The sequence below is a fragment of the Streptomyces sp. NBC_00637 genome, assembly GCF_045161545.1.
GTDB lineage: Bacteria > Actinomycetota > Actinomycetes > Streptomycetales > Streptomycetaceae > Streptomyces.
This window is the reverse complement of record NZ_CP109046.1, coordinates 5,045,914-5,161,256: the sequence shown is the minus strand read 5'-3', so window position 1 is coordinate 5,161,256 and position 115,343 is coordinate 5,045,914. Positions and strand designations below refer to the sequence as shown.

The following is a 115,343-nucleotide window of genomic DNA, read 5'->3' as shown; positions in this document are numbered from 1 at the left end:
GTCCGCCGCGCGCCGGGCCGCGTTCCGGTCGCGGTTCTGCCAGTTCGACGACGGCCGGGCCGCCGAGCGCGTGGTGCGCCGGGTGCTGCTCGGCGAGCCCCCGGAGGCGATCGAGCCCGTACGGCCGCTCGCCGAGCGCGTCCCCGCCCCCGCCGCCTCCACCCTCGTAAGGAGCTGACCTCCGCAGTGCCCCGCTTCAGCATCATCGTCCCCTGTTTCAAGGTGCAGGGCTTCCTGCGCGAGTGTCTCGACTCGGTCCTGGAGCAGTCGTACCGGGACATCGAGGTGATCGCCGTCGACGACTGCTCGCCCGACGGCTGCGGCGCGATCCTCGACGAGTACGCGGCCCGCGACGACCGCGTCCGGGTCCTGCACCTGCCGGAGAACGCCGGTCTCGGCCGCGCCCGCAACGCCGGTATGCCGCTCGCGGGCGGCGACTACCTGTTCTTCCTCGACAGCGACGACACCCTCACCCCGGGCGCGCTGCGCGCGATGGCCGACCGGCTCGACGAGACCGGCGACCCGGACGTGCTGGTCTTCGACTACGCGCGCACCTACTGGTGGGGCGGCACCCGCAGGAACGCCCTGGCCCACGTCCTCGCGGAGGCCGCCGACGGCACCTTCACGGTCGTCGAACGCCCGGAGATCCTCGACCTGCTGATGGTCGTGTGGAACAAGGTCCACCGGCGGGAGTTCGTCGAGCGGAACGGGTTCTCCTTCCCGCCCGGCTACTACGAGGACACGCCCTGGACGTTCCCGGTCATGCTCAGCGCCGAGCGGATCGCCACGCTGGACCGGATCTGCCTGAACTACCGGCAGCGGCGTCAGGGCAACATCCTGTCCACCACCAGCCGCAAGCACTTCGACGTCCACGACCAGTACGAGCGGGTCTTCGCCTTCGTCGACTCCCGCCCGGAACTCGCCGACCAGCGCCCGTACCTGCACCGCAAGATGGGCGAGCACTGTCTCGACATCCTCGCCAAGCCGGACCGGCTGCCGCCGTCGGACAAGGGGGAGTTCTTCCGCCGTACGGCCGAGCTGTTCGCCCGCCACAAGCCCGCCGGTGAACCGGTGCCCGCCGAACTCCGGGTCCTGGAGGGCGGTTACACGGCCTACCGGATCAAACGCGGGGCGGGCCAGGCGGCCCGGGAGATCGCGCGGCGGGGCGGGCAGGCGGGCCGGGCGGCGGGCGGGAGGCTGCGCCGGGCTCCGGGCGCGGTGTTCGGGCACGGACCGCTGGATCCGCACCTCGTCCTGTACTCGGCGTTCTCGCACCGGGGAGTGCTCGGCGATCCGGGAGCCGTCTACGAGAAGGCGCGGGAGATCGCCCCGCAGCTGCGCGGGGTGTGGGTGGTGCGCGACGAGGAGACCGCCGAGCGGCTCCCGGCGGGCGTGGAGCACGTCCTGCTCGACTCCCCCGCCTACCGCCGGGCCGGCGCGCGGGCCTCGTTCTTCGTCAACAACGTCAACTGGCCCGGCTCCCTGGCCAAGCGGCCCGGCAGCGTCCACATCCACACCCACCAGGGCACCCCGCTGAAGTACATGGCGGCCGACCTGCTCCGGCGGCCCGGCGCCCGGCACGGCGTGGACGTGCCGCAGATGCTGCGCCGCGCCGACCGCTGGGACTACAGCCTGGTCGCCAACGAGCACTCCGAACTGGTGTGGGAGCGGGCCTATCCGTGCCACTTCACGTCGGCGCGGACCGGGAGCCCGCGCAACGACGTGCTGGTGAACGCCGGTGCGCGGGCGGGTCTCGCGGTCCGCGCGCGGCTCGGGATCCCGGCCGGTCACACGGTCGTGCTGTACGCGCCGACCCGCCGCGAGTACGTGCGCGGCGGCCACGTCGACCGGATCGACCTGGCCCGGTTCGCCGCCGACCTGGGCGAGGGGCACACCCTCGTCGTACGGCTGCACCCGTCGCTGGCGACCGGCCCGGCGCGCGGGATGGGCCTGGCCGACCTGCACCGGCGCGGGGTGCTGGTGGACGCGACGGACGAGCCGCGCGTCGAGGACGTCATGCTCGCCTCGGACGTCCTGGTCACCGACTACTCGGCGCTCATGTTCGACTACGCCGCCCTGGACCGGCCGATCGTCGTCCACGCCGACGACTGGGCCGCGTACGCGGCGAGCCGGGGCACCTACTTCGACGTCACCGCCGACGCGCCCGGCCATGTCTCTCGCACCTACCGGGAGCTGGCCTGGCTGCTGGCCTCCGGCAGCTGGCGCGACGAGGAGTCGGCGCGGCTGCGGACGGGCTTCCGCGAGCGGTTCTGCGCCTACGACGACGGGCGGGCCGCCGAGCGGGTCGTCCGGCGGCTGCTGCTGGGCGAGGAGTTCCCCGAGGCGGCCGCCACCGCCGTCGGCGCGAAGGTGCCCGGCCCGGCCGGGGCCCGCGATCTGCTCGCGTCGACGTGAGAACACCCCCGCGGCCGCGCACCTGGGTGCTGGTCCTGGCCGCCGTGTTCGCGCTGCTCCAGCTCGCGAACGTGACCGGCCGGGAGACCCCGGACAGCAAGAACTACCTGTCGTACGCGCTGAGTCTGCGCGGTGACAGCAAGCGCGAGGCGGCGGCCCTGAGCATCGGCTACGCCTGTGCGGGCGAGGCGTCGACCGCGGCCCGCCGGCAGAGCGTGGACGTGCTCCGCTTCGACGCGCCCGATCCCGGCCGCCGGGTCGCCGCCGAGTGCCGCGAGCGGGAGTGGCGTCACGTCGACGCGCGGCTGCGGGCGGGGCAGACCGGCGGGCACACCGTGCCGTTCATGCCGGAGCGCTTCATGCGGATCTTCGAGGCGCGCCCCGGCTACCCGGTGTTCCTGCTGCCGTTCCTCACCCTGTTCGGCGTGACCTGGGGCGTGTGGCTGGCGGGGGTCGCCGTGGCGGCGGCGGGCGGGGTGCTGGTGTTCCTGATCCTGCGCACGCTGCGCGCGCCGCCCTTCGTCCGTCTGACCGGGCAGGCCCTGTACTACGTGCTGCCGTGCGGTACGACCGCCATGCGCCCGATGACCGAGGGCCTGACGCTGGCGCTGACGCTGGCGGCGGTGTGGGGGTGCGCGCTGGCACTGGACGGCGAGGTGCGGGCGGGGGCGTGGCTGGTCGGCGGCGCGCTGGCCGCCCTGTTCACCGTGAAGCACTCGCAGGCGCTGTTCCTCGGGCTGTGTCTGGCGGGGGCGGGCGCGCTGATCGCCGTACGGCGCCGGTGGCGGGGCCGGCCGGCGGGTCCCGGGGTGGTCGTGGTGGCCGTCGTGGGTGGTTTCGGGGTGCTGGGGACGCTGGTACTGGCGAGGCTGCTGCACTGGCCGTCCGGGGCGGAGAGCCTCCAGGATCTGCTGACCCGCCACTTCGAGCGGCCCGACCGTGCCCGCGTGTGGCCGGAGTTCCTGCGCCTCCAGGGGAACTTCTGGGTGGAGTGGCTGCGCCGCCAGCTGTGGCAGCCGCTGTTCGTGGCCGCGCTGGCGGCCGGAGCGTGCGGGGTGGCGCGGGGGCCTCGGCGGGCGTTCGGCGTTTTCGCGCTCGGTGCCGCCTGGACCGGGGTCCTCACCCAGGCCGGGCACCCGGACATCACCGTCTGGGGCGACCGGCTGATCGTGCCGGCGTGGCTGCTGCCGGTGCTGGGGGTGCCGCTGCTGCTGGAGCCCGTACTGCGGGGGCGGGTCGCCCTGCCGGCCCAGGATGGCTCCGAACGGGCTCACTCCTTGAGGTGACTTCCGGCAGAGCCGTCGACCCGGCGGGAAGGTACCGCCAATGCCCCTTTTTGCCCCGCTCGGACCCCGGTACGGTGCGCTGTCGCGCTCCCTGCCCGGTTCCCTGCCCGCATTCCTCCCCGGCACGGCCCGGTCCGGTGCGGTCCGTTGAGCTCCGGTGTCCTGACCCGGCGGGCCGTGCGCGGCGTGACGGCGCTGCGCGGCGGGCGGGGGTGGCGGCCGACCCCGTACCAGGCCTTCGGCTTCCTGTTCTGGCTGGTGATGTCGCTGGCGTACTGGCGGGTGCCGCAGTGCTGCGACGCCGGCCAGCACGCGGCGGTGGTCGAACGCCTGAAGGACCGGCTCCTGGACCCGCGGCACCCGATGGGTGACCTGCCGGGCGCGGGCAGCCCCTACTACTCGCCGTACGCGGTGGCGGAGGGCGCGTTCGCCCGGGTGACCGGACTGTCGGGCTGGGCGGTGCTGCGGGTCGCCGGACCGGTGAACCTGCTGGTGCTGCTGACCGGCATCGGACGCTTCACGCGCGTGCTGACACCGAGGCCGTGGGCGCCGGTGCTCGGGCTGGCGGCGATGACGCTGCTGTGGGGCACCCAGCGGGCCTGGTGGAGCGGCTACCTCGGCCTGATGTCGATGACCGGCAATCTCGGCTACCCGTCCACCTTCGCCATCGGGCTCACCTTCTGGGGGTGGGCCCTGGCGGGCACGCGCGCGCGTGACGCGCGCCGGGTGCGGTACGTGGGTCCGAGCGGGATGCGCGGCTACACCGGGTACGTGGCGCCGGGCGTGCTGTACGGGGTGATCCTGCTGGTGCATCCGATCACGGCGATCGCGGCGGTGGCCGGGGGCGCGGCCTTCGTCGTGGGGTGGCAGCGCGGGTGGCGGGCCGCGGTGGCCGCCCGGTGGGCGGTGGCGGGGGCCGTCGCGCTGCTGGTGGCGGGGCTCTGGCCGTACTTCGACGTGTTCGGGCTGGCCGGGAACGGCAGCGTGGACGCGATGCACCGGCGCCTGTACGACGGACTGGCGGGCCACTTCTGGCTGGCGGCGGCGGGGCTGCCGGCGCTGTGGGTCCGGGGCCGCCGCTCGGCGCGCGACCCGCTGGTGCTGATGTTCGCCCTGGAGTGCCTGGTGGTGGCGTACGGCTTCGTCAGCGGCCACTACACCTGGGGGCGGATCCTCGGGCTCACCCTGGTGCCGCTCCAGTTCGCCCTGGCCGTGGAACTGGCGGCGCCCCGGCCGTGGCGGGCGGGGCGGCGGGTGCTGGGCGCGGTGGCGGCGGCCGCGGCCTGCCTGGGTTTCCTCACGGTGCAGGCGGGGGCGGTGGTGCCGCGCGCGCTGGATCCGGTCGGCTTCGAACCGCCGCCGCGCTGGCCGGCGTACGACTGGGCCGCGCAGTACATCGGGCGCGGCGAGGTGGTGGTCACCGACGGGTACTACGCGGTCCACGCGATCGCCGGGTACGGGCCGAACCTGGCCGCGCCGGCCTGGCCGGACGCGGCCCTGGACGAACGGGAGCGGCTACGGCGGCTCGAAGACGTCCGCTTCTACCTCTCCCGCGAGTCGACCCGCGCCGAGCGGGTGGGGATCGCCCACCGCTACCGCATCCGCTGGCTGCTGCTGACGCGCCGGCACCCGTTGCCCGAGGAGGCGGTGGTGGTGGCGTGGAGCCGGCGGACGGGGGAGGTGCTGGCGCGGGTCGGGAACGACTGAACCGCTGTATCGCCGTCCCGCCCGGGAGGGGGCCGGTGACTACTCGATGACGAGGTCGACCTCGATGTTGCCGCGGGTGGCGTTGGAGTACGGGCAGACCTGGTGGGCGGTCTCGACCAGCTTGCGGCCGGTCGCCTCGTCCAGGCCGTCGGGCAGCTCGACGCGCAGCGTCACCTTGAGGCCGAAGCCCTCGCCCTGCTTGCCTATGCCGACCTCGGCGGTCACGGCGGCGTCGGTGACGTCGACCTTCGCCTGGCGGCCGACGAGACCGAGCGCGCTGCCGAAGCAGGCCGCGTAACCGGCGGCGAAGAGCTGCTCGGGGTTGGTGCCCTGACCGTTGCCGCCCAGCTCCACCGGCGGGGCCAGCTGGAGGTCGATCTTGCCGTCGGAGGAGACGGCGCGACCGTCGCGGCCGTGGGTGGCGGTGGCGACTGCGGTGTAGAGCGCGTCCATGGATGAACCATCCCTCTCGGAAGTCGTGTCGGGGGGTGGCCGGCCCTCGCACCGTTGGCGTCCGGACCGCCTCACGAAGAGAAGTAGAGCACACAATTCAGTTGTGCACAACTAAATGGCTCGCTGGAGCTACCCTGGAGGCATGACCCCGACGCCCACACCCGCAGCGCAGGAGAACGCCGAGGAGAACTGGCTCCGCCTGGACAGCCAGATCTGCTTCTCCCTGCACGCCGCCTCGCGCGCCTTCAACGGCGTCTACCGCGTGATCCTCAAGGAACTCGGGCTGACCTACCCCCAGTACCTGGTGCTGCTCGTCCTGTGGGAGCACGGCGAACTGCCCGTGAAGAAGCTCGGCGAACACCTCCGCCTCGACTCCGGCACGCTCTCCCCGCTGCTCAAGCGACTGGAGTCGGCCGGCCTGGTGCGCCGCGAGCGCAGCGCCCGCGACGAGCGCTCGGTGGAGATCCGGCTCACCGAGGAGGGCGTCGCCCTGCGCGAGCGGGCACTGCGGGTGCCGCGCCGGATCGTCGCGGCGACCGGGTTCGACCTGGACGAGATCCGCGACCTGCGCGAACACCTCGACCAGCTCACCTCGGCCCTCGACGCGGCGGCCCTGGAGGAGCCGGAGGCGGAATAGGGCCTGCCGCCCGGCTCGTGCGGCGGATCGGTCACGGCGGGCCGGCTGATGCGGATCGGTCGACGGCGGGCCGGCGAGGGGGGCGGCGGCGGGCCGGTCCGAGCGGCGCTCGCCGAGTCCGGTCAGGTGTCTTCAGGTCAGGTGTTGTTCAGGTAGGCCAGTACCGCGAGCACCCGCCGGTGGCCGCTGTCGCTCGGGGGCAGGCTCAGCTTCAGGAACACGTTGCCGATGTGCTTGCTGACGGACCGTTCGGTGATGACGAGGGTGTCGGCGATGGTCGTGTTGTCGCGGCCCTCGGCCATCAGCTTCAGCACCTCGCGCTCCCGCGGGGTGAGCGAGTCCAGCGGCGAGTCGCGGCGGCGTGACATCAGCTCCGTGACGACCTCGGGGTCCAGAGCCGTACCGCCGGAGGCGACCCGCTCCAGGGCGTCGAGGAACTCGTCCACCCGGCCCACGCGGTCCTTCAGCAGATAGCCGACCCCGCTCGCGCCCCCGCCCAGCAGTTCGGCGGCGTAGGACTCCTCGACGTACTGGGAGAGCACCAGCACCGGCAGGCCGGGAATCCTCACGCGGGCCTCCAGCGCGGCCCGCAGACCCTCGTCACGAAAGCCCGGCGGCATCCGTACGTCGAGCACCGCCACGTCCGGCCGGTGCCGCAGGAGCGCCGGAAGGACCTCGGGGCCCGAGCCGACGACGGCCACGACCTCGTGCCCGGCCGATGTCAGCAGCAGGACCATGCCCTCCCTGAGCAGGGCGTTGTCCTCGGCCATCACGACTCTCATGCCACCTCGACTCCGGTCACGGCGTCCGCGCCACTCACAGCGCCTTGATCGCCTCGGTGGTCGCACGAGCCAGCGCGCCCAGGTAACCCTTGGGCAGCTTCGGGCTGCGGATCACCACCGAACGCCAGTAAAGCGGACCGGAGATCAGATCGAGCGCCAGCTCCTCGTTCAGCCCCTCGCGGACCTCCCCGCGCTGCTCCGCCGCCGCCACGATCTTCAGCGCGACCTCCTCCTGCCCCTGCTTCAGCGCCTTCTGCAGGGCCTCGGCGATCTCCGGGTTGCGGGCCGCCTCGGCCTGGAGGTCGGGGATGATCTGCGAGGCCACCGGGTGCCGCAGGGCCCGGGAGCTCACCTCGTAGAGCATGCGCAGGTCGCCCTCCAGGCTGCCCGTCTCCGGGGCCGGCAGACCCTGCACGGCGATCACCGAGACGATGTCGAGGACCAGGTGCAGCTTGGAGCGCCAGCGCCGGTACACCGCGGTCTTGCCCACTCCGGCACGCCGGGCGATGCCCTCGATGGACATCCGCGCGTAGCCGACGGTCGCGAGCTCCTCGAACACGGCGGCCCGGATGGCCTCCGTCACTTCCTCGCGGAGCACGGCCGCGCCCGCGGGGGCCCGGCGGCGCGGGCGCACCTGGGGTCCATCGGCGTTCGTCGCGTTCGTCGTCATGCCGACCAGCATAGGCCGTTACGACGAAACGGTTGCGTTCCGACGACGAATCGGCCTACTCTCACGTTGCGACGATACGGTGCCGTTCCGACGTAAGAAAACGTAAAGAAAACCGTAAGGAAACGTCGGGCGGCCCCGGAAACGCCGCCGCCCGCACCCCTTCCCCCGAGCGAAAGCAGCGGATGTGAGTCAGGTCCTCCACACACCGCCCCAGACACAGGCCGCCCCCCACGGCGACCTCGCGGCCCTGGCCGCCCGTCACGGCCTCACGGTCAGCGGCGCCCGCCCGTCCCTGCCCGAGTACATCCGCCAGCTCTGGGCGCGCCGCCACTTCATCACCGCGTTCGCCACCGCCAAGCTCACCGCCCAGTACAGCCAGGCGAAACTGGGCCAGGTCTGGCAGGTGATGACCCCGCTGCTGAACGCGGCGGTCTACTACTTCATCTTCGGTGTCCTGCTGGAGACCAAGAAGGGCGTGGCGGACTTCATCCCGTTCCTGGTCACGGGTGTCTTCGTCTGGACGTTCACGCAGAGCTCGATCATGGCGGGCACCCGGGCCATCGGCGGCAGCATCGGTCTGGTGCGGGCCCTGCACTTCCCCCGGGCCGCCCTGCCGATCTCGTTCTGCCTCCAGCAGCTCCAGCAGCTGCTGTTCTCGATGGCGGCCCTGCTCATCATCCTGTTCGCCGTGGGTGTGCCGCCGGCGCTGTCCTGGGTCCTCGTCATTCCGGCCCTGACACTGCAGTTCGTGTTCAACGCCGGCGTCTCGATGATCCTGGCCCGGCTCGGCGCGAACACCCCCGACATCTCCCAGCTGATGCCGTTCATCCTGCGCACCTGGATGTACATCTCGGGCGTGATGTGGAGCATCGACAACCTCCTCGAGAAGCACCAGGGCATGCCGGCCTGGGTCGCCGACCTGCTGCGGGCCAACCCCGCCGCCGTCTACATCGACCTGATGCGTTTCGCGCTGATCGACAGCTTCCACGCGAGCCAGCTGCCGCCCCACGTATGGCTGGTCGCGACCGGCTGGGCGCTGCTCGCCGGCGTCGGCGGCTTCATCTACTTCTGGAAGGCTGAGGAGACGTACGGCCGTGGCTGAGAACGCACCGCGCACCGCGCCCACCGAGCCCGTCGACGAACGGGCCCCCACCGTCATCGCGGACGGCGTCGACATCGTCTACCGGATCAACGGCACCGGCAGCGGCCGGGGCAGCGCGACAGCGGCCCTCAACCGCATCATCCGCCCCGGGCAGGCCCAGAAGGCCGCCGGCATGCGCATCGTGCACGCCGTCAAGAACGTCACCTTCGTCGCGTACAAGGGCGAGGCGATCGGCCTCATCGGCACCAACGGCTCCGGCAAGTCGACCCTGCTCAAGGGGATCGCCGGTCTCCAGCCGGTCGAGAACGGCAAGATCTACACCGACGGCCAGCCCTCGCTCCTCGGCGTCAACGCGGCCCTGATGGGCGACCTGACCGGCGAACGCAACGTCTACCTCGGCGGTCTCGCCATGGGGATGACGCGCGAGCAGATCAAGGAGCGCTACCAGGAGATCGTCGACTTCTCCGGCATCAACGAGAAGGGCGACTTCATCTCCCTGCCCATGCGCACCTACTCCTCCGGCATGGGCTCCCGGCTGCGCTTCTCCATCGCCGCCGCCAAGGACCACGACGTCCTGCTCATCGACGAGGCGCTGTCGACCGGTGACGCCCGGTTCCAGGCGCGTTCGGCGGAGCGCATCCAGGAGATGCGCGCGCACGCCGGCACGGTCTTCCTGGTCAGCCACAGCAACGCCGCGATCCGCGACACCTGCGACCGGGTGCTGTGGCTGGAGCGCGGCGAACTGCGCATGGACGGCCCGACGGAGGAGGTCCTGGAGGCGTACGAGGCGTTCACCGGGGACAAGAAGAAGCCCAAGGCCAAGCCGAAGCCTGCCTGACGCCCGACGCCCGGCCTCACACTCCGCCTCACGCCCCCCTCACGGGGCGATGAACGGACGAACGGGGGTGCCCCCGAGCCTCGACGGCTCGGGGGCACCCCCGTTTCCCGGGTTCCTACGAGTGCGTCCGCAGCAGCGTACGCATCGTCCGCATGGCCACCGACAGGTTGGCCAGGTCGAACGTCTCCGAACTCTGGATCTCCTCCAGCGTGGTGCGCGCCCGGCTCAGGATCGCCGCGTTCTTCTCCTCCCACGCCTTGAACCGCTGCTCGGGCGTCGAGGTGCCGTTGCCGACGGCCAGCACGTCCGCCGTCAGCGCCGCGTGGGCCGCGTACAGGTCCTCGCGGATGGAGGCGCGGGCCATGGACTGCCAGCGGTCGGCCCGCGGCAGCTCGATGATGCGGTCCATCAGCTGGGCGATGTGCAGACGGTCGGCGAGGTCGTAGTAGACCTCGGCGACGTCCAGCGGGTCCCGCCCCATCCGGTCCGCCACCGACACGATGTCCAGCGCCGGGAAGGCCGAGGAGAACCCGGCCACCCGGTCGGCCAGCTCGTCGGGGACGCCGGCATCGGTCAGCTCGTCGTGGATCCGCTGCCACCACTCGAGGTCCGCGCCCCGCAGCAGCTTCGTCAGCTGCGACCACACCTGCTCGACGCGCTCGGCGAAGAAGTCGACGGTCTCGGCGAGCTGGAGCGGCTGCGGCCGGTTGTTCAGCAGCCAGCGCGTACCGCGCTCGACGAGCCGCCGCGAGTGCAGCCGGATCCGGGTCTGGACGTCGGCCTCGACCTGGTTGTCGAGATCCTCCACCGCGTCCCACACCGGCGACGAACGGAAGATCGCCCGGGCCGCGGTCTGGGCCCGCACGATCTCCTCCAGCGAGGCGCCGGTCTCCTCCCGCAGCCGGTGCAGATACGTCGTACCGCCCGTGTTGACCGTGTCGTTGACCAGCACGGTCGTGATGATCTCGCGGCGCAGCGGGTGGCTGTCGATCCCCTCGGCGAACCGCTCGCGCAACGCCGTCGGGAAGTACGCGTGCAGCAGACCCCGCAGGTACGGGTCGTCGGGCAGCGAGGTGTGCAGCAGCTCGTCCGACACCGTGATCTTCGTGTAGGCCATCAGGACGGCCGTCTCCGGGCTGGTCAGGCCCTGGCCGGCGCCGAGACGCTCACGGATCTGCCGGTCCGTGGGCAGGAACTCCAGGGCCCGGTCCAGGTGCTTCTCCCGGACCAGGTGGCGCATGAAGCGCTGCTGGGCGTGGAGCATGTCCTTGGACTGGGCGAGGGCGTTGGCGATCGCCGTGTTCTGCGCGTAGTTGTTGCGCAGGACGAGCGCGCCGACCTCGTCGGTCATCTCCGCGAGCACCTTGTTGCGCTGCTTGACGGTCATGTCACCCTCGGCGACCAGACCGTTCAGCAGGATCTTGATGTTCACCTCGTGGTCGGAGGTGTCAACGCCCGCGCTGTTGTCGATGGCATCCGTGTTGATCTTGCCGCCGTGCAGCGCGAACTCGATCCGGCCGAGCTGGGTCAGCCCCAGGTTGCCGCCCTCGCCGACGACCTTGACCCGCAGGTCGGCGCCGTCCACCCGGATCGGGTCGTTGGCCTTGTCGCCGACGTCGGCGTTCGACTCCGCGCCGGACTTGACGTACGTGCCGATGCCGCCGTTCCACAGCAGGTCCACCCGCGCCCGCAGGATCGCCTTCATCAGGTCCGCCGGGGTCAGCTTGGTGACGCCCGCCTCGATCCCGAGGGCCTCCCGGATGTGACCGTTGACCGGGATCGCCTTCGCCGTACGCGGGAAGATTCCGCCACCGGCCGAGATCAGATCACCGTTGTAGTCGGCCCAGCTGGAGCGCGGCAGCTCGAACAGCCGGCGGCGCTCGGCGTAGGAGGTCGCCGCGTCCGGCTTCGGGTCGATGAAGATGTGCCGGTGGTCGAAGGCCGCGACCAGCCGGATGTGCTCACTGAGCAGCATGCCGTTGCCGAACACGTCACCGGACATGTCACCGATGCCGACGACCGTGAAGTCCTCGGCCTGCGTGTTCAGGCCCAGCTCCTGGAAGTGCCGCTTCACGGACTCCCAGGCACCGCGGGCGGTGATGCCCATGCCCTTGTGGTCGTAGCCGGCCGAGCCGCCCGAGGCGAAGGCGTCACCGAGCCAGAAGTTGTACGACTCGGCGACCTGGTTGGCGATGTCCGAGAACGTCGCCGTGCCCTTGTCGGCGGCGACCACCAGATAGGTGTCGTCCTCGTCGTGCCGTACGACGTCGGCCGGCGGCACGACCTCCCCGCCGACCATGTTGTCGGTGATGTCGAGCAGCGCCGAGATGAACGTCTTGTAGCTGGAGATGCCCTCGGCCAGCCACGCGTCACGGTCCACCGCCGGGTCGGGCAACTGCTTGGCGACGAAGCCGCCCTTGGCACCCACCGGCACGATGACGGTGTTCTTCACCATCTGCGCCTTCACCAGGCCGAGCACCTCGGTACGGAAGTCCTCCCGCCGGTCGGACCAGCGCAGACCACCGCGCGCGACCTTCCCGAACCGCAGGTGCACACCCTCCACCTGCGGCGAGTACACCCAGATCTCGAACGCCGGCCGGGGCGCCGGCAGGTCCGGGATGGCCTGCGGGTCGAACTTCATGGACACGTAGTCGTGCGGCTCGCCGCCCGCGCGCTCCTGGAAGAAGTTCGTCCGCAGGGTCGCCTTGATGACGGTCAGGAAGGACCGCAGGATCCGGTCCTCGTCGAGCGACGCCACCTGGTCGAGCGCCGCGTCCAGTTCCTCGAGCAGGGCGTCGACGATCTCGTGCCCGGCGCGCTGCCGGTCCGGCGACATCCGTGCCTCGAACAGCGACACGAGCAGCCGGGTGGTGTGCACGTTGGTCCGGAGGGTGTCCTCCATGTAGTCCTGGCTGAACGTGGACCCGGCCTGACGCAGGTACTTGGCGTACGCGCGCAGCACCATCGCCTGCCGCCAGTGCAGCCCCGCGCCCAGCACCAGCGCGTTGAACCCGTCGTTCTCCGCCTTGCCGGTCCACGTCGCCGAGAACGCCTCCTGGAACCGCTCACGCCCGTCGTCACCGAGGAAGTCCCCACCGGGGCCCGCCAGCGACTTGGGGATCCGCAGACCGAAGTCGTAGATCCAGGCGTTGCTGCGGTCCGAGCAGCGCAGTTCGTACGGCCGCTCGTCGATCACCTCGACACCGAGCCGGTTCAGGACCGGCAGCACGGCCGACAGGGAGATCGCGTCACCCTTGCGGTAGATCTTGAAGCGACGCTCGCCGGGCGCGGCACCCACCGGCTCGTACAGGCTGAGCGAGAAGTTCCGCTCCTCGGTCAGCCGCTCCAGATGGCAGAGGTCGGCGACAGCGGAACGCGGGCTGTGGTCGGCCTTGTACCCCTCGGTGAAGGCGTTGTGGTAGCGCCGCAGCAGCTCCGCGGCCCGCTCCTCGCCGAGCTCGGCGACGAGCGCCTCCTGGAAGGCGTCCGCCCAGGAACGCGCCGCCTCGACGAGCCGCACCTCGATGCGCTCCTTGTCGGCGTCGGACAGCTCCGGCAGCTCGGTGCCCTGCGGGACCCGCACGACGAAGTGCAGCCGGGACAGGATCGACTCGGTGTTCCAGGCGGTGAAGTCGACGCTCGTCCCGCCCAGCTCCTCCTTGAGGATGTCGATGATCCGCAGCCGCACGCCCGTGGTGTAGCGGTCGCGGGGCAGGTAGACGATCGCCGAGTAGTAGCGCCCGTACTCGTCCTGCCGCAGGTACAGCCGCAGCCGGCGCCGCTCCTGGAGGTAGAGCACGGACGTGACGATGGCCCGGAGCTCGTCCACCGGCGTCTGGAAGAGCTCGTCGCGCGGGTACGTCTCCATGATCTGGAGCAGGTCGCGCCCGTCATGGCTGTTGGGCGAGAAGCCGGCGCCCTCCAGCACGGCCTCGACCTTGCGGCGCACGACCGGCACCCGCACCACGGACTCGGTGTAGGCGGCGGAGGAGAACAGCCCGAGGAACCGCCGTTCCCCGACCACGTTCCCGTCCTGGTCGAACTTCTTCACACCGACGTAGTCGAGGTAGGAGGGCCGGTGCACGGTGGCCCGGCTGTTCGCCTTGGTCAGCACCAGCAGCTTGTGCTCACGCGCCTTGGCGCGGGCGTCGGCGGGCAGCCGCTCGAACGACGGGCTGACCGGGTGGTCGTCACCTTCGGCGTGATGCGGGTCGGAGCGCAGAATGCCGAGCCCGGTCCCGGGGACGGCGGCGAGGCAGTCGTCGCCCCGCAGCTGGTACTCCCGGTAGCCGAGGAAGGTGAAGTGGTTGGCGGCCAGCCAGCGCAGCAGCTCACGGGCCTCGTCGACCTCGGGCCGCGCCAGATCGCCGGGGACGGGCTCCTCCTGGAGCTGATCGGCGACCCGCAGCGCGGTGTCCCGCATCTTCTCCCAGTCCTCGACGGCCTCGCGGACATCGGACAGCACGCGCACCAGGTCGGCGGTGATCTGCTTCAGGTCGGCACGGTCGGTCTCACGGTCGATCTCGACGTGGATCCACGACTCGACATGCCCGTCGTGCGGCAGGTCCGCCGCGGCGGGCGGCGTGCTGAGCACCTCGATGAGCCGGCCGGTCACATCGCGCCGCACGACCACCTGCGGGTGGATGACGAGGTGGATCCCCCGCCCCTGCCGGGTCAGCTCATTGGTGACGGAGTCGACGAGGAACGGCATGTCGTCGGTCACGACCTCGACGACCGAGTGACTGCACGTCCAGCCGTTCTCCTCGACCGTAGGGGTGTGCACCCTTACGTTGGCCGTTCCCTGCGGCCGGTTCTCGGCCAGCCGGTAGTGCGAGAGCGCGGCTCCGAAGACATCGACCGGGTCGCGGCCGCTCAGGTCCTCCGGGGCGGTGTGCAGGTAGTAGCGCTGGAGGAACGCGAGGAGAGTGGCGTGGTCCGGGGTCCCCGGAGTGCCCTCGCTCGTCGTCCCAGTCGGTAGGTGCCCCCCGACCGGGCTGTTCTCAGCGACCCGCGCCGCCCTCTCGAGCAGCTCGGCCTTGGCTTCGTCCAGCTTGGTCTGCATTGTCCTCTGGCTCCTGTCGCGCGCCGTTGCGTGACGTAGAAGGAAGTACGGTCTCTTCCCCTGCGGCTCGACGCCACGGCCCGGGGTCTCCGGTCTGCTCCGACGCTATGCCGCAAGATGAGATGAGCGGGGGGTTATCAGCCATTCTCGACACCACACCCGGGTGTGACGCTGCTCTCCGCGTCTGCTGCGTCCGGGGGGTGCACGGCGTCCGGGGGGCCCTTTCGGCCCCGTCCCGCCCGCGCCGACCAGCGTCCGCCGCCCGGCTGCGGAGATGGTCCGCACACACCGGGCGCAGGGCAGGGGCGACATTGCCCCCGCGAGCTATCGCGCTGATCACGCCACCAAGGCTATCGCCCCTCCCGGGCCTCCCGTCATGAGCCGTATGTGTACAAAACCCGACCCGGAACTTTGCCGTTCTGCACAGGGGCGGAACAGCGGATGACGTGGGATGGGGCGCCATCCGAAAAGCCCGGGGATCGGATCCGGGCGGGACGGGTGGGTTGCGCCGAGCCTGCTGCTGTGCGAGGGGCGCGGGGGACGTAGTCCCCCGCGCCGGGGTCGGGGGCGAAGCGCCGGGTAGGGCGAAGCCCCGGGTGGGGTGCGGGGGACGCGGTGCCTCGCCGGGGTGCAGGGGCTGAGTCCCGGGTGGGGTGCAGGGGGGCGCGGTGCCCCGCAGGGGTTCAGGGGCGAAGAAGACTCATTCCCCGCCGAGGTACAGGCGCAGGACTGAGGGGTGCACGGGACGCAGCCCGGCAGGGGTGCAGTCGCAGGACCCCCGGAGGCGCGCAGGGGACGCAGTCCCCGCCGAAGTGCAGGCCGAGCTTCTGGTGGGGTGGAAGGGGCGGAGCCCCCTGGGATGGGTCGGGTAGGGGCGGCGGGGGCGAGAAAAGTCGACGCCGGCCCCGCCCCGCGGGACGCTGAAAGCGCCCCCTCTTGGCAAGCCCGTCCACAAGAGGCACGTTGCCCATGGCAACGCCCGCCCGAGAGGAGAAGGAGCCGCCCACCATGACCGCGAAAATCCTCATCGTCACCGGCGACGCAGCGGAATCCCTGGAAGTCCTCTACCCCTACCAACGCCTCCGCGAGGAAGGCTACGAGGTCCACATCGCCGCCCCCACCCGCAAGAAGCTCCAGTTCGTCGTCCACGACTTCGAACCCGGCTTCGACACCTACACCGAGAAGCCCGGCTACACCTGGCCCGCCGACCTCGCGTTCTCCGAGGTCGACCCCGGCCAGTACGTCGCCGTGGTCATCCCCGGCGGCCGCGCCCCGGAGTACCTCCGCAACGACCCCGAGCTCCGCAAGATCCTGAAGTCGTTCTTCGACGCCGACAAGCCGGTCGCCCAGATCTGCCACGGCCCCCTGCTCACCGCGGCCGCGGACGCCCTCCACGGCCGGCGCGTCACGGCGTACCCGGCCCTGGAGCTCGACATGCAGTCGGCGGGCGCCACCTTCCAGGACGCCGAGGCGGTCGTCGACGGCACCCTGGTCTCCGCCCGCGCCTGGCCGGACCACTCGGCCTGGATGCGCGAGTTCCTCAAGGTGCTACGCACCAAGGCACCGGTGACGTGACCCGACCGGTGCGGCGCCCTCGGGACGCCGCACCGGTCAGGGCTCACGGCGCCCACGCGCCGGCACCACACCTCACCGGCCCTACGCAGCCGCGGCCAACCGCCCCGCGACCTCCACGGCCTCCCCCAGCGTGTCCACCACCGGCACCCCCACCCCCTCCAGGCTGGCCCGACCGTGCGACCCGCCGGTGTACAGCACGGCCTGCGCGCCCACGTGCAACGCGGCCACCGCGTCATCCGCGGCGTCGCCGATCACCACCGTGCGCGCCGCCTGGACCCCGGTCAGCGCTTCGAGGTGCCGCACCATGTGCTCGGCCTTGCTGCCCCCGGAGGGCCCGGTCCGCCCGTCGACCCGTACGAAGTGCGGCTCGATCCCGAACCCCCGGACCAGCGGCACGAGTTCCTCGTGTACGTACATGCTCAGCAGAGACTGGCTGTGCCCCGCCGACCGCCACCCCGCGAGCAGCTCCACCGCGCCCTCGGTGAGCCCGCACCGCACCCGGTGCTCGGCGTAGTACCGGTGGAAGATGTCGTCCATGACCTCCCACTCGGCATCGGTGGGCAGCCTTCCCATGAGCCGCTCGTAGAACTTCGGCACCGGAACGCAGTACAGCGCCCGGTACTGCTCCTGTGTGATCGGCTCCAGCCCCAGCTCGCCGAATGCCGCGTTCGTCGCCCCGATGATCGCGTCGTTGTCGTGGAACAGCGTCCCGTTCCAGTCCCAGACGATGTGCGCCGCTTCCTGCTTCCCCATACCTGCAAACGTACCCGCCACCACCGACAATCAAGTGACCGACCGAAGCGGCGGCACCCGGTCACCCCCTGCGCCACCCGACCGCGGCAGCCGAAACGGAAGCGCGGTACGGCCGCGCGGACGGCCGGGCAGCCCGGCAACCGAACAGCCGGCCCGGCGAACCCAGCCCCCCGACCCCACAGGGCTGGGATCTACCGAACAGCCGGTCCGGCGAACTCAGTCCCCCGACCCCACCAGGGTCGGGATCTCCTGCCGGTCGAACCACAGCAGCTCATGGTCCTCGGCCCCGTCGACGACGAACTGCGCGTCGTCGTCCCCGCCGTCCGCAGCCGCGAGCGCCTCCGCCGCGGCCGTCACGTCCGTCTCCGCCTCCCCGGCGTCGACGTGCACCGCGGCCGCCTTGGCCAGCGGCACGGGACCCGTCACCCGCACCTCGCCCAGCGCCGCCGGATCGAGACCGCGGTCGGGGTCCGCGGCAGCCGCGCGGTCGGGTACGTCGACGGCGACCACGACCCGGCGCCGCGGGGCGCCCGGGTCAGCCGCGAGCAGCCGCAGCGAGGCGAGCGCGGCCCTGCCGAGCGCCGCGTACTCCAGCTCCTCGATGTCGTCGGAGAGATACCACTCGCGCAACGCGGGCGTGACGGCGTACGCGACGAGCTGCCCGGACCCCAGCTCACCCGTCTTGTGCGCCTCGGCGAGGCCGGGGAGGGTCAGGGGGACGTAGACGCGCATGGCTGGCCGCTCTTTCGTGGTCGGGGTCGGGGTCGTTGTGGCGATCGTGATCGTGGTGATCGGGGTCGTGGCGGCGCTCGGGATCGTGGTGGCGATCGTGGTCGCCGGCTCGGACTCGATAACCGCGCGAGCACGGTTCCGCGTCCTCCCGAGGGCCATCAGGATACGTGCGGCCGTCCCCTTTCGGGCCCCTGCCCACACCTCCGCGACCGTCAACCCGGGACCACGTGACTCACCCGGGCCGCCCCCGCAACGCCGGGCATTCACCGCCCCCCACTCACCCTGATAGGGGAATCCGCCCGACCCCCGCCACGCACGCTCCGCTTCCTTGCCGTCATGCAGCGACACCGCGTACAAGATCCACAACGGCAAGTTACCGACCGGTAGAGCCGAGCCCACCGAACGGGGAGCCCCATGAACAAGGTCATGACGCGGACGCAGCACCACCCCGGCACCCGCCCTGCCGGCCGCCACGACACCCGCCGCCCCGGGGGCGCCCCGCCCCGCACCCCGGGCGGCGGCGCCCCCCGCACGGCGTCCGGCGGCGGCCGCCCACCCGGTCCCCCCGGCACCAGCTCCCCCACCCGCACCCGCCCCACCGACAGCCGCCCCACAACCCCCCGGTCACTCACTCCCCGACCCGGCACCGGCACCGGCACCAATGCCCCCGCCGGCTCCCCGACCGCCCCGGTCCAGATCCCCCGGCGGCCCGTCTCCCAGCCCCGCCCCACGGACCTCTTCGCCGACCGCCTCCTCGAGGTCCTGACAGGCCGGCGCCCGGTGCACTTCATGCTCCGCCACACCGTCGGCCACGCCTACGACGACCTGGCCCACCTCGCCGAACGCGGCCCCCTGCGCACCACCCGCGGCGCCCGCCCCGTCGTGCGGGACATCGGCTACTACGTCCCCCGCCCCGGCGCCATCGAGGCCTTCGCCCGCATCGGCGCCGGTGACCGCCTGCGGGCCATGGCCTTCCGCCTGGAACTGGGCACCGACCACCGCTGGCGCTGCACCGCGGTGGAACTCGACGGCACCCGCCGCCCCCACCCACAGGACGACTGAGCGGCCCCCGAACCGCCGAACAGCAAAGGGCCGGGCCACCCGAAGGTGACCCGGCCCTCAAGCCGCTACGAAGCCCACCGCGCCGTGGCCGCGGGGTGACGCGCCCTACTTCTTGCGGCGCCGCCCGGCCTTCGCCTGCTTGCGGCGCTCCGCGCGCGTGAGGCCATCGGCCTCGGAGCGCACCGGCTCGTCCTCGTCACTGTCGAAGTCGCCCTCGATCGTGCCGCCCTCGCCGTCCACCGTCGGAGCCGAGAAGTGCAGCTGACGACGCTGCGGAGCGTCCAGACCCTTCGCCCGGATCTCCGGACGCGAACCCGCCTGCGCCGGCACCACGTCCTGCTTCTCCATGTCGACCGGCGCGGCGTCCTCCACCGGGACCTCCTCGACCTGCTGCTCGACCTGCACCTCCAGGTTGAACAGGTAGCCGACGGACTCCTCCTTGATGCCGTCCATCATCGCGGCGAACATGTCGAAGCCCTCGCGCTGGTACTCGACCAGGGGGTCCTTCTGCGCCATCGCACGCAGACCGATGCCCTCCTGGAGGTAGTCCATCTCGTAGAGGTGCTCGCGCCACTTGCGGTCCAGGACCGACAGCACGACCCGGCGCTCCAGCTCACGCATGATCTCGGAACCGAGGTGCGACTCCCGCGACTCGTACTGCTCGCGGATGTCGTCCTTGATGGACTCGGAGATGAACTCGGCGGTCAGACCGGCCCGGTCCCCGGCCGCCTCCTCCAGCTCCTCGACGGTGACCTTCACCGGGTAGAGCTGCTTGAAGGCGCCCCACAGCCGGTCCAGGTCCCAGTCCTCCGGGAAGCCCTCGGCGGTCTCCGCACCGACGTACGCGTCGATCGTGTCGTCCATGAAGTGGTGGATCTGCTCCTGGAGGTCCTCGCCCTCCAGGACGCGGCGCCGCTCACCGTAGATGACCTCACGCTGACGGTTGAGCACCTCGTCGTACTTCAGGACGTTCTTACGCGTCTCGAAGTTCTGCTGCTCCACCTGCGACTGCGCGGACGCGATCGCGCGCGTGACCATCTTGTTCTCGATCGGCACGTCGTCCGGCACGTTCGCCATCGACATCACGCGCTCGACCATCTGCGCCTTGAACAGCCGCATCAGGTCGTCACCCAGCGACAGGTAGAAGCGGGACTCGCCCGGGTCGCCCTGACGGCCGGAACGACCGCGCAGCTGGTTGTCGATACGGCGCGACTCGTGCCGCTCGGTACCCAGCACGTAGAGGCCGCCCAGCTCCTTGACCTCGTTGAACTCGGCCTTGACCGCCTGCTCGGCCTTCTCCAGGGCGGCGGGCAGCGCGGCGGCCCACTCCTCGATGTGCTCCTCGGGGTCGAGGCCGCGCTGGCGCAGCTCCGCCTCCGCGAGGTCGTCGGGGTTGCCGCCGAGCTTGATGTCGGTACCACGGCCGGCCATGTTGGTCGCGACCGTCACGGCGCCCTTGCGGCCCGCCTGGGCGACGATCGACGCCTCACGCTCGTGGTGCTTGGCGTTCAGCACCTCGTGCTGCACACCCCGCTTGGAGAGCTGCTGCGACAGGTACTCGGACTTCTCGACCGACGTCGTACCGACGAGGATCGGCTGGCCCTTCTCGTGCTTCTCGGCGATGTCGTCGACGACCGCCTCGAACTTCGCGACCTCGGTGCGGTAGATCAGGTCGGACTGGTCCTTGCGGACCATCGGCCTGTTCGTCGGGATCGGGACCACGCCGAGCTTGTAGATCTGGTGGAACTCGGCGGCCTCGGTCATCGCCGTACCGGTCATGCCGCAGAGGCCGGGCTGTTCCTTGTCGTTGTGGTCGTGGCGCTTGTAGAGGCGGAAGAAGTTCTGAAGGGTGATCGTGGCGAGCGTCTGGTTCTCGTCCTTGATGTCCACCCCTTCCTTCGCCTCGATCGCCTGGTGCATGCCCTCGTTGTAGCGGCGGCCCGCGAGGATACGGCCCGTGTGCTCGTCGACGATCATGACTTCGCCGTCCATGACGACGTAATCCTTGTCCTTCTTGAAGAGCTCCTTCGCCTTGATGGCGTTGTTCAGGTAGCCCACCAGAGGGGTGTTCACCGACTCGTAGAGATTGTCGATGCCCAGCCAGTCCTCGACCTTGCTGACACCGGCCTCGTGGATGGCGACCGTGCGCTTCTTCTCGTCGACCTCGTAGTCGCCGGTCTCCTCGATGCCCTTGAGCGGGTTGCCGGCCTCGCCCTTCTTCAGGCGCGTCACCAGCTTCGCGAAGTCGCCGTACCACTTGGTGGCCTGGTCGGCCGGACCCGAGATGATCAGCGGCGTACGCGCCTCGTCGACCAGGATGGAGTCGACCTCGTCGACGATGGCGAAGTTGTGGCCGCGCTGGACCAGCTCGTCCTGCGCCCACGCCATGTTGTCGCGCAGATAGTCGAAGCCGAACTCGTTGTTCGTGCCGTAGGTGATGTCGCACGCGTACATCTCGCGGCGCTGGGCCGGCGTCATGTTGGCGAGAATGCAGCCGACTTCCAGACCCAGGAACTTGTGGACGCGACCCATCATCTCGGAGTCGCGCTCGGCCAGGTAGTCGTTGACCGTGATCAGGTGGACACCCTTGCCGGACAGCGCGTTCAGATACGCCGGCAGCGTGCCGACGAGCGTCTTGCCCTCACCGGTCTTCATCTCGGCCACATAGCCGAGGTGCAGGGCGGCACCACCCATGATCTGCACGTCGTAGTGACGCTGACCGAGGACACGCTTGGCGGCCTCACGCACGGTGGCGAACGCCTCGGGCAGCAGATCGTCCAGGCTCTCACCGTCGGCGTACCGCTGCTTGTACTCCTCCGTGAGGGCGCGCAGCTCGGCGTCGGAGAGGTCGATGAAGTCCTCTTCGATGGAGTTGACCTGGTCCGCGATGCGGTGCAGCTTGCGCAGGATCTTGCCTTCGCCTGCACGCATGATCTTCGAGAGGACGGACACGGGGGTTGGTCTCCTTGCCGGTCGGGCCTGGGACGGTCGGTTTCCAGTGGACTTGCTGAGCAACGGCCATCGTATGCGAGGACCCCGCCACCCCGGGAGGCCTGCCGCGACGAGGACCACACACTGCTGCGCACCTGCTCCAAAATCTTCTTCAAAAGGGACAACGGCCGGGCCCCGCCGATGGTGCCGCGTCCACCGGACGAATTGCGCGAATTGTGATCACGCGCTCACGCACGGCAAAAGGATGGCGTCCGCCGGACACGCCGCGCAGAATCGGCCGATGGAGCCCGAACCCGTCACCCTCACCACCCCCCGCCTCGTCCTGCGCCCCCTCGACCCGCGGGACGCCGACGCCGTGTACACCGCCGCGCAGGACCCCGACATCCAGCGCTGGACCACGATCCCCTCCCCCTACCTCCCCGAGCACGCCCGCAGCTTCACCGAACTGCTCGCCCCGGAGGGCTGGGCGAGCGGCTCCATGTTCACCTTCGGCGTCTTCCTCCCCGACGGCGCCCTGACCGGCGTCCTCAGCCTCACCATGCGCTCCCCGGGCACCGCCGAGGTCGGCTTCTGGGCGGCCAAGGAACACCGCGGCCACGGCTACACCACCGAGGCCACCCTCACCGCGGCCCGCTGGGCCTTCACGACCCTCCCCGTCGACCGCGTCGAATGGCGGGCCGAGATCGGCAACACCGCCTCCCGCACGGTCGCCGAGAAGGCCGGCTTCACCCTGGAAGGCACCCTCCGCTCGGCCATCGCCAACAAGGGCGTACGACGCGACTGCTGGCTGGCCTCCCTGCTCCCGTCGGACCTGGGACTGCCCTCGACGGCGCCGTACGTCCCGTCGCCTTCCAGCCCGTAACGGCCCCGAAAGCCGGCCCCCGGACAAAACCCCCAGCTCACCGCGCACTGTCAGTGCCACCCCCTATCGTGCGAGCCATGACGACCCCGCGCCCCGACACCACCCTCACGGCAGACGAAGCCCGCCGCATCGCCCTACGCGCGCAGGGCTTCCTCGGCACTCCCGACAGCAAGGCCGGCGTGCGCGGCGTCCTCCGTCATCTCGGCGCGGTCCAGCTCGACACCATCTCGGTCCTGGCCCGCTCCCACGAGCTGATCCCCTACGCCCGCCTCGGAGCGGTGGGCCGCAGAACGGTCGAGAACGCGTACTGGGAACCCGGGGCCGCCGGCACGCCCGCCGTACGACCGCACGCCTTCGAGTACTGGTCCCACGCCGCCTGCATCCTCCCCATCGAGGAGTGGCCCCACTTCGCCTTCCGCCGCCGTGCCTACCGGGCGCGCCCGCACTGGAACCACACGCTCCCGGACGGCACGTACGACCAGGTCGTCAAACAGCTCCGCGCCGAAGGGCCGCTCACCGCGACCGAGTTGGGCGGCGCGAAGAAGACCAGCGAGTGGTGGGACTGGTCCGGTACCAAGGTCGCCGTCGAGCGCGCGCTGATGTACGGCGAGGTGGTCTGCGTGGAGCGCCGCGGCTGGAAGCGCGTCTACGACCTCGCCGAACGCGCCGTACCCGCCGACCTGCTGCACGACGAGCTCGACGACACCGAGTGCCTGCGCCGCCTCGTCCGCCTGGCCGGCCAGTCCCTCGGCGTGGGCACGCGCGCGGACATCGCCGACTACCACCGTCTCAAGGGCGAGCAGGTCGACACCGTGATCGCCGACTCCGGCCTGGTCCCCGTCACGGTCGAGGGCTGGGGCAAGCCCGCCTGGGCCGACCCGGCGGCTCTGGAAACGCCCCCGCGCGGCCGCCACCGCACCACGCTCCTGTCGCCGTTCGACTCCCTGATCTGGGAGCGGGCGCGCACCGAGCGGATCTTCGGCTTCACCCACCGCCTGGAGGCCTACGTCCCCAAGCCGAAGCGGATCCACGGCTACTTCGCGATGCCGGTCCTGGCCGGCGGCCGGCTCGTCGGCCGCGTGGATCCGGCCCGAGAGGGCCGCACCCTGATCGCCAGGCAGGTCACCCTGGACGGCCCGAAGGCGGTTCCGGCGGTGGCCCAAGCCCTGCTCGAGGCTGCGACCTGGGTGGACTGCACGGACGTACGCGTGGAGCGCGTGGACGCCCCGGAACTGCGCGAGCCCCTCGCCAGGGAACTCACCCGCGCACTGGGCTGACCCGGCCGGGCCCGCTCACCGGATCACCGACTCGCCGACTCACCGGATCTCGAGGATCTTCTCCCGCATCGCGTACACGACCGCCTCCATCCTGGAGTGCAGCTGAAGCTTCTCCAGGATGTTGCGCACATGGTTCTTCACGGTGTTCTCGGAGATGAACAACTCCTTGGCGATGTCACGGTTGTTCATCCCCGTGGCGACCAGCTTGAGCACCTCCAGCTCCCGGTCCGTCAGCCGCGGCGCGGGAACGAGGCGACGCTCGTCGGTCCGCTGGATCATCGACTTGAACTCGGTGAGCAGCTTGGACGCCATGGAGGGGCTGATCTGCGACTGCCCGTCGGCGACCGCGCGGATCGCGGTGGCGACCTCGTCCGTGGAGATCTCCTTGAGGAGATAGCCGGTCGCGCCGGCCTTGATCGCCTCGTAGAGGTCGGCTTCCTCGTCGCTGATCGTCAGCATGATGATCTTCGCGCTGGGAGCCACCTCCTTGATGGAGGTGCACGCCTCGATACCGCCGCGCTTGGGCATCCGTACGTCCATCAGCACGATGTCCGGCAGCAGGTCGGCCGCCTTGTCCACGGCCTCGGCGCCGTCGCCCGCCTCGCCGACGACCTGGATGTCCTCCTCGGCCGCGAGCACGATCTCCAGTCCGCGGCGGAACAGGGCGTGGTCGTCCACGACAAGGACTCTGATCGGCTCCTTGCGTGAGGTGCCCCCGTCCGGGCCCATGCCGACGACGCCGTCGTCGGCATCGTCGTCCCGCATCGGTCCGAAGCTGTCCGCCATCGTTCCTCCCCCTGAAGGTTGTGGCCGTGGTCCTGTGCCGTCGTCAACCCAAGGCAGCGGCCCACCGGTTGAGCCGCCCTGGCCATGATTCCATGCCCGGACGACAACGCGGTGACAGAGCGGTGGGCGAAGGGGTCGCACACGGGTGCCCCTGGGGGCGCACACAGCGCTCCAGGGGCACACCGCTCAGCTGTCAGCGGGCAGCGTCAGCCACCCAACGCACCGCCCGCGTCGGGCGAGTGCGCCTGGGCCACCATCGGGTCGGTGTCGAGGTAGATCACGCCGTAGTCGTAGGCGTGACGCCGGTAGACGACGCTGGGCTGCTTGGTCTCGGAGTCGACGAACAGATAGAAGTCGTGTCCGACCAGTTCCATCTCGTAGAGGGCCTGGTCGAGAGTCATCGGTGCGGCGACGTGGGTCTTCTCGCGCACCACGAGGGGGCCGTCGCCCTGCACCTCCAGCGAACCGATGCGCTTCGTCGGCACGCTGTCCGACTCGTCGGCGGGGACGGGACGGCCGTTGCCGTTGAGCGTCGCCACGCCCGGGACGTAGTCGGAAACCTCCGCCGCGGGGATCCTGCGGGCACCGCGGCGCGTGTAACGCTTGTCGTGCTGCTTGCGCAGCTGGGCATCCAGCTTCTCCGCCGCCAGGTCGAGTGCCGCGTACGCGTCGCTGGCCGCCGCCTCCGCCCGGATCACAGGACCGCGGGAGCGGAGCGTGATCTCCACTCGATCGCACCGGTCCGCCTGTCGCGGGTTGGGCTCCTTGGACACCTCCACGTCGAGGCTGATCACCTTGCCGTCGAGCTTCTGGATCTTCTCCAGGTTCAGCTTGTCGGCCACGTGCTTGCGGAACCGCTCGGGCACCTCGGTCTTGCGGCCCTTGACGACGATGTCCACGCAGAACTCCGTTCCCGGATCGCTCCGCTTCGATGCGGAGCGTCTCCCTTTTGCACCAGGCTCCGGTGAGCACCGGAACCTCGGACTTGGTGACTTCCACCTCCTCCTCCCCCATGGGCGAGATCTACACCCCAGGTGCTGCGGAAGATTACGAAAACCGCAGCACGGCATTCGGATTTGGGAGGTGTGGCCTGCGGCTTTCCCTCACAACCGAACATATCTCGCCCGGACGGATGTCGTCACCCTCTACTGCGGCGTACCTCCGTTCAGGCGAATTGGCCCTCTCATTACCTGCAACGACGCAACTTCTCGCTCAGTTCCGGTTTATTTCGAAAGAGTCCGGCGACGCGGCGACCACGGCCGCACAGAGCACGTCACCGGCACCGTCCACGCCGTCCGGCGGTCCCACCGACACCCCGTCCACGTCTGCCTCCTCAGCACCCGACAGCTTCTTACTGTCTTCCCGAGTGATACCCACGTACCCGGCCGTCGCCCCTTCACCACACAACGCACCCTTCGCCTCCTCCTCACACCGCCCACTCTCCCCCCGTCCCGCCCACTCCGCCTCCGCCACCGCAGCCGTGGCCACCCGGACCGCCCGCACCGCGCGCGCGGCCTCCGCCAGCGAGGCGCCCGTCGTCACCACGTCGTCGACGAGAACCACCGGTCCGCCGCACAGCACCCGCGCGCCCCCGGGCACCACCGTCAGCGCGCCCACCAGGTTGTCCAGCCGCTGACGGGAGCCGAGCCCCGACTGGTCTGCCACCGCCCGCCGCTGCCGCAACACCGCGGCCACCCGCGCCGGCACCCCGGCCCGCCGCAACTCACCGGCCGCCGCCAACGCGATCCGCCGCGCCGGATCATGCCCACGTGCCCGCACCGCGGCCCGGGTGGAGGGGACGGGGACGAGAAGGAGGTCTCCGGGGGGCTGGGGGCCCTCCCCCTCCCCCCACCCCACCTCCCCCCTCCCCGCCATCCCCGCCCGCACAGCCCCCGCCAGCGCCGCGCCCAGCGGTCGCGCCAGTGCCAGCGCGCCGCGTTCCTTGTGGGCCAGCAGTGCCGCCCGCACCTCGTCCGCGTACCGGGCCGCCGCGTGCACGGCGGGCAGCCCGGGCGGTTCCGGCACCGGACGGACCCGGAACGGCGCGGCCTCGCTCAGCGCCGCACGGCACCGTGGGCAGAGCACCGTACGCGCACTTCCGCAGCCTCCGCACTCGGCGGGCAGTACCAGGCCGGCGAGTTCCTGCCACCACCTGCGAGCGACTTCCACGTCCCCTACTGTGCCGACGCGGGAAGCGGCCCGCCACCCCTGTGGAAAACCACTCTGAGCACCCTGTGGAAAACTCTCGGGAAGGCAGGCCCGAGGCACCCGAGGACGATCCGGACAGCGAAAAAAGAGCAGCCGAAAAGCAGCCCTTGAGGAACCCGGGCCCAAAAGAAGCAGGAAGTCCGGGAAGTTCTCCCTCGCCCCCCGGCCCACTCCAACCCCCGAGTTACCGCCGAACCGCCCCGAAACCCGAAGCCCCCGCCTCACACCCGACCATCGGACCCCGAACGCCGCACAGCGCACCCGCGGGCCCGCACCCCGCACATCTCCCCCCGCACCCCGGGGCCCGGCCCCGGCCCCCGACCGCCGAGGCAAAGGATCACCCGGGGTAGAACGTGACCGAAGCGGTCTCCTTCAGCGTCCGCCAGCCGCTGCCGCCGGGCAGCCACAGCAGCCCGTCCTTGGAGGTCGCGAAGAGCGGGATCTCGCTGTCCTCGGAGGCGGCGATGCTCGTGACCTCCGTGAGGCCGGGGAGTGTTCCCGCCTCGGGGACCGAGCCGTCGCACTGCATGTACTGCACCTGCTGCACGCCGCCGGCCTCGCGCCCCACGACCACGAGCCGACCGTCCCCGGCCCACGACACGGCCGTGACCTGTTCCAACTCCGGTGTCGCGGAGCGCAGTTCCTGGAGCGACACGGACGGCTGCTCGCCGTCGCCCGGGCCTCGTTCGATGCGCCCGATGAGCAGGGACTGCTTGCCGCCCTTGTCGACGATGAGCGCGATCCGCACCCCGTCGGCGGCCACCCGTACGGCGTTGATACGGCCGTCGAGTCCCGGGGTGAGCACCTCCAGGGGCTGGCCTCCGCCCTTCTCCAGCAGGAGCAGCCGAGGCGCGGCGGGGTCGCGGTCGGCGACCCACAGGTCGCCCTGGGCGTCCCAGCTGGGGGTGGTGAGCCGGTCGGCCTCCGTCTTGCCCTTGCTCTGGAGTACGGGGTCGCCGATGGAGTTGCCGGAGACGGTGGAGGTGACGTACAGCGTCTTGCCGTCGAGGGCGACTCCGGCGGCGCTGTGTTCGTCGCGGGCCACGGCCACCGACCGCAGTGCCTTGGCGCCCTCGCCGAGCGCTCCCGGCACGGGCTCGGCCTTGGTGTTGCCGCTGCCGCTCGTCATCCGTTCGAGGCGGTGCTGGCCGTCGATGAAGTAGAGGTAGCCGGGGTTGGTGTCGGAGCCGCGTGCGGCGACGGCCCCGGCCCGGTCCTCGCTGAGGGAGCACAGCTGGGTGCCGCCGGAGCGCAGCGCGATCTCTTCGATGGCGGGGGTCAGGCTGCGGAGGGAGAACAGGAGCTGGGCCGCCATCTCGTCGCACTTGCCCTGCCCGATGTGGGCGGCCTTGTCGTTGAGCGGCACGGTGAGCTTGTTCTGGTCGTCGAGGGTCAGCGCGGTGACGCTTTTGGGGAGCGCGGTCCCGGTGGGGAAGCTGGATCTGACGACGGGGCGGAGCCAGCTGGTGGGGCCGGTGAGCACGGAGCGCACCATCTGCGTCATCGGGTCGACGCGTTCGCGGACGTAGACGGGGTCGGCGACCGCCATGGGCTGCCGGGAGCCGTCGGCCGTCGTGTTGGAGGCGAAGTAGTACTTGTTGACGGACACGTAGTTGCGCTGGAAGTCCGACTTGCCCATGACGACGCCCTGGGGGAGGGCGTCGATGCGCCACTGCCCGCTCTTCCGGTCGCGGCCGAGGTGGACCACCTGGCCGTAGTCGCCCGAGGCGGGCGCGTACGACTGCTGTGCGTCGACGGTGGCGACCCGTGTGCCGGTCAGGGTGTACGAGTAGTCGTCGCCGTCGTCCCTGCTCCCGGTGGGCCCGGCATCGGTCGCCGGCCCGTCCGTGAGGACCGTCGTGGACCGTTCGGGCTCCCATTTCTGGGCGGCCTTCTCGGTCAGGTACTGGCGTGCCGTCGCGTAGCCCGGGTCGTCGCTGGTGAGCGCTTCGAGGAAGCCCTGGACGATCTCCAGGGGCTGTGCGTCGTCCCGGGGCGGCATCGCGAACACCCGCACCTGGGTGTCCTGGCGGGGCGTGGACTCGACGCCGCGCAGATCGCCGCTGTCGGGCATCGAGGCGCACCCGGTCAGCAGGACGGCGCCAACGGCGCCACAGGTGGCGTAGGCCACCGCCGCGCGCCCCGGCGTGCGCCGGGCTCCCCCCTCGCGCCACTCAGCGCCCACGAAATGCCTCCCCTTGCTCGTTCGCGCCCTTCGTCCCGGCGCTCTGCCGGTCCGAGGTCCCCCTCAGTGCCGTCTCGCGCGTGTCACCCGTACCACCGGCATCACCCGCATCACGCGTGCGGGCCGCGTCGGCAGCGTCGGTCGGGTCACCGGTTCCGGCCGCGTCCCCCGCGCCGGCCGTCCCCGCCTGCTCCGGACCCTCCCGGTGTACTTCGCCGGCTGTCCCGCGAGTCCCGCCGGTCCCACTTGTGCCGCCCGTGCTCGGGGAGGGGCGGGGCACCACGCGCGCGCCGTTGCCGGGCAACGCCGTCGGGTCCGCCGTGGCGGCCGTGGTGGCCGTCCGGGGCGTGAGCGAACCGCGTGCCGCCGACAGCTGCTCGCCGGTGGGCTGTACCGGCACCGTCGCGCTCTTCTGGCCGCCGCCGCGCGGCAGACCGGCGTGGTCGAGGTCTCCCCGGTTGCGGCGGGAGTCCTTGGGCTCGAGCGGTATCGGCGAACCCCGCAGCGGTTCGTCGGCGGTCCTGGGCAGCGTCAGCCGGAACTGCGAGCCGCCGCCCGGCTCTCCCCAGGCCTGTAGCCAGCCGCCGTGCAGCCGCGCGTCCTCCAGGGCGATGGACAGCCCCAGACCGGTGCCGCCGGTGGTACGCGCGCGTGCCGGGTCGGCGCGCCAGAACCGGCTGAAGACGCGGGTGGCCTCGCCGGGCTTGAGACCGACGCCGTAGTCGCGCACGGCGATCGCGACGGCCCCGCCCGCGGAGGCCAGCTTGACGATGACGTCCTTGCCCTCACCGTGTTCCACGGCGTTGACCACGAGGTTCCGCAGCACCCGCTCCACGCGCCGGGCGTCGGCCTCGGCGACGACGGGCTGCTGGTCGCCGATGACGCGTACGGTCGTCCCCTTGCGGTCGGCGAGTGGCGCGGCGCCGCTGACGACCCGCCGGACGACCTCCCTGAGGTCTATGGGCTCGGCTTCGAGGGCGGCGGCGCCGGCGTCGAAGCGGCTGATCTCCAGCAGGTCCGCGAGCAGCGTCTCGAACCGGTCGAGCTGATCGGCGAGCAGTTCGGCGGACCGCGCGGTGATGGGGTCGAAGTCGACCCGGGCGTCGTGGATGACGTCGGCGGCCATGCGTACGGTCGTCAGCGGCGTCCGCAGTTCGTGCGAGACGTCGGACACGAATCGTCGCTGCATCCGCGACAGGTCCTCCAGTTGCTGGATCTTCGACTGGAGGTTCTGGGCCATCTTGTTGAAGGCCTCGCCGAGGCGGGCGATGTCGTCCTCGCCGGTGACCTTCATCCGTTCCTGGAGCCGTCCGGCGGAGAGCCGCTCGGCGATCCCCGCGGCCATCCGCACCGGCGTGACGACCTGCCGCACCACGAGCCAGGCGATGGCCCCGAGGAGGACGACGACGAACAGCCCGGCGGTCGCGAGCGTCCCCTTGACGAGGCTCAGCGACTTCTCCTCCTGCGTGAGCGGGAAGAGGTAGTACAGCTCGTACGGGTCGCCGTTGGGGTCGTCGACCTGCTTGCCGATGACCAGGGCCGGCTGGGAGTCCTTGTCGCTGAGGTAGATGATGCGGGAGTAGCTCTGGGCCGCGCCGGTGCTGCTGTTGACCTGCTCGCGCAGCTTCTCCGGGACGCTCTTGTCGGGGTCGACGAAGCCGGAGGCGCGCGGCCCGCGGGCGACTCCGCTGACGTCGCCCGGCGGCAGGGTGACCACGTCGAAGGCGCCCTGGCCACCGCTGGACAGCGACAGTACGAGCTCGCTCATCCATTCGATGACGTTCTGCGAGGCGCCGCCGTCGGCCGGCGTCCCGTCGTCGGCGGCGGCGCCGGCGGCCTCGTCGGCCTTCTGCTTGGCCACGGCGAATCCGCCGGTGGCCTGGCTCTGGGACGCCTTCACCTTGGCGTCCAGCAGTCCGTTGCGCACCTGCCCGATGACGACGAAGCCCAGCAGCAGGACGACGCCCAGCGACATGAGCAGTGTCGTGGCGACGACCTTGAGCTGGATGTTGCGGCGCCACAGCCGCATGACGGGCAGCAGCGGGCGGCGCACCCAGCGCAGCAGCAGCCTCAGGACGGGGCTGCCCTGCACCCCGCCCTGCAACAGGCCCCCTTCGAGGAGGCGTGTGAAGCGCGAACCCGGCGTCCTACGGCCGACAGGCCGCTCCGGACGGGCCCCGGAGCGACCGGGGGCCGAAGCGGCACTGTCTCCGGACATGTCAGCTCGGTCCTGCCTTGTACCCGACGCCACGGACGGTCACCACGATCTCCGGTCGCTCCGGGTCCTTCTCGACCTTGGAGCGCAGCCGCTGTACGTGCACGTTCACCAGACGGGTGTCGGCGGCGTGCCGGTAGCCCCACACCTGCTCCAGGAGCACCTCGCGGGTGAACACCTGCCAGGGCTTGCGTGCCAGCGCGACCAGCAGGTCGAACTCCAGCGGGGTCAGCGCGATCGACTGCCCTTCCCGCTTCACGGAGTGACCGGCCACGTCGATGACCAGGTCGCCTATGGTCAGCTGTTCCGGCGCCGGCTCCTCGGACCTCCGCAGCCTGGCCCGGATCCGGGCGACCAGCTCCTTCGGCTTGAACGGCTTCACGATGTAGTCGTCGGCGCCGGACTCCAGTCCGACGACGACGTCGACGGTGTCGCTCTTCGCCGTGAGCATCACGATCGGCACGCCGGATTCCGCCCTGATCAGGCGGCACACCTCGATGCCGTCCCGGCCGGGCAGCATCAGGTCCAGCAGCACCAGGTCGGGTTTCGCCTCACGAAAAGCGGCCAGCGCCTTGTCACCGTCGGCGACGAAAGACGGCTCGAAACCTTCACCACGCAGCACAATGCCGAGCATCTCGGCCAGTGCGGTGTCGTCGTCGACGACAAGGACTCGTCCCTTCATAAACGACATCATCCCATTCTCATAACAGTGAAGGTGGCGCAGGTGAGAAGGCTCACCGGCCAGTGACGATAGTCGTACGGGGCGGTCACTGTCTGCCCCGGTCCGTCGGCGCCGATGTCAGCAGCGATGTCAGCCCGCTTCCGCACGGTCGCCCGCCGCTCACCGGTCGGATTCCGCCGTCGACGAACGTGACCGTCCTGGCACTCTCCGTCACCGTGAGCCACTGCCGAAGAACGTCGCAGCGAGCCGGCCGCGACACCGCCGCCCGCGCTGCTCCAGGTCCAGTGTGGGGACAGGTCGGGTGAAGCTCGACCTGAACCGGTGCCCTGAGGCCCCACCTCGCAAAAGCGGTGGGCTCGCCGGCCTTCGAGTCCGTACGATCCGCTCGGCCATAAGTCGTTCAGCGGCCCAGGACGTCGCACTCGGGTTCGCCCCGATGCGGAAACCCCGGTTCGAATCCGGGCTTTGGCCACCCTCGCGCCTCCACCCCCTTCCGGGGTCGCGCCCCCTCACCTCGACTCACCACCCGCACCCGCACCCGCACCCGCCGGTCGGACGGGGCCGTGGCTGTCTGGCTGCCCCGTCCACCGCCCCCGGCGCTGCCGGTACCGCCGGTACGGCGGGTGCCACCTGCGCCGACACTGGCCCCGGCGGGAAACTCGGTGCGGCGCGACACCGTCCAGTGGTGTGATGCGCCGCATGAGTGACCCGCTGCGCGACCGCATCGAGCGGTACTACGCCACCGTGCCCCTTGCGTTCGCCGACGCCGAGGACTTCGGCCCCCTGCGCCTCTTCGTACGGAAGGAACCCGGCGCTCCGTACTACGGCGGCCCGAACCACGCCCAGCCCACCGGCACGGCCCCCGTGGGCTCCGCCGACATCGACCGCGTACGTGCCCGGCAGCGGGGCCTCGGCGTGCCGGAGGCGTTCGAATGGCTGGCCGGGTCGGCACCCGCGCTGCGGGCCCGGATCGAGGAGGCCGGCCTCTCGGTGCTGCGACGCCCGCTGATGGTGCTGCCGCCCTCTCACCCGCTGCCTCCGCAGCCCCTGCCGGATGGCGTGACACTGCGCGCGCTGACCGAGGACGACCCCGCCCTGCCCGCGGCGCTCGCCCTCCCGCAACTGGCCTTCGCCAAGGAGCCCCTGCCCCTCTCCGGGGAGCCGGGCCCCGCCGCGGGCCCCTCGGACCGTGCGGCGCTGTCGGGCCTGGCCGAGGCGCTGACGGAGGACGGCACGGTGGCCGCGGTCCGTCCCACGATCCGCGCCGGACACAAGACCCTCGTCGCCGCCCTCGCCCCGGACGGCACCCCGCTGGCCACCGGCCACTACCACCCGGCGAACGCCACCACGGAGATCGGCGGCATCGGCACCCTGCCCTCCGCCCGCCGCCAGGGCCTGGCCGCCGCCGTGACGGCGGCCCTGGTCGCCCACGCCCGCGCCCACGGCGTCGAGACGATCTTTCTCGCCTACGCGGAGGAGACCGTCGCCCGCATCTACGCCCGCCTCGGCTTCCGCCCTACGGGCACGACCCTCCTGATCGCCGGCCAACCCGCCCGCTCGTAGGTCCGAGCCCCGGTGCCCTCGGCCGCCTGACGAGGATCGGCGGTCGACCGACGGGCGCTCAGCAGGCCAACAGCAGGCGCCCGATGGGCGATCAGCCACCGTCGGCGGCCGTTCGGTCGGTGGGTCAACGGCCGACAACCGACCCGGATCAGAGGCCGATCCGGGTCGAGTCCGAGCCGACCCGGGCCCATCGGGGGCCCATCAGGGGGCCGATCCGGGCCAGGTCCGGGGCTCATCAGGGGCCCATCAGGGCCCGATCAGGGTGCTGCCACCCCATCGGGTGCTGCCGCCCCATCCCCTCCCCCGCGCGCCCTGCCGCACAGCTCGGCAAGCGCACCGGCCGTCACCGGCGACACCACGCCCTCCTCCGTGACGATCGCCGTCACCAGCTCGGGCGGCGTCACGTCGAACGCGGGGTTGTACGCCTGGGTCCCCAGGGGCGCCACCGGGATCCCGCCGCCCGCTCCCGTCACCGGCGCCTGGGCCGCCATGGCCTCCGTCACCTCGAACCCGGGCCGCTGCTCCACCTCGATGGACGCCCCGTCCGGCGTCTCCAGGTCCACCGTCGTCACCGGCGCGACCACGATGAACGGCACATGGTGGTAGCGCGCCAGCACCGCGAGCGGATAGCTCCCCACCTTGTTCGCCACCGACCCGTCGGCCGCGATGCGATCCGCCCCGATCAGCACCGCGTCCACGTCTCCGGCGGCGAACAGCGAACCCGCCGCGTTGTCCGTCAGCAAGGTGTATGCCATGCCGTTGCGGGCCGCTTCGTACGCCGTGAGGCGGGCGCCCTGGAGCAGTGGACGCGTCTCGTCCACCCACAGCCGGCGAAGCCGACCGACCCGGTGCGCCGCGAGTGCCACCGCGAACGCCGTGCCCTCCCCGCCCGACACCAGCGCACCGGTGTTGCAGTGCGTGAGGACCCGGTGCTGGCCGCCCGGCATCAGCTCGTCGAGGAGCGCCAGCCCGTGCCCGGCCATCCGGACACTGGCCTCGGCATCTTCCTCGTGGAGCTGTCGCGCGGCCGCCAACGCCGCCAGCGCGCCCTGCGCCGGGTCGCCGCCCTCGGCGAGCTGCGCCCGGTATGCGGCCCGGGCCCGGCGCACACCGACCGACAGGTTCACCGCGGTCGGGCGGGCGCCCGCCAGGGCGTTCGCGGCGTCGTCCACGTCGAAGCCGCGCGCGGCGGCGAGCGCGACACCGTACGCCCCGGCGATCCCGAGCAGCGGCGCCCCGCGCACGGCCAGCGAACGGATCGCCTCGACCAGCGCGGACGCGTCCGTACACACCAGCTCGACTTCCTCGGCCGGCAGTCTCGTCTGGTCGAGAAGGACCACCACGGGCCCTTCCGGCGGCTCCTCCCATCGGATCGCGGGTATGTCGGCCGGCCGCTTGTCCTCGCCGGATTGCGCGTACTGATCAGCCATGCCGTCAGTCTGCCCCGGATCCGGCGGACAATTGAAGGTGTGCAGCCCATACCGCGACCGGTCAACCGATGCGTACCCCATGGCACGATGGCTCCCAACCTGCCGCCGCGACCGCGGACGGGCACCGTGAAGGAGCGACGATGAAAGACACTCCGGGCTGGGCGTCGCCCGGATCCGCCCCGTCCGACGGACAGGAGCCCGGCGCGTCCCACCCCGCCGAGCCCGCGGACCGTCCCGCCGGCACGCAGCCCACGGACCAGCCCGGCGCGAACCCGCGGAGCCCCGGCACGAAGTGGTCGGAGGAACAGCCGCCGCCCGGCGCCGGCCAGTGGTCCGCGCCCTCCGGCTCCCCGAACCGGGGCGGTGCGGCGGGCCAGACCCCGCCGCCCCCACCGCCGCCGCCCGGCCCGGGCTGGGGCTCCTACCCGCCCGCCGGCCCCGGCGGCACCTACCGCGGCCCCACGAACCCCGGACCAGGTGGTTACGGCGGCTGGGGCGCGGGCTGGGGCGGCCCCCCGCCCGCGGCGAAGCCCGGCGTGATCCCGCTGCGCCCGCTCGCCGTGGGCGAGATCCTCGACGGAGCCGTCGCCACGATGCGCACCTACTGGCGCACGGTCCTGGGCATCTCGCTGACCGTCGCCGTCGTCACCCAGGTCTTCGTCGTCCTGTTGCAGGGCCTCGTCCTGGACGCATCCACGGACACGACCGCGCTCGGCGACCCCAGCGCCACCGCCGACGAGCAGCTCGGCGCCATGGGCGACGCGCTGCGCGCCTCCGGCCCCGTCCTCCTCATCACCCTCATCGGCACCATCACGGCGACCGCCCTGCTCACCGCCGTCACCAGCCGGGCGGTGCTCGGCAAACCGGTCACCCTCGGCGAGGCCTGGCGCGACGCCCGCCCCCAGGTGCTCAAACTGTTCGGCCTGATCTTCCTGCTGATGCTGATCGCCGCCGCCACGGTCCTCGTCTGCCTGCTGCCGGGCATCCTCGTGAGCGCCGCCGGAAACTCCGACGCCGGTGCGGCACTCAAGGCCTTCGGCATCCTTGCCTCGATCGTCGTGGTGCTGGGGCTGCTGATCCGCCTCTCCCTCGCCTCGCCCGCGCTGATGCTGGAGAAGCAGAGCATCAAGAAGGCGCTCGGCCGTTCCGCGAAGCTCACCCGCGGCTCCTGGTGGCGCGTCTTCGGCATCCAGCTGCTCGCCCTGATCATCGCGAACATCGTCGCGATGATCGTCGTCGTCCCGTTCGCCGTCCTCGGCAGTGCCCTGAGCGACGGGGGCATCAGCGGCATGGTCGACGCGAGCAACGACTACGGCTGGACCTACCTGATCGTGGCCGGCATCGGTTCGGTCCTCGGCTCCATGATCACCTTCCCGATCTCGGCGGGAGTCACCGTGCTCCTCTACGTCGACCAGCGCATCCGCCGCGAAGCCCTCGACCTCGACCTGGCCCGCGCCGCGGGCCTCCAGGGCTACGGCGCCTCCGCTCCCGGCACGACCCCGCGGAGTTGATGCGGTGAGCCTGGCGGGGGGAGTTCTCACAGCGGTCCCACTACCGGGCACGCTGCCCGTACGGGCGCTGCTGCCCGGCGGCAACGACGCGGCCGCGGCCGCCCTGCCCCGCTTCGCCGACCGGGCCGTGGCGGCACTGCTACGGGCGGGCGACGCAGCCGTGCAATCCCTGGCGGCCCGCTCGGACGACGAGCCGCCGATCACCGTCCCGCGCGACCCCGCGCGGGAGGCGGCCCGCCGCGAACTGTCCAAGGACCTGTACCACCAGAACGACCCCGGCCTCTTCCAGCGCGCCCTGGACACCCTCTGGGACTGGATCGGCGACCTGTTCGCCACCGCCTCGACCGCCACCCCGGGCGGCACGCTCGGCCTGGTGGTCGTGGTCCTGGCCCTGGCGGCCGTCGTGGCCGCCCTGTGGTGGCGCCTGGGCTCCCCGCGCCACCGGCCCACCTCTGCCTCCGCCCTCTTCGACGAGCGTCCCCGCAGCGCCGCCGAACACCGCGCGGCCGCCGAGGCACAGGCCGCCCAGGGCCACTGGAACCAGGCCGTCCAGGAACGCATGCGCGCCATCGTCCGCTCCCTCGAGGAACGCGCCCTCCTCGACGTCCGCCCCGGTCGCACGGCCGACGAGGCCGCCGCCGACGCCGGCCGCACCCTGCCCGCCCACACCGACCGGCTGCGCGCCGCCGCCCGCGACTTCGACGACGTGACATACGGCGGCCGCCGCGCCACCCGGCAGTCGTACGGCCGCATGGCCGACCTCGACCTCGACCTCGAACGCACCAAGCCCCGGCTGACGACGAGCAGCGCCCACCCCGCCGGCCGGGGAGCCGCCGAATGACGACCGAGGCCACGCTCCCCTCCACCTCGGCCTCGCCCACCGCCTTCGGGCTGTGGACCCGCGCGCGGGGCATCACACTCGCTCTCGTCCTGCTTCTGGCGGGAGCCGTCACGCTCGCCGCACTCCAGTCCGACGCCCGCCACGGCGCCCTCGACCCGCGCTCCGCCGACCCCTACGGCAGCCGCGCGACAGCCGAGCTCCTCGCCGCCCGCGGCGTGTCCACCCGCGTCGTCACCACCCTGGCCGAGGCCCGCAGCGCGGCGCGCCCCGACACCACCCTCCTGGTCGCCACCCCGGACCTCCTGGCGGAGCGTCAACAACAGCAACTCCACGCGGCGATCGCCGCATCGGGCGGCCGCACCATCCTCGTCGCCCCCAGCGGCTGGTCCGTGGGAAACCTCGCCCCCGGCGTGACCGCGGACCCCGCCACCAGCCGCGGCTCCGCGCTCTCCCCCGACTGCGAACTGCCCGCCGCCCGCCGCGCCGGCACCGCGGAGACCGGCGGCATCCGGTACTCCACCCGCCACCTCGACGCCGACACGTGCTACCCGAGCGAACGCCTGGCCACCCTGCTGCGCATCCCGGACACCTCCGGCGGCGGCGACACCGTGGTCCTCGGCGCGCCCGACATCCTCTACAACAACCGCCTCGACGAGCAGGGCAACGCCTCGCTCGCCCTCCAACTCCTCGGCTCCCGCAGCCATCTGGTCTGGTACCTCCCCTCGCTCTCCGACACCGCCGCCACCGACCCGGACGACGAAAAGGGCTTCTTCGACCTGCTCCCCTCCGGCTGGCTCTGGGGGACGCTCCAGCTGTTCGTCGCGGCAGCCCTCGCCGCCCTCTGGAGGGCGCGCCGGCTCGGCCCCCTGGTGCCCGAGAAACTCCCCGTGGCGATCCGTGCCTCCGAAACCGTCGAAGGCCGTGCCCGCCTCTACCGCAAAGCCGACGCCCGCGACCGCGCGGCCACCGCCCTTCGCTCCACCACCCGCACCCGCCTCGCCCCTCTCCTGGGCGTCCCCGTGACCCAGGCCCACGCGCCCGAGGCACTCGTCCCCGCCCTGTCCGCCCACCTCCACGGCGACGGACAGTCCCTGCACTCCCTCCTCTTCGGCCCACCCCCCGGCGACGACGCGGCCCTGGTCGCGCTCGCCGACCAACTCGACGCCCTCGAAAGAGAGGTACGCCGTCCATGATGGACCCGACCACTGACATCGCCGGGAACACCGGGGACCCGGGCCGCGCCCGCGCCTCCCTGGAGGCCCTGCGCGCCGAGATCTCCAAGGCCGTGGTCGGCCAGGACCCCGCAGTGACCGGACTGGTCGTCGCCCTCCTGTGCCGCGGACACGTCCTCCTCGAAGGGGTCCCCGGCGTGGCCAAGACGTTGCTCGTCCGCGCCCTCGCCTCGGCACTGGAACTCGACACCAAACGCGTCCAGTTCACCCCCGACCTCATGCCCAGCGACATCACCGGGTCGCTCGTCTACGACACCCGCACCGCCGAGTTCTCCTTCCAGCCCGGCCCGGTCTTCACCCACCTTCTCCTCGCCGACGAGATCAACCGCACCCCGCCGAAAACCCAGTCGTCCCTCCTCGAAGCCATGGAGGAACGCCAGGTCACCGTCGACGGCACCCCGCGCCCGCTGCCCGACCCGTTCCTGGTGGCGGCGACCCAGAACCCCGTCGAATACGAGGGCACCTACCCCCTCCCCGAAGCCCAGCTGGACCGCTTCCTCCTCAAACTGACGATCCCGCTCCCCACCCGCCGGGAGGAGATCGACGTCCTCACCCGCCACGCCGAAGGCTTCGACCCCCGCGACCTGCGCGCCGCCGGCATACGCCCCGTCGCCGGGCCCGCCGACCTCGAAGCGGCCCGCGCCGCCGTCGCCAAAACGACGATCTCCCCCGAGATCACGGCCTACGTCGTCGACATCTGCCGCGCCACCCGCGAGTCCCCGTCCCTCACCCTGGGCGTCTCCCCCCGCGGCGCGACCGCCCTCCTCGCCACCGCACGCGCGTGGGCCTGGCTCACCGGCCGCGACTACGTCATCCCCGACGACGTCAAGGCCCTCGCCCTCCCCACCCTCCGCCACCGCGTGCAGCTCCGCCCGGAAGCCGAGATGGAAGGCGTCACGGCCGACTCCGTCATCAACGCGATCCTCGCCCACGTCCCCGTACCCCGCTGATGGCGCTCACCGGACGCACCGCACTCCTCGCGGCCCTCGGCTCCCTCCCCGTCGGCATCTGGGACGCCGGCTGGACGGGCCTCCTCGCCGTCAACGCCCCCCTGGCCGTGGCCTGCGCCTGCGACTTCGCCCTGGCCGCCCCGGTACGCCGACTGGGCCTGACCCGTTCGGGTGACACCACCGCCCGCCTCGGCGACCCGGCGGACATCACCCTTACCCTCACCAACCCGACCCGCCGCCCCCTGCGCGCCCACCTCCGCGACGCTTGGCCCCCCAGCAGCTGGCAGCCGGGAACGGAGACGGCGGCATCCCGCCACCAGCTGACGGTCCCGCCCGGCGAACGCCGCCGCCTCACCACCCGCCTACGCCCCACCCGCCGCGGCGACCACCGGAGCGACCGCGTCACGATCCGCTCCTACGGCCCCCTCGGCCTGTTCTCCCGCCAAGGCACCCACAAGGTCCCCTGGACCGTACGCGTCCTCCCCCCGTTCACCAGCCGCAAGCACCTCCCGTCGAAACTGGCCCGCCTACGCGAACTGGACGGCCGCACCAGCGTCCTCACCCGCGGCGAGGGCACGGAGTTCGACAGCCTGCGCGAATACGTCCCCGGCGACGACACCCGCTCCATCGACTGGCGCGCCACGGCCCGCCACTCGTCGGTGGCGGTCCGCACCTGGCGCCCCGAGCGCGACCGCCACATCCTTCTCGTCCTCGACACCGGCCGCACCTCCGCAGGCCGTGTCGGCGACGCCCCACGCCTCGACGCCTCCATGGACGCGGCGCTCCTCCTCGCGGCGCTCGCATCCCGCGCCGGCGACCGCGTCGACCTCCTCGCCTACGACCGCCGGGTACGTGCCCTCGTCCAGGGCCGGACAGCACGCGACGTTCTCCCGTCCCTGGTCAACGCCATGGCCACCCTCGAACCCGAACTCATCGAAACGAACGCCCGTGGCCTCGCCGCCACCGTCCTGCGTACGGCCCCCCGACGCTCCCTCGTCGTCCTCATGACGACGCTGGACGCCGCCCCCGTCGAGGAGGGCCTCCTTCCCGTCCTCCCGCAGCTCACCCAGCGCCATACGGTCCTGGTGGCATCGGTCGCCGACCCTCACGTCGCCCACATGGCCACGTCCCGCGGCGACGCCGAAGCGGTCTACGAGGCAGCGGCAGCCGCCCAGGCCCAATCGGAACGCCACCGCACAGCCGACCAACTCCGCCGGCACGGCGTCACCGTCGTCGACACGACCCCCGACCAACTGGCCCCCGCACTCGCAGATGCCTACCTGGCACTAAAGGCAGCAGGACGCCTATAAAAAAAGGCGGGCTCTTTCGAAAAAGAGCCCGCTTCGACAATCACGCCCCCTGAACGCAGAAAACCCCCGCACCGTGAGGTGCGGGGTCTCCCGTAATATTTGTTCGGCGGTGTCCTACTCTCCCACAGGGTCCCCCCTGCAGTACCATCGGCGCTGTAAGGCTTAGCTTCCGGGTTCGGAATGTAACCGGGCGTTTCCCTCACGCTATGACCACCGAAACACTGTGAAACACATGCAGCCGCACCACACCGTGACCATGGCATGGGGCTGTTCGTGGTTTCAGAACCAACACAGTGGACGCGAGCAACTGAGGACAAGCCCTCGGCCTATTAGTACCAGTCAGCTTCACCCATTACTGGGCTTCCACATCCGGCCTATCAACCCAGTCGTCTACTGGGAGCCTTAACCCCTCAAGGGGGTGGGAATACTCATCTCGAAGCAGGCTTCCCGCTTAGATGCTTTCAGCGGTTATCCCTCCCGAACGTAGCCAACCAGCCATGCCCTTGGCAGAACAACTGGCACACCAGAGGTTCGTCCGTCCCGGTCCTCTCGTACTAGGGACAGCCCTTCTCAATATTCCTGCGCGCGCAGCGGATAGGGACCGAACTGTCTCACGACGTTCTAAACCCAGCTCGCGTACCGCTTTAATGGGCGAACAGCCCAACCCTTGGGACCGACTCCAGCCCCAGGATGCGACGAGCCGACATCGAGGTGCCAAACCATCCCGTCGATATGGACTCTTGGGGAAGATCAGCCTGTTATCCCCGGGGTACCTTTTATCCGTTGAGCGACGGCGCTTCCACAAGCCACCGCCGGATCACTAGTCCCGACTTTCGTCCCTGCTCGACCCGTCGGTCTCACAGTCAAGCTCCCTTGTGCACTTACACTCAACACCTGATTGCCAACCAGGCTGAGGGAACCTTTGGGCGCCTCCGTTACTCTTTAGGAGGCAACCGCCCCAGTTAAACTACCCATCAGACACTGTCCCTGATCCGGATCACGGACCCAGGTTAGACATCCAGCACGACCAGAGTGGTATTTCAACGACGACTCCACAACCACTGGCGTGGCCGCTTCAAAGTCTCCCACCTATCCTACACAAGCCGAACCGAACACCAATATCAAACTGTAGTAAAGGTCCCGGGGTCTTTCCGTCCTGCTGCGCGAAACGAGCATCTTTACTCGTAGTGCAATTTCACCGGGCCTATGGTTGAGACAGTCGAGAAGTCGTTACGCCATTCGTGCAGGTCGGAACTTACCCGACAAGGAATTTCGCTACCTTAGGATGGTTATAGTTACCACCGCCGTTTACTGGCGCTTAAGTTCTCAGCTTCGCCTAGTCGAAACTAGACTAACCGGTCCCCTTAACGTTCCAGCACCGGGCAGGCGTCAGTCCGTATACATCGCCTTACGGCTTCGCACGGACCTGTGTTTTTAGTAAACAGTCGCTTCTCGCTGGTCTCTGCGGCCACCCCCAGCTCGAGGAGCAAGTCCTCTCACCAGTGATGGCCCCCCTTCTCCCGAAGTTACGGGGGCATTTTGCCGAGTTCCTTAACCATAGTTCACCCGAACGCCTCGGTATTCTCTACCTGACCACCTGAGTCGGTTTAGGGTACGGGCCGCCATGAAACTCGCTAGAGGCTTTTCTCGACAGCATAGGATCATCCACTTCGCCACAATCGGCTCGGCATCAGGTCTCAGACTATGTGAACGGCGGATTTGCCTACCGTTCGTCCTACACCCTTACCCCGGGACAACCACCGCCCGGGATGGACTACCTTCCTGCGTCACCCCATCACTCACCTACTGCAAGTCTGGTTCGTCGGCTCCACCACTTTCCTTTCCCCGAAGGGTCCGGAACGGCTTCACGGACTTAGCATCGCCTGGTTCGATGTTTGACGCTTCACAGCGGGTACCGGAATATCAACCGGTTATCCATCGACTACGCCTGTCGGCCTCGCCTTAGGTCCCGACTTACCCTGGGCAGATCAGCTTGACCCAGGAACCCTTAGTCAATCGGCGCACACGTTTCTCACGTGTGTATCGCTACTCATGCCTGCATTCTCACTCGTGAACCGTCCACAACTCGCTTCCGCGGCTGCTTCACCCGGCACACGACGCTCCCCTACCCATCCATACAGGCGTTGGCCCTATTGTATGAATGACACGACTTCGGCGGTACGCTTGAGCCCCGCTACATTGTCGGCGCGGAATCACTAGACCAGTGAGCTATTACGCACTCTTTCAAGGGTGGCTGCTTCTAAGCCAACCTCCTGGTTGTCTGTGCGACTCCACATCCTTTCCCACTTAGCGTACGCTTAGGGGCCTTAGTCGATGCTCTGGGCTGTTTCCCTCTCGACCATGGAGCTTATCCCCCACAGTCTCACTGCCGCGCTCTCACTTACCGGCATTCGGAGTTTGGCTAAGGTCAGTAACCCGGTAGGGCCCATCGCCTATCCAGTGCTCTACCTCCGGCAAGAAACACACGACGCTGCACCTAAATGCATTTCGGGGAGAACCAGCTATCACGGAGTTTGATTGGCCTTTCACCCCTAACCACAGGTCATCCCCCAGGTTTTCAACCCTGGTGGGTTCGGTCCTCCACGAAGTCTTACCTCCGCTTCAACCTGCCCATGGCTAGATCACTCCGCTTCGGGTCTTGAGCGTGCTACTGAAACGCCCTATTCGGACTCGCTTTCGCTACGGCTGCCCCACTCGGGTTAACCTCGCAACACACCGCAAACTCGCAGGCTCATTCTTCAAAAGGCACGCAGTCACGAGACGAAGAGCAAGCTCTCCGTCCGACGCTCCCACGGCTTGTAGGCACACGGTTTCAGGTACTATTTCACTCCGCTCCCGCGGTACTTTTCACCATTCCCTCACGGTACTATCCGCTATCGGTCACCAGGGAATATTTAGGCTTAGCGGGTGGTCCCGCCAGATTCACACGGGATTTCTCGGGCCCCGTGCTACTTGGGTGTCTCTCAAACGAGCCGTTGATGTTTCGACTACGGGGGTCTTACCCTCTACGCCGGACCTTTCGCATGTCCTTCGCCTACATCAACGGTTTCTGACTCGTCTCACAGCCGGCAGACTGTGAAAGAGAGATCCCACAACCCCGCACACGCAACCCCTGCCGGGTCTCACACGTATACGGTTTGGCCTCATCCGGTTTCGCTCGCCACTACTCCCGGAATCACGGTTGTTTTCTCTTCCTGCGGGTACTGAGATGTTTCACTTCCCCGCGTTCCCTCCACACTGCCTATGTGTTCAGCAGCGGGTGACAGCCCATGACGACTGCCGGGTTTCCCCATTCGGAAACCCCCGGATCAAAGCCTGGTTGACGACTCCCCGGGGACTATCGTGGCCTCCCACGTCCTTCATCGGTTCCTGGTGCCAAGGCATCCACCGTGCGCCCTTAAAAACTTGGCCACAGATGCTCGCGTCCACTGTGCAGTTCTCAAACAACGACCAGCCACCCATCACCCCGCCACACTCGGCGAGTTCACTGGGGCCGGCACTGAAGGCAGCCATACGGCCATACCCTCAGATACCCAACAGCGTGCCCGGCCGGCTCCCGCCCGAAGATCATGCTTTCCACGCTCTCACGAGCTGTACTTGCAAGCCTCCGACCCAGAATCCGGCCGAATAATCAACGTTCCACCCATGAGCAACCAGCATCGGACGTACGCCGATGTACTGGCCTCTGACCTCACCCCGAAGGGATCGGTGAGAAGTGCTCCTTAGAAAGGAGGTGATCCAGCCGCACCTTCCGGTACGGCTACCTTGTTACGACTTCGTCCCAATCGCCAGTCCCACCTTCGACAGCTCCCTCCCACAAGGGGTTGGGCCACCGGCTTCGGGTGTTACCGACTTTCGTGACGTGACGGGCGGTGTGTACAAGGCCCGGGAACGTATTCACCGCAGCAATGCTGATCTGCGATTACTAGCAACTCCGACTTCATGGGGTCGAGTTGCAGACCCCAATCCGAACTGAGACCGGCTTTTTGAGATTCGCTCCACCTCACGGTTTCGCAGCTCTTTGTACCGGCCATTGTAGCACGTGTGCAGCCCAAGACATAAGGGGCATGATGACTTGACGTCGTCCCCACCTTCCTCCGAGTTGACCCCGGCAGTCTCCTGTGAGTCCCCATCACCCCGAAGGGCATGCTGGCAACACAGAACAAGGGTTGCGCTCGTTGCGGGACTTAACCCAACATCTCACGACACGAGCTGACGACAGCCATGCACCACCTGTACACCGACCACAAGGGGGCGACCATCTCTGGCCGTTTCCGGTGTATGTCAAGCCTTGGTAAGGTTCTTCGCGTTGCGTCGAATTAAGCCACATGCTCCGCTGCTTGTGCGGGCCCCCGTCAATTCCTTTGAGTTTTAGCCTTGCGGCCGTACTCCCCAGGCGGGGAACTTAATGCGTTAGCTGCGGCACCGACGACGTGGAATGTCGCCAACACCTAGTTCCCACCGTTTACGGCGTGGACTACCAGGGTATCTAATCCTGTTCGCTCCCCACGCTTTCGCTCCTCAGCGTCAGTAATGGCCCAGAGATCCGCCTTCGCCACCGGTGTTCCTCCTGATATCTGCGCATTTCACCGCTACACCAGGAATTCCGATCTCCCCTACCACACTCTAGTCTGCCCGTATCGAATGCAGACCCGGGGTTAAGCCCCGGGCTTTCACATCCGACGTGACAGACCGCCTACGAGCTCTTTACGCCCAATAATTCCGGACAACGCTTGCGCCCTACGTATTACCGCGGCTGCTGGCACGTAGTTAGCCGGCGCTTCTTCTGCAGGTACCGTCACTTTCGCTTCTTCCCTGCTGAAAGAGGTTTACAACCCGAAGGCCGTCATCCCTCACGCGGCGTCGCTGCATCAGGCTTTCGCCCATTGTGCAATATTCCCCACTGCTGCCTCCCGTAGGAGTCTGGGCCGTGTCTCAGTCCCAGTGTGGCCGGTCGCCCTCTCAGGCCGGCTACCCGTCGTCGCCTTGGTGAGCCATTACCTCACCAACAAGCTGATAGGCCGCGGGCTCATCCTTCACCGCCGGAGCTTTTAACCTCCACCCATGCGAGTGGAAGTGTTATCCGGTATTAGACCCCGTTTCCAGGGCTTGTCCCAGAGTGAAGGGCAGATTGCCCACGTGTTACTCACCCGTTCGCCACTAATCCCCACCGAAATGGTTCATCGTTCGACTTGCATGTGTTAAGCACGCCGCCAGCGTTCGTCCTGAGCCAGGATCAAACTCTCCGTGAATGTTTTCCCGTAATCGGGACGACACCACGAGAGCGGAACAGCCAGGCGGAATAAGCCCGGCCGTTCACAGCGTCCTCGCTGTGTTTTGTTTCAAAGGAACCTCATCCTCGGCTATCACTGCCGGGGACGGGGTATCAACATATCTGGCGTTGATTTTTGGCACGCTGTTGAGTTCTCAAGGAACGGACGCTTCCTTTGTACTCACCCGAGATACTCTCTCAGGCTTTCCTCCGGGCGCTTCCCTTCGGTCTTGCGTTTCCGACTCTATCAGATCTTTTCTCGACCCGATTTCCTCGGTGCTTTCCAGGTTCCCGCTTTTGTTTCGCGGTTTCCTTTCCGGCGGTTCCGACTTTATCAGAAGTTTCGGGCCGGTCTGACCGGCCATTCATTTTCCGACTTATCGGGGGTGCCTCTGCGGAATCATGGATTCACGAGGCTGACAGATACTAACCGCTGCCGACCGGACGCTGTCCAGTTCCAGGCAACTGTTCGAATCTACCTCCCCACGCGCTCCGTGTCAACGGCTTTTGTGGGGCGAGGAGGAGACTAGCAGCCCGGCGGGGCCGTCCGCACATCAGGCGGCCGTCGGCACCTCGGCGCTGCGCTCGGCAGCCTCGACGTCGCCCGTTTCCCCGGCCCGGGCAGCTCTGCCGCCCACGACGTAGACGTACGCGAGGAAGGCCAGTTCGGCCACGATGCCGATGGTGATGCGGGCCCACGTCGGTAGGCCCGACGGGGTGACGAAGCCTTCGATGGCGCCGGAGACGAAGAGGACCAGGGCGAGACCGATCGCCATGCCGACCGCGGCTCTGCCTTCTTCCGCGAGGGCGGTGCGCCGGGTGCGCGGGCCCGGGTCGATGACCGTCCAGCCCAGCCGGAGCCCGGTGCCGGCCGCGACGAAGACGGCGGTCAGTTCGAGCAGGCCATGCGGGAGGACGAGGCCCAAGAAGGTGTCGAGTCGGCCGGCCGAGGCCATGAGGCCGGCGCCGATACCGAGGTTGAGCATGTTCTGGAAGAGGATCCAGATGACCGGCAGGCCCAGGAAGACACCCAGGACCAGGCACATCGCGGCGGCCTGGGCGTTGTTCGTCCAGACCTGCGCGGCGAACGCGGCGGCCTGGTGGCTCGAGTAGTACGTCTCGTACAGGCCGCCGGGGCGGGTGAGCTCACGCAGTTCGTCGGGAGCCGCTATGGAGGCTTGGACCTCCGGGTGGGTGCCGATCCACCAGCCCAGTAGGACGGCGACGGCGGTGGAGAGGAGCGCGGTGGGCACCCACCAGTGGCGCGACCGGTAGACGGCGGCGGGAAAGCCCTCGGTGAGGAAGCGCGTCACGTCACGCCATGAGGCGCGACGGGTTCCTGTCACCGCGCTACGCGCGCGTGCCACGAGTTGGGTGAGCCGACCGGTGAGCTGTGGGTCGGGGGCGCTGGACTGGATCAGGGACAGGTGGGTCGCGGTCCGCTGGTAGAGGGTGACGAGTTCGTCGGTCTCGGCGCCGGTCAGGCCGCGCCGGCGGCGCAGGAGCGCGTCGAGACGGTCCCATTCGGCTCGGTGGGCGGAGACGAAGACGTCGAGGTCCATCGGTGTGCCTGCTCCTCGGCTGTTCGTCGGCGGCCGGTGATGGATGTCAGCTTGTCCTACTGCGGCGCGATGTGCCCTCAGCTTGGCAGACTGGCCGTTCTCGGGGCGGGCCAGGGAAGGGACGACGGGCGTGAGCGAGTTGGTGACGGGTGAGGCCGTGGCGTTGGAGCTGCGGCCTGCCAGGGTGCCCAGCCGGGCGTTGGCCACGCTGTTGGACCTCACCGTGGCCTTCGTGGTCTACGTCGTCGTGAGCATCGCGCTGGTGGCGGCGACTGCCTCGCTGGACGAGGCGGCGCAGATCGCGCTGTCGATCGCGTCGTTCCTGCTGGTGCTGGTGGGCGGGCCGATCGCGGTGGAGACGCTCAGCCACGGCCGGTCGCTCGGGAAGATGGCGTGCGGGTTGCGGGTGGTGCGGGACGACGGAGGGCCGATCCGGTTCCGGCACGCGCTGGTGCGGGGCGCCCTCGGCGTGGTGGAGATTCTGCTGACGATCGGCGTGGTGGCCTGTATCGCGTCGCTCGTGTCGGCGCGGGGGCGGCGGCTCGGGGACGTCTTCGCCGGGACGCTGGTCGTGCGGGAGCGTGTGCCCGCGGCGCGGTCCGGTTTCGTACCGCCGCCTCCGCCGTGGCTGGCGGGCCGATTCCAGGCGCTCGATCTCTCGTCGGTGCCGGACGGGCTGTGGCTGGCGGTCCGGCAGTACCTGGGGCGGATGAACCAGCTGGATCCGCAGGTCGGCCGGGCGATGGCGGAGCGGCTGGCCGGTGATCTCGCCGAGCGCACGGGGACCCCCGTGCCGCAAGGGGTGCCGGCGGCCGCGTATCTGGCCGGGGTCTTGCAGGAGCGGCAGGTCCGGGAGGCGCGGCGGGCCTTCGGGAACGGTCCGGTGGCGGGGTGGCCCGCGGGTGGCGGTGCGCCCGGGATGCATGGTCCGCCGACGCCGTACGGGTCTCCTACGCCGTACGGGCCGCCGACGGCATATGGGCCGCCGGCTCCGTACGGGCCGCCTGTGCCGTACGCACCGGCCTATGCGCCGCCTATGTCCTATGCGCCGCCGGTCGCGTACGGGTCCGCTGCGGCGGCTGATGGGATTCCGTCGGCGGACGGGGGGCGGGCCGCGGTGCCGGTGGAGGAGGCGCCTGCCGATCCGTCCCAGGGGCCGGCTACCGGGTTCGCGCCGCCGGCGTAGTCCCGGTCGGCGTGGTCCCGGCCGGGGTGGTCTCAGTCGAAGGTCGACGGGGGTGTTTCGAGCTCTTCGAGTTCGATGCCGGGGGCGGCCAGGACGACGTCCCCGGCGATGTGCACCAGGTGTTGTTCCCCGGTGTCCAGGGCTGTGACCTGGTATTCGTCCACGGTCAGGGGGCCGTTGTCAGTGGTGTGTGCTTCTCTTCCGAGCAAGGCCCAGGACTGGTCCACGGTGCGCGGGGCGAGGACCGGATCGGTGAAGGCCACGAGGCGTACCCGGGTTGCCGAGGAGGACGCGGTGGCGGTGAGGCGGAGGAGTCGGCTGGTGGCGATGAGAAACGCGGGGGATGTGCCGGTGAAGGCGTGGGCGGGGACGTTGCCCTCCGTGGCCTGAGTGCCGGTGGGGTCGGTGCGGACCCAGGTGACGCCGTCGAGGGCCCCGCCACGTACCTGCCAGCCGCCGGCGTGGAGTTCGAGGCGGAGGGGGCGGCCGAGGTCGTCGAGGGTGAGGTCGACGGAGCCGGTGTGTTCGCCGGTGGGGGTGGTCAGTTGAGAGACGTAACGCCAGCCGGAGGGGCCGGGGGCGCAGTGGAAGTGCTCGTGTGCGAGAGGGGTGTGATCGTGCGGATCGTGGAGCGAATATCGGCCGCGGGGCATGGGGGTCCTGGGGTGTGACGGGCCGGCCTGGTCCGTCTCGACGGGCCGGCCGGGTGGGCTGACGGCCGGGCCGGCCGTGGGCCGAAAGGGCAGGCCCCCGGCACGGGGGTGCGGGGGCCTGCCTCGGAGGACCTACCTGGTGCCGGGAAGCGCGTCGGTGCACGGACGCGCTCCCGGCGGATCGAGCTGCGGGCTCAGTAGCGGTAGTGGTCCGACTTGTAGGGGCCCTCGACCTCGACACCGATGTACGAGGCCTGCTCGGGGCGGAGCGTCGTGAGCTTCACGCCGAGTGCGTCCAGGTGGAGGCGGGCGACCTTCTCGTCGAGGTGCTTGGGCAGCACGTAGACGTCGGTCGGGTACTCGTCGGGCTTGGTGAACAGCTCGATCTGGGCCAGCGTCTGGTCCGCGAAGGAGTTGGACATCACGAACGACGGGTGGCCGGTGGCGTTGCCCAGGTTCAGCAGGCGGCCCTCCGACAGCACGATGAGGACCTTGCCGTCGGGGAACTTCCAGGTGTGGACCTGCGGCTTGACCTCGTCCTTGACGATGCCGGGGATCTTCGCGAGGCCGGCCATGTCGATCTCGTTGTCGAAGTGACCGATGTTGCCCACGATGGCCTGGTGCTTCATCTTGGCCATGTCGGCGGCCATGATGATGTCCTTGTTGCCGGTCGTGGTGACGAAGATGTCGGCCTTGTCGACGACCTCGTCGAGCGTGGTGACCTGATAGCCGTCCATGGCCGCCTGGAGCGCGCAGATCGGGTCGATCTCCGTGACGATCACCCGGGCGCCCTGGCCGCGCAGCGACTCCGCGCAGCCCTTGCCCACGTCGCCGTAGCCGAAGACGACCGCGGTCTTGCCGCCGATGAGGACGTCGGTGGCGCGGTTGATGCCGTCGATCAGGGAGTGCCGGCAGCCGTACTTGTTGTCGAACTTCGACTTGGTGACCGCGTCGTTGACGTTGATGGCCGGGAACAGCAGGGTGCCGTCCCGGTGCATCTCGTACAGACGGTGGACGCCCGTGGTGGTCTCCTCGGTCACGCCGCGGATCTCCGAGGCGAGCTGGGTCCACTTCTGCGAGCCGTCGGTGATGGTGCGGTTGAGGAGTTCGAGGACGACGCGGTGCTCGTCGCTCTCCGCCGTGTCGACGGGGGGAACCTTGCCGTCCTTCTCGTACTCCACGCCCTTGTGCACCAGGAGGGTGGCGTCACCGCCGTCGTCCAGGATCATGTTCGGGCCGCCGGTGGGGGTGTTCGGCCAGGTCAGCGCCTGCTCCGTGCACCACCAGTACTCCTCCAGCGTCTCGCCCTTCCAGGCGAAGACCGGGACGCCCTGCGGGTTCTCGGGGGTGCCGTTCGGGCCGACCGCGATCGCGGCCGCCGCGTGGTCCTGGGTGGAGAAGATGTTGCAGGAGGCCCAGCGGACCTCGGCGCCCAGGGCGACCAGGGTCTCGATGAGGACGGCCGTCTGCACCGTCATGTGCAGGGAACCGGTGACACGCGCGCCGGCCAGGGGCTGAGCCTCGGCGTATTCGTTGCGGATCGCCATCAGGCCCGGCATCTCGTGCTCGGCCAGGGTGATCTCCTTGCGGCCGAAAGCGGCCAGGGAGAGATCGGCGACCTTGAAGTCCTGTCGGTTGTCGACAGTCGTCATGGTGAGCTGCTCCTCGGATCGGGTCAGGAGGGGGTACGGCTGTCTGCGCGGCGGCGGACACAGGGGTGCCCGAAGAAGGGCACAGGCATGCCCGCGTGCGCGCAGCGCAGTCCGTCGGAGGCCCTCTCTCCCTCGGACGGTCCGCACAGGGACCGCCCGACCGCCATCAGCAGCGACGTCTGGCTCCGTTCCAAGCTACACCGGAGTGGCGGGGCGGCCCCAGTCCATCTCCGATCAGATCGCGCCGATCACGTTCGGTGAGGAAGGCGGGGGTTGGAACGGGGACAGGGCCCGGCCGGGGGTGGGCGGGCCCTGTCGGGTGGGGCGGGTGTCGGTCAGTGCTCGGCCGGGTGTTGGCTGGGGCCGCCCGGGGTCGCCTCGGGGTCGGCGCCCTTCGCGGCCTCGGTCTCGCTGTAGATGTCGGGCTCGAGGTAGATGACGCGGGCGATGGGGACCGCGGCGCGGATGCGGGCCTCGGCGGCGTTGATGGCGGTGGCGACCTGGGCGGCCGTGTCGTCGTGCTGTACGGCGATCTTGGCGGCGACCAGGAGTTCCTCGGGGCCGAGGTGGAGGGTGCGCATGTGGATGACGCGGGTGACGGTGTCGCCGTCGACGACCGCGGCCTCGATCTTTCGGACGTCATCGCCGGTGGCGGCCTCGCCGAGCAGGAGGGACTTGGTCTCGGCGGCCAGGACGAGGGCGATCAGGATGAGCAGGACACCGATGCAGAGCGTGCCGATGCCGTCCCAGACGCCGTCGTCGGTGAGCAGTGCCAGGCCGACGCCGCCGAGAGCGAGGACCAGGCCGACGAGTGCGCCGAAGTCCTCGAGGAGGACGACCGGGAGCTCGGGGGCCTTGGCGCGGCGGATGAACTCCTTCCAGGAGTGGCCGCCCCGCAGGGGGTTGGACTCCTTGATGGCCGTGCGGAAGGAGAAGCTCTCGGCGATGATCGCGAAGACGAGGACGCCGACGGGCCAGTACCAGTGCTCGATCTCGTGCGGGTGCTTGATCTTCTCGTAGCCCTCGTAGATGGCGAACATGCCGCCGACCGAGAAGAGGACGATGGAGACGAGGAAGGCGTAGATGTAGCGCTCGCGGCCGTAGCCGAAGGGGTGTTGCGGGGTGGCCTCGCGCTGGGCCTTCTTGCCGCCGATGAGGAGCAGGGCCTGGTTGCCGGAGTCGGCGAGCGAGTGCACGCCTTCGGCGAGCATCGACGACGAGCCGCTGAACGCGAACGCCACGAACTTCGATGCCGCGATCGCGAGATTGGCCCCGAGTGCCGCCACGATCGCCTTGGTGCCGCCTGACGCGCTCATGTTTTCGCGTTGTCCCTTCGCCTACGTGCGTACGCCGTGCAGGGCGGGGCCGTCGTCGGCTTTGCCCGTCCTTTGCCGGGGGGCCATTCTTGCAGCCCTGTCGGGCAGCGATGTGTCAGGTCGTCACGACCGGGGTCACACGACGACCGTGGCCCGGAAGACCGTACCCGTCCCGGTCACTTCGGCCTTGTGCCCCGCGGGGACGAAGACAGACGTGCCGGGCGTCAGGGTGTGCTCGCCCGCTCGGACGGTGCCCGCGGTGCAGAGGAGGATCTGCGGGGTGGGGAGGGTGAGGTCGTGGGCGGGGGCTCCCGGCGGGAGGACGTAACGCGACAGGCGGAACTCGTCGATGGGGGTGTCGTAGACCTCTTCGCCGTCCGGGGCGGCTTCGGGGCGCAGGACGCCGGGGTCCGCGGACTCGAAGCGGACGATGCGCAGGAGTTCGGGGACGTCGACGTGCTTGGGGGTGAGGCCGCAGCGCAGGACGTTGTCGGAGTTGGCCATGATCTCGACGCCGAGGCCGTCGAGGTAGGCGTGCGGGATGCCGGCACCGAGGAACAGGGCCTCGCCGGGCTGGAGTCGGACGTGGTTGAGCAGCATCGCGGCGATGACGCCGGGGTCGCCGGGGTAGTGGTGGGCGATGCCGGCGTAGGGGGCGTAGTCGCCGCCGAGGCGGTCGCAGGCGGCCGCCGCCTGGGCGACGGTGTGGGCCATCTCCTCGCGGTCGGCGGTGAGGATCGCGGTGAGGACCTCGCGCAGGGCGGCTTCCTCCGGCTGGGCGTGCAGGAGGTCGACGTACGGCTTGAGGGAGTCGACGCCGAGGCCTTCCAGGAGGTCGGCCGCGTGTGAGGCGGCGCGGAAGCCGCACAGGCCGTCGAACTCGGTGAGGGCGCAGATGAGTTCGGGCTTGTGGTTGGCGTCCTTGTAGTTGCGGTGCGGTGCGTCGACGGGGATGCCGCGGCGCTCCTCGTCCTCGTATCCCTCCTTGGCCTGTGCCAGGTCGGGGTGGACCTGGAGGGAGAGGGGGGCGCCGGCGGCGAGGATCTTGAGGAGGAAGGGGAGGCGGGGGCCGAACTTCTCGACCGTCGCCGCGCCGAGTTCCTGTCGTGGGTCGGCCTCGATGATCTCGACGAGGGTGCCTCGGTCGGTGCGTGAGGGTGCGCCCGGGTGGGCGCCCATCCACATCTCGGCCTGCGGTTCGCCGGTCGGCTCGGTGCCGAGCAGGCGCGGGATCGCGGTGGGGGAACCCCAGGCGTAGGGGCGGACGGTGTTGTCGAGGCGGTCCATGCGGTTCTCTCTGCCTGCCGGTCTGCCGGTCGTCGGTCTTGCCGTCTGTCGGTCTGCTGCCGTCTGCGCTTGTCGTCAGCCGTCCGGGTCCCCGTCCCCGTCGGGGTCCACCGTCCGGTGTCTGCCGTCCGTTGTCTCCGGGGACGAGGGGGTCGGGTCAGGTTCCTGAGGCGAGTGCCAGGTAGACGGCGGCGAAATCCGTGGTGGCGATCAGTTCGGCGAGGGTGACGAGTTCGTCGCCGGCTTCGGGCTCGAGTTCGCTGATCGGCGTGTCGTGGCTGAGGACCAGTTCGCGGGCGCCCGGGGCGGCGGTGAGGCCGCCGATCGGACGGTCGCGCAGCAGCACCACGCGCGCGTGCAGTGCGGGCGTTTCCTCGACGCGGTCGCGGAAGAAGTCGTCCGGGTCGGCGCCGGCGGCGAGGGGGCCGGCGAGGAGCGCGTTGTGTTCGGCGAGGGCTTCGGGGAGTTCGGCCACGAGGGCGGGGCGGCCCGCGAGTTCGGCGAGGGCGGCGGCGAAGCGGCGGCCCGCGGGGCCGGCCGAGGTGCCTTCGGTCCAGATCACCGGCAGGGCGTCGGCGAGTTCGGCGGCCAGGGTCTTCGCCGGGTTGCTGTAGGTCGCGACGGCGGGGCCGCAGCGTTCGGCGACCTGGTCGAGGCGGTCGGCGACCCGTTCGATCTCCTCGGGCGGCGCGGAGATCAGCGCGATGCGGTCGAGGAGGGCGAGGAGCGGGGTGAGCAGGGCCCAGAGGACGCCGGGTGCGGAGGCCGCGACCGGGGGCTGCTCGTCCTCTTCGTACGGTGCGGTCGCGAGCGGTACGAAGAGTCCGTGGACGGCTCCGGCCGCTTCGGCGAGCGGGGAGTCGGCGGGGGCCACGGCGGCGACCGTGCAGCCGCGGCGGTAGGCCTGTTCGGCGAGGAGGGAGAGGCCGGGCTCGCTGCCGTCCGGGGTGGCGATGAGGAGGAGGTCCACGGAGCCCGCCCAGCCGGGGAGTTCCCAGCGCAGGGCGCCCGCGGCGGGGGCGACGCCGGTGGGTGCCAGGCGGATGACGGGGCAGGCGGCGCCGGCCAGCGTGCCGAGGAGGTCGGCGACGCAGATGGCGGCGGCGCCGGGGCCCGCGATGAGGATCGCGCGGGGGCGGCCGTCCGGTTGGAGGTTGTGGACGCCGGCTTCGGCCGCGTGCCGGGCGGCGGTGCGGACGCGGGCGCCGGCTTCGGCCGCGCCGCGCAGAAGGGCCCGGTGATCCGCCTCGGCCAAGGCCTCCGGCGTGTCGAGCAGCGAGTCGTCGAGCATGTCGGCAGTCTCCGATCGCCTGGGGCGTCGTCGTTTGCGGGGCCGGGGACGGGATGTGGCGGGGATGCCGGCCGGGTGGGGGCCGGGCGCCGTGCACGGCCGGGCACCGGGTGCTCGGGCCTTCACGGTGGCGGGCCGGGGCGGCGCGGGTGCGGCCGCGGGGCGCGCTGTTACGCGGGGCGGCGGGCCTCGTCGACGAGGAGGACGGGGATGCCGTCGCGGACGGGGTAGGCGAGGCCGCAGTCCTGGCCCGTGCAGATCAGCTCCGTGTCCTGCTCCTTGAGGGGGGAGTGGCAGGCGGGGCAGGCGAGGATCTCCAGGAGGCCGGCTTCGAGCGGCATGGGGTGTCCCTTCGGGGTGTACGGATGTGCCTGGTCAGGGTACCGCTGGTGGGGTTGGGGCGTGGGGGTTGGGCGGGACCGGATGAGGTGGGAGGGGGCGCGCGTCGGACGGGGTCGGCGGTCGGCCCGACGCGCTGCTCGCCGTGAACCCCGGCGCGGCTTTTCAGGCCCGGATGATGGTCAGGGCCTCGTCGCGGATATTGGCCATCGTCGGTTCGTCGCGGGCTTCCGCGTTGAGGCGGAGGAGGGGCTCCGTGTTGGAGGGCCGGACGTTGAACCACCAGTCGGTGGAGGTGACGGTCAGGCCGTCGAGTTCGTCGAGGGTGACGTCCTCGCGGTCGCCGTAGGCCGCCTTGATCGCGGCGATGCGGCCTGCCTGGTCGGCGACGGTGGAGTTGATCTCGCCGGAGCCGGTGTAGCGGTCGTACTCCGCGACCAGCGAGGAGAGCGGGCCCTCCTGGCCGCCGAGGGCCGCGAGGACGTGGAGGGCGGCCAGCATGCCGGTGTCGGCGTTCCAGAAGTCCTTGAAGTAGTAGTGCGCGGAGTGCTCGCCGCCGAAGATCGCGCCGGAGCGGGCCATCTCCGCCTTGATGAAGGAGTGGCCGACGCGGGTGCGGACGGGGGTGCCGCCGTGCTCCTTCACGACCTCCGGGACGCTCCAGGAGGTGATCAGGTTGTGGATGATCGTGCCCTTGCCGCCGTTGCGCGCGAGCTCGCGTGCGGCCACCAGGGCGGTGATCGCGGACGGGGGGACCGGCTCGCCCCGCTCGTCGACGACGAAGCAGCGGTCGGCGTCGCCGTCGAAGGCGAGGCCGAGGTCGGCGGACTCCTCGCGGACGCGCTTCTGGAGGTCCACGAGGTTCGCCGGGTCCAGAGGGTTGGCCTCGTGGTGGGGGAAGGTGCCGTCCAGTTCGAAGTACATCGGGACGAGTGTCAGGGGCAGGCCGTCGAAGACCGTGGGGACGGTGTGGCCGCCCATGCCGTTGCCCGCGTCGACCACGACCTTCAGGGGGCGGACGGAACTCAGGTCGACGAGTGCGCGCAGGTGGGCCGCGTAGTCCTGCAACGTGTCGGCCGTGGTGACGGTTCCCGGGGTCGGAGCCGGCGCGGGGGCACCCGAGTCCATCCAGCGTTCCACCAGTTCCCGGATCTCGGTCAGGCCCGTGTCCTGGCCGACCGGGGCGGCGCCCGCGCGGCACAGCTTGATGCCGTTGTACCGGGCCGGGTTGTGCGAGGCCGTGAACATGGCGCCGGGCAGGTGGAGTGCGCCCGAGGCGTAGTACAGCTGGTCCGTCGAGCAGAGGCCGATCTCGGTGACGTGTACGCCGAGGGCCGCCGCCCCGCGTGCGAAGGCGGCGGTCAGGGCGGGCGAGGAAGCGCGCATGTCGTGGCCGACGACGATCGCGTCGGCGCCGGTCACCCGGGCGAAGGCCGCCCCGAACAGCTCGGCCAGCGACTCGTCCCACTGGTCCGGGACCACTCCGCGTACGTCGTACGCCTTCACGAGCTGTGACAGATCAGCAGCCACGGCCAACCCTTCTGAAGTCTGTAGGTCACCACAAACTACCCGGGCCTGTTCACGGCCCGCGGTGGGGTGCCGAGTGGACCCACAGTCGTAACCGTGCCGCCGTTTTGCGCCGTCGTCCGAGGTGGGGGCCGGGGAGGGAGGCCACGGTGACGCGCGCCGCCTCAACTCGTGCACCGTCGCGGCCCATTCCCGGGCGGGAGGGCTCGTCGAAGGTTCTGGCGGTCCGGACGGGGGCGGACGGTCGTGTCCGGGAGAGGGGTGTCTCTACGGGCGTGCGGTGCGTCGGCCGGTTCGTGCGGACGAGCGGGGTGAGCCGGCTCAGTTGTCCGGGGAGCGCAGCACCCGCAGGTGGCCGCGGCGCGCGACCTCCATCGGGTCGACCGTACGTCCGCCGCCGGCCCCGGCAACGCGGCCCTGCGGGCGGGCCGCCTCGCGGACGGCGTTGGCGAGCGCTTCCAGGTCGTCACCACTGGGGCGCGCGGGAGCCGAACCGTCGAGGAGGCGGACGACCTCCCAGCCACGCGGGGCGGTGAGGCGCTCGGAATGCTCGGCGCACAGGTCGTAGCAGTGGGGTTCGGCGTAGGTGGCGAGCGGGCCGAGGACCGCGGTCGAGTCGGCGTAGACGTACGTCAGCGTCGCGACGGCGGGTCGGCCGCAGGCAGTTCGCGAACAGCGACGTACAGGGCTCACGACGTTGGACGGTACCGCACTCTTGAGCGGGCCGCGACGACTCTCCACCAGGTCACTCCACCGTGTCGGGTTGTGAAACGCCCCACGCGCCTCTCCAGTCATACCCCGCTGACCTGCGCGAACACCAGCCCCTCGGCGCAGGAAGACTTCGGCTCGCGGTCACCACTCGACACAAACGGCATCAATTGCGATGAGTTCGCCGGTCCCGGAGAGATACGGAATCGAGCCCAACCTTGGCCGGAATGGTCATCTCCCGACATGCGGTGCGCGCCGGCCGGTGGCGGTCGGGTCGCCGTGTGTGGGGCCGGGCGCCGGGTCACGGCGGGGACTACGCTTCAGTAGTGATGGACAGCCCCGTACCGCCCCCCGCCGCAGGCCCCGGACCCCGTCGTCGCGACCGCCACGGCCGGGGCATGCGGGGGCCGATCGCGCCGCCCCAGGTCCCGCTGGCGGCCAGCCGCGCCCATGTGTTCGCGGATCTCGTGCAGGACTCCGTGGAACGGCTGGAGCGGCGGTGGCCGCAGCTCGCCGACATCGATTTCATGGTGCTGGAGGTGCCGCGTCTGGACGCGGCGCCGGAGCCGTGGAACGACGAGGCGGTGCCGCTGGGCGGGGCGATTCCCGCGCGCGAGGGGCGGCGGGCCCGGGTCGTCGTCTACCGGCGGCCGGTCGAGATCCGCACCAAGGGGCGCGACGAGCGGGCCGCGTTGGTGCACGAGGTCGTCGTGGAGCAGGTGGCGGAGTTGCTGGGGCAGACCCCGGAGACGGTGGATCCGCGCTACGGCGAGGACTGAGTCCCCGGTTCCCCGCACCCCTCTCGCGCGCCCCGTCCCCCGCGCCCCACTGCTCCCCCGCGCCCCTCTTTCGGGGGACCCGGACAGCCCTTTCGGGTTACTTCTGCAGGACCGCGACGTCCTCGTCGGCTTCCGGTACGGCCACCGTGCCCCGGTCGTCCGGCAGGGTCTGGATCGTGAAGCCCGGGACGCCGTCCTGCGTGGCCGCCAGGGTGCGGGAGGCGTAGACGGGGGTGTCCGTGAGGGGTTCCACGGTCAGCGCGTAGGTGCCCTTGAGGCCGGTGGGGACGGGGAGTTCGACGTCCCGGGTGGTGCCGGCCTTGACCGTGTACGTCTTGGACACGGCCGTGCCGCCGCCGCTGCCGGCGGACGCGGTGACCTTCACCTGGGCGGTGCCCTTGGGGGCGGTCAGGGCGAGGGTGGTGCCCTTGGCGCTGTTGTCGGCGGCGGACGCGCGCGTGCCGACCGGGGCGGTGGCGGTGATGAACGCCGACTCCTGCTGGGCGCCCTTGCCGCGCAGGACCCGTACGGCCGCGACGACGGGCACCGAGTGGTCCGTCGGCGTCAGGACCAGCGAGCCCGCCTCTCCGCGCGTGACGTCGCCCAGGTCGACCGAGGCGGTCATGCCCGCCTTGACGTGCAGCGTCTCGTGTCCGGCGGGGGTGATCAGGCCCGTCGGGGAGGCGAGTTGGACTTTCAGGTCCGCGTCCGCGTCACCCGGCGCGTAGGCGATGAGGCGGACGGCCGTGGCGTCCTTGGGGATGCCCGGGATGACCTGGGTGCCGGCCGGGTCGGTGGAGGCGGCGAGCCAGTCCCCGCCGAGCTTCTCGTCGAGGGCCTGTACGGCGGCCCCTACGCGGCCGCTGCGGACGTTGACGTGGACGGTGAGGTCCTCCTGCTTCTCGCCGGTGAGCGTGGACAGCAGGATCGGCTCGCTGGAGTGCGCCGGGACCGTGATGCCCTCCCCCACGGTGGTCGCCAGGGCGCCGTCCTTGCCGTAGAGCTCGATGTCGGCGACGGCGGCGGAGTCGTCCGGGTTGGTGAGGTGGACGTAGTCCGTGCGGTCCGCGAGGGTGCTGACACCGGGGAACCAGAACTCCGTGTCCGGTGCGGTGCAGGTGACGCCCTGGAGGCCGCGGCCGCTGCCCGCGGCGACCTCGGTGGTCTCCTGGACGGTCCAGCCGGGGGCGAACTTCCCCTCGGCGATGCCCAGGAGCGCGGCCGCCTCGCCGCCGGAGGTCTCGCCGACGGCCGGCGTGCCGGGCGCCTTGGGCGTGACGACGGGCTTCGTCGCCTTCTTCTTGCTGCCGGCCTCGTCGGTCGCCTTGCCGGTCGCCTTGTCGGTCGTGGCGGCTGCCGACTCCGCGGTGGCCGCGGTGAGTGCGGCCGTTCCGTCGCCGTCCGTGCCCTTGGTGACGGGCGTGAAGGACGTGTACGAGGTGTCGGCGAGGTCGGATGTGCTGGGCGCGGGGCAGAGCAGGCTGGTGCGCTCCACGGGAAGTTCGGCAGCCGCCTTGGCGGTGCCCGGACCGGCCGCGTCCGGCTGGTTGAGCGTGGCGAAACCGGTGACCGCGGCGAGCGCGGCCGTGCCGGCGATCAGGGACAGGGTCGTGCGGTTCACTGCTGGCTCCCGTCGGGGCGCTCGTTGCCGTTGCCGTTGCCGGTGCCGTGGGGGTGCCGGTCCGGGTCGTAGGCGGGGTCGTAGCCGCCCTGGTCGTAGGCCGACGGGTCGTAACCCTGCTGCTGGTAGGTCTGGTCGTACGGCGTCTGCGGGGCCTGGCCGTCGTAGGCGTACGGGTCGTACTGCCCGGTCTGGTACGGGTCGTAGGCCTGCTGGTCGTAGCCGCCGGACGGGTACTGCTGGGCGCCCTGGTACTGCTCGCCGGCGTAACCGCCGTACTGGGCGTCCGCGTAGCCCGCCCGGTCCCCGTTCCAGTCCCCCTGCCCGTCAGTGGGCGCTCCCATGTCGTAGGCCTGCTGCTGGGGGATCGCGGCCGGAATCTCCTCCTGCGGAGGAACCGGGAACTCCTCGTTGCGGCCCGGCTCTTCGTACTCGGCCTCCGCCTCCGCCTCGGCCTGGGCGCGCAGGCGGCGGGCGCGGCGGCCCTCGCCGTCGGCCGCCTGGGCCGGGACCGGCTCCTCCTCGGGAAGGTCGTCGTCGACGTCGCGGCGGCGGCCGGGAAGGGCGAGGACGACGAGGACGACGGCGAGGAAGCCCTGCGTCCACAGCCAGGCGGTGTGGGTGAAGGGGTCGTCGTAGGTGACGTCCAGTTTTCCGCCGGAGGCGGGGAGTTCGAAGCCCTGGGCCCAGCCGTCGACGGTGGTGGGGGTGAGGGGCCTGCCGTCGAGGGTGGCCGTCCAGCCTTCGGCGGCGGTGTCGGCCAGGCGCAGGACGCGGTCGGCCGAGCCGTCGGGGAGGGTGGTGTGGACGTCGACGGGGCCCGCGGCGACCGGAGTCGCCGCGCCCTTGCCGGAGTCGGCGACGACGGCCGCGCGGGAGACCTCCTGGTCGACCCGCCACAGGGCGCTGCCGTCCTGCTGGCTGAGCCGCTTCAGGCCGGGTGTGGCGTCCAGGACGCGGGTGACGTCGCGGGGTGCGCCCTTGTGGACGAGGACGTAGCCCACGGCGAACTTGCCGAGCTGGTCGGCCTGGTCGGCGCCGGAGCCCGCGACGAGATTGGCGACGACCTTGTCGAGCTGTCGGTTCTCGCCGTCGGCCGCGGCGAGTTCGGCGTCGCCGAGGCGGGCGCCGGAGCCGCGGACCAGCATGTAGGCGACGTGGGCGGCGGAGTCGCTGTCGAGGACGAGCGTGCGGGCCTGGTCGCTGTTGCCCGCCTCTTCGGCGACGAACGCGGGCACCTGGACGGGGTCGCGGCGCTCCAGGGGGCCGTCGGCGCCGCCGATCATCCAGCCGGCGGCGACGAGCAGCGGGCCGGCCGCCGAGGCGAAGGCGATGAGGGCGGCCACCGGCTGGCGCCAGCCGAAGCTCTGCTCGGCGACACGCGTGCGTGCCCCGTCGGCGCCGATGGCGGCGGCGGCGAGGAGGGCGATGCCGTAGACGAGGGTGGCGGGTCCGGCCCAGGTGGAGCTGTTGGACAGGACCGCGAAGACGAGGCCCACGAGGGCTGCGACCCAGGCCGCCCGAACTCCGAAGTGGCGCTCGGAGCGCAGCAGCGCGGCCAGGGCGGCCAGCACGATCCCGATGAGCATCAGGCCGTCGACGGTGCCGGGGCCGCCGGGGCTGGCGCCGAGCAGGTCGAGCGCGGTGGCGGTCGAGGGGCCGTGGTCGAGGCCGGCCTGGGTGAAGAAGCCGAACGGCAGCAGGGACAGCGACCAGGGCGCGAGGATCAGCAGGGGGGTGCCGAGCTGGGCCACGAAACGCAGTCCGTAGGCGGTGATCTCGCGGCGGCGCACGGCCAGGACCGCGAGGCCGAGGACGAGCGCGATGGGCCAGACGATCGGCGTGAACGCGGTGGCGATCGTCAGCAGCAGCGCGTACGCCCATGTGGCCCGCCAGCTGCCGCGGGCTCCGGACGCGTGCGTGAGGCCGCTCGCGGCGACGCCCGCGCGGGCGATGAGCGGCAGCAGGACGGCGAGGACGGCGGTGCCGACCCGGCCGCCGGCGAGCGCGCCGGTGGCGGCGGGCAGGAAGGCGTAGACGACGGCCGCCCAGGCGCGCAGGAGGCGTGACTCGACGAGCGGGCGGGAGGCGAAGTAGGCGGCGAGGCCGGCCAGCGGCACCGAGCAGACGAGCAGCACGGTGAGGGCGAGTCCGGTCGAGCCGAACAGCAGGGTGGCCAGCGCCGCGATGATCGCGAGATAGGGCGGGGCGGACGGGGTGCCGCCCGCGCCGGTGGGGTGCCAGGTGTCGAGGTAGCGCGACCACAGCTCGGAGGCGTCGGCCGGGGCGGGCAGCAGGGCGCCGCCCGCGAGCGCGCCGCCGCCGAGGAGGTTGCGGCAGGCGACCAGGGAGACGAGCAGCAGCACCAGGAAGAGCACCGGGCCGGGCTTGCGCGCGACCCGCTTGAGGCGGGCGAACTGCTCGATCTCCAGGAAGTCGGCGTCGTCACCGCCGGGTCCGGACTCGACGGCGCCGCCGTGCCGGCCCGCGCCGGAGGTGGCCTCGGGGTCGGAGGAGCCGAAGAAGTCTCCGGCGACCTGTTCGACGGTGGCCCGCACGGTCGCGCCGGGTGGCGGGAACAGGGGGCGCAGTTCGTCCTTGTCGACGGCCGGCTTACCGCGCCTGCGCCGCCCGGCGATGATCCGCTCGGGCCGCAGCAGGGTGCCCAGCAGACCGCGGATCTCGTCGACGGCCTGTCCGGGGACCTTGCCGACGAGGTAGGCGACCGTCCGCAGCAGGGTGCCGAGGACCAGGCGGACCAGGATCCAGGGCAGCAGGGCGGTGCGGCTGTTGACGAGGAGGGTGTAGACGGCGCCGGCCTTGTCGACCTTGTGCGGGGAGGCGCTGGTGCGGCCCGCGCAGTCGACGGTGCGGCGCTCGCGGGAGGCGGCCTCGGCGTGCCGTACGACGGCCTCGGGGGCGATGAGGACGCGGTGGCCTGCGGCTTGCGCCCGCCAGCACAGGTCGACGTCGTCGCGCATCAGGGGCAGGCGGCGGTCGAAGCCGCCGAGCTGTTCGAAGACGTCGCGGCGGATCAGCATGCCGGCGGTGGACACGGACAGCACGGACCGGACGTGGTCGTGCTGGCCCTGGTCCTGTTCGCGGCGGTCCAGGCCGGTCCAGCGGCGGCCGGAGTGGGCGATGGTGACGCCGACCTCGAGGAGCTGGCGGCGGTCGTACCAGCCGCGGAGCTTGGGGCCGACGACGGCCACGTCGTCGCGGCCCAGTTCGAGTTCGTTGTCGACCACGCGCAGCAGTTCGGCCAGGGCGTCCGGTTCGGGGGCGCAGTCGTCGTGCAGCAGCCACAGCCACTGGACGGGCTCTCCGTGCGGGAGTTCCGGCAGGTCGTAGGTGTCGTCGCGCCACGTGCGCGTGACGGGGTCCCAGCCGCTGGGGCGCTTCAGGTACGGCAGTTCCTCGGGGGTGAGGACCGGGGCCGTGCGGTTGGCCTCCTCGACGGCCTGGCCGAACCCGGTGCGCCGGGCGAGGTGCAGGACGCGGTCGTCGCCGAGGGCCTCGGTGACCAGGCGCGCGGAGTCGTCCGAGCTGCCGGTGTCGGCGGCCATGACGGACTGCACGGGTCGCTCCTGGCCGAGCAGCCCGGCGAGTGCGTCGGGCAGCCAGCGGGCGCCGTCGTGGGCGACGATCACCGCGGTCACTACATGACGCGGGAACTCAGGTGTGGCAGCGCGGTCTTGCTGGGCTGCCGTGTGGCTGTGCACGGACATCGAGGTACGGGCCCCGGTTCGGTGGACTGCGGTGGACGCCTGCGCCGTGTGGGGGCGGCGGGGTGTCTCGGACGAGCGCCCACACTATCGGCTGGGCAGGCCGACGGCCCGCCGCCTGTGGACAACCCACGTGCGACGGGCCGTTCGGACCCTTGTCTCCGCTGTCTCCGCTGTCTCTGCTGTCGATCGTCTCCGCTGTCTCCGCATCACACGATGCCGCGACGCCCTTGTGCTGTCGAAGCGGACGGTGCTCAGACCGCCGCCTTCTTCAGCCGACGGCGCTCCCGCTCGGACAGACCGCCCCAGATGCCGAAGCGCTCGTCGTTGGCGAGGGCGTACTCAAGGCATTCGGAACGGACCTCGCAGGCGAGGCAGACCTTCTTCGCCTCACGGGTGGAGCCGCCCTTCTCGGGGAAAAAGGACTCGGGATCGGTCTGGGCGCACAGCGCGCGCTCCTGCCAGCCGAGTTCCTCGTCCGCGTCGTCGACGTCGACCAGCAGTTGCTGCACCAGCTCGGTCATGTGCGCCCCTCGCTCTGTCTTTCGCGTCCCCGTGACCTGGCCGTTACCGATTTCGGCTGAACGACACGAGTGAAATTACAAGTGTGCTGCTCCGGGCGAGTCAAGCCGAGATCTGCTATTGGGCCCCTTATTCACTCTGCGGAACCAAGGCCATGCGGTAAGTGTTCAAATCGCCATAAACCTTGACAAGCAGATGAAGCCCCGGAGGGCCACCGGCCCCGCACAGCGCTTCTACGGGGAAGGACGCCCAAAGGTGTGATCCCGTTGCGGCACGCGCGCGGAAGCGAACCTGATCACAGTCGGATCACGGGATCACTTCGAGGCTTGCGCGCCCGGCTTGTGCGCCATGTGTCCCGAAGACCGCGTGCACAAACCTTTCACCTCCCAGATGGACCGGATGAGGTGAACCCTGTCCCACATACCGGGCGTCGAGTTGACAGTGAAGGTGTGAGCCGCTGTCCTTGTGGGCATGCTCGCGAACTTGGCACTCACCTCGACCGGCTCCGCCGGGTCCCACGGTGCTGCCCGCGCTCGCTGTAGCTGTTGTCGTCGTTCCAGCTGTTGAGCCCAACGCGCTCCGGCTGCTCGTCCCGAGTCCACCGCGACTCGGCCGCTGTTCCCCATCGGCCCACACCAGGGCGCTCCTGTTCCGCCCGTGATCCGGGCGGGCGGTACGCGACACCCAGCAGGCCCCCCACTCTTCCGCCTCTTCCGCCGAGGAACCACCGCACCCATGAACAGCGACAGCGACCTCCAGATCGCGGGCGACATCCTCGAAGTCCCGCACCTCCTCCAGGCACCGCGCGAGCACCCGGCCACCGTCGCCGAGTTCGTCGGCCTGGCCCGCTCCATCGCCGCGGACCGCGCCCAGTGGGAACACCTGGTCCGCTACGACGCGACGACCCGCTGGTACCACCGGTTGCGCACCGGCCCCGGCTACGAGGTGTGGCTGCTGTCCTGGGTGCCCGGCCAGGGCAGCGGGCCGCACGACCACGGCGGCTCGTCCGGTGTGTTCACCGTCCTGGACGGCGAGCTGACCGAACACACCGAGCACGGCCGGCGGGTGCCGGCGGCGGCCGGGGCCGAGCGGGTGTTCGCACCCGGCTACGTGCACGAGGTCGTCAACGACTCGCTGGAACCCGCGGTGAGCCTGCACGTCTACTTCCCCGGACTGACGGACATGCCCGTGCGCTCCCTGTCCCGGCTCCGCTCGGCCGAGGGAACCCCCGTCGCCTGCGCGGCGCCCGACCCGTACGGACAGGTGGACGCCGTCCGCTCGTGAAGCGGGCCCGGGAGGCCGTCGGCTCGTGAGCGGGTCCGGACGGCCGTCCGCTCGTACGGACGGGCCGGATATCCACAGGCGGGTGGTTGTCCACAACCGGCCGACGGGCTGTCGTGGCCGCCTGCGAGACTTGCCCTCATGCGCATTGTGGTTCTGGCAGGCGGCATCGGCGGTGCCCGGTTCCTGCGCGGTCTGAAGCAGGCCGTGCCGGACGCGGACATCACGGTCATCGGCAACACCGGCGACGACATCCACCTCTTCGGGCTGAAGGTCTGCCCCGACCTCGACACGGTGATGTACACGCTCGGCGGCGGCATCAACGAGGAGCAGGGCTGGGGGCGGGCCGAGGAGACCTTCCATCTGAAGGAGGAGCTCGCCGCGTACGGCGCCGGACCCGGGTGGTTCGGGCTGGGCGACCGGGACTTCGCCACGCACATCGTGCGGACGCAGATGATCGGCGCCGGGTACCCGCTCAGCGCGGTGACCGAGGCGCTGTGCGACCGGTGGCAGCCTGGCGTCCGGCTCATCCCGATGACCGACGACCGGGTGGAGACCCATGTCGCGGTCGAGGTGGACGGCGAGCGCAAGGCCGTGCACTTCCAGGAGTACTGGGTGCGGCTGCGGGCTTCGGTGCCCGCGGAGGCGGTGGTGCCGGTCGGCGCCGAGCAGGCGAAGCCGGCGCCGGGGGTGCTGGAGGCCATCGCGGCGGCGGACGTGATCCTCTTCCCGCCGTCCAACCCCGTCGTCTCGGTCGGCACGATCCTCGCCGTGCCGGGCATCCGCGAGGCGATCGCCGAGGCCGGGGTGCCGGTCGTGGGCCTGTCCCCCATCGTCGGGGACGCGCCCGTGCGCGGTATGGCCGACAAGGTGCTCGCGGCGGTCGGCGTGGAGTCGACGGCCGCGGCCGTGGCCGAGCACTACGGCTCGGGTCTCCTCGACGGCTGGCTCGTCGACACCGTGGACGCGGGCACCGTGGAGCGGGTGGAGGCGGCCGGCATCCGCTGCCGGGCCGTCCCGCTGATGATGAGCGACCTCGACGCGACCGCGCGGATGGCCCGGGAGGCGCTGGCACTGGCCGAGGAGGTGCGCGGGGCATGAGCGGGTCCTCCGAATCCGGTTACCGGGTCTGGGCCGTGAACGGGCTGCCCGAGGTGCGGGCCGGTGACGACCTCGCGAAGCTGATCGCGGCCGCCGAGCCCGGCCTGGCCGACGGCGACGTCCTGCTCGTCACCTCGAAGATCGTGTCCAAGGCCGAGGGGCGGATCGTCCGGGCCGACGACCGGGAGGCCGCCATCGACGCCGAGACCGTCCGGGTCGTGGCCCGGCGCGGGAAGCTGCGGATCGTCGAGAACCGGCAGGGGCTGATCATGGCCGCCGCGGGGGTCGACGCCTCCAACACCCCGGCGGGAACCGTGCTGTTGCTGCCCGAGGACCCGGACGCGTCGGCGCGGAAGATCCGGGCGGGGCTGCGGGACGCGCTCGGCGTGGATGTCGGGGTCGTCGTCACCGACACCTTCGGACGGCCCTGGCGCGCCGGGCTCACCGACGTGGCGATCGGCGCCGCCGGCGTGCGGGTGCTGGACGACCTGCGCGGGGGCACGGACGCGTACGGCAATCCGCTGAGCGCGACGGTCGTCGCCACGGCGGACGAACTGGCCGGCGCCGGTGACCTCGTGAAGGGGAAGGCCGCCGGGCTGCCCGTGGCCGTGGTGCGGGGGCTGGGACACGTCGTCGTGTCCGAGAGCTCCCGGAACTCCGAACACGCCGAGCACAGCGAGCACACCGAGCTTTCCGAGGCCGACGGGAGCGGGCTCGCCGGGGCGCGGGTCATGGTGCGCGGTGCGCGCGACGACATGTTCCGGCTCGGGACGTCCGAGGCGGTACGGCTGGCGGTCACCCAGCGGCGGACGGTGCGGGCCTTCACCGACGAGCCGGTCGATCCCGGGGCGGTACGGCGGGCGGTGGCGGCGGCCGTCACGGCGCCGGCGCCGCACCACACGACGCCCTGGCGGTTCGTGCTGCTGGAGTCGGCGGGGTCGAGGGTTCGGCTGCTGGACGCCATGCGGGACGCGTGGATCGCGGATCTGCGGCGGGACGGGAAGTCCGAGGAGTCCATCGCCAAGCGGGTGCGGCGGGGCGACGTCCTGCGCCACGCGCCCTATCTGGTCGTGCCGTGTCTGGTGATGGACGGGTCGCACACCTACGGCGACGTGCGGCGGGACGCGGCCGAGCGGGAGATGTTCGTCGTCGCGACCGGCGCCGGCGTACAGAATTTCCTGGTCGCGCTGGCCGGGGAGCGGCTGGGGTCCGCGTGGGTGTCGTCGACGATGTTCTGCCGGGATGTGGTGCGCGAGGTGCTGGCGTTGCCGGAGAGCTGGGACCCCATGGGGGCGGTGGCGGTCGGGCACGCCGCGGAGGAGCCCCGGGCCCGTGGTGAGCGGGAGGTCGGGGACTTCGTCGAGGTGCGGTGAGGCACGGGGCCCGGTGAGCCGCGCCGGCCGCCTGCGGCCTCCGGGGCCGTGAGCTGTACCGGCCGGCCCCGGGGCCGTGAGCTGCGCCGGTTGACTGCGGGGCGGTGAGCTGTGCCGGACGGCACGGTGCGTGGCGCAGGTACGGGCTTCGCGCGGCGGTCCGGCGCGGGGTGCCGTCCCGGGCGTCGCGCGGTGGTCGGCGCGGGCGTCGCACGGTGGTCCTCGTCACTGCCGTGCCGGTCGTTGCGGGCTTCGTGGAGTGGCTTGTCGGTCCGTGCGCCTACTCTCGTAGCACCTCGTCTTTCTCACCCGGGACTCTTCGTGTCAGGACGGTTCTCTCCCCAGCCCCCGCGGCCCACGCGTACGACCGTGCGCGGAGGGCAGGTGGGTGTGCCCGTCGGGGTGCCGCGGCAGGCCTCGGTGGCCGGGCGGGTGCGGGACTGGGTGCCGGAGGGGCCGCTCGACCTCGGGCTGGTGCTCGGGCCCCTCAGACGTGGGCCGGGTGACCCGACGTTCCGCGCGACGCCGGACGGATCCGTGTGGCGGGCCTGTCTCACCCCCGCCGGGCCGGGGACCCTGCGTGTCACGGCCGTCGGCGGTGCGGTGCGCGGGGAGGCGTGGGGGCCCGGCGCGGAATGGTTGCTGGACGGGCTGCCGCAGTTGCTCGGGGCCTCGGACACGCCGGAGGCGTTCGTGCCCCGGCATCGTGTGGTGGCGACGGCCCGGCATCGCCGGCCGGGGCTCAGGCTGACCCGGACCGGGCTGGTGCTGGAGTCGTTGATCCCCTCCGTGCTGGAACAGAAGGTCACCACCGACGAGGCGTACCGGGCCTGGCGCCTGCTGGTGCGCAAGTTCGGGGAGCCCGCGCCGGGGCCGGCGGCGGACGGACGGCTCTGGGTGATGCCGGCGCCCCGGACGTGGGCGCTGATCCCGTCGTGGGAGTGGCATCGGGCGGGCGTCGACAACAAGCGGGCGTCGACGATCCTGCGGGCCGTCCGGGTCGCCGGGCGGATGGAGGAGGCGGTGAGGATGGCCCCCGCCGAGGCTCAGGCCCGCTTGGAGCTCGTACCGGGGATCGGGCCGTGGACGTCCGCGGAGACCGTGCAGCGCAGTCATGGGGCGGCGGATGCGGTGACCGTGGGGGACCTGCATCTGCCGGGGATCGTGGGGTGGGCGCTGGCCGGGGACCGGGAAGCCGATGATTCCGCGATGCTGGAGTTGCTGGAGCCGTATGCGGGACAGCGGCATCGGGCGGCTCGGCTGATCCTGTTGAGTGGTCGGGTGCCGGCCCGGCGGGTGCCGAAGATGCCGCGGTGGGACATCGGGACGTTGTGAGGGGGCGGGGACGGGGACGAGCGGACTCCGGCCCCGCCACCGCTCCCGCCCCCGCCGCCGCTTCCAGCGCCCCCGCTGCCCGTCCCGGGGCTACTGGTCCGACGAGAAGCGGACCGCGCCGGCCGGGATCCTCGCGTCGCACCAGACCCGCGCGCCGTCGCGCAGTTCGTTGTCGGGGCCGACGATCGCGCCGTCGCCTATGACCGTGCCGGTGAGCACGGAACGTTCGCCGACGCGGGCCCGGGTGCCGATGAGGGAGTCGGTGATGACGGCGCCCGGCTCGATGACGGCGCCGGGGAGGATCGTCGAGCCGAAGACCCTCGCGCCCTCGGCCACGAACGCGCCCTCGCCCACCACCGTGCCGCCCGTCAGCTTCGCGTCCGGGGCGACCCTGGCCGTCGGGAGGACCAGGCGGTCGCCGCAGCGGCCGGGGACCGCGGGGGACGGGGCCCGGCCGAGGACCAGGTCCGCCGAGCCCCGGACGAAGGCCGCCGGGGTGCCGAGGTCCAGCCAGTACGTCGAGTCGACCATGCCCTGGAGGTGGGCTCCGGCCGCCAGGAGACCGGGGAACGTCTCGCGTTCCACCGACACCGGGCGGCCCTGCGGGATCGTGTCGATGACCGAGCGGCGGAAGACGTACGCCCCCGCGTTGATCTGATCGGTGACGATCTCCTCGGGGGTCTGCGGCTTCTCCAGGAACGCCAGGACCTTGCCCGTCGGGTCGGTGGGGACCAGGCCGTAGGCCCTCGGGTCGGTCACCTTCGTCAGGTGCAGCGAGACGTCGGCCGCCGTGGCCTCGTGGGTCGCCACCAGCCTTCTGATGTCCAGGCCGGTGAGGATGTCGCCGTTGAAGATCAGGACCGGGTCGTCGGGACCCGAGTGCAGCCGGGAGGCCACGTTGCGGATCGCGCCGCCCGTGCCCAGGGGTTCGTCCTCCGTCACGTACTCGATGTGCAGGCCCAGGGCCGAGCCGTCGCCGAAGTACGGTTCGAAGACCTCCGCCAGATAGCTCGTCGCCAGGACGATGTGGTCCACGCCCGCCGCTCTCGCCCGCGCGAGCTGATGCGTGAGGAACGGCACCCCCGCCGCCCTGACCATGGGTTTGGGCGTGTGCACCGTGAGTGGGCGCAGCCGGGTGCCCTTGCCGCCGACCAGGAGGATCGCTTCTGTCACCGTCGTCTCTGCTTCCTGCCGGGACCGGCCGAACTGCCGTTCGGCCGGCCAGTGTATGCAGACCGTTGCGTGGCGACTTCCAGGCCGTTGGTGTTCCGTCCCGGTCCCCAGGGACCGTCCCCCCGACGGCTGCTGAATGTGCCCCCATCCGGATGTGAGCTCCGGCCGTCCGGGGGCGTGCGGCCCCCGCGGCCTCCCCTGGCCCCGGGGCTCCCGAACCGGATCGTCCGCCTCAGCGCCCCTGGAAGCGCGCCGCGGTGGAGCGGGCCGAGCCGAGCTTGCCGTAGAGCTGCCTGCCCGGGCATTCCGTGGCGAACCCGTCCCGGTGACCCGAGATCACATTCAGTCGTACGTTCTTTCCCTTTCCGTAGAGATTGCCACCCCCGGACTTCAGGTATGTCTTTCCCTTCGGATTCGCGCCGAAGAGGCCGAGCTTCCATGCCGTCAGGCGGGCGACGGCGTTGACCGTGGCGGTGGTCGGCTTGGCGGAGGTGAACGTGCCGAGTACGGCGATCCCCATGCTGTTGCTGTTGAAACCGAGGGTGTGGGCGCCGAGGACCGGCTTCGCCACTCCCCCGGCGCGGCCCTCGTAGATCTTGCCGCACTTGTCGACGAGGAAGTTGTAGCCGATGTCGCGCCAGCCCATGCTCTTCACGTGGTAGCGGTAGATACCACGGATGACGGACGCGGCCTGCGAGCACTTGTAGCTGTTGCCCGAAGCCGTGTGGTGGACGAACGCCGCCTTGACCTTCGTCGTGTAGCGGAAGCCGCTCTCCCGCAGCTTCTCGTCGGCGCCCCAGCCGCGACGCGTGACGATGCTCGGCCGTGGGCCGATGTACGGCTTCGCCCGCTGGGCCGGCGTCAGCTCGCCCCCGCGCAGGGCGAGGAGTTCGCGTTCGGTGCCCAGGCGGTCCAGGGCGGGGATCTCCGTGGCGCCGAGCGCGGCGAGCGGAGCGTTGGCGGCGGAGGCCTCGGTCACCTCGGCGGTCATCGCGGTCTTGGCGGCGGACTCGGACCCTTCGGCGCCCTCCGCCCCGAGCTCCTCGCCCGACTCACCGGACTCGCCCGACTCGTCGGCCCCGGCCGCGCCGGCCTCGTCCGTCTCCTCGGCCGCGTCGGCGGCCTGCGCCGGGCCGGACCCGGTGGTGAGGGTGCGTCTGCGCGGGGGGCCGGCGGGGACGTGCTCGGGAGGCGCCACGCCCGGGTCGACCAGTTCGAGGCGCATGCCGGAGGGGAGCAGGGTGGCGGTCGAGAGGGTGCCGCTGCCCCGGGCCGTCTCCTCCGTACGGCGTTCGGTGTCCGGATGGACCCGGATCTCCACGCCGTCGGAGTCGCCGACCCACAGCGGGGCCGTGGCACCGCGGACCCGGCCCGAGGCGCTCTCGGCCGTGCCGGGGTCGGCGCCGTGGTCGGCGTTGTGCGTCTCGACGTCCTGCCAGCCGGACCAGGTGCCGGTGCCCGACGTGCGGGTACGGACCTGGACGCGGCCGTGGAGTTCGGTGGCCGGGTCGTCCCAGACGACGCCGAGGAGGGAGAACTGGCGTACGTCCCGGCGGGGCAGGCCCTGGTCGGTGGCGGCGCCACCCAGGGCCCGGTCGCGGGCGAGAGCGGTGAGGGGCAGCGACTGGGTGCTGCCCGGGAGGTCGGGAAGAGCGGGCAGGTCGGGAAGTGCGGGCAGGTCCGGCCGGTCGGGCAGGCCTGGTCGAGCGGGTCGGTCGGAGAGGGATGAGATGACAGGGGTGTCGGGGCTCGTGGCCCTGGCCGTCCCGGTGGGCGCCGCCTCGGCGGTCGACGCCGGTCGCGCCGTCGCCGCGTTGGCGGGCGGCGTCAGCGGGAGGGCGAGTGCCGCCGCACAGGTGACACCGATCGAGGTAGCAAGCAATCCGCGCATGCCAATGATCCTGGACATATCCATACATTTCTGTCCATCGGGGAATTGACGGGGCGTCGGGCCCGTACGGCCGAACCGGTGGTTCCGGGAAGGCCCGGCGACCCGTGCCGCACCGAGCGCGGCGCGTACGCTTGCGCGGGTGACTGCCACCGATCGCACCCCGGCCGACCTGCTGCGTTCCGCGCTGGCCGCGGACCCCGCGCGCCCCCTGGTGACCTTCTACGACGACGCCACGGGCGAACGGGTCGAATTGTCCGTGGCCACCTTCGCCAACTGGGTGGCCAAAACCGCCAACCTCCTCCAGGACGGGCTGTCCGCCGAGCCCGGCGACCGGGTCGCGCTGCTGCTGCCCGCGCACTGGCAGACGGCGGTGTGGCTGCTGGCGTGTTCGTCGGTGGGCGTCGTCGCGGACGTGGCCGGGGATCCGGCGCGGGCGGACTACGTCGTCGCCGGACCCGGGTCGTTCGAGGCGGGGCTCGCGTGTCGGGGTGAGCGGTACGCGCTGTCGCTCGCGCCGCTCGGGCGGCGGTTCGTGCCGACCCCGCCCGAGGGGTACGACGACTACGCCGTGAACGTCCCGACCTTCGGGGACCGTTTCGTGCCGTATGTTCCCGTCGATCCCGAGGAGCCCGCGCTGATCGTGGCCGGGGCCGAGTACACCGGGGCCGAGGTCGTGGAGCGGGCGCGGGCGGAGGCGGCGGGGCTGGGACTGACGGGGCCCGGTTCCCGGCTGCTGTCGGGACTCGGGTACGACACGTGGGAGGGGCTCAGCGCCGGGCTGTACGCGCCGCTGGCGAGCGGGGGGTCCGTGGTGCTGTGCCGGAACCTGGCGGAGGTTGGCGAAGAGGCTGTGGCCAGGCGGGTCGAGAGCGAGCGGGTGACGGCGACCGCGCGGTAGCCCTCCGGGCGGGCGGGAGGGTCGGCACCCGGCGCCGGAGTCGTCGTCACCGGCGGCTGCCGCCCCCGCCCCCCGCCCCGGCCCTGAACGGGCCTCGTCCTCACACGCCGGACGGGCTGGAAGTCGCCTCCCCCCCACGCCGGCCCTCCGGACCGGCCGGAAGGTCGGCACCCGGCGCCGGAGTCGTCGTCACCGGCGGCTGCCGCCCCCGCCCCCCGCCCCGGCCCTGAACGGGCCTCGTCCTCACACGGACGGGCTCGACTGCACCCGCCCATACGGCAGCCTTCCATCGCCTCACCCGTTCGGCCCACCCCGTCCCGCCTCTCGGCTCGGTTCGCGGCATCGTCGTAGGGGCAGCTCTACACGCTCGTACGGCCGATGTGGGTCCCGAGGCGGGAGGGGTGGATCGGACGTGAGGGAAGCGGCGGGTTCCGGTGGGCCCCTCGGGCCGGGGCGGGGGGCGTCCGCCGACGGGCGGGGGCTCATACGGCGGCGACGGCGGCGGTGGGTGCGGGTCGGGGCGGGGGCGGTGGGGGTGGTCGTCCTGGGGGTCGGGGTCGCGGGGTGGGTCGTCTACGCGAAGCTGGACGGGAACATCACGCCCGACGACGCTGCCGCGGCGGAGCTCGCGCGGTACGCGAAGGAGCGGCCGACCTCGTTGGTGAAGGACGCGCAGAACGTCTTGCTCATCGGGTCCGACTCGCGGTCGGGGGACGGGAACCGCGCGTACGGGCGGGACTCCGGGACCGAGCGGTCGGACACGACGATCCTGCTTCATCTGGCGGCCGGGCGGCGCAGCGCCACCGCCGTCTCGCTCCCGCGCGATCTGATGGTGGACGTGCCGGGCTGTCTGCGGCCGGACGGCAAGCGGACCGAGCCCATGTTCGCGATGTTCAACTACGCGTTCCAGAGCGGGGGTTCGGCCTGCACGATCCGGACGGTGGAGAAGCTGACGGGGGTGCGGATCGATCATCACGTGGTCGTCGACTTCAGTGGGTTCAAGGACATGGTCGACGCCGTGGACGGGGTCGAGGTGTGCCTGAAGAAGCCGATCGACGACAAGGCCGCCAAGCTGCGGCTGCCCGCCGGGAGGGTCACGCTCGACGGGGAGCAGGCGCTCGGGTACGTCCGGGCCCGCAAGTCGCTCGGGAACGGCAGTGACACCGACCGGATGGAGCGGCAGCAGCGGTTCCTCGGGGCGCTCGTCAACAAGGTGCAGAGCAATGACGTCCTGCTGAACCCGGTGAAGCTGTATCCGCTGCTGGACGCGGCCACGTCCTCGCTCACCACCGACCCGGATCTGGCGAGTCTGCGCGGACTGTACGAACTCGTGCGCGGTCTACGGGACATTCCCACCGAACATGTGCAATTCCTGACCGTTCCACGGGAGTCGTACGTCTACAACACCAATCGCGACCAACTTGTGGAGCCGGAGGCGGAGAAGCTCTTCGAACGGCTGCGGACGGATACGCCGGTGGTCGTTTCTCAGGAAATTCCCACGAACCCCTCCCCTGTGGAGTCGGGTGACCACGGTCCGTTCGCATCACGGGTGGCGGGACCTGCGGCTTCCGGGCCGGTTTCGCCCACTCCGCCCGCCCCCACGTTCCGCGGGAACACCGCAGCCGAGGACGGCTGCGGGTAAAGCGCTTGCCAAGCCACCCTCTTGCGGCGAACACGAGTTCAAAGAAATAGGGCGGATTGCCCGCTTGTAGGGGCGTGGAATTTGTCACGGTCGTCGCTCGACGCCGAACCGGGCGGATAGTGTGAGCGATCCGGTGCACCCGGCCGCGAGGTCCTTCCTGGGGTCGCGCACCGAGTGACCGAGACCCGAGCGCCTTTGAGGGGGGAAAGGCGCCGCGTGGCCCCGACGGAGGATTCGGACAACCGTGGACGCGCAAGGCCGTGGGCGGGCGGACAACATCGATCCCGCAGACCAGTGGGTGCTCAATCCGAACACCGGCGAATACGAACTGCGACTGACTCCTTCCGCACCGCAATCAGCGGTGCCTGGGCCTCGCAGATCCGACTCCCGTCGGAGCGGCGCGGACGGAGGAGATCCGGCGCGCGGCCGTAAGGCCGCGCCGGGCCGGGGGTCGCCGTCGTCGTCGGCCGGGGAGACGCCGGACCCGGAGGTGCCTTCGCCGCGCCGTCGCCGGGGCACACCGCCGGAGGAACCGGCGGCGAACCGGCGTGGCCGCCGGCCGGTGAAGAAGAAGTCGAAGGCGAAGAAGATCCTGCTGTGGACCGGCGGGATCATGGCCTTCGTCCTGGTGGGTACGGCCGGTGCGGCGTACCTCTATCTCGAGCACCTCAACGACAACATCACGTCGGTCTCCGACGACGGCGCGAGCACCGGTGGCTTCAGCAAGGACAAGGCGATCAACCTGCTGGTGATCGGCACCGACAAGCGCACCGGTTCGGGCAACGAGGGCTACGGCGACTCCGGCAGCGTGGGCCACGCGGACACCACGATCCTGCTGCACGTCTCCAAGGACCGGACGAACGCGACCGCGCTCAGCATCCCGCGCGACCTGATCGTGGACGTCCCGGACTGCCAGACCGAGCAGGAGGACGGCTCCACCAAGGTCATCAAGGGCACGGACGGCGTCCGCTTCAACACCAGCCTCGGGCAGGACGGCCGGACGCCGAGCTGCACCGTGCGCACGGTCACCGAGCTGACGGGCATCCAGGCGGACAACTTCATGGTGGCCGACTTCAACGCGGTCAAGACGCTGACCACGGCGGTCGGCGGCGTCGAGGTGTGCCTGGCGAAGGACATCGACGACGAGGACTCGCATCTGAAGCTGTCGAAGGGCACGCACACCATCGAGGGCGAGCAGGCGCTGGCCTTCGTGCGTACCCGGCACTCCGTCGGCTTCGGCGGCGACCTGAGCCGGATCGAGCTCCAGCAGCAGTTCCTCAGCGCGCTGATGCGCAAGCTGAAGTCGAACGACACGCTCACCAGCCCCACCAAGATGATCAAGCTGGCGGAGGCGGGCACGAAGGCACTGACCGTCGACTCGCAGCTGGACACCATCGACAAGCTGAAGGACCTGGGTCTGGAGCTGGGCAAGCTCAACGTGAAGAACCTGACCTTCACCACCGTGCCGGTGGTCGACAACCCGGCCGAGAAGGTCGCGGCGACGGTCGTCGTGAACGCCTCGACGGCGCCCACCGTCTTTCAGATGATCAAGGACGACGTCTCCTTCACCGAGGTGAAGGAGCAGGCGGCGGCGTCGAAGAACGCGGCGTCCGCGGCCGCCGCGGCCCGCCTCAAGGGCACCAAGTCCGCCGCCTCCGCGGTGCGGGTACAGGTCATGAACGGCGGCGCCCCGGCCGGCAGCGCACAGGAAACTCTTAACTGGCTGCAGAATGATGAGGGCGTGACGAAGTCCGAGAACGCGGGCAACGCGCCCGCGGCACTGAGCAAGACGACGCTCGAGTACGCGCCCGACCAGGCAGACCAGGCACGCAGGCTCGCCGCCATCATGGGGCTGCCCGGTACCGCTCTGAAGCCGGGCAAGAGCGTCGAGAACTCCCAGGGTCTGCCGACGATGACGCTGACGCTGGGCAAGGACTTCAAGGGCGCGGGCGTTTCGCTCACCGCTCCGACCACGGTGCCGGACACGGTCCAGAAGTCCACGGCGGACAAGGTCGAGTGCGCCAAGTAGGTAACCCTTCGGGCCCGTCATGCGTCTGACTTGACGCGGGACGGGCCCGTGTCAGGCGCACGGCGGGGAGGGGCAGGGGAAGTGGCGGGGAGCAGTGGGGTGCGGAGGAACGTTCCGGCGGTCGAGGAAGCGGTGTCTCCGGAGCGGGAACAGCAGGACGAGACCGCGGCCGAGGGGGACGGCGGAGCCGGCGGGGGGCGCGGCGCGGGCCGCACCGCGGATCGCAGACGTCGACGTCGACGCGCGTTGCGCTGGTCGGCGACGGTACTGGCGGTCGTCATACTCGGCGGCGCGGGGGCCGGATACCTCTACTACGAACACCTCAACGCGAACATCAAGAGCGACGACCTGAACCTCGGCGACGCGAAGGACCGGGCGGCCGACACGGAGGCCAACTCGGCCGGGCAGACGGCGCTGAACATTCTGCTGATCGGTTCGGACGCCCGTGACACCGCGGAGAACCAGAAGCTCGGCGGCGCCAAGGACACCTTCGACGGGCCACCGCTCGCGGACGTCCAGATGCTGCTGCACATATCGGCGGACCGCAGCAACATGTCGGTGGTGAGCATGCCGCGCGACACCCTGCTCGACATCCCCAAGTGCACGGACCCCGACGACGGGACCACCTACGGGGCGCTGTCCGACGAGATGACGAACGTGTCGCTCGGTCGCGGTGGCCCGGGCTGCACCGTGGCCACCTGGGAGAAGCTCACCGACATCCACATCGACCACTTCATGATGATCGACTTCTCCGGTGTGGTGTCGATGGCGGACGCGATCGGCGGCGTCCCGGTCTGTGTGGACGCCAACGTCTACTCGCACACCAGCACCGGCAAGGGCTCCGGCCTGAAGCTGGAGGAGGGCACGCACGCCGTCAAGGGCAAGCAGGCCCTCCAGTGGCTGCGCACCCGCTACGGCTTCGAGGACGACACCGACCTGGCCCGCGCCAAGGCCCAGCACATGTACATGAACTCGATGGTCCGCGAGCTGCGCGCCAACGCCAAGCTGACCAACCCCAACAAGCTGCGCAAGCTCGCCGAGGCGGCCACGAAGGCGATCACCGTCGACGACGGCCTCGGCACCATCACGAAGATGTACGACCTGGCGGGCGAGCTCAAGAAGGTGCCCACCGAGCGCATCACGATGACGACCATGCCGAACCGCTACCAGGGCAGCCGGGTGGTCCCCACGGACGACGCCAAGCAGCTGTTCCGTCTGGTGCGCGAGGACATCGCCCTGGACGGCAAGGACGCCAAGAAGGTCACCGCGAGCCCGACGCCGACGGTCACGGACGCGGCCGCCGCGGCCGGCGAGATCGCGGTGCAGGTGCACAACGGGACGTCCACGAGCACCCTGGCGGCGGTCGGCGGGCGCGCGAAGGCGGTGACGCAGGTGCTGACGGGCAAGGGCTTCACCGAGGCCGTCGCGGACACCTCGGGGGCCACGGCCGTGGCGACCACGGTGGTCCGCTACCCGAGCGCCGACCTGGAGGGCGACGCCCAGGCCGTCGCCAAGGCCCTCGGCATCCCGACGAGCCAGGTGAAGAAGTCCACCGCGGTCTCCGGGGTCACCCTGGTCGTGGGCGCGGACTGGCGGTCGGGGACGGCGTACAAGGCGCCGGTGAAGGACGACACGACGCCCGACACGGCCGGGGCGATCAACGCGTCCGACACCAGCCAGTGCATGCACGTGGACCCGAACTACACCTGGTAGTCCGGGTCTTCGGCGCCCTGCGGGCGCGCTCCCGAAGTGCTTCGTGAGCGCGTCCCTCCGCCACCGGGGCCGAGCGGGCGGTGCTCAGTGCGCGTCGGTGAGGACCGCGGGGCGGCGCGAGGCGATGACCTTGCGGGCCAGCGCCTTCGGGCTGGTGAGGAAACCGAAGCCCCACGACATGTGCATCGTGGCGAGGGCCACGGGGATCTGGAGCCGTGCCTTCAGCGGCAGCCCCTTGCCGGCCGGCAGCGACCCGGCGACGATCGCCGCGAGGTAGCCGCCCGGGATCACGAAGCCCAGCGGGGTGAGCGCGGCGCCCACGACGATCCCGGCGGCTATCGCGCACACCGCGGTGGGCGGGGCGAGGTAGCGCAGGTTGATGGAACCCTCGTGGTAGCGGGCGACGACGTGCCGCCAACGGCCGTAGTCCTTGTACTGCTTGGCGAGCGCCTTGACGCTGGGCCGCGGCCGGTACGAGACCTTGAGCTCGGGCGAGAACCAGATGAGGCCGCCGGCCTCCCTGATCCGGAAGTTCAGCTCCCAGTCCTGGGCGCGGATGAACTCCTCGTTGTAGCCACCCTGTTGCTCCAGCGCCGCCCGCCGGAAGACGCCGAGATACACGGTCTCCGCCGGGCCGGCCTGCCCTCCGGTGTGGAAGGCGGCGTTGCCGACCCCGATCTTCGAGGTCATGGCCGCGGCCACCGCGTGCTCCCAGTCGTTCTCGCCCTCGGCGTACATGAGACCGCCGACGTTCTGCGCGCCGGTCTCCTCCAGGAGCCGTACGGCGGTGGCGATGTAGTTCGGGGAGAGCATGCCGTGCCCGTCGACGCGGACGACGATCGGATGGCGGGAGGCCTTGATCGCGGCGTTGAGCGCGGCGGGCGTACGCCCTGAGGGATTGGGGACCGTGCGCACGCGCTTGGTGCCGGAGGCCGTCTCGGCGACGAGCTGGGCCGCGATCTCTTCCGTACGGTCCGCGGAAGGACCGATGGCGATCACGACCTCCATCTCGCCGGCGTACTCCTGGGCGAGGATCGCTTGGACGGCTCCGCGCAGATGCCGCTCCTCGTTCAGGACGGGCATGATGACGGACACGGCGGGGAGCTGCACGTCGGGCTTGGCGTTCATAGGGGGCTCACGTTACCGCGAACGGGGGACACGGCCCGCCCCGCCGGGTGCGCTGCACCGGTCGGCAGATCGTATGGGCCTACCGTTCCAACGGCCACCACCGCCCACGGCCGCCGCCCGGAGGTGCCCGTATGCCCCCCACACCGTCCCGGTCCCCGCGTCGCCCCTATCCGTCACGCCGTCTGTCCCGCCGTCCCGGCCGACGCGGGCGCCCCCGCTGGGCCATGCGGGCGACGACCACGCTCTCGGTGGTGCTGCTCGCCGCCGCCGGGATCGGTCACTCGGTGGTCGCCGGCCTCGACGCGGACATCGCCCGGGTCGACCCCTTCAAGGACATGAAGAACCGTCCGCGGGCCGGCCACGGGATGAACGTCCTGCTGGTCGGCACCGACGGCCGCGACCACATCACGGAGACGGAGCGCCGCCGCTACCGCCTGGGCGGGGCCCCCTGCCACTGCACCGACACGATCATGATCGTGCACATCTCGGAGGACCGTGAGCGGGCCAGCGTCGTCAGTCTCCCGCGCGACTCCTACGCCTTGACGCCGCCGCACACCGACCAGGTCACGGGCAAGGAGCACGGCGGCCACCCGATCAGGATCAACTCGGCCTACGCCGAGGGCGGGCCGCAGCTCACCGTCCGCACGGTCGAGAACATGACCCACGTGAAGATCGACCACTACCTGGAGGTCGACTTCACCAGCTTCATGAAGACGGTGGACGTGCTGGGCGGCGTGCGGATCTGCACGGCGGAGCCCCTCAAGGACACGTACACGGGCCTGGACCTGGCCCCGGGCACGCACACGCTCAAGGGCGGCCAGGCCCTCCAGTACGTCCGTTCCCGGCACACGGACGCCTCCTCCGACCTCGGCAGGATGAAGCGCCAGCAGCGCTTCCTGGCGGCCCTGGTGGACCGGGCCACCTCCTCCGGGGTGCTGCTGAACCCGCTGAGGTTCCGGGACGTGACGCGGGCGGTGCTCGGCTCGGTACGGGCCGACCGGGGCTTCGGCACGGACGAGCTCCTCGACCTCGGCCGGGCGATGCGCACCTTCTCGCCCTCCTCCTCCGAGTTCACGACCGTCCCCATCGGCCGGATGGACTACGTCGTGAAGGGCGTCGGCTCGACGCTGAAGTGGGATCCGGTGAAGGCGCAGCGCCTCTTCCGGGCCCTGCGCGACGACGAGTCGCTCGCCGACGCGGGAGCCCGGCCGCGCGACAGCGACGCGACGCGGGTCGAAGTGGCCCCGCAGCAGATCCGCGTGCAGGTCGAGAACGGCACCCGCACGGCGGGGCTCGGCAAGCGGGTGGACGCGGCGCTGGCGGCGACGGGCTTCCGTACGACCCGGCAGCCGGTCAGCGCGGCCACCCCCTCCACCCGGCGCACGGTCGTCGCCTACGACCCCCGCTGGGACCGTTCCGCGAAGTCTCTCGCGACGGCCCTGCCGGGCAGTGAACTACGGGCCGTGAAGGGCCTCGGGGCCACGCTGAAGGTCATCGCGGGGACGGACTTCCACCAGGTCCGCAAGGTGCGGGCGGACCAGGTGGAGCAGGGCGAGTCGGGAGTGGTGCGGGGCGACGAAGTGGGCTGTTCCTAGGCGGATGTGCGTTTCTGGTGCGAAACGTACGGAACGGAGCCGTCCGTCCGATGGCGCGGGGCACGTGGGAGGCGTACGACGGAAGGGCGCCCACGGGGCCCGCCCGGGCCCCCGCACCCCAGGAGGAGCCATGACCCAGCCCGGAACCATGACCACCATGAGCAAGGAGATGCAGGACTGCGTCGAGGCGTGCATGGCCTGCCACAGCATGTGCGAGGAGACCATGAGCTCCTGCATGCAGATGGGCGGCCAGGCCCAGATGCAGATCATGCGCGCGCTCATGGACTGCTCCGAGACGACCCGCATGTGCGCCGACATGATGATGCGGCGCTCGCCCATGTCGGCCGAGATGTGCGCCATGTGCGCCAAGGCCTGCGACATGTGCGCCGAGGCGTGTATGTCCATGCCGGACGATCCGCAGATGATGCGCTGCGCGGAGTCCTGTCGACGCTGCGCCGAGATGTGCCGCACGATGGCGGGCGCCACCATGTGACCGCCGCCCGGACGAGAGCAGGGGCACCCTGTGCGGGTGCCCCTGCTCGTTCGTGATCGGGTCGGGTCGGCTCAGTTGCCGGTGACCGTGACCTTCTCGTCGTTGTTCAACTCGTTCACCAGCTGCTTCACCTTCGTCTTGTCCCAGACGAGGTTGCCGCCGGAGGAGCCGGAGATGGGCATGTTCAGCGAGGTGCCGTCGCCGCCGTTGACGCCCTTCATCGCGAAGAACATGGACCCCAGGTCGTACAGCCCCATGTCCTTGTCGACGATCAGCGAGTCCAGGCCCGCGCTCATCGTCGGGTAGAGCGCGAACGGGTTCAGGACCGTGCCGGGGGTCGCCACCTCGTGGGCGAGGGCCGCGAGGAACTTCTGCTGGTTCTTGGTGCGCTCCAGGTCGGACGCGGCGAAGGCGTGCCGGGTGCGGACGAAGGCCAGCGCCTCCTCGCCGTTCAGCGTCTGCTTGCCCGCCTGGAAGTCGGCGCCCGAGTACTTGTCCTTGAAGGCCTTGTCGATGGTGATCTCGACACCGCCGACCGCGTCCACGATGTTCGCGAAACCGGCGAAGCCGATCTCCACGTAGTGGTCGATGCGCAGACCGGTGTTGAACTCGATCGTGCGCACCAGCAGCTCCGGGCCGTCCGTCGCGTACGCGGCGTTCAGCTTGGTGTGCCGGCCGGTGCCCTTGTACGTCTTGCCGGACTCGGAGCCGACGAACGTCGGGATCTCCACGTCCGAGTCGCGCGGCAGCGAGACCAGCGTGTCGCCGTTGGAGCCGACGTGCAGGATCATCATCGAGTCCGTGCGCTTGCCCTCGGCGGAACCGGTGTGCAGTTCCTTCTTCTCCTCGGCGGACAGGCCCTCACGGCTGTCGGAGCCGACGATCAGGTAGTTCGTGCCGTCGCCGCCCTCGGGCCGGTCGATGACCTTCGACAGGTCGACCTCGCGCTTCAGCTTGCCGTCGGCCCAGAAGTAGGTGCCCACCGACGTGACGACCAGCACGGTCAGGACGGTGATCGCCGTCCACTTGATACGGCGGCGCCAGTTCGGCGCGGGACGCGGGGCACGGGTGTCGTAGCCACCCGGCCCGCCGGAGTCGCCGCCACCACCGTAGACCTCACCCGAGCTGTAGCCGCTGTCGTATCCGGTGTTCTGGGCGTTCGTGTAGTCGCCGTATCCCTGGCCGTTGACGTACGACGGCTGCGGCGGGACACCGGCGCTCTGCGGCGGCGCGGCCGGGCCGCGGCGGACCTGCCGCATGACACGCGGGCTCTCGGGCTGCGCGTTGGCGCTGCCGCCGCCGTACCGGTTGCCGCGGTCACTGTCGGACCACCCCTCGGGCCAATCGTTCATGCGGACCAGTGTGCAGGGCAGTGCTGTGTGCCTTACAAGGGCCGTCGGAGAATCAGGGCCCCGCTGTTGCCAAGCTGACACAAAGTCCCGGCTTGTCCCCGTCGGCATAAGGTGGAGGACATGACAGACCAGGTCACCGCGGCGGACTCGGGCAGCACCCCGGACATCCCGGGCAAGCCCACGTCCGCGTCCCGCACCACCCTCAGCCACATCATGACCCACAACGACACCAACCTGCTGGGCACGGTGCACGGTGGCGTGATCATGAAACTGGTGGACGACGCGGCGGGCGCGGTGGCCGGACGGCACTCCGGCGGGCCCGCCGTCACCGCGTCCATGGACGAGATGGCGTTCCTGGAGCCGGTCCGCGTCGGCGACCTCGTCCATGTGAAGGCCCAGGTCAACTGGACCGGCCGGACGTCGATGGAGGTCGGGGTCCGGGTGCTGGCCGAGCGCTGGAACGAGTCCGCTCCGGCCACCCAGGTCGGCTCGGCCTATCTGGTCTTCGCCGCCGTCGACGCCGACGGCAAGCCGCGCGTGGTCCCCCCGGTGCTCCCGGAGACGGAACGCGACAAGCGGCGGTGCCAGGAGGCCCAGATCCGCCGCACCCACCGGCTGGCCCGGCGCCGGGCGATCAGGGAACTGCGCGAGCGCCGCGTCGCGGAGGGCCTCGACGACTGAGCGAGCCGGGAGCGGTGAAGGGTGCCCGTTCCCCCCGGGCACCCTTCGGCCTCGCGTCTTCGGCCTCGCGTCCTCGGCTCGACGACCGCTCGCGGCCTTCGGCTCATCGACCGCTTACGGCAGGTTCCTCGCCATGACGATGCGCTGGACCTGGTTGGTGCCCTCGTAGATCTGGGTGATCTTCGCGTCGCGCATCATCCGCTCCACCGGGTAGTCCCGGGTGTAGCCGTAACCGCCCAGGAGCTGGACCGCGTCCGTGGTGACCTCCATCGCCACGTCCGAGGCGAAGCACTTCGCCGCCGCGCCCTGGAAGGTGAGGTCGGCGTCCAGCCGCTCCGAGGCGGCGGCGGCCTGGTAGGTGAGGGCGCGGGCGGCCTCGATCTTCATCGCCATGTCGGCGAGCATGAACTGGATGCCCTGGAAGTCGGCGATCGCCTTGCCGAACTGCTTGCGCTCCTGGACATAGCCCTTGGCGTAGTCGAAGGCGCCCTGCGCCACGCCCAGCGCCTGCGCGGCGATCGTGATCCGGGTGTGGTCCAGCGTCTTCATCGCCGTCAGGAACCCCGTGCCCTCCTCGCCGATCATCCGGTCGGCCGGGATCCGCACGTTGTCGAAGTAGACCTCGCGGGTCGGGGAGCCCTTGATGCCCAGCTTCTTCTCCGGCGCGCCGAAGGAGACACCCGGGTCGGACTTCTCCACCACGAAGGCCGAGATGCCCTTCGAGCGCTTCGTCGGGTCCGTCACCGCCATCACCGTGTAGTACTCCGAGACGCCCGCGTTGGTGATCCAGCGCTTCACGCCGTTGAGGATCCAGTGATCGCCGTCGCGGACCGCCTTCGTCTTCATACCGGCCGCGTCCGAACCCGCGTCCGGCTCGGACAGCGCGTACGAGAACATCGCGTCGCCCTTGGCGAGCGGCGCCAGGTACTTCTTCTTCAGGTCCTCGGAACCCGACAGGATCACCGGCAGCGAACCCAGCTTGTTCACCGCCGGGATCAGCGAGGAGGACACACAGACCCGCGCGACCTCCTCGATCACGATCACCGTGGCCAGGGCGTCCGCACCCGCCCCGCCGTACGACTCGGGAACGTGCACCGCGTGCAGGTCGCTCGCCACCAGCGCGTCCAGCGCCTCCTGCGGGAAACGGGCCTCCTCGTCCACCGCGGCGGCGAACGGCGCGATCTTCGCCTCGGACAGCGCGCGGATGGCGTCGCGGAGCATGTCGTGCTCCTCGGACGGGCGGTACAGGTCGAAGTCAGCCGATCCGGCCAAGGTGTCTCACGCTCCAAAACGCTACGGTCACCGACGCTAATTACCGTTAAGTAACTCAAATTTTAGGGGTCTGCCCGACCGAGTGATACGTGAGCTTGGCGACAGGGCGCCTCTTTCTCACAACTGCCCGGTGAAGGGAGCCGACACGCCCCGACTATGCTCGGGCGCGCAGCGACGACACCCCCACCTGGAGCATCCATGGCCCTCAAGATCACCGTGATCGGCACCGGCTATCTCGGCGCCACGCACGCCGCGGCCATGGCCGAGCTGGGCTTCGAGGTGCTCGCTCTCGATGTCGTGCGCGAAAAGATCGAGATGCTGGAGCGCGGCGAGACCCCCATGTACGAGCCGGGGCTCGAAGAACTGCTGCGCAGCCACGTTCCCGGCTTCGAGGGGTCCAGCGGGCGACTGCGCTTCACCCAGGACTGGGCCGAGGTGGGGGCCTTCGGCGACGTCCACTTCGTGTGCGTCAACACCCCGCAGAAGCACGGCGAGTACGCGTGCGACATGTCGTACGTCGAGTCCGCCATCGGTTCTCTCGCGCCGCATCTGGCGCGGCCCGCGCTCGTCGTCGGCAAGTCCACCGTGCCGGTGGGCTCCGCCGACCGGCTGGCCCGGACGATCGCCGAGCTCGCGCCCGCCGGCGCGGACGCCGAGCTGGCCTGGAACCCGGAGTTCCTGCGCGAGGGGCTGGCGGTCCAGGACACCCTGCACCCGGACCGCATCGTCGTCGGCGTGCGCAGCGAGCGGGCCGAGGCGCTGCTGCGGCAGGTGTACGAGACGCCGATCCGCGAGGGGTCGCCGTTCGTCGTCACCGACTTCCCCACGGCGGAGCTGGTGAAGACCTCCGCGAACTCCTTCCTCGCCACCAAGATCTCCTTCATCAACGCGATGGCGGAGGTGTGCGAGGCCGCCGACGGCGACGTCGCCAAGCTGGCCGAGGCCATCGGGTACGACGACCGGATCGGGAAGAAGTTCCTGCGGGCGGGGATCGGCTTCGGCGGCGGCTGCCTGCCCAAGGACATCCGGGCCTTCATGGCCCGTGCCGGTGAGCTCGGGGCCGACCAGGCGCTGACCTTCCTGCGCGAGATCGACTCCATCAACATGCGCCAGCGCGGGCAGATGGTCGAGCTGGCCCGGCAGGCGCTGGGCGGCGGGTCCTTCCTGGGCAAGCGGATCGCCGTGCTCGGCGCCACCTTCAAGCCCGACTCCGACGACGTGCGGGACTCCCCCGCGCTCAACGTCGCCGGTCAGATCCATCTCCAGGGCGGGCAGGTCACGGTGTACGACCCGAAGGGGATGGCCAACGCCCGCCGGGTCTTCCCGACGCTCGGGTACGCGGACTCGGCCCTGGAGGCCGTCCGGGGTGCCGACGCCGTACTGCACCTCACCGAGTGGCGCGAGTTCCGCGACCTCGACCCGGCGCAGCTCGGGGAGGTCGCGACGACCCGGCTGATCCTCGACGGGCGCAACGCGCTCGACCCCGTCCTGTGGCGCAAGGCCGGCTGGACCTACCGGGCGATGGGCCGCCCGACCGCGTAGGCGCCGGCGGAACGGGCTCCGCCCCACGCGGGGCACGGGGCACACGAGGCAGGGCGCGGTACAGGTCCGGGAGCGACGCCGGTTCGGCCGAGGCTCAGTCGGCCGAACCGGCGTCTTGCTGCATTCTGCACCACCGGCCTGTGCCTCGGCCGGTGAACTACTTCGCCCGGTACCGCCGCATCTTCGCGCGCGCCCCGCACACCTGCATCGAGCACCAGCGGCCGCGGCCCGCCGGGCTGCGGTCGTAGTACGCCCAGTGGCAGGTGGCGGACTCGCAGGCCTTCAGCCGGCTCCAGGTGCCGGCGATCAGCGCGTCCGCGACCGCGGCGGCCGTACGGGAGAGCAGCGAGGCCCCGTCGGCGGGAGTGAGGCGGGCGGAGCCGTCGTGTTCGTCGACCGTCACCAGCAGGGGCGCCGACGCCAGCAGCCCGTCCAGCGGGGTCACCTCGCGGTGCGGCGGATGGCCCGCGTGCGCCAGCAGCGCCGCGCGCAGGGACTCGCGCAGCTCACGGGCGCGCGCCAGCTCGTCCGCGACCTCGTCGCCGGTGGTCTCCGGCAGCCCGAGACGCGCCCGGCCCTCCGCCGTGTCCAGCGCGTCCGCGCCCGACTCGAGGTCCAGCGTGTTCACCAGGGCCTCGACCAGGGCCAGGCCCCCGGGTGCGGCCGATCGGTCGTTCATGCTTGCGACGTTACCGCCAACGCGGGAGTATGCAGTAACCGTTACCGGTTACCCGGCTTTATGGGTAACCACCCCGACCGCAGGAGGAAGTCATGGCTCTCGCCGAGCTGGGTGTCGTCGTTCTGGACTGTCCCGATCCGGCCGCGCTGGCCGCCTTCTACGCCGAGGTGCTGGGCGGCAGCGTCGAGGGCGAGGGGGACTGGGTCGACGTGAAGGTGCCCGGGGGCCAGTCGCTGGCGTTCCAGGCGGCCCCCGGGTTCGTACCGCCCGCGTGGCCCGCGCCCGAGCACTCGCAGCAGTTCCATCTGGACCTCACCGTCGACGACCTCGACGCGGCCGAGCGCGGCGTGCTGGCGCTCGGCGCGAAGCCGCTGGACGCGAAGGACCGCTCGCGCGGCTGGCGTGTGTACGCGGATCCGGCTGGGCACCCGTTCTGCCTGTGCGCCTGCTGAGGCCACACCACCGCCGAAGCCCGCACGACTGCCGAAGGCCGCACGACGGCCGAAGCACGCACGACGGCCGGGGCCCGCACCATCGTCCCAGCCCGCACGACCGCCGACGTCCCGAACCGCGCTCGATCCAGGAGGATTCCATGCCGCCCGTCGCCCGCTTCCGTTCCGTCGTCCTCGACTGTCCCGACCCGCGCGCGCTCGCCGAGTTCTACGCGGCGGTCCTGGGCGGAACGCCCGAGGCCGAGGACGGCGGGGAGGACTGGTTCGTCCTGCGCGTCCCCGGTGGCCCCCGGATCGCCTTCCAGCAGGTGGACGGGTACACCCCGCCGGAGTGGCCGCGCGCCGACCGTAATCCGCAGCAGTTCCACCTCGATCTCGACGGGGGCGCCACCTGGGAGGAGATCGACGCGGCCCACGAGCGGGTGCTGGCGCTGGGCGCGCGGCCGCTGGACCTGGAGGACCGGGAGAAGAAGGACTTCCAGGTGTACGCCGATCCGGCGGGACATCCGTTCTGCCTGTGCCGGATCGATCAGCCGTAGCGGCTCCGCCCCTGCCCGGCGCTAGCCGTCCAGCTCCGCGATCCGCGCCGTCGACGGCTCCCTGCGTTCCTGGGCCGCTCGGGCCGTGAAGTCGGCGGTGCGCAGGACGCGCTGTACGTTGCCCCAGGTCAGCAGGGTGATGTCGGTCTCCGGCCAGCCCCGGCGGAGCAGCTCGGCGATCAGGTGCGGGTAGCCGGAGGTGTCGGTGAGGCCCTGCGGGTGGGCGGCACCGGAGTCGTAGGTGCCGGACAGTCCGACGCAGGCCGGGCCGGCGATCGCGCGGACGTGGTCGAGGTGGTCGGCGACGTCCCGGAGGCCGGGGCCGGTCTGCTCGGCGGTCAGCGGCACCAGGCAGAGTCCCTTGGCCGCGCCCAGCCCGGCGAGCAGTTCGTCGGACAGGTTGGCGGGGTGGGGGTGCAGCGCGCGGGCGGCGGAGCGGGTGCACAGGACGGGGGTCTTGGAGAGGGTGAGGACCCGGCCGATGGTGGGGTCGGAGGCGCCGGAGAGGTCGGCGAGCACGCCGAGCCGGTTCATCTCGCGCACGACCTCCTCGCCGAACCGGGTCAGCCCCGCCTCGCCGGCCCAGGTGGTGCCGGCGAGGGTGAGGACGCGCAGCCCGAGGGAGTGCAGCACGCGCAGGACGCCCAGGGAGTCGTCGAGCGCGGCGGCCGTGGCCGGGCCGAGGACCACGGCGACGCGGCCGCAGTTGCGGGCGTCGATGATCTGCCCGGCGCTGCGGGCGAGCCGCAGTCCCTCGGGGTGGGCGTCGATCACGGAGCGGACGAGGTCCAGCTGCTCCAGGGTGGCCCCGACGGCCCGGTCGGCGACGACCCCGTGGGGCAGGTGCAGCGACCACAGCAGCGCGCCGACGTTGCCCCGGCGCAGCCGGGGCACGTCCGTGTCGACGGCGCTCTCGCCGAGCTGGAGGTCGCACCAGGGCAGCTGGCGCAGGGCCGCGGGCAGCCCGCTGTAGCCGTCGGCGACGGGGTGTGCGGCGAGGAGGGCACGGGCCCGCTCCAGCGGGGTGTCCTCGGGCTCCTCGCCATCGGGGACGGCTCGGGCGGCCTCGGCGGCGGCCTGGGCGGCGGCCTCGGCGGCCTCGGCGGCCTCCTCGGCCGTGCGTGGCGTGTACGGGTTGAACGGATCCGCCTGCGCCTCGCCGTCGAGCTCACCGACCTCGGGGAGGGTGTGCGGCTCGTCATGGAGGTCGGCCATGGCGGTCTCCGTACGTCGATCGGCAGTACGCTCACCGTCGCACGGACGGCGGCCGGCTTCCTGGTGGACGCGGCGTTCGGGGGAACGGCCGCGCCGGTCAGGCGCCCTCCGCGGCCACCTGGATCACCTCGTCCAGGGTGTCCCGGGACCGGCGCAGGTCCGCGATCGTACGGTCGATCCGGTCGCGTTCGGCGGTGAGGTCGGCCACCAGCCGGGGGGTGGCGACGGCGGAGGGGCCCCCGTCGGAGTCCCGCATGCACGGCAGCAGCTGCGCGATCTTGCTGCTGTGCAGCCCGGCCGCGAACAGCTCCTGGATGAGCACGACCCGGTCGACGGCCCGCTCCGGGTAGTCCCGGTGCCCGCCGGGGGTGCGGTCGGCGGCCAGCAGCCCCTGGGCCTCGTAGTAGCGCAGGGAGCGCTCGCTGACGTTCGTGCGCCGCGCCAGTTCACCGATCCGCATGGCCACTCCCGGTCCCGTTCCTGGTCCCGTTCCTGGTGCCGGTCCCGGTGCCGGGAGCGGACGGGACTTGAACCTGACATCAGTGTCAACTTCTACGGTACCGCCATGACACCGACCAAGGACACCCCGTTCCGGCTGGGAGGGCTCACCCTCCCCCACCGTCTCGTCATGGCCCCCCTGACCCGGAACCGCGCCGCCGCCGACGGCACCCCGGGCGACCTCATGGTCGCGTACTACGCCCAGCGCGCCTCCGCCGGTCTGATCATCGCCGAGGCCGCGACCCCCAACGCGGTCGGGCAGACGTACCCGAACATCACCGCGATCCACCGGCCCGAGCACGTGGCCGGGTGGCGGCGGGTGACGGACGCCGTACGGGACGCGGGCGGGCGGATGTTCCTCCAGCTCCAGCACGGCGGGCGGGTGGGTCATCCGGCGACCAGCGGGCTCACCCCCGTCGCCCCCTCCCCCGTCCCGTTGCCGGAGACGATCTTCACGCCGGACGGCCACCGGCCCGCCGTCACGCCCCGGGAGATGGGCCCGGACGACATCGCCGCCACCGTGGCCGACTTCGCCGCGGCCGCCCGCAACGCGCTCGACGCCGGTTTCGAGGGCGTGGAGGTGCACGCCGCCAACGGCCACCTGCTGCACCAGTTCCTGGCCCGCAACACCAATCGCCGCACCGACGCCTACGGCGGCTCGGTCGCGGGGCGGATCCGGTTCGCGGCGGAGGTGGTGGAGGCGGTCGCCGCGGAGATCGGCCCGGAGCGAGTGGGTGTACGGATCTCGCCCGGCGTCACCTTCAACGGCATCGAGGAGGACGGCGACGACGCGACGGAGCTCTACCCGGCGCTCGTGGAACGGCTGAAGGGCCTCGAACTCGCGTATCTGCACGTGGTGTACGCCGACCCGGACTCGCCGCTGTTCCGCCGGATCCGGGCCGAGTGGCCGGGGACGCTCGTCGCCAATCCCGTGCTGACGCGGCTCACCACCGACGCCGTCTCCGGCGCGGTCGACCGGCTGCTCGCCGCCGGAGCCGAGCTGATCGCCCTGGGGAGGCCGTTCCTGGCCAACCCCGACCTGGTCGAACGGCTGCGCAGGGGGGCGCCGCTGAACCCGCTGCGGGACCGGTACCTGATGTACGTGGGCGGGGCGGTCGGCTACACCGACTACCCCGCCCTGTCCGACGGGCCCGCTCAGCCGTCCAGCGACTCGATCGTCGCGTGGGACGGCGACCGGGTCGTCTGAAGGTCGCGGGCCACGTCCTCGGCCGCGCCGAGGACGCGTACCGCGTTCTGCCAGGTCAGCTTGGCGAGGTCCGGCCGGGACCAGCCGCGGTCGAGGAGCTCCGCGATCAGGTTGGGGTAGCCGGAGACGTCGTCGAGGCCGTCGGGGGTGAAGGCGGTGCCGTCGTAGTCGCCGCCGATGCCGAGGTGGTCGATGCCGGCGACCTCACGCATGTGGTCGAGGTGGTCGGCGACCGTGGCGACGGTGGCGATCGGGCGGGGGGTCGTCTCCTCGAAGGCCCGGTGGACCTTCATCGCCTCCGCCGTGGTGGCGAGGTGGTGGAAGCCGTGCGCGCGCATGTTGTCGTCGGCGGCCGCGGTCCAGTCGACGGCGGCCTGGAGGACGAACTTCGGCACGAAGGTCACCATCGCCATGCCGCCGTTGGCGGGGAGGCGTTCGAGGACGTCGTCCGGGATGTTGCGGGGGTGGTCGCACACCGCTCGCGCGGAGGAGTGCGAGAAGATCACCGGCGCGCTCGTCGTGTCGAGAGCGTCCCGCATCGTCGTCGCCGCCACGTGCGAGAGGTCGACCAGCATGCCCTCGCGGTTCATCTCGCGCACGACCTCCCGGCCGAAGGCGGACAGCCCGCCGGCCTTGGGTTCGTCGGTCGCGGAGTCGGCCCAGTCCACGTTGTCGTTGTGGGTGAGGGTCATGTAGCGCACGCCGAGCGCGTACAGGCCGCGCAGGGTGCCGAGCGAGTTGGCGATGGAGTGACCGCCCTCGGCCCCCATGAGCGAGGCGATACGGCCCTGCGCGCGCGCCGACTCCATGTCCGCGGCCGTCAGCGCGGCGCGCAGGTCCTCCGGGTGGCGGGCGATGAGCCGCCGCACGCAGTCGATCTGCTCCAGCGTCGCCGGGACCGCGTCGGGCAGATCCGCGCGCACGTACACCGACCAGTACTGCGCGCCGACCCCGCCCGCGCGCAGCCGGGGGATGTCGGTGTGCAGGTGGGCGTGCTGGTGACCGGAGATGTCGCGGGCGTCGAGGTCGTAGCGGACCTGCTCGCGCAGCGCCCAGGGCAGGTCGTTGTGTCCGTCGACGACGGGGAACTCGCGCAGGAGCTCGCGGGCCGTGTCCAGTGAGGTCATCTGGGTCACTTTCCGAAACCGAAGCCGTTCGAACCCTCGACCTTGGCGCGCAGGCGCTTGCCCTTCTCGGTGGCCTGGTCGTTCAGCTCCTGCTGGAACTCCCGCATGCGGGTGAGCAGCTCCTCGTCCTGGGTGGCGAGGATGCGGGCGGCCAGCAGGCCGGCGTTGCGGGCGCCGCCCACCGAGACGGTGGCGACCGGGACGCCGGCCGGCATCTGCACGATCGACAGCAGGCTGTCCATGCCGTCCAGGTACTTCAGGGGCACGGGTACGCCGATCACCGGCAGCGGGGTCACGGAGGCGAGCATGCCGGGGAGGTGGGCGGCACCGCCGGCGCCCGCGATGATCACCTTGAGGCCGCGCCCGTCCGCCTGCTCGCCGTACGCGACCATCTCGCGCGGCATGCGGTGTGCGGAGACGACGTCGACCTCGTACGCGATCTCGAACTCGTCGAGGGCCTGGGCGGCGGCCTCCATGACCGGCCAGTCGCTGTCCGAACCCATGACGATGCCTACAACGGGGCTCATTCGGTGATCGTGCCTCTCAGGTAACCGGCTGCGTGACGTGCGCGTTCGAGGACGTCGTCCAGGTCGTCGCCGTAGGTGTTGACGTGGCCGACCTTGCGGCCGGGCTTCACGTCCTTGCCGTACATGTGGATCTTCAGCTGCGGGTCGCGGGCCATGCAGTGCAGGTACGCGGAGTACATGTCCGGGTAGTCGCCGCCGAGGACGTTGACCATGACGGTCCACGGGGCGCGGGGGCGCGGGTCGCCGAGCGGGAGGTCGAGGACCGCACGGACGTGGTTGGCGAACTGCGAGGTGATCGCGCCGTCCATGGACCAGTGGCCCGAGTTGTGGGGGCGCATCGCCAGTTCGTTGACCAGGACGGCGGGCGCCCCGTCGGCGTCGCGGATCTCGAAGAGCTCGACCGCGAGGTGGCCGACCACGTCCAGTTCCTTGGCGATCCGCAGGGCCATCTCCTCGGCGCGCAGCGCGAGGGCCCCGTCCAGGCCGGGCGCGGGGGCGATCACCGTGTCGCAGACGCCGTCCACCTGGCGCGACTCGACCACCGGGTAGGCGACCGCCTGCCCGTGCGGCGACCGCACGACGTTCGCCGCGAGCTCGCGGACGTAGTCGACCTTCTCCTCCGCCAGGACGGGGACGCCGGCCCGGAAGGGGTCCGCCGCCTCCTCGACGGAGTCGACGACCCACACGCCCTTGCCGTCGTAGCCGCCGCGGACGGTCTTGAGGACCACCGGGAACCCGTCGCCCGCGGCGCCTTCGGCCAGGCCTTCGGCGGCGAACGCGGCGACGTCGGCCGGGTCGGTCACGATCCGGTGCCGGGGGCACGGAACGCCGATCGCGTCGAGTCGCGCGCGCATCACCCCCTTGTCCTGGGCGTGCACCAGCGCGTCGGGGCCCGGGCGGACGGGGATGCCGTCCGCCTCCAGCGCCCTGAGGTGCTCGGTGGGTACGTGTTCGTGATCGAAGGTGATCACATCGCACCCGCGCGCGAACTCACGGAGCGTGTCGAGATCGCGATAGTCGCCGATGACGACATCGCTCACGACCTGCGCCGCGGAATCCTGTGGGGTGTCACTGAGGAGCTTGAATCTGATGCCGAGCGGGATGCCCGCCTCGTGTGTCATACGAGCGAGCTGGCCCCCGCCGACCATGCCGACTACCGGGAACGTCACGCCCCCAGGGTATCGGGCACGCCACCGCGGCCGAATTCCGTGCCTCTTACCGGCACCTTTCCCGTCTCATACCGACCGTTTCCCCGCTTCTTCCCCGCTGGTCACCGGCCCGTGAGCCGGACCACAGGAAACCGACAAGAGTGGTGGTTAGCATGGCTGGGTTGACGAAACCGATCCCGGACGGGGGCCTGTACGACCATGGCGCATGGTTCCTCGGGGCTGAGGAGGGTCGTCCGCGAGCTCGCGAAGTTCGGAGCCGTGGGCGGCGCGGGGCTGTTGGTCAACCTCGGAGTCTTCAACCTGGTCCGGCATCTCACCGACCTTCAGGTGGTGCGGGCCAGTGTCATAGCGACGGTCGTGTCGATCGTCTTCAACTACGTGGGGTTCCGCTACTTCACCTACCGTGACCGCGACAAGAGCGGACGGACGAAGGAACTGACGCTGTTCCTGCTGTTCAGCGCGGTGGGGCTGGTGATCGAGAACGGCCTGCTGTTCGCGGCGACCTACGGGTTCGGCTGGGACAGCCCGATCCAGAGCAACGTGTTCAAGTTCGTCGGCATCGGGATCGCGACCCTGTTCCGGTTCTGGTCGTACCGGACGTGGGTGTTCCGGGCGCTGCCCGTCAAAGAGGCCGTCGCCGGCGCCGAGTCGTTCCTGACGGTGACCGAGCAGTCCCGCAGGCCCGAGCCGAAGCCCGAGCCGAGGCCCGAGCCGAGGGCCGGTCAGCGGGTCGGCTGACCCGACGGGCGCCCGGCCGGCCGGAGGAAGCCGGGCCGGGAGGGGCTGAGGCCGCCGGAGGACCGGGACCGGCGCAGGACGGGACCGGCACAGGACGGGACCGGGCAGCGGTCGGCGTCGGGCGCTACCTCACCGTCGGCTCGCCGCCCTCCGCGGTCCGCTTCTGCGGGGCCGTGCGGGACAGGAACAGCCCGAAGACCGGGGGCTGGGCCTGGAGCATCTCCAGACGGCCGCCGTCGGCCTCCGCCAGGTCACGGGCCACCGCCAGGCCGATACCCGTGGAGTTGCGGCCGCTGATGGCCCGCTCGAAGATGCGGGCGCCCAGGTCGGCGGGGACGCCGGGACCCTCGTCGGTGACCTCGACCACGGACTGGTTGCCGGTGACCCGGGTGCGCAGCGCCACGGTGCCGCCGCCGTGCATGAGGGAGTTCTCGATCAGGGCGGCCAGCACCTGGGCGACCGCGCCGGGCGTGCCCACCGCCCGCAGATTGCGCTTGCCGGAGCTGACGATGGCCCGGCCCACGCCCCGGTAGGCGGGGCGCCACTCGGCGAGCTGCTGCTGGATGACCTCGTCGAGGTCGAAGGTGACCGCCGACCCGGTGCGCGGGTCCCGGGCGTTGGTCAGGAGGCGTTCGACGACGTCCGTCAGGCGCTCCACCTGGGTCAGGGCGATCGTCGCCTCCTCCTTCACGGTCTCCGGGTCGTCGGTGAGCGTGATCTCCTCCAGACGCATGGAGAGGGCCGTCAGCGGCGTGCGCAGCTGGTGGGACGCGTCCGCGGCGAGGCGGCGCTCGGCGGTCAGCATGCGGGCGATGCGCTCGGCGGAGGCGTCGAGGACGTCGGCGACCCGGTCGAGCTCGGGGACGGCGTACCGCTTGTGCCGGGGCCGCGGGTCGCCCGACCCCAGCCGCTCCGCCGTCTCGGCGAGGTCGGTCAGCGGGGAGGCGAGCCGGTTGGCCTGGCGGATGGCCAGCAGGACCGCCGCGATCACCGCGAGCAGCGCCACCAGGGCGATGATCAGCAGCGTACGGCCGACCTCCCGGGTGACCGTGGAGCGCGGCTCCTGGACCAGGACGGTCTCGCCCTCCTCGCCCCGGGCGGTGGCCCTGATCACATCGCCCTGGGGCTTGGTGCCGACCTGGATGGCCGGCCGGCCGGGGATCCGGATCTCGGCGTAACGGTCCTGGGTGACCTGGTCACGCAGTATCTCGGCGGTGACGTTCTCCGAGCCCACCAGCCGGCTGTCCACGATGCTGGCCAGCCGCAACGCCTCGGAGTCCACCCGTTCCTGGGCGCTGTTGCTGATCGTGCGGGTCTCGACGATGACGAGGGACACCCCGAAGACGGCGATGACCACGAGCACGACGGCGAGCGTGGACTGAATGAGACGGCGGCGCACGAGACCCTCCGGGGCGGTGACTGTGTGAGACCGGCGAGGGCAGCCGACCCGGGGGCGCGGGGAACCGCGCGACCAGCCCCCACGGCCCGTGGCCGACGACGCGACCGCGTCATCGGCCGAGCCTCAGCGGCGGGGAGTCCCCTTGGGGGAGCTCAGCTCTTCTCGAAGCGGAAACCGACGCCCCGCACCGTGGCGATGTACCGCGGATTCGCCGCGTCGTCGCCGAGCTTCTTGCGCAGCCAGGAGATGTGCATGTCGAGCGTCTTGGTCGAGGACCACCAGGTGGTGTCCCAGACCTCGCGCATCAGCTGGTCGCGGGTGACGACCCGGCCCGCGTCGCGGACGAGGACCCTCAGCAGGTCGAACTCCTTCGCCGTGAGCTGGAGTTCCTCCTCGCCCATCCAGGCGCGGTGCGACTCGACGTCGATGCGGACGCCGTGCGTGGCGGGCGGCTGCTGGGGCTCGGACGCGCCGCGCCGCAGCAGGGCCCGGACCCGGGCCAGCAGCTCGGCGAGCCGGAAGGGCTTGGTGACGTAGTCGTCGGCGCCCGCGTCCAGACCGACGACGGTGTCCACCTCGTCGGCGCGCGCGGTCAGGATGAGGATCGGGATGGCGTGCCCCTCCGAGCGCAGTCGGCGGGCCACCTCCAGACCGTCCATGCCGGGCAGCCCGAGGTCCAGCACGACCAGGTCGACGCCGCCCTGCATTCCGGCGTCGAGCGCGGTGGGGCCGTCCTCACGCACCTCGACCTCGTAACCTTCCCGGCGCAGGGCGCGGGCCAGCGGCTCCGAGATGGACGCGTCGTCCTCGGCGAGCAGTACACGGGTCATGGGCTGATGGTAGTCCGCGCCGGGCGACGGCCGAAGTGTGATCGCCCCGCTGTTTCTTACTCACGGACATGCCGGACAGCCGGAGTGCCTGGCGACCGCCCCTTCCCGCGTCGATCTTGGTACGGACCTGCGGTCGAGGGATGGCACCCTGGTGGAGACCTTCGAAACCTTGCCCACGGTTCCTTGATCACCTGTGATCCGCGTCTCAAGTCCTTCCATATCCGGCGTTGTGCTGTCGTATGGTGAAGTAACGCCTGTAGCACGCATGGACCTTCGGCGGTCGGATTGACGCTGAAGGTCTCCTTTGTGTGCGGGCCGGTCCCCGCCGGCCTCCAAAGGAATGACCTGTGGCCGGGCCCCCGACTCGAGGGGGCGTGGATCCCGGTGGTCGCCGTCCGCCGCTCCGAGACCCGGAGCGGACTCCCCCGGGGCGTGGGGGTGGACGACGCGGTCGCCGGTGCCGGCCGCCCCCCACCGGGCGCGCAACGCTCCACCGCGGCGCGCGTCCCGAGCAGCAAGGAACGACATGGCGTCCAGCCTGACGAAGGACTCGGTCCGCCCGGGCACACCCGGCTCCGGGAAGACCTTCTTCGGCCACCCCCGCGGACTGGCCACACTCTTCATGACCGAGATGTGGGAGCGGTTCTCCTACTACGGCATGAGGGCCCTGCTCCCGCTGTACCTGGTCGCTCCCGGCGGCCTGCACCTCAGCGCGGCGACCGCGACCGCGATCTACTCGGTCTATCTGTCGCTCGTGTACCTGCTCGCCCTGCCCGGCGGCTGGTTCGCGGACCGCGTGCTCGGCCCGCGCAAGACCGTCGCCGTCGCCGGCGCGGTCATCATGCTCGGCCATCTGACCCTCGCGCTGCCGAACGCCGGCACCTTCTACGGGGGCCTCGGCCTGGTCGCCATCGGCTCCGGTCTGCTCAAGGCCAACATCTCGACGATGGTCGGCCACCTCTACGACGGGCCCGACGACCCGCGCCGTGACGGTGGCTTCACGCTCTTCTACATCGGCATCAACGTGGGCGCGTTCGCCGCGCCGCTGATCATCGGCACCATCGGTGAGAACGTCAACTGGCACCTGGGCTTCGCGCTGGCCGCGCTCGGCATGGCTCTGGGCCTCGCCCAGTTCCTGCTCGGCAGCCGCCACCTGAGCTCCCGCTCGGACGTCGTCCCCACCCCGCTGTCCGCGCAGGAGAAGGCGGCCACCCTGCGAAAGGCCGCGTTCTGGGCGGCCGTCGCGATCGTCTTCTACGCCGTCGTCGGTGTGTCCGGCGTCTACACGCTGAACTGGCTGCTGGTCCCGATCACCGTCGCCGGTCTGGTCATCCCGGTCGTCGTCATCGCCCGGATGAAGCGCGACAAGGAGCTGGACCGCGCCGAGCAGTCCCAGCTGACCGCGTACGTCTGGTTCTTCGTGGCCGCGGCCGTGTTCTGGATGATCTACGACCAGGGCGGCTCGACGCTGTCCCTGTTCGCCGACTCCTCGGCGAAGAACAGCGTCTTCGGCTGGGACTTCCCGGTCTCCTGGTACCAGTCGGTCAACCCCGTCCTGATCATGGCGCTGGCCCCGCTCTTCGCCTGGGCCTGGCTGGCACTGGCCCGGCGCGGCAAGGAGCCGAGCACCGCGACGAAGTTCGCGATGGGCCTCGTCCTGGTCGGCGCGTCCTTCTTCCTGTTCCTGGCTCCGCTGTCGATCGCCGAGGGCGGTCACAAGGCGGCCGCGCTGTGGCTGGCGGCGGTCTACTTCGTGCAGACCGTCGGCGAGCTGACCCTCTCCCCGGTCGGCCTGTCGGTCACCACGAAGATGGCTCCCGCCAAGTACGCCTCACAGATGATGGGCGTCTGGTTCCTGGCCGTCACCGCAGGTGACGCCACGACCGGTCTGTTGTCCATCGCCGGCGTCGACCTCAACAAGACGGGCATAGTCGCCCTGGAGGCAGTGCTCGCCGTCGTCGCCGGTGTGGCCGTGTGGATGTACCGCAAGAAGGTCAAGGCGCTCATGGGCGACGTCCACTGACGTCCCCCGGCCTCGGCTGACCGTGCGTGCCGGAGGGCCGCCGTACCCCCGTGGGTACGGCGGCCCTCCGTCGTTCCGGGCCGCGCGGCTCAGTTCGCCCTTTTCCTGGGCATGAACGTGAACACCGCGCCGCCCAGCAGCACCGCCGTGCCCGCCACCAGGCCCAGGGCCTTCAGCGCGCCGTGGTCGCCGGAGCCCGTCTCCGCGAGGCCGCCACCGGTCGACGTGGACCCGCCCGAGGACGACGAGGAGCCGCTGCCGCCCGAGGCGCCGCTCGCCTGTTCCGCGGTGTCCAGGGTGAGGGAGACGGCCGTGCTGTCCGGCGTGCAGGTGGTGGTCGTGCCCATGGCCTCGATCGTGAGGACGCCCGGGGAGAGCGTGGACTCACCGGTCGCGCCGGGCTTGTAGACGCCCCTGAGGTCGGGGATCTCGATCGGGTCGTTCTGCGGGATGGGCGCGGAGTTCAGCGGGCCCTCCACCGTCACCGAGCCCTGGTCCGCACCGCCCAGCACGATCTGCATGGTCGGCTTCACCTTGCCGGCCGGGATGTCGATCGGACTGTCCATGACCGACTTCTTGAACTGCACGGTGAGGTCGTAACTCCCGCCGTTCTTCTTGGCGTTGATCTGGATCGGCGAGGTCGCCTTCTTCTCTCCGATCGGCGACTGGCAGGTGTAGGGGATGTCGACGACCTTGCCGGTGAAGTCCGTCCGGCCGCTGTCGCCGCCGGTCTCGGACGCCGACGGGGAGGTGCCGGGGGTGCCGGACGCGCTCGACGAGGGCGACGCGCTCTGGCTCTGCGAGGGGTCGGGGGACGTACTCGGCGAGGCCGAGCCCGAACTCCCCTCCCCCGCCGTCACGGTGATGGTCGCCGCCGGCTGGACGGCTTCCGTCGGCGCGCACTTGGTGTCCGTGGACAGCGCGTTGACGACGTACGCGTCGGGGGTCAGCGTCACCTGTCCGGCCGCCGTCAGCTTCAGCGTGCCCTTCATGTCGGACAGCGTCATCGCGCCGCCCTTGGGGATCGCCGGGTTCTCGCGCGGCCCCTGCATCGCGATGTCGGCGGTCTGGGCGCCGGCCGCCTTCAGGGTGCCGGACGGCTGGACCGAGTTCGCGGGCAGGTCGATGATGTCGGGGTTCTTCGACGCGGCCTGGGTGAACTTCCAGACGACGTCGACGGTGTCGCCGACCTTCGCCGTCGCCGGTACCGTGATCTCGACCTTGGTGGTGCCGTTGACGTCGGGCAGGCCGATGCCCGAGGGCGGAACGCACTTGGTGGCGTAGGCCACCTCGGCGGCCTGGGCCTGCCCGGCGCTCACGCCCAGCAGGACGGCCGCCCCGGTGAACAGGACGGCGGCGCCCGCCGCTGCCGCTCTCTTCCGCGCGGGCGCACGGTCAGGTGATACGGCTCTCTCACTCACGTGGATCCCTTTCTGCCGGGAGTCGTGGGGGGCGTGGGACTCGCGGGACTCGTCGGACTCGTCGGACGGTCTTCGTGCGGTGCGGAGAGCCGACCAGCCGTGCCCGGACCGGTGTCCGGGGTGAACCACGGCAGGGTCGCGTTCGAGGTGGGGGGCACGGGCCGGGGTGGCGGGACCGCCGTCCCGCGCCGGCGCCTGTGTCCGCGCCCCGGGGCAGGCGAGGGCCGTCGGGCGGCGGGGCGCGGCCGTACCCGGTCCACCACCGCCATCCCGATGCGGAAGAGCGCCGCCGGCACCACCAGACAGAGCAGGATCCAGAACAGGGTCACGCCCCAGGGGCGGCCCACCCCCCACGGCTGTTCGGCGAGGACCTTCCCGCCGTACTTCAGGGAGACCGTGTAGTCGCCGTGGGCGCCGGCGGTGAGTTCGACGGGCAGTTCGACGCGGGCCTTCTCGCCGGGGCCGAGCGCGCCGTGCCACTGCCGCTCGTCCCACTGCGGGGCGAACACCCCGTGGGCGGTGCCGACCTGGAAGACGGGGTCCTTGACGACCGCGGTGCCCACATTGCCGACGGTGAAGGTCAGGGTGCGGGAGGGCGGCGCCCCGAACCAGGTCAGCAGGGAGCCGGAGCCGTCGAGCCGGGTGTCGGTGAGCACGGACAGGCGTCCTCCGGCCGTCTGCGCGGGAAGCGGTTCGACCGGGTGCCCGGCCACCCGCAACACGGCGTCGGCCTGCGCCTTCGCTCCGGTCGCGGTGGCCACGTGCACCACGCAGGGGCACGGCGCCGGCGGCTCGGTCACCGGCAGCGCCCTGCTGAAGCGGCCGTCGGCGTCGGTGGTGACGGCCCGTCCGTCCGCGTTGGCACAGGAGTTGGTGCCGCCGACCACGCCCCGGGCCGGTGTCGCCCGCCCGCAGACCAGCAGCATCAGCAGCGTGCGGGACCGCCAGCCGGTGCCGGTGACGGTGATCGAGCCCCCCGTCCCGGCCTGCGCCGCCGAGAGGGTGACGGCCGGCTTGCCCTCCGCGGCGGCCGGGCCGGCCGACGGCAGCGACAGCGCGAGCAGCATCAGCGGCAGGACGGACACCAGTGCCGTGAGCCGGGGCTTGCCTCTCATGTCAGTGCTCCCCTCGCCGCGGCCCGGACCGCGGCCGTCCGGCGGCCGCGTCGCCGTACGGCCACCGCGGCCGCCACGACCGACAGCGCGCCGGCCGCCGTGCCCGCCGCCGCGCCCCACGGCACGAAGCGCGCCGACGTCCGCCCGGTGGCTCGCGCCGCGCCCGGCGCGGTCACCGTGAGCCGGACCGTGACGGCGTCCAGGGCCGGGCGGTCGGGCCACGGTTCGTCGAGCGCGAGGCGGCGGCCCGGGGCCAGCCGGACGGGCAGGGTGCGCGGGGCACGGTCCAGGACGGCGCCGAGGACGCCGTCCGCGTGTACGGCGAGCCGCGGGACGACGGCCGTGGTGCCCCGGTTGACCAGTTCGTACGTGATGCGGTCGCCCTGCACGGCGACGTGCTCGACGGTCAGCGCGGCCAGCTCGGGACCACCGACCCGGATCAGCAGCCGGACGGCGGACTCCCGGCCGGTGGAGTCCCGTACGAGGAGTTCACCGGCGCGGTCGCCGGGTGGCGCGTCGGCCGGCACCGTCACCGTGAAGGGCACCTCGGCGCGGGTGCGGGCGGGGACGCCGAGGGCCGGTTCGGCGAAGGCGACCCGGAGCCCGTCGTCGCCGGTGGCACGCAGCCGTACGGTGAGCGGCTCCGTGCCCCGGTTGGTCACGGCCAGCGTGTCCTGGAGCACCGCGCCGGGGGTGCCCTCCGCGTAGAAGGACGGCCGTCCTCCACCGGAGGGCGCGACCGACCAGCCGCCGGGGGTGGCCGGGGTGGCCGCGAGCAGCAGCGGCAGCGACAGGGTCAGCAGCAGGGCACGGGCGGCGGCGTACGGCATCGGCGGCTCCAGCACTCGTACGAGGGGGACGGTCAGCGGTGGACGCGTGCCGTCCGGCCCCGCCGGGTCAGCCAGAGGGTGCCGGCCGCGCCCGCGAGCAGCACCGTGCCCCCGAGGGTGCCGAGGGCGAGGGCGGAGTCCTCGGGTCCGGTCTGCGGGAGGTCGCCGCCGGAGCCGCTGTCACCCGTGCCGCCACCGCTCGTGGTGCCGGAGCCGGTGGTGCCGCCGCTCGCGGTGCTCCCGCCGCCCGGCGCGGTCACGTCGAGGGTCAGCGAGGGGCCCGCGTTGTTGGTGGGCGTGCAGGTGGTGGTCGTACCGAGCGCCTTGATGGTGAGCACACCGGGTGTGAAGGTGACCTTGCCGGTCTTCTTCGGCGTGTACGTGCCGCTCAGGTCGCTGATCTTGATGGGGGTGTTCTCGGGGATCGCGGCCTGGTTGGCGGGGCCGGTGACCGCGAGGGTGCCGCTGTCGGCGCCGCCCAGCTTGATCGTGGCGCTCGGCTTCATGGAGCCCGCACCGAGTTCGACGGGGCTGGAGGAGACGCCCTTCTGCCAGGACATGGTGATCTTGTAGCCGCTGCCGCTCTTCACGCCCGTGATGTCGATGGGTGACACGGCGCTCTTGTCGCCGATGGGCGTCTTGCACGCGTAGTTGACGTTCACGACCTCGGCCATGGCGGGGGCGGCCGTCCACACCGCCGAGCCGGCCAGGGCCGCGGCAGTCGCGAGCGCGGCCGTTCGCTTCCGGTTCGACACGGTCCCGTCCCCTCACTCCCACCGCCCCGCCCTTACTGACGAGGCATCAGATTGAGCCGTCAAGGTACGCCCGGGGCCATGAGGAGGGAAGAGAACGTACACGCCGGAGTTATGGCGATCCGGCGCACGGTTTCAGGGGATTTCGCGGACGCCACGCCCGGGGCCCGCCGACCGGAAGCGGACCTGGGAGGCCGCGACGCCGGCCCGGAACGGCCGGTGATCACGCACTGCCGGGAGCGGAAACGGGCCGCGGGACGACAGCACGACGGAAGACGGCGCGACGGAGGACGGCAACGCACCGGGGCGCGGCGGAGCCTGGAAGCGCACCAGGACACAGAAGTGCAGCCGGAGGCCGCAGCGCACGGAAACACACAAGTGCAGCCGGAGGCCGAAGCGCACCGAAACACAGAAGTGCACCAGGAGACGGCGACGCACCGGCACGCGGCAGCGCGACGGAAGGCGGCCCGCGCGCAGAGGAGCGGGGAAGCGCACCCGGAGACGGCAGGAAGACGGGAGGTGGCGATGGGTCCGCGAGGTGGCGTTGGGCCCGGGCAAAAGGTTCCCGGGCCCTGGGGCGGTCAGGCCGGGGCGCCCAGTTCCGCCCAGACCGTCTTGCCCGCGACGTCCGGGGTCCGTACGACGCCCCAGTCCAGGCAGAGACGCTGGACGATGAACATGCCGTGGCCGCCGGGGCGGCCGGCGCGGTGCGGGGTGCGGGGGGCCGGCTGGCCCGTACCGCGGTCCGCGACCTCGACACGGATCACCTTGTTGTCGCAGCTGAGGACCATGTCGTCCGGCCCCTCGGCGTGCAGACACGCGTTGGTGACCAGCTCGGAGACGACGAGCAGGACGTCCTCCGCGGCGGCCCTCCGGTCGGCGGTGTCCGCGGGCAGCCAGGCCCACGCGTGCAGCGCCTGGCGGGCGAAGTCGCGGGCGAGTGGGACGACCGCGGCGGCGCCGGCGAAACTCAGCCGGCGTACCTGGCGGCCGCCCGGCGCCCCGGACGCCACGGCCGCCGCGCCCACGGGGGACGCCTCGGCCACGGGCGCGCCGCCCTCGGGCGCCGCGGGAGCGTCACTGGGCTCCGGACCACGGTCGCCCGGCGAACAAGGCCGGGTGGTGCTCATCAGCGCTTCACCTCACCGATTCCCCGATTCACCGGTTCACGATTCACAAGTCGGATCACTGCAAGTCTGTACGTAGGCGGACGGCGTTCTGGTCGGCATTGCCGCCGACATGTTCGGGTTCAGGATGTCTCCTGCCCGAGAGAACCGCCGGAACACCCCCCGTTCACGTCCGTTCGCACCCGTTTTCGGCAAACGGCGAGGCTCAGCCGTCCACGTCACGCTGGTCGTGCCCGTCGCTCAGGGCCTCGTCGACCGTGGCGTGCACGGTGAACACCGCGTCCGCGCCGGTGATCTCGAAGACCCGCGCCACCACGGGCAGCATGCCCGCCAGATGGACCCCGCCCCCGGCCGCCTCCGCCTTCAGGCGGGCGCCGAGCAGCACGTTGAGCCCGGTGGAGTCGCAGAACTCCAGACGGGTGCAGTCCACCACCAGGCGACTGAGTCCCTTGGCGAGGCAGTCCTCGAGTGGCTCACGCAACAGATCGGCGGTGTGGTGATCCAACTCACCCGCCGGTGTCACCACGGCGCTCGAGCCCTCTTGCCGCACCTCGACCAGAAGCCGGCCAGACTGTGCGCTGCCGACCGTCCCGCGGTCCATGCCGTCTCTTCTCCTGGGGTCGTTGACTGGTTCCTGACGCCCTCGCACCCTACGCCTTCGACCCGCACCTCAACACCCGAACAATCGCACACAAACGGACATAACCCCACAAAATGCACTTGCGGCGGGGCAAGTAAAGCGGGTAGGGCTAGGGGAAGCACGTAACCGACACGGCCGGCTTTGGAGGCGCCGCACACCGCAGTGCACTCAACGGCTTCGGCAGCCATAAGCCGAGAACGATGGAGGACATCATGTCACCCCGGCTCGACGCACCGCCTACCCGCGGAGCGACGTCGACACCCCCTCCGGAACAAGAACATCTGAAACCCATCGCACAGGACGCGGCACCGGACGTCGACCCCACCGACCTCCTCGCCGGCCTTCCGGAGATCCCCCCGTACGAAGAGGTCGGAGCCGTCGACGCACGGGCTCTGTCCAAGACCCTGTTCGCGCGGCTCGAATCCCTGGAAGAGGGCACGTACGAGTACTCGTACGTGCGCAACACCCTCGTCGAACTGAACCTCGCCCTGGTCAAGTTCGCCGCCTCCCGGTTCCGCTCCCGCAGTGAGCCGATGGAGGACATCATCCAGGTCGGCACCATCGGCCTGATCAAGGCGATCGACCGCTTCGAGCTGTCGCGGGGCGTCGAGTTCCCGACCTTCGCGATGCCAACCATCATCGGCGAGATCAAGCGTTTCTTCCGCGACACGTCGTGGTCGGTACGCGTCCCGCGCCGCCTCCAGGAGCTCCGGCTCGAGCTGGCCAAGGCGGGCGACGAACTGGCCCAGAAGCTCGACCGGGCGCCCACCGTCGTGGAACTGGCCGAGCGTCTCGGCATCTCCAACGAGGAGGTCGTCGAGGGCATGGCCGCGTCCAACGCGTACACGGCCTCGTCGCTGGACGCGCAGCCCGAGGAGGACGACTCGGAAGGCGCCCTCGCCGACCGGATCGGCTACGAGGACCACGGACTCGAAGGCATCGAGTACGTGGAGTCGCTGAAGCCGCTGATCGCCGCGCTCCCGTCCCGTGACCGGCAGATCCTCTCCCTCCGCTTCGTCGCCGGTCTGACCCAGTCGGAGATCGGCGAGGAGCTCGGCATCTCGCAGATGCACGTGTCGCGCCTGCTGTCGCGGACGCTGGTGCGGCTGCGGAAGGGGCTGACGGTCGAGGAGTGACCCGTCCCGTCCGTGTCCGGGGGGTCCTCCCGGACACGGACGCCGGTGTCACCTCGCCCCCGCCCCAAGCCCTTTTCGTTACCCCGCGAAATCTCCCCACGGAACCCCTCCGGCCACTAGGGTCGCCTCCACCACAGACTGACCGGTACGTCAGCAACCGGACGCGCCGCGCGTCCGGCGAGGAGGCGACCCCCATGGCCCGTGCCGACGTTGGCGGCCACGACGACGGCGACGACGTGAGCACCGACGGTTCCGACGCGTACCTCACCGACCGGCTCCGCGCCGCCCCCGCCGCCGCGTACCCCGCGCTGCGCGCGCTCCGCGCCCGCCACCACCCCGCCGTCCTGGCCTACGCCCGCCGCTGCACGACCGGCGAACCGGCCGCGCGGCGCCTCGCGGCCGAGGCGTTCACCCTCGCCGCCCGGGAGACGGCCCGCGGCAACGACCCCGGCGGGTCCTGGCGGCACCAGCTCCTGCTGCTGTCCGGGCGGGTGGCCACCGAATGGGCGCTCGACGACCGGGCCGGCGGCCTGGACGCCGGACTCCTGCTCGTCCTCAACACGGCGGGCCCCGGCGGCCCGGTGCCGTCCCTGCTCGCCGCGTTCCGTTCCCTGCCCTCCCGCACGCAGGGCCTCATCTGGTACGGCGTCGTGGAACGCGAGAGCGCCGAACGGACGGCCGCGCTGCTCGGCCTGACCCCCGAGGACGTCACGTACGGCACGGGCCCCGCCCTGCACCACCTGGCCCAGGCCTGTCTCCGGCACCGGCTCGCCGCCTCCGACGACCCGCGCTGCGGGGACTTCCGGCGGCTGGTCGAGCAGTCCGTACGGCCCGACGCCCCGCGGCACAGCCCGGACCTCGAAGCCCACATGGCGCACTGCCGGCACTGCGCGGCCGCCTACGAGGAGCAGTGCGCGCTGCGCGACGATCCTCGCGCGACGCTGGCGGACGGGCTGCTGGTGTGGGGCGGGTCGGCGTATGTGAGGGACGAACGGCCGCCGGCCGGTGGCCGCAGACCGCCGGCCGCGAGACGACCGTCGCGGCGGGTGGCCCTCGCCTCGGCCGCGTTGGGGGTGGCCGTGGTGCCGTTGACGGTGGCCCTGCTGCTCACCTCGGGTGGCTCGGGAGGGTCACCGGACTCGGCGGGCGCGGTCGTCACCGGCCCGTCGACGGCCCCGCCGGTGACCGTGACGGCGACGGTCTCCGCGCCACCCGCCTCCTCCCCCGCCCCCTCCTCTCCTTCCGCGACGCCGAGTTCGTCCCCGTCCCGCACGAGCGCCGCGCCGAAGCCGAGGCCCACACCGTCCCCGACCCGCGCGCCCGGCGGGACGTTCGCCCAGGTCGTGAACGTGGCCGCCGGGCGCTGCCTGGAGGTGGCGGGCGACTTCGTCAACGGCACGGACGTGGTAACGGTCCCGTGCACCGCCTCGCCCAGCCAGCGCTGGCGGGTGGACGCGGCGCGCGGGGTGCTCCAGTCGTACGCCGACCAGGACTTCTGCCTGGACAGCAGGGGTTCCGTGGACAAGGGCGTGGGGGTGTGGGAGTGCGACTCCGTGGACGGCGACCACGGGGCGAATCTGCGGTTCACCGTGGACGAGGACGGAACCGTCCGCCCGGCGATCGCGATCCTGACGGCGCTGACGACCGACGGGGGCGGCGGGGTGTCGCTGGAGCCGCTGGACGAGGGCGGCGACCAGCTGTGGCGGGCCGGGGCGGCCTGAGCGCGGGGCGCGACCTGAGGTCAGGGTGCCGGGTGCCGGGTGGGAACGTCGGGCGTCGGGCGTCGGGCGTCGGGCGTCGGGCGTCGGGCGTCGGGCGGGAACGTCGGTCGGGCGTCCTCATGGTGGAAACCCCCTGGCCCAATTCCCGCCGGTGACTACGCTGGCTCAGCCCTCTGACCAGCAGAGCCGCTGGGCCAGCCACGTCATCTGCTCATGAGGAGCCCCGTGTCCGACTCCCCTGCCTCCGTGCCCGGCCCACCCGCCTCCCCTCCTTCCCCCGCCGGTCCCTCCGCGCTCGGGCGGCTCGCCGATGTCCCCGTCCTGCTCGTCGCCGTCGTCTGGGGCTCCAGTTATCTCGCCGCCAAGGGCGTGACCACGGCGGACACCGTGCCGGCCGTGCTGGTGCTGCGGTTCGGCGTGGTGCTGCCGGTGCTGGTGGTCGTGGGGTGGCGGCGGCTGCGCGCGCTGAGCGGGGCCCAGTGGCGCGGGGCGGGCGTGCTGGGGTTGATCCTGGCCGGGATCTTCCTGCTGGAGACCTACGGTGTGGTGCACACCTCGGCGACCAACGCCGGGCTGATCATCAGCCTGACCATGGTGTTCACGCCGCTCGCGGAGAGCCGGGTGCGCGGGGTGCCGCTGCCGGGGGCGTTCCTGGCGGCCGCGGGGCTCTCGGTCCTCGGCGTGGCGCTGCTGACCCAGGGCGCCGGGTTCACCGCCCCGTCCGGGGGCGATCTGCTGATGCTGGGGGCCGCCGTCGCCCGTACCGTGCACGTGCTGGCCATGGCGCGCATGGACGCGGTGCGCGGCGCCGACGCGCTGTCGCTGACGACGGTCCAACTGGGCTCCGCGGTCGCCGTGTTCGCGGTGCTGGTGACGCTGCCCGGGACGGGGGCGTCGCCCTGGGCGGCCGCGGCGGACTTCGACGGCGACGACTGGCTGGGGCTGGTCTACCTCTCCGTGTTCTGCACGCTGTTCGCGTTCTTCGTCCAGATGTGGGCGGTCCGCCGTACGTCGCCGTCCCGGGTCAGCCTGCTGCTGGGCACCGAGCCGGTGTGGGCGGCGGCCGTGGGCATCGCGCTGGCCGGGGACCGGCCGGGATGGCTCGGCTTCGTGGGCGCGGTCCTCGTACTCGTCGGCACCGGCTGGGGGCGCTCGGCGGCGGACCGGGACAGCGGGCCGAAGGCGGAGGCGGAGGCGGAGGCGGAGGCGGATCAGACGACCCGTACGCCGCGCCGCCACACCTCCGAGACGAGCGGCACGCCGGGCCGGTAGGCGAGGTGGACGTGGCTCGGGGCGTCCAGGAGGGTCAGGTCGGCGTACGCGCCGGGGGCCACGCGTCCCACGTCCGTGCGGCGCAGGGCCGCGGCGCCGCCCGCCGTCGCCGACCACACCGCCTCGTCCGGTGTCATCCCCATGTCCCGCACCGCGAGCGCGACGCAGAACGGCACGGACGAGGTGAAGGACGAGCCGGGGTTGCAGTCCGTGGAGAGGGCGACGGTGACGCCCGCGTCCAGCAGCCGGCGGGCGTCCGGCCACGCGGCCCGGGTGGAGAACTCGGCGCCGGGCAGCAGCGTGGCGACCGTGTCGCCGCTCGCGAGGGCGTCCACGTCCGCGTCCGTGAGGTGGGTGCAGTGGTCGGCGCTGGCCGCGTCCAGCTCGACCGCCAGCTGTACGCCGGGGCCGTGGGAGAGCTGGTTGGCGTGGATGCGGGGGTGCAGCCCCTTCGCCCTGCCCGCGGTGAGGATCGCGCGGGCCTGGTCGCCGTCGAAGGCGCCCTTCTCGCAGAAGACGTCGATCCAGCGGGCGTGCGGGGCGCAGGCGTCGAGCATCTCGCCGGTGACCAGGGCCACGTAACCGGCCGGGTCGTCGGCGTAGTCGGGGGAGACGATGTGCGCGCCGAGGTAGGTGACCTCGTCGGTGTGGGCGGCGGCGAGGCGCAGGGCGCGGGCCTCGTCGGCGACCGTCAGGCCGTAGCCCGACTTGGTCTCGAAGGTCGTGGTGCCCTGGCGGAGGGCCTCGGAGAGGAAACGGGTGAGGTTCGCCTCCAGTTCCTCGTCGGTGGCCGCCCGGGTGGCGGCGACCGTCGTGCGGATACCGCCCGCCGTGTAACCGCGGCCCGACATCCGGGCGTTGAACTCCTCGGTGCGGTCGCCCGCGAAGACCAGGTGGGAGTGGGAGTCGACGAAGCCCGGCAGGACCGCCCGGCCGCCGGCGTCGACCCGGTTGTCAGTGGCGGGTGCTTTGCTTGATTCACCGGTCCACACGACGCGGTCGCCCTCGATGACGACGGCCGCGTCCCGGACCAGACCGAGGGGAGAGCTGTCGCCGAGGGAGGGATCGTTGGTGACCAGCGTGGCGATGTTCGTGATGACGGTGGTCGTGCCGGTCGTGCCGGTGCTGCTGCTCATCGTCGTGTCCTCGTGGGGGCGGGAGCCGGTGGTGGCTAGGCGTGCAGGGCTGCCACGGCCCGGGCGAGGGCCTGCGGCACATCCGGTACGAGCGTGTGCGCTCCGTCGCGTACGACGTGACGGCCGGCGACGACGGTATGCCGTACGTCCGCCGCGGTCGCCGCGAATACGGCCGTCTCGGCGCCGAGCCTGGGCACCGGGCCCGCCGTCCTGACCGAGTCGAGCGCGATCGTCGTGAAGTCGGCGGCCGCGCCGGCCTCCAGGGTGCCCGCGTCCGGGTGACCGAGGGCCGCGTGGCCGTCGGCGGAGGCGGCGCGCAGCAGGGCGGCCGCCGTCCAGTGGCCTCGGGTCCGGGTGCGCAGCCGCTCGTCGAGCTCCATCGCGCGGGCCTCTTCGAGCAGGTCGATGACGGCGTGGCTGTCGGAGCCGAGGGAGAGCGGTGAGCCGGCCGCCTGGAGGGCGACGGCCGGGCCGATGCCGTCGGCGAGGTCCCGTTCGGTCGTCGGGCACATGCAGGTGCCGGTCGAGGAGCGGCCGAGCAGGGCGATGTCCTCGTCGGTGAGATGGGTGTTGTGGACGCCGGTGGTGCGCGGCCCGAGGACCCCGTGGTCGGCGAGGAGCCGCGTGGGCGTACGGCCGTGGGCCGCGAGGCAGGCGTCGTTCTCGGCGGTCTGCTCCGACAGGTGCACGTGCAGCGGTGCCCGGCGCTCCTCGGCCCAGCGCGCGACCGTCGCCAGTTGCCCGGCGGGTACGGCCCGTACGGAGTGGATCGCCGCCCCGATCCTCGCGTGATCCCGTTCCTTGAGAAGTGAACAGCGTTCGGCCCAGGCGTCCGCGTCGCCGTCGGAGAAGCGGAGCTGGTGGGCGTTGGGCGGCTGTCCGAAGCCGGCGGACAGATACGCGGTGTCGAGGAGGGTGATCCGGACGCCGGCCTCGGCGGCGGCCTCGATCAGGGCCTCGCCCATGGCGTTGGGGTCGGCGTAGGGGGTGCCGCCCGGGGCGTGGTGCAGGTAATGGAACTCGCCGACGGCCGTGATGCCGGCCAGCGCCATCTCCGCGTACACGGCGCGGGCCAGCTGGTGGTAGGTCTCCGGGGTGAGCCGGTCGGCGACCGAGTACATGACCTCGCGCCAGGTCCAGAAGGTGCCGGAGCCGACCTGGACGGTGCCGCGCAGGGCCCGGTGGAAGGCGTGGCTGTGGGCGTTCGCCAGCCCGGGGAGGGTGAGCCCGCGCAGGATCTCGGCGCCGGGCGGCGGAGTGCCGACGCCCGTCCGGACGGCGGTGATGCGGCCGTCCGTCACCTCCAGGGCGACCCCCGGCTCGACGTTCGTGTCGAGCCAGGCGTGCTCCAGCCAGTACGTCCGTGTCCGCTGCGTGGGGGTCACCGGCAGGCCAGTCCTTCCAGTACGTCGGCGAGGGCGTGCACCCCGGCCACGCAGTCGTCCTCCGCGGCGAACTCGGCCGGGGAGTGCGAGACGCCCGTGGGGTTGCGCACGAACAGCATGGCGGTCGGGACGGTCCCGGAGAGGATCCCGGCGTCGTGTCCGGCACCGGTGCCGAGGACCGGGACCTTGAGCTCGGTGGCGCTGCCGAGGATGCGGGCGAGTTCGTCGCGCAGGGCGTGGTCGAACTCGACGACGGGCGTGAACGACTCGCGGACGACGTCCAGGTCGATGCCGTGGCCCTCGGCGTACTCGCGGGCGGCTTTCTCCACACCGCCGACCACGGTGTCGAGGGTGGCCTGGTCGGCGGCGCGGGAGTCGAGCCAGCCGCGCACCAGGGAGGGGATGGCGTTGACACCGTTCGGCTCGACGGAGATCTTGCCGAAGGTGGCGACGGCGCCCGCGATCCGGGCCTCGCGGCGGGCGGCCAGCACGGTCTCGGCGTACGGCAGCATCGGGTCGCGCCGGTCCACGAGGCGGGTGGTGCCGGCGTGGTTGGCCTCGCCCCGGAAGTCGAAGCGCCAGCGCCCGTGCGGCCAGATGGCGCTGGCCAGGCCGACCTGGTCCCCGCTCAGGTCGAGGGCGCGCCCCTGCTCCACGTGCAGTTCCACGAAGGCGCCGACGCGGGCGAGCCGCTCCGGGTCGGGGCCGATGGCGTCGGGGTCGTGACCCGCGGCTTCCATGGCCTGCGGGAGGGTGATCCCGTCGCCGTCGGTGAGCCGGTGGGCCTGTTCCACGGTGAGCCGGCCCGCGGTGAGCCGGGAGCCGACGCAGGCGAGCCCGAAGCGGGCGCCCTCCTCGTCACCGAAGTTGACGAGCGCGACCGGCTTGGTGAACGTGACGTCCCGCGCGCGGAGTTCGTCGAGGGCCGCGAAGGAGGAGACCACGCCCAGGGGCCCGTCGAAGGCGCCGCCGTCCGGTACCGAGTCGAGATGCGAACCGGTGACGACGGCGTCACCGGCCGCCGGGTCCCCGAGCCACGCCCACTGGTTGCCGTTGCGGTCGACCTCGTACGTCAGGCCCCGCGTCTCGGCCTGCTCCCTGAACCAGGCCCGGCAGTCGGTGTCGGCGGCGGTCCAGGCGTAGCGGCGGTAGCCGCCGGAGGCGGAACTGCGGCCGACCGGCAGCAGCTCCGCCCACATGCTGTGGAAGGTCACGCGTCGTCACCTTCGCGCATGGGCACCCGCACGCCGCGCTCGGCGGCGGCGGTCTCGGCGATCTCGTAGCCCGCGTCGACGTGCCGGATGACGCCCATGCCGGGGTCGTTGGTGAGCACGCGGCGCAGCTTCTCGCCGGCGAGCTTGGTGCCGTCGGCGACGGAGACCTGCCCGGCGTGGATGGAGCGGCCCATGCCGACGCCGCCGCCGTGGTGGATGGAGACCCAGGAGGCACCGGAGGCGACGTTGACCATGGCGTTCAGCAGGGGCCAGTCGGCGATCGCGTCGGAGCCGTCGAGCATGGCCTCGGTCTCGCGGTACGGGGAGGCGACGGAGCCGGAGTCCAGGTGGTCGCGGCCGATGGCGAGGGGGGCCGCGAGCTCGCCGGACGCCACCATGTCGTTGAAGCGCTCGCCGGCCTTGTCGCGCTCGCCGTAGCCGAGCCAGCAGATCCGGGCGGGCAGGCCCTGGAAGTGGACGCGCTCACCGGCCAGCTTGATCCAGCGGTGCAGGGACTCGTTCTCCGGGAAGAGGTCGAGGATCGCCTTGTCCGTCTTGTGAATGTCGGAGGCCTCGCCGGACAGGGCCGCCCAGCGGAAAGGGCCCTTGCCCTCGGAGAAGAGCGGGCGGATGTAGGCGGGGACGAAGCCGGGGAAGGCGAACGCGCGGTCGTATCCGGCGAGTTGGGCCTCGCCGCGGATGGAGTTGCCGTAGTCGAAGACCTCGGCGCCGGCGTCCATGAAGCCGACCATCGCCTCGACGTGCCGCGCCATCGACTCGCGGGCCCGGGTGGTGAAGCCGGCCGGGTCCTTCTCGGCGGCGTCGGCCATGTCCTCGAAGGCGATCCCGGTCGGCAGGTAGGCGAGCGGGTCGTGGGCGGAGGTCTGGTCGGTGACGATGTCGATGGGGGCGCCCATCGCGAGCATCTGCGGGAGGAGCTCGGCGGCGTTGCCGAGGAGGCCGATGGAGAGCGGCCTGCGCAGGTCGCGGGCCTCGACGGCCAGCTGGAGCGCGTGGTCCAGGTTGTCGGCCCTGACGTCGAGGTAGCGGTGCTCGATGCGGCGCTCGATGGCGCGCGGGTCGCAGTCGACACAGATCGCCACGCCGTCGTTCATCGTGACGGCGAGCGGCTGGGCGCCGCCCATGCCGCCGAGACCGGCGGTGAGGGTGATCGTGCCGGCGAGGGTGCCGGCGAACTTCTTCGCGGCGACGGCGGCGAAGGTCTCGTAGGTGCCCTGGAGGATGCCCTGGGTGCCGATGTAGATCCAGGAACCGGCGGTCATCTGGCCGTACATGGTCAGGCCCAGCTGCTCCAGCCGGCGGAACTCCTCCCAGTTGGCCCAGTCGCCGACGAGGTTGGAGTTGGCGATGAGGACGCGCGGGGCCCACTCGTGGGTCTGCATGACGCCGACCGGGCGGCCGGACTGCACGAGCATGGTCTCGTCCTGCTTGAGGGTCCTGAGGGTGCGGACCATCGCGTCGAAGGAGCGCCAGTCGCGGGCCGCCTTGCCCGTGCCGCCGTAGACGACGAGCTTGTCGGGGTGTTCGGCGACCTCGGGGTCGAGGTTGTTCTGCAGCATCCGCAGGGCGGCTTCCTGCTGCCATCCCAGGGCGCTCAGTTCCGTACCGCGTGGCGCACGTACGGGGCGGGGTCCTGACATGGTCTGCCTCCTTGCGGATGGGTGATCCCGACGGTGTTGCTGTTGTTATTCACATCCTGACTCGATGAATAGAGCTAGTCAATACATCCGGGGGCACGGCCGTGCCGGGGCGGTCGGCACAGGCAAGGGGGGCGCGCGTCGTCGCGTTCACCACCCCGCACGGCCACACGCGCCGTTGACGCGCACCGGTGGGCCGGTGTTGAACGGTGGAGAAGGGGCGCATGGGGCGTCATTCGGCCCGAAACGGGGTCAGTCGACCCACGTTAGCGGCCCCGCCGCATGTTCCGCTGGAAAATGCCAGAAGACTCACCCTTCGACGCCTACGTTGCGTAGCTTCTTCATCACTCAGCCGAACCGAAGGCGGGAGGGGAGCCCAACGGTGCCCGGAATCGACGAGTGTCTACTGGAGGCCATGCGGCTGCCCGGTGCCCGGGGCGCCGCGCTGGTCGACTGGACGAGCGGGCTGGCCCTGGGCTCGGTCGGGGAGTTCCC

The 115,343-nt window shown here is 71.3% G+C and carries 89 protein-coding genes, 1 tRNA gene and 3 rRNA genes (2 of these 93 only partly in view); 41 read left to right on the top strand and 52 right to left on the bottom strand.

The window, feature by feature from the left end; genetic code table 11:
- The 4 genes from OG440_RS22650 to OG440_RS22635 form a co-directional block, all read left to right on the top strand.
- On the top strand, nt 1-178 hold the 3' portion of the coding sequence (locus OG440_RS22650; protein ID WP_406008618.1) for a CDP-glycerol glycerophosphotransferase family protein. It extends 2,027 nt beyond the left edge of the window; the window shows 178 of its 2,205 coding nt (coding positions 2,028-2,205); its start codon lies beyond the left edge, outside the window; the stop codon is at nt 176-178.
- An 8-nt stretch (nt 179-186) separates the two neighbouring features.
- A complete protein-coding gene (locus tag OG440_RS22645; protein ID WP_406008617.1) occupies nt 187-2,415 on the top strand; it encodes a CDP-glycerol glycerophosphotransferase family protein in 2,229 nt (742 codons plus the stop codon).
- A 26-nt stretch (nt 2,416-2,441) separates the two neighbouring features.
- A complete protein-coding gene (locus OG440_RS22640) occupies nt 2,442-3,701 on the top strand; it encodes a hypothetical protein (protein WP_406011424.1) in 1,260 nt (419 codons plus the stop codon).
- 147 nt (nt 3,702-3,848) lie between these two features.
- Nucleotides 3,849-5,408: a hypothetical protein gene (locus OG440_RS22635; protein ID WP_406008616.1), complete on the top strand. Its 1,560-nt coding sequence runs from the start codon at nt 3,849-3,851 to the stop codon at nt 5,406-5,408.
- A 39-nt stretch (nt 5,409-5,447) separates the two neighbouring features.
- On the opposite strand, the gene OG440_RS22630 is transcribed toward OG440_RS22635, so the two are convergent.
- On the bottom strand, nt 5,448-5,861 hold the full coding sequence (locus OG440_RS22630; RefSeq protein ID WP_171397613.1) for an organic hydroperoxide resistance protein: 414 nt from the start codon (nt 5,859-5,861) through the stop codon (nt 5,448-5,450).
- Between the two features lie 142 nt (nt 5,862-6,003).
- Between OG440_RS22630 and OG440_RS22625 the strand changes: the two genes are divergently transcribed.
- On the top strand, nt 6,004-6,498 hold the full coding sequence (locus OG440_RS22625) for a MarR family winged helix-turn-helix transcriptional regulator (RefSeq protein WP_406008615.1): 495 nt from the start codon (nt 6,004-6,006) through the stop codon (nt 6,496-6,498).
- 137 nt (nt 6,499-6,635) lie between these two features.
- Here OG440_RS22625 and OG440_RS22620 read toward each other — a convergent pair whose 3' ends face one another.
- The gene (locus tag OG440_RS22620; protein WP_406008614.1) at nt 6,636-7,280 is read right to left on the bottom strand and encodes a LuxR C-terminal-related transcriptional regulator; all 645 of its coding nucleotides are present in this window, start codon (nt 7,278-7,280) and stop codon (nt 6,636-6,638) included.
- 34 nt (nt 7,281-7,314) lie between these two features.
- Nucleotides 7,315-7,962, bottom strand: coding sequence for a TetR/AcrR family transcriptional regulator (locus tag OG440_RS22615; protein WP_406008613.1), 648 nt, complete (start codon nt 7,960-7,962; stop codon nt 7,315-7,317).
- A 172-nt stretch (nt 7,963-8,134) separates the two neighbouring features.
- On the opposite strand from OG440_RS22615, the gene OG440_RS22610 reads away from it, so the two are divergent.
- Together OG440_RS22610 and OG440_RS22605 are read left to right on the top strand one after the other, a co-directional pair.
- A complete protein-coding gene (locus OG440_RS22610; protein ID WP_351764278.1) occupies nt 8,135-9,052 on the top strand; it encodes an ABC transporter permease in 918 nt (305 codons plus the stop codon).
- Complete coding sequence (locus OG440_RS22605; RefSeq protein ID WP_406008612.1) at nt 9,045-9,890, top strand: ABC transporter ATP-binding protein; 846 nt, start codon at nt 9,045-9,047, stop codon at nt 9,888-9,890. The genes OG440_RS22610 and OG440_RS22605 overlap by 8 nt, the downstream gene beginning before the upstream one ends.
- 115 nt (nt 9,891-10,005) lie before the next feature.
- On the opposite strand, the gene OG440_RS22600 is transcribed toward OG440_RS22605, so the two are convergent.
- A complete protein-coding gene (locus OG440_RS22600; RefSeq protein WP_406008611.1) occupies nt 10,006-14,952 on the bottom strand; it encodes an NAD-glutamate dehydrogenase in 4,947 nt (1,648 codons plus the stop codon).
- A 1,008-nt stretch (nt 14,953-15,960) separates the two neighbouring features.
- On the opposite strand from OG440_RS22600, the gene OG440_RS22595 reads away from it, so the two are divergent.
- The gene (locus OG440_RS22595; protein ID WP_406008610.1) at nt 15,961-16,527 is read left to right on the top strand and encodes a DJ-1/PfpI family protein; all 567 of its coding nucleotides are present in this window, start codon (nt 15,961-15,963) and stop codon (nt 16,525-16,527) included.
- 81 nt (nt 16,528-16,608) lie between these two features.
- Here the strand turns inward: OG440_RS22595 and OG440_RS22590 are convergent, their stop codons facing one another.
- Both OG440_RS22590 and OG440_RS22585 read right to left on the bottom strand, forming a co-directional pair.
- Nucleotides 16,609-17,280 (bottom strand): HAD family hydrolase, encoded by a 672-nt coding sequence (locus tag OG440_RS22590; RefSeq protein ID WP_406008609.1) that lies wholly within the window; start codon nt 17,278-17,280, stop codon nt 16,609-16,611.
- A 216-nt stretch (nt 17,281-17,496) separates the two neighbouring features.
- The gene (locus OG440_RS22585) at nt 17,497-18,012 is read right to left on the bottom strand and encodes a DUF6912 family protein (RefSeq protein WP_406008608.1); all 516 of its coding nucleotides are present in this window, start codon (nt 18,010-18,012) and stop codon (nt 17,497-17,499) included.
- Nucleotides 18,013-18,426: 414 nt separating this feature from the next.
- Here OG440_RS22585 and OG440_RS22580 point away from each other — a divergent pair, with 414 nt between their 5' ends.
- Nucleotides 18,427-19,074 carry an Rv3235 family protein gene (locus tag OG440_RS22580; RefSeq protein WP_406008607.1) on the top strand — a complete coding sequence of 216 codons (648 nt, stop codon included), beginning with the start codon at nt 18,427-18,429 and terminating at the stop codon, nt 19,072-19,074.
- Nucleotides 19,075-19,179: 105 nt separating this feature from the next.
- Here the strand turns inward: OG440_RS22580 and secA are convergent, their stop codons facing one another.
- Complete coding sequence (secA, locus tag OG440_RS22575; RefSeq protein WP_406008606.1) at nt 19,180-22,026, bottom strand: preprotein translocase subunit SecA; 2,847 nt, start codon at nt 22,024-22,026, stop codon at nt 19,180-19,182.
- A gap of 280 nt (nt 22,027-22,306) precedes the next feature.
- On the opposite strand from secA, the gene OG440_RS22570 reads away from it, so the two are divergent.
- On the top strand, nt 22,307-22,888 hold the full coding sequence (locus OG440_RS22570) for a GNAT family N-acetyltransferase (RefSeq protein ID WP_406008605.1): 582 nt from the start codon (nt 22,307-22,309) through the stop codon (nt 22,886-22,888).
- A 77-nt stretch (nt 22,889-22,965) separates the two neighbouring features.
- The gene (locus tag OG440_RS22565) at nt 22,966-24,165 is read left to right on the top strand and encodes a winged helix-turn-helix domain-containing protein (protein ID WP_406008604.1); all 1,200 of its coding nucleotides are present in this window, start codon (nt 22,966-22,968) and stop codon (nt 24,163-24,165) included.
- Nucleotides 24,166-24,204: 39 nt separating this feature from the next.
- On the opposite strand, the gene OG440_RS22560 is transcribed toward OG440_RS22565, so the two are convergent.
- From OG440_RS22560 to mtrA, 6 genes are all read right to left on the bottom strand, one after another.
- Nucleotides 24,205-24,951, bottom strand: coding sequence for a response regulator transcription factor (locus OG440_RS22560; protein WP_020133042.1), 747 nt, complete (start codon nt 24,949-24,951; stop codon nt 24,205-24,207).
- 206 nt (nt 24,952-25,157) lie between these two features.
- The gene (gene hpf, locus OG440_RS22555) at nt 25,158-25,850 is read right to left on the bottom strand and encodes a ribosome hibernation-promoting factor, HPF/YfiA family (RefSeq protein ID WP_406008603.1); all 693 of its coding nucleotides are present in this window, start codon (nt 25,848-25,850) and stop codon (nt 25,158-25,160) included.
- Between the two features lie 313 nt (nt 25,851-26,163).
- Entirely contained in the window at nt 26,164-27,120 is a 957-nt protein-coding gene (locus OG440_RS22550) for a ComF family protein (RefSeq protein ID WP_406008602.1), read from the bottom strand.
- 376 nt (nt 27,121-27,496) lie between these two features.
- Nucleotides 27,497-29,344: an LpqB family beta-propeller domain-containing protein gene (locus OG440_RS22545; protein ID WP_406008601.1), complete on the bottom strand. Its 1,848-nt coding sequence runs from the start codon at nt 29,342-29,344 to the stop codon at nt 27,497-27,499.
- Nucleotides 29,334-31,562, bottom strand: a complete 2,229-nt coding sequence (gene mtrB, locus OG440_RS22540) for an MtrAB system histidine kinase MtrB (RefSeq protein ID WP_406008600.1) — start codon at nt 31,560-31,562, stop codon at nt 29,334-29,336. Before mtrB ends, OG440_RS22545 begins: the two co-directional genes overlap by 11 nt.
- A gap of 1 nt (nt 31,563) precedes the next feature.
- The gene (mtrA, locus tag OG440_RS22535; protein WP_187282414.1) at nt 31,564-32,253 is read right to left on the bottom strand and encodes a two-component system response regulator MtrA; all 690 of its coding nucleotides are present in this window, start codon (nt 32,251-32,253) and stop codon (nt 31,564-31,566) included.
- Between the two features lie 375 nt (nt 32,254-32,628).
- On the opposite strand from mtrA, the gene OG440_RS22530 reads away from it, so the two are divergent.
- Nucleotides 32,629-32,713: transfer RNA gene (locus OG440_RS22530), tRNA-OTHER, on the top strand.
- 218 nt (nt 32,714-32,931) lie between these two features.
- Nucleotides 32,932-33,804: a GNAT family N-acetyltransferase gene (locus tag OG440_RS22525; RefSeq protein WP_406008599.1), complete on the top strand. Its 873-nt coding sequence runs from the start codon at nt 32,932-32,934 to the stop codon at nt 33,802-33,804.
- Between the two features lie 257 nt (nt 33,805-34,061).
- Here OG440_RS22525 and mtnA read toward each other — a convergent pair whose 3' ends face one another.
- Nucleotides 34,062-35,234, bottom strand: coding sequence for an S-methyl-5-thioribose-1-phosphate isomerase (gene mtnA, locus OG440_RS22520; RefSeq protein WP_406008598.1), 1,173 nt, complete (start codon nt 35,232-35,234; stop codon nt 34,062-34,064).
- A gap of 140 nt (nt 35,235-35,374) precedes the next feature.
- On the opposite strand from mtnA, the gene OG440_RS22515 reads away from it, so the two are divergent.
- The 5 genes from OG440_RS22515 to OG440_RS22495 are packed head-to-tail and all read left to right on the top strand — an operon-like array spanning nt 35,375 to nt 41,078.
- Entirely contained in the window at nt 35,375-36,745 is a 1,371-nt protein-coding gene (locus OG440_RS22515; RefSeq protein ID WP_406008597.1) for a glycerophosphoryl diester phosphodiesterase membrane domain-containing protein, read from the top strand.
- Between the two features lie 4 nt (nt 36,746-36,749).
- Nucleotides 36,750-37,586 (top strand): DUF4129 domain-containing protein, encoded by an 837-nt coding sequence (locus tag OG440_RS22510; RefSeq protein ID WP_406008596.1) that lies wholly within the window; start codon nt 36,750-36,752, stop codon nt 37,584-37,586.
- Nucleotides 37,583-38,779, top strand: a complete 1,197-nt coding sequence (locus OG440_RS22505; protein ID WP_406008595.1) for a DUF4350 domain-containing protein — start codon at nt 37,583-37,585, stop codon at nt 38,777-38,779. Before OG440_RS22510 ends, OG440_RS22505 begins: the two co-directional genes overlap by 4 nt.
- Nucleotides 38,779-39,768 (top strand): AAA family ATPase, encoded by a 990-nt coding sequence (locus OG440_RS22500; RefSeq protein ID WP_406008594.1) that lies wholly within the window; start codon nt 38,779-38,781, stop codon nt 39,766-39,768. Before OG440_RS22505 ends, OG440_RS22500 begins: the two co-directional genes overlap by 1 nt.
- Entirely contained in the window at nt 39,768-41,078 is a 1,311-nt protein-coding gene (locus OG440_RS22495) for a DUF58 domain-containing protein (protein ID WP_406008593.1), read from the top strand. The genes OG440_RS22500 and OG440_RS22495 overlap by 1 nt, the downstream gene beginning before the upstream one ends.
- A 101-nt stretch (nt 41,079-41,179) precedes the next feature.
- Here OG440_RS22495 and rrf read toward each other — a convergent pair.
- From rrf to OG440_RS22475, 4 genes are all read right to left on the bottom strand, one after another.
- Nucleotides 41,180-41,296 (bottom strand): 5S ribosomal RNA (gene rrf, locus OG440_RS22490).
- 91 nt (nt 41,297-41,387) lie between these two features.
- A 23S ribosomal RNA gene (locus tag OG440_RS22485) occupies nt 41,388-44,510 on the bottom strand.
- Nucleotides 44,511-44,825: 315 nt separating this feature from the next.
- Nucleotides 44,826-46,351: ribosomal RNA gene (locus OG440_RS22480) — 16S ribosomal RNA — on the bottom strand.
- Together the 16S, 23S and 5S rRNA genes form the textbook arrangement of a ribosomal RNA operon.
- A gap of 574 nt (nt 46,352-46,925) precedes the next feature.
- On the bottom strand, nt 46,926-47,933 hold the full coding sequence (locus OG440_RS22475; protein WP_406008592.1) for a stage II sporulation protein M: 1,008 nt from the start codon (nt 47,931-47,933) through the stop codon (nt 46,926-46,928).
- Nucleotides 47,934-48,063: 130 nt separating this feature from the next.
- Here OG440_RS22475 and OG440_RS22470 point away from each other — a divergent pair, with 130 nt between their 5' ends.
- Complete coding sequence (locus OG440_RS22470; RefSeq protein ID WP_406008591.1) at nt 48,064-49,119, top strand: RDD family protein; 1,056 nt, start codon at nt 48,064-48,066, stop codon at nt 49,117-49,119.
- 32 nt (nt 49,120-49,151) lie between these two features.
- On the opposite strand, the gene OG440_RS22465 is transcribed toward OG440_RS22470, so the two are convergent.
- From OG440_RS22465 to OG440_RS22430, 8 genes are all read right to left on the bottom strand, one after another.
- The gene (locus tag OG440_RS22465) at nt 49,152-49,772 is read right to left on the bottom strand and encodes a hypothetical protein (protein ID WP_406008590.1); all 621 of its coding nucleotides are present in this window, start codon (nt 49,770-49,772) and stop codon (nt 49,152-49,154) included.
- Nucleotides 49,773-49,966: 194 nt separating this feature from the next.
- Nucleotides 49,967-51,424 (bottom strand): adenosylhomocysteinase, encoded by a 1,458-nt coding sequence (gene ahcY, locus OG440_RS22460; RefSeq protein ID WP_406008589.1) that lies wholly within the window; start codon nt 51,422-51,424, stop codon nt 49,967-49,969.
- A gap of 335 nt (nt 51,425-51,759) precedes the next feature.
- Nucleotides 51,760-52,740, bottom strand: coding sequence for a cation diffusion facilitator family transporter (locus OG440_RS22455; RefSeq protein WP_406008588.1), 981 nt, complete (start codon nt 52,738-52,740; stop codon nt 51,760-51,762).
- Between the two features lie 135 nt (nt 52,741-52,875).
- The gene (manA, locus tag OG440_RS22450) at nt 52,876-54,027 is read right to left on the bottom strand and encodes a mannose-6-phosphate isomerase, class I (protein WP_406008587.1); all 1,152 of its coding nucleotides are present in this window, start codon (nt 54,025-54,027) and stop codon (nt 52,876-52,878) included.
- A 157-nt stretch (nt 54,028-54,184) separates the two neighbouring features.
- Nucleotides 54,185-55,318, bottom strand: a complete 1,134-nt coding sequence (locus OG440_RS22445; protein WP_406008586.1) for an SIS domain-containing protein — start codon at nt 55,316-55,318, stop codon at nt 54,185-54,187.
- 170 nt (nt 55,319-55,488) lie between these two features.
- Nucleotides 55,489-55,659, bottom strand: a complete 171-nt coding sequence (locus tag OG440_RS22440; RefSeq protein ID WP_079057723.1) for a Trm112 family protein — start codon at nt 55,657-55,659, stop codon at nt 55,489-55,491.
- 163 nt (nt 55,660-55,822) lie between these two features.
- The gene (locus tag OG440_RS22435) at nt 55,823-57,187 is read right to left on the bottom strand and encodes a phosphomannomutase/phosphoglucomutase (protein ID WP_406008585.1); all 1,365 of its coding nucleotides are present in this window, start codon (nt 57,185-57,187) and stop codon (nt 55,823-55,825) included.
- A gap of 318 nt (nt 57,188-57,505) precedes the next feature.
- Nucleotides 57,506-57,925 (bottom strand): DUF3499 domain-containing protein, encoded by a 420-nt coding sequence (locus tag OG440_RS22430; RefSeq protein WP_406008584.1) that lies wholly within the window; start codon nt 57,923-57,925, stop codon nt 57,506-57,508.
- 365 nt (nt 57,926-58,290) lie between these two features.
- Between OG440_RS22430 and OG440_RS22425 the strand changes: the two genes are divergently transcribed.
- Nucleotides 58,291-58,671 (top strand): metallopeptidase family protein, encoded by a 381-nt coding sequence (locus tag OG440_RS22425; protein WP_406008583.1) that lies wholly within the window; start codon nt 58,291-58,293, stop codon nt 58,669-58,671.
- A 97-nt stretch (nt 58,672-58,768) separates the two neighbouring features.
- Here OG440_RS22425 and OG440_RS22420 read toward each other — a convergent pair whose 3' ends face one another.
- From OG440_RS22420 to OG440_RS22410, 3 genes are all read right to left on the bottom strand, one after another.
- Nucleotides 58,769-60,292: a DUF5719 family protein gene (locus OG440_RS22420; protein WP_406008582.1), complete on the bottom strand. Its 1,524-nt coding sequence runs from the start codon at nt 60,290-60,292 to the stop codon at nt 58,769-58,771.
- Entirely contained in the window at nt 60,289-64,020 is a 3,732-nt protein-coding gene (locus OG440_RS22415; RefSeq protein ID WP_406008581.1) for a glycosyltransferase, read from the bottom strand. The genes OG440_RS22420 and OG440_RS22415 overlap by 4 nt, the downstream gene beginning before the upstream one ends.
- Before the next feature lie 251 nt (nt 64,021-64,271).
- Nucleotides 64,272-64,541: a WhiB family transcriptional regulator gene (locus OG440_RS22410; RefSeq protein WP_020128551.1), complete on the bottom strand. Its 270-nt coding sequence runs from the start codon at nt 64,539-64,541 to the stop codon at nt 64,272-64,274.
- Between the two features lie 733 nt (nt 64,542-65,274).
- On the opposite strand from OG440_RS22410, the gene OG440_RS22405 reads away from it, so the two are divergent.
- The 4 genes from OG440_RS22405 (at nt 65,275) to OG440_RS22390 (ending at nt 69,629) form a co-directional block, all read left to right on the top strand.
- Nucleotides 65,275-65,823 carry a cysteine dioxygenase gene (locus OG440_RS22405; RefSeq protein WP_406008580.1) on the top strand — a complete coding sequence of 183 codons (549 nt, stop codon included), beginning with the start codon at nt 65,275-65,277 and terminating at the stop codon, nt 65,821-65,823.
- A 138-nt stretch (nt 65,824-65,961) separates the two neighbouring features.
- Nucleotides 65,962-66,921, top strand: a complete 960-nt coding sequence (cofD, locus tag OG440_RS22400; RefSeq protein ID WP_406008579.1) for a 2-phospho-L-lactate transferase — start codon at nt 65,962-65,964, stop codon at nt 66,919-66,921.
- A complete protein-coding gene (locus OG440_RS22395) occupies nt 66,918-68,294 on the top strand; it encodes a coenzyme F420-0:L-glutamate ligase (protein WP_406008578.1) in 1,377 nt (458 codons plus the stop codon). The genes cofD and OG440_RS22395 overlap by 4 nt, the downstream gene beginning before the upstream one ends.
- 321 nt (nt 68,295-68,615) lie before the next feature.
- Nucleotides 68,616-69,629, top strand: a complete 1,014-nt coding sequence (locus OG440_RS22390) for a DNA-3-methyladenine glycosylase family protein (protein WP_406008577.1) — start codon at nt 68,616-68,618, stop codon at nt 69,627-69,629.
- Nucleotides 69,630-69,719: 90 nt separating this feature from the next.
- On the opposite strand, the gene OG440_RS22385 is transcribed toward OG440_RS22390, so the two are convergent.
- Both OG440_RS22385 and OG440_RS22380 read right to left on the bottom strand, forming a co-directional pair.
- Complete coding sequence (locus OG440_RS22385) at nt 69,720-70,802, bottom strand: sugar phosphate nucleotidyltransferase (protein ID WP_406008576.1); 1,083 nt, start codon at nt 70,800-70,802, stop codon at nt 69,720-69,722.
- Nucleotides 70,803-71,034: 232 nt separating this feature from the next.
- On the bottom strand, nt 71,035-72,693 hold the full coding sequence (locus OG440_RS22380; RefSeq protein ID WP_406008575.1) for an N-acetylmuramoyl-L-alanine amidase: 1,659 nt from the start codon (nt 72,691-72,693) through the stop codon (nt 71,035-71,037).
- 139 nt (nt 72,694-72,832) lie between these two features.
- Here OG440_RS22380 and OG440_RS22375 point away from each other — a divergent pair, with 139 nt between their 5' ends.
- From OG440_RS22375 to OG440_RS22360, 4 genes are all read left to right on the top strand, one after another.
- Nucleotides 72,833-73,591, top strand: coding sequence for a TIGR03089 family protein (locus OG440_RS22375; protein ID WP_406008574.1), 759 nt, complete (start codon nt 72,833-72,835; stop codon nt 73,589-73,591).
- Between the two features lie 412 nt (nt 73,592-74,003).
- Complete coding sequence (locus tag OG440_RS22370; protein ID WP_406008573.1) at nt 74,004-75,233, top strand: LCP family protein; 1,230 nt, start codon at nt 74,004-74,006, stop codon at nt 75,231-75,233.
- A gap of 244 nt (nt 75,234-75,477) precedes the next feature.
- Complete coding sequence (locus OG440_RS22365) at nt 75,478-77,262, top strand: LCP family protein (protein WP_406008572.1); 1,785 nt, start codon at nt 75,478-75,480, stop codon at nt 77,260-77,262.
- A gap of 99 nt (nt 77,263-77,361) precedes the next feature.
- Nucleotides 77,362-78,975 carry an LCP family protein gene (locus tag OG440_RS22360; RefSeq protein WP_406008571.1) on the top strand — a complete coding sequence of 538 codons (1,614 nt, stop codon included), beginning with the start codon at nt 77,362-77,364 and terminating at the stop codon, nt 78,973-78,975.
- 84 nt (nt 78,976-79,059) lie between these two features.
- Here the strand turns inward: OG440_RS22360 and OG440_RS22355 are convergent, their stop codons facing one another.
- Entirely contained in the window at nt 79,060-80,103 is a 1,044-nt protein-coding gene (locus OG440_RS22355) for a glycosyltransferase family 2 protein (protein WP_406008570.1), read from the bottom strand.
- A gap of 131 nt (nt 80,104-80,234) precedes the next feature.
- Between OG440_RS22355 and OG440_RS22350 the strand changes: the two genes are divergently transcribed.
- Both OG440_RS22350 and OG440_RS22345 read left to right on the top strand, forming a co-directional pair.
- Nucleotides 80,235-81,698, top strand: a complete 1,464-nt coding sequence (locus OG440_RS22350; protein ID WP_406008569.1) for an LCP family protein — start codon at nt 80,235-80,237, stop codon at nt 81,696-81,698.
- 130 nt (nt 81,699-81,828) lie between these two features.
- The gene (locus tag OG440_RS22345) at nt 81,829-82,191 is read left to right on the top strand and encodes a four-helix bundle copper-binding protein (protein WP_406008568.1); all 363 of its coding nucleotides are present in this window, start codon (nt 81,829-81,831) and stop codon (nt 82,189-82,191) included.
- A 71-nt stretch (nt 82,192-82,262) separates the two neighbouring features.
- Here the strand turns inward: OG440_RS22345 and OG440_RS22340 are convergent, their stop codons facing one another.
- Nucleotides 82,263-83,543: an LCP family protein gene (locus tag OG440_RS22340; RefSeq protein WP_406008567.1), complete on the bottom strand. Its 1,281-nt coding sequence runs from the start codon at nt 83,541-83,543 to the stop codon at nt 82,263-82,265.
- A 120-nt stretch (nt 83,544-83,663) separates the two neighbouring features.
- Between OG440_RS22340 and OG440_RS22335 the strand changes: the two genes are divergently transcribed.
- Nucleotides 83,664-84,224, top strand: coding sequence for an acyl-CoA thioesterase (locus OG440_RS22335; protein WP_406008566.1), 561 nt, complete (start codon nt 83,664-83,666; stop codon nt 84,222-84,224).
- Between the two features lie 114 nt (nt 84,225-84,338).
- Here OG440_RS22335 and OG440_RS22330 read toward each other — a convergent pair whose 3' ends face one another.
- Nucleotides 84,339-85,496, bottom strand: a complete 1,158-nt coding sequence (locus OG440_RS22330; protein WP_406008565.1) for an acyl-CoA dehydrogenase family protein — start codon at nt 85,494-85,496, stop codon at nt 84,339-84,341.
- A gap of 198 nt (nt 85,497-85,694) precedes the next feature.
- Between OG440_RS22330 and OG440_RS22325 the strand changes: the two genes are divergently transcribed.
- Entirely contained in the window at nt 85,695-87,038 is a 1,344-nt protein-coding gene (locus tag OG440_RS22325) for a UDP-glucose dehydrogenase family protein (protein WP_406008564.1), read from the top strand.
- 157 nt (nt 87,039-87,195) lie between these two features.
- Here OG440_RS22325 and OG440_RS22320 read toward each other — a convergent pair whose 3' ends face one another.
- A complete protein-coding gene (locus tag OG440_RS22320) occupies nt 87,196-87,717 on the bottom strand; it encodes a CGNR zinc finger domain-containing protein (RefSeq protein ID WP_406008563.1) in 522 nt (173 codons plus the stop codon).
- A 92-nt stretch (nt 87,718-87,809) separates the two neighbouring features.
- Between OG440_RS22320 and OG440_RS22315 the strand changes: the two genes are divergently transcribed.
- Nucleotides 87,810-88,169 (top strand): VOC family protein, encoded by a 360-nt coding sequence (locus tag OG440_RS22315; RefSeq protein ID WP_406008562.1) that lies wholly within the window; start codon nt 87,810-87,812, stop codon nt 88,167-88,169.
- A gap of 140 nt (nt 88,170-88,309) precedes the next feature.
- A complete protein-coding gene (locus OG440_RS22310) occupies nt 88,310-88,708 on the top strand; it encodes a VOC family protein (RefSeq protein WP_406008561.1) in 399 nt (132 codons plus the stop codon).
- 21 nt (nt 88,709-88,729) lie between these two features.
- Here the strand turns inward: OG440_RS22310 and OG440_RS22305 are convergent, their stop codons facing one another.
- Complete coding sequence (locus OG440_RS22305; protein WP_406008560.1) at nt 88,730-89,923, bottom strand: dipeptidase; 1,194 nt, start codon at nt 89,921-89,923, stop codon at nt 88,730-88,732.
- A 97-nt stretch (nt 89,924-90,020) separates the two neighbouring features.
- Entirely contained in the window at nt 90,021-90,383 is a 363-nt protein-coding gene (locus OG440_RS22300; protein WP_406008559.1) for a MerR family transcriptional regulator, read from the bottom strand.
- 105 nt (nt 90,384-90,488) lie between these two features.
- Here OG440_RS22300 and OG440_RS22295 point away from each other — a divergent pair, with 105 nt between their 5' ends.
- Nucleotides 90,489-91,628: an alkene reductase gene (locus OG440_RS22295; protein ID WP_406008558.1), complete on the top strand. Its 1,140-nt coding sequence runs from the start codon at nt 90,489-90,491 to the stop codon at nt 91,626-91,628.
- Here OG440_RS22295 and OG440_RS22290 read toward each other — a convergent pair.
- Genes OG440_RS22290 through OG440_RS22280 form a run of 3 tightly spaced genes read right to left on the bottom strand, consistent with a single transcriptional unit; the run spans nt 91,577 to nt 94,451 of the window.
- Complete coding sequence (locus OG440_RS22290; protein ID WP_406008557.1) at nt 91,577-92,755, bottom strand: dipeptidase; 1,179 nt, start codon at nt 92,753-92,755, stop codon at nt 91,577-91,579. The two genes, OG440_RS22295 and OG440_RS22290, sit on opposite strands and share 52 nt — an antisense overlap.
- A 5-nt stretch (nt 92,756-92,760) precedes the next feature.
- Nucleotides 92,761-93,282 (bottom strand): 5-(carboxyamino)imidazole ribonucleotide mutase, encoded by a 522-nt coding sequence (gene purE / locus OG440_RS22285; protein WP_406008556.1) that lies wholly within the window; start codon nt 93,280-93,282, stop codon nt 92,761-92,763.
- Nucleotides 93,279-94,451 (bottom strand): 5-(carboxyamino)imidazole ribonucleotide synthase, encoded by a 1,173-nt coding sequence (locus OG440_RS22280; RefSeq protein ID WP_406008555.1) that lies wholly within the window; start codon nt 94,449-94,451, stop codon nt 93,279-93,281. Before OG440_RS22280 ends, purE begins: the two co-directional genes overlap by 4 nt.
- A gap of 198 nt (nt 94,452-94,649) precedes the next feature.
- On the opposite strand from OG440_RS22280, the gene OG440_RS22275 reads away from it, so the two are divergent.
- A complete protein-coding gene (locus tag OG440_RS22275; protein WP_406008554.1) occupies nt 94,650-95,189 on the top strand; it encodes a GtrA family protein in 540 nt (179 codons plus the stop codon).
- A 124-nt stretch (nt 95,190-95,313) separates the two neighbouring features.
- Here OG440_RS22275 and OG440_RS22270 read toward each other — a convergent pair whose 3' ends face one another.
- Nucleotides 95,314-96,588 carry an ATP-binding protein gene (locus OG440_RS22270; protein ID WP_406008553.1) on the bottom strand — a complete coding sequence of 425 codons (1,275 nt, stop codon included), beginning with the start codon at nt 96,586-96,588 and terminating at the stop codon, nt 95,314-95,316.
- 152 nt (nt 96,589-96,740) lie between these two features.
- On the bottom strand, nt 96,741-97,418 hold the full coding sequence (locus OG440_RS22265; protein WP_020128522.1) for a response regulator transcription factor: 678 nt from the start codon (nt 97,416-97,418) through the stop codon (nt 96,741-96,743).
- 526 nt (nt 97,419-97,944) lie between these two features.
- Here OG440_RS22265 and OG440_RS22260 point away from each other — a divergent pair.
- Nucleotides 97,945-99,441 (top strand): oligopeptide:H+ symporter, encoded by a 1,497-nt coding sequence (locus tag OG440_RS22260; RefSeq protein WP_406008552.1) that lies wholly within the window; start codon nt 97,945-97,947, stop codon nt 99,439-99,441.
- Between the two features lie 89 nt (nt 99,442-99,530).
- On the opposite strand, the gene OG440_RS22255 is transcribed toward OG440_RS22260, so the two are convergent.
- The 6 genes from OG440_RS22255 to OG440_RS22230 form a co-directional block, all read right to left on the bottom strand.
- Entirely contained in the window at nt 99,531-100,790 is a 1,260-nt protein-coding gene (locus tag OG440_RS22255; RefSeq protein ID WP_406011423.1) for a hypothetical protein, read from the bottom strand.
- 68 nt (nt 100,791-100,858) lie between these two features.
- Nucleotides 100,859-101,977, bottom strand: a complete 1,119-nt coding sequence (locus OG440_RS22250) for a hypothetical protein (protein ID WP_406008551.1) — start codon at nt 101,975-101,977, stop codon at nt 100,859-100,861.
- A complete protein-coding gene (locus OG440_RS22245; RefSeq protein WP_406008550.1) occupies nt 101,974-102,807 on the bottom strand; it encodes a hypothetical protein in 834 nt (277 codons plus the stop codon). The genes OG440_RS22250 and OG440_RS22245 overlap by 4 nt, the downstream gene beginning before the upstream one ends.
- Nucleotides 102,808-102,839: 32 nt before the next feature.
- Complete coding sequence (locus tag OG440_RS22240) at nt 102,840-103,562, bottom strand: LPXTG cell wall anchor domain-containing protein (protein WP_406008549.1); 723 nt, start codon at nt 103,560-103,562, stop codon at nt 102,840-102,842.
- Nucleotides 103,563-104,140: 578 nt separating this feature from the next.
- Nucleotides 104,141-104,689, bottom strand: a complete 549-nt coding sequence (locus OG440_RS22235; protein WP_406008548.1) for an ATP-binding protein — start codon at nt 104,687-104,689, stop codon at nt 104,141-104,143.
- A gap of 202 nt (nt 104,690-104,891) precedes the next feature.
- Nucleotides 104,892-105,287, bottom strand: a complete 396-nt coding sequence (locus tag OG440_RS22230; RefSeq protein ID WP_406008547.1) for an STAS domain-containing protein — start codon at nt 105,285-105,287, stop codon at nt 104,892-104,894.
- 239 nt (nt 105,288-105,526) lie between these two features.
- On the opposite strand from OG440_RS22230, the gene OG440_RS22225 reads away from it, so the two are divergent.
- The 3 genes from OG440_RS22225 (at nt 105,527) to OG440_RS22215 (ending at nt 109,455) form a co-directional block, all read left to right on the top strand.
- Nucleotides 105,527-106,462, top strand: coding sequence for an RNA polymerase sigma factor SigF (locus OG440_RS22225; RefSeq protein ID WP_406008546.1), 936 nt, complete (start codon nt 105,527-105,529; stop codon nt 106,460-106,462).
- Between the two features lie 194 nt (nt 106,463-106,656).
- Nucleotides 106,657-108,183: a ricin-type beta-trefoil lectin domain protein gene (locus OG440_RS22220; RefSeq protein ID WP_406008545.1), complete on the top strand. Its 1,527-nt coding sequence runs from the start codon at nt 106,657-106,659 to the stop codon at nt 108,181-108,183.
- 225 nt (nt 108,184-108,408) lie between these two features.
- Nucleotides 108,409-109,455, top strand: a complete 1,047-nt coding sequence (locus OG440_RS22215; protein WP_406008544.1) for a DMT family transporter — start codon at nt 108,409-108,411, stop codon at nt 109,453-109,455.
- On the opposite strand, the gene hutI is transcribed toward OG440_RS22215, so the two are convergent.
- Genes hutI through hutU form a run of 4 tightly spaced genes read right to left on the bottom strand, consistent with a single transcriptional unit; the run spans nt 109,395 to nt 114,851 of the window.
- The gene (gene hutI, locus OG440_RS22210; RefSeq protein ID WP_406008543.1) at nt 109,395-110,591 is read right to left on the bottom strand and encodes an imidazolonepropionase; all 1,197 of its coding nucleotides are present in this window, start codon (nt 110,589-110,591) and stop codon (nt 109,395-109,397) included. The genes OG440_RS22215 and hutI overlap by 61 nt on opposite strands.
- 35 nt (nt 110,592-110,626) lie before the next feature.
- A complete protein-coding gene (locus OG440_RS22205; protein WP_406008542.1) occupies nt 110,627-111,976 on the bottom strand; it encodes a formimidoylglutamate deiminase in 1,350 nt (449 codons plus the stop codon).
- On the bottom strand, nt 111,973-113,190 hold the full coding sequence (locus OG440_RS22200) for an allantoate amidohydrolase (RefSeq protein WP_406008541.1): 1,218 nt from the start codon (nt 113,188-113,190) through the stop codon (nt 111,973-111,975). The genes OG440_RS22205 and OG440_RS22200 overlap by 4 nt, the downstream gene beginning before the upstream one ends.
- Nucleotides 113,187-114,851, bottom strand: a complete 1,665-nt coding sequence (gene hutU / locus OG440_RS22195) for a urocanate hydratase (protein WP_406008540.1) — start codon at nt 114,849-114,851, stop codon at nt 113,187-113,189. Before hutU ends, OG440_RS22200 begins: the two co-directional genes overlap by 4 nt.
- A 379-nt stretch (nt 114,852-115,230) precedes the next feature.
- On the opposite strand from hutU, the gene OG440_RS22190 reads away from it, so the two are divergent.
- Nucleotides 115,231-115,343, top strand: the beginning of a protein-coding gene (locus OG440_RS22190) for a hypothetical protein (RefSeq protein WP_406008539.1). The gene runs 343 nt beyond the window's last position; the window shows 113 of its 456 coding nt (coding positions 1-113); its start codon is at nt 115,231-115,233; the stop codon falls past the right edge of the window.

Bases quoted from the DNA above. Each gene is read 5' to 3' on its own strand.
- OG440_RS22630 (WP_171397613.1), bottom strand. From the start codon at position 5,861: ATGGACGCGCTCTACACCGCAGTCGCCACCGCCACCCACGGCCGCGAC.
- OG440_RS22625 (WP_406008615.1), top strand. From the start codon at position 6,004: ATGACCCCGACGCCCACACCCGCAGCGCAGGAGAACGCCGAGGAGAAC.
- OG440_RS22620 (WP_406008614.1), bottom strand. From the start codon at position 7,280: ATGAGAGTCGTGATGGCCGAGGACAACGCCCTGCTCAGGGAGGGCATG.
- OG440_RS22615 (WP_406008613.1), bottom strand. From the start codon at position 7,962: ATGCTGGTCGGCATGACGACGAACGCGACGAACGCCGATGGACCCCAG.
- OG440_RS22600 (WP_406008611.1), bottom strand. From the start codon at position 14,952: ATGCAGACCAAGCTGGACGAAGCCAAGGCCGAGCTGCTCGAGAGGGCG.
- OG440_RS22595 (WP_406008610.1), top strand. From the start codon at position 15,961: ATGACCGCGAAAATCCTCATCGTCACCGGCGACGCAGCGGAATCCCTG.
- OG440_RS22590 (WP_406008609.1), bottom strand. From the start codon at position 17,280: ATGGGGAAGCAGGAAGCGGCGCACATCGTCTGGGACTGGAACGGGACG.
- OG440_RS22585 (WP_406008608.1), bottom strand. From the start codon at position 18,012: ATGCGCGTCTACGTCCCCCTGACCCTCCCCGGCCTCGCCGAGGCGCAC.
- OG440_RS22580 (WP_406008607.1), top strand. From the start codon at position 18,427: ATGAACAAGGTCATGACGCGGACGCAGCACCACCCCGGCACCCGCCCT.
- OG440_RS22570 (WP_406008605.1), top strand. From the start codon at position 22,307: ATGGAGCCCGAACCCGTCACCCTCACCACCCCCCGCCTCGTCCTGCGC.
- OG440_RS22565 (WP_406008604.1), top strand. From the start codon at position 22,966: ATGACGACCCCGCGCCCCGACACCACCCTCACGGCAGACGAAGCCCGC.
- OG440_RS22560 (WP_020133042.1), bottom strand. From the start codon at position 24,951: ATGGCGGACAGCTTCGGACCGATGCGGGACGACGATGCCGACGACGGC.
- mtrB (WP_406008600.1), bottom strand. From the start codon at position 31,562: ATGTCCGGAGACAGTGCCGCTTCGGCCCCCGGTCGCTCCGGGGCCCGT.
- mtrA (WP_187282414.1), bottom strand. From the start codon at position 32,253: ATGATGTCGTTTATGAAGGGACGAGTCCTTGTCGTCGACGACGACACC.
- OG440_RS22525 (WP_406008599.1), top strand. From the start codon at position 32,932: ATGCGCCGCATGAGTGACCCGCTGCGCGACCGCATCGAGCGGTACTAC.
- mtnA (WP_406008598.1), bottom strand. From the start codon at position 35,234: ATGGCTGATCAGTACGCGCAATCCGGCGAGGACAAGCGGCCGGCCGAC.
- OG440_RS22515 (WP_406008597.1), top strand. From the start codon at position 35,375: ATGAAAGACACTCCGGGCTGGGCGTCGCCCGGATCCGCCCCGTCCGAC.
- OG440_RS22505 (WP_406008595.1), top strand. From the start codon at position 37,583: ATGACGACCGAGGCCACGCTCCCCTCCACCTCGGCCTCGCCCACCGCC.
- OG440_RS22500 (WP_406008594.1), top strand. From the start codon at position 38,779: ATGGACCCGACCACTGACATCGCCGGGAACACCGGGGACCCGGGCCGC.
- OG440_RS22495 (WP_406008593.1), top strand. From the start codon at position 39,768: ATGGCGCTCACCGGACGCACCGCACTCCTCGCGGCCCTCGGCTCCCTC.
- OG440_RS22475 (WP_406008592.1), bottom strand. From the start codon at position 47,933: ATGGACCTCGACGTCTTCGTCTCCGCCCACCGAGCCGAATGGGACCGT.
- OG440_RS22465 (WP_406008590.1), bottom strand. From the start codon at position 49,772: ATGCCCCGCGGCCGATATTCGCTCCACGATCCGCACGATCACACCCCT.
- ahcY (WP_406008589.1), bottom strand. From the start codon at position 51,424: ATGACGACTGTCGACAACCGACAGGACTTCAAGGTCGCCGATCTCTCC.
- OG440_RS22455 (WP_406008588.1), bottom strand. From the start codon at position 52,740: ATGAGCGCGTCAGGCGGCACCAAGGCGATCGTGGCGGCACTCGGGGCC.
- manA (WP_406008587.1), bottom strand. From the start codon at position 54,027: ATGGACCGCCTCGACAACACCGTCCGCCCCTACGCCTGGGGTTCCCCC.
- OG440_RS22445 (WP_406008586.1), bottom strand. From the start codon at position 55,318: ATGCTCGACGACTCGCTGCTCGACACGCCGGAGGCCTTGGCCGAGGCG.
- OG440_RS22440 (WP_079057723.1), bottom strand. From the start codon at position 55,659: ATGCCGCTCGAAGCCGGCCTCCTGGAGATCCTCGCCTGCCCCGCCTGC.
- OG440_RS22425 (WP_406008583.1), top strand. From the start codon at position 58,291: ATGCGGGGGCCGATCGCGCCGCCCCAGGTCCCGCTGGCGGCCAGCCGC.
- OG440_RS22415 (WP_406008581.1), bottom strand. From the start codon at position 64,020: ATGTCCGTGCACAGCCACACGGCAGCCCAGCAAGACCGCGCTGCCACA.
- OG440_RS22410 (WP_020128551.1), bottom strand. From the start codon at position 64,541: ATGACCGAGCTGGTGCAGCAACTGCTGGTCGACGTCGACGACGCGGAC.
- OG440_RS22405 (WP_406008580.1), top strand. From the start codon at position 65,275: ATGAACAGCGACAGCGACCTCCAGATCGCGGGCGACATCCTCGAAGTC.
- cofD (WP_406008579.1), top strand. From the start codon at position 65,962: ATGCGCATTGTGGTTCTGGCAGGCGGCATCGGCGGTGCCCGGTTCCTG.
- OG440_RS22395 (WP_406008578.1), top strand. From the start codon at position 66,918: ATGAGCGGGTCCTCCGAATCCGGTTACCGGGTCTGGGCCGTGAACGGG.
- OG440_RS22380 (WP_406008575.1), bottom strand. From the start codon at position 72,693: ATGCGCGGATTGCTTGCTACCTCGATCGGTGTCACCTGTGCGGCGGCA.
- OG440_RS22355 (WP_406008570.1), bottom strand. From the start codon at position 80,103: ATGAACGCCAAGCCCGACGTGCAGCTCCCCGCCGTGTCCGTCATCATG.
- OG440_RS22350 (WP_406008569.1), top strand. From the start codon at position 80,235: ATGCCCCCCACACCGTCCCGGTCCCCGCGTCGCCCCTATCCGTCACGC.
- OG440_RS22345 (WP_406008568.1), top strand. From the start codon at position 81,829: ATGACCCAGCCCGGAACCATGACCACCATGAGCAAGGAGATGCAGGAC.
- OG440_RS22340 (WP_406008567.1), bottom strand. From the start codon at position 83,543: ATGAACGATTGGCCCGAGGGGTGGTCCGACAGTGACCGCGGCAACCGG.
- OG440_RS22335 (WP_406008566.1), top strand. From the start codon at position 83,664: ATGACAGACCAGGTCACCGCGGCGGACTCGGGCAGCACCCCGGACATC.
- OG440_RS22325 (WP_406008564.1), top strand. From the start codon at position 85,695: ATGGCCCTCAAGATCACCGTGATCGGCACCGGCTATCTCGGCGCCACG.
- OG440_RS22320 (WP_406008563.1), bottom strand. From the start codon at position 87,717: ATGAACGACCGATCGGCCGCACCCGGGGGCCTGGCCCTGGTCGAGGCC.
- OG440_RS22315 (WP_406008562.1), top strand. From the start codon at position 87,810: ATGGCTCTCGCCGAGCTGGGTGTCGTCGTTCTGGACTGTCCCGATCCG.
- OG440_RS22310 (WP_406008561.1), top strand. From the start codon at position 88,310: ATGCCGCCCGTCGCCCGCTTCCGTTCCGTCGTCCTCGACTGTCCCGAC.
- OG440_RS22305 (WP_406008560.1), bottom strand. From the start codon at position 89,923: ATGGCCGACCTCCATGACGAGCCGCACACCCTCCCCGAGGTCGGTGAG.
- OG440_RS22300 (WP_406008559.1), bottom strand. From the start codon at position 90,383: ATGCGGATCGGTGAACTGGCGCGGCGCACGAACGTCAGCGAGCGCTCC.
- OG440_RS22295 (WP_406008558.1), top strand. From the start codon at position 90,489: ATGACACCGACCAAGGACACCCCGTTCCGGCTGGGAGGGCTCACCCTC.
- OG440_RS22290 (WP_406008557.1), bottom strand. From the start codon at position 92,755: ATGACCTCACTGGACACGGCCCGCGAGCTCCTGCGCGAGTTCCCCGTC.
- purE (WP_406008556.1), bottom strand. From the start codon at position 93,282: ATGAGCCCCGTTGTAGGCATCGTCATGGGTTCGGACAGCGACTGGCCG.
- OG440_RS22275 (WP_406008554.1), top strand. From the start codon at position 94,650: ATGGCGCATGGTTCCTCGGGGCTGAGGAGGGTCGTCCGCGAGCTCGCG.
- OG440_RS22265 (WP_020128522.1), bottom strand. From the start codon at position 97,418: ATGACCCGTGTACTGCTCGCCGAGGACGACGCGTCCATCTCGGAGCCG.
- OG440_RS22260 (WP_406008552.1), top strand. From the start codon at position 97,945: ATGGCGTCCAGCCTGACGAAGGACTCGGTCCGCCCGGGCACACCCGGC.
- OG440_RS22250 (WP_406008551.1), bottom strand. From the start codon at position 101,977: ATGAGAGGCAAGCCCCGGCTCACGGCACTGGTGTCCGTCCTGCCGCTG.
- OG440_RS22245 (WP_406008550.1), bottom strand. From the start codon at position 102,807: ATGCCGTACGCCGCCGCCCGTGCCCTGCTGCTGACCCTGTCGCTGCCG.
- OG440_RS22235 (WP_406008548.1), bottom strand. From the start codon at position 104,689: ATGAGCACCACCCGGCCTTGTTCGCCGGGCGACCGTGGTCCGGAGCCC.
- OG440_RS22230 (WP_406008547.1), bottom strand. From the start codon at position 105,287: ATGGACCGCGGGACGGTCGGCAGCGCACAGTCTGGCCGGCTTCTGGTC.
- OG440_RS22225 (WP_406008546.1), top strand. From the start codon at position 105,527: ATGGAGGACATCATGTCACCCCGGCTCGACGCACCGCCTACCCGCGGA.
- OG440_RS22220 (WP_406008545.1), top strand. From the start codon at position 106,657: ATGGCCCGTGCCGACGTTGGCGGCCACGACGACGGCGACGACGTGAGC.
- hutI (WP_406008543.1), bottom strand. From the start codon at position 110,591: ATGAGCAGCAGCACCGGCACGACCGGCACGACCACCGTCATCACGAAC.
- hutU (WP_406008540.1), bottom strand. From the start codon at position 114,851: ATGTCAGGACCCCGCCCCGTACGTGCGCCACGCGGTACGGAACTGAGC.